The sequence below is a fragment of the Mesorhizobium sp. P2_C5_2 genome (assembly GCF_056404535.1).
In genome coordinates this window covers 108,362-223,704 of sequence record NZ_JBFUDV010000004.1, presented here as the reverse complement: position 1 = coordinate 223,704, position 115,343 = coordinate 108,362, and the positions used below count along the sequence as shown (strand labels likewise).

Sequence of the window (115,343 nt, the reverse complement as noted above, 5' to 3'; positions counted from 1 at the left end):
ATCTACCCGGTCGGCCACAAACACGTCCCAGGTATCGAGGCGGAAGCCGCCCTTGGCCAATCGCGACTTGAACTCGACCACTTTACTTGCTGGTATCATGCGAAAGCCGCAGATGCCGTCGCGATTGAGGATCTTGTCGATCAGCTCCCACCCAAACCGATCGGGATCATCGCACCCCATCGAGCGCCCGGTCTGACACGCGCCTGGGGTCGTTCTGATGAAGTCGACACTCGCCTCAGCCTGAGCTTGCAGGCGCCGCTGAAGCTCCGTGCCGAAATAGCCTGACATGGAAAGTCCCACCCTGTGTGACGAGCCCCATGGAGTGTAGCAAGCACCACGGAATACAGCCAAACTGTTTTCTGTTGGAAACAGCCGGGCTGCCTTGTTGGCTTAACGCCGCGGGAATTGCCGCTGGCATTGGCAAAGGCGATGGTTCAAGAAGGAGCAACGACAGGCTTTCCTTCATGTCCTCCATCCGCCCGCTGATCCCTCTCCTCATCGCCGCCGGCATCCTGCTTGGCGGCAATGGCCTACAGGGCACACTGATCGCGCTGCGCGGCGCGCAGGAAGGGTTTTCGGCCTCCGACATCGGCCTGATGGGCACGTTCTATTTCGCCGGCTTCCTGCTCGGATGCCTCGCCGTCACCCGCATCCTGAAGGCGGTCGGCCATGTCAGGACGTTTTCGGCGCTCGCCGCCACCGCCTCGGCCGGCACGCTGCTTCTGGTGCTGGTGATCGACCCGGTGATGTGGTGCGCGGTGCGCTTTGCCGGCGGCTTCTGCTTTGCCGGCCTGTTCACCGTCATGGAAGCTTGGCTGAATTCCGGCGTCGAAAACAAGGATCGCGCGCGGGTGCTGGCCATCTACCGCATGGTCGATATCGGCTCGGTGACCGGCGCGCAGTTCCTGATCCCGATCTTCGGCCCCGGCGGCTTTGCCATCTTCGCCATCATGTCGATGATGATCACGCTGTCGTTGGTGCCAGTGTCGCTTGGCGACCGCTCCAACCCGACGCCGCCGGAAGACGTCAAGCTCGATCTCGCGCGCGTCTGGCGGATCTCGCCGCTCGGCTGCTTCGGCTGCATCTGCGTCGGCGTCACCAACAGCGCCTTCCGTACGCTGTCGCCGGTTTATGCCGAACAGATCGGCATGTCGGTGGCCGATGTCGTCACCTTCGTCAGCGTCGGTATTTTCGGCGGCGCCCTCATCCAGTATCCGGTGGGCTATCTCTCCGATCGCTGGGACCGGCGCGCGGTGCTTTTGGCAACGACATGCGGCGCCCTGCTGGCGGCGCTGGCGCTGGCTTTCATCGCCGGCGCCAATCCGACCCTCAACCTGATCATCGTCTTCATCTTCGGCAGCTTCGCCATGCCGCTTTATTCGCTGTCGGCGGCACACTCCAACGACCGCGCCGACAAGGGCGAGTTCGTGCTGATCAACGCTGCCCTGATGCTGTTCTATTCCTTTGGCGCCATCGGCGGCCCCTTCGCGGCGTCGACGGTGATGCAATATTTCGGACCGGGCGCCCTGTTTGTCTTCAGTGCTGTGGTCTACGCCATCCTCATCGCTGTCATTCTCTACCGCATGCAGGTGCGCGGCAGCGTGCCGGCAGGCAAGCGCAGCCGCTTCACGGCGCTGCTACGCACATCGACGGTGTTCGCGCGGCTGGCGCGCAGGAATGGCGATTCCGATGGATCGACGGATACTTGACCGAAGGGCGGCTTGACGAAAGCGCTCACGGCTGAAATTGAAAGAGAACCTTACCCGTTTGCTAAAAAGCGATTTGATGCACGTCATCACCACCCAAAATGAGCTCGAGTCCGTTCTCGCCGCTTTCGAAAAGTCGGATTTCGTCACCGTCGACACCGAATTCATCCGCGAAACGACGTTCTGGCCGATCCTGTGCCTGATCCAGATGGCGGCGCCCGGCGTCACCGCGCTGATTGATCCGCTGGCGCCCGACATCAACCTCGCCCCGTTCTTCAAGCTGATGGCCAATGAAGCGGTGGTCAAAGTCTTCCACGCCGCGCGCCAGGACATCGAAATCATCGTCCATCTCGGCGATCTGGTGCCGCATCCCGTCTTCGACACCCAGGTCGCGGCTATGGTCTGCGGCTTCGGCGACAGCGTCTCCTACGACCAGCTGGTGCAGCGCATCACCGGCGCCCGGCTCGACAAATCATCGCGTTTCACCGACTGGCGCCACCGGCCGCTGTCCGACAAGCAGCTCGACTATGCGTTGGCCGACGTCACCCATCTGATCGATGTTTACAAGCACCTCAGCGCCGAACTGGAGCGGGAAAACCGCGCCCATTGGCTGAACGAGGAGATGGAGGTGCTGACCTCGCGCGAGACCTACGATCCGCACCCCGAAGATGCCTGGAAGCGGCTGAAGATGCGGCTGCGCAAGCCGCAGGAGCTGGCGATCGTGCAGACGGTGGCGGCATGGCGCGAGCGCGAGGCCAGGGAGCGCGACGTGCCGCGCGGCAGGGTGCTGAAAGACGACGCAATATATGAGGTCGCCCAGCAGGCGCCACGCGATGCGGCCGCGTTGGGCAAGCTGCGCACGACGCCGAAAGGCTGGGAACGGTCATCGACAGCAACCGCATTGCTTGGCGCGGTCAACACCGCGCTCGCTTTGCCCCGGGAAGAGATGCCGAAGCTGCCCAAGAGCTTTCAGCCGCCCGAGGGTTCGAGCGCGGCTGCCGAGCTGCTGAAAGTGCTGTTGCGGATCGTCGCCGAGAAGGAAGGCGTCGCCTCGAAAGTGTTGGCGTCCAGCGACGACATCGACCGTATCGCCGCCGAAGGCGAAGCCGCCGACGTGCCCGCGCTGCAGGGCTGGCGGCGCGCCGTGTTCGGCGAGGCCGCGTTGAAACTGGTGCGCGGCGAAATCGGCATCAAGTTCGACAAGCGCAAGATCGCGGTATTCGATTTGTAGTGAGACTTCCTGGTCTGCTCAAACCAGGCCGAGCAGGTGCAGCGCGAACCAGATCCATGCCAGCAAGAGAATGATCGCGCCCAGGTAGAAGGCGCGGCTGCGAAACCGCAGATTGTTGCTGGTGAGGTGGACCCAGGCGTGGGCATAGCGGGAAATCACGAAAATCCACACCAAAGCCAAGGTCAGATAATTGACGCCACCGGTCGCGTGCAGCACCAGGCACAGCACGTAGAAAAGCACCGGCAGTTCGAACTGGTTGATGAGATTGTTGGCGACCGTGACGCTCGACGCAGGTTCGGTCGTGCGCATCCTGTATTGGCCAACCTTGGCCTCGCCTGATTTGACCGCACCGTAGCGGCGCCGGCCCATCACCACATAGACGATATAAACCAGCAGCACCTGCGCCAGCATTGGCCAGAAGATCGCCGTCTGGCTCATGGCGTCGCCCCTGTTTTGTTGTTCATGCCTGCGGACGCCGCTGGGCGGCGAGGATTAAAACCGCGATGACAGCAACAGGTATCGCCAGCATCGCGAATTTGATGACGATCAGCGACGAGGCGAAGGATAGCGAATCCGGATTGGCCGACAGGAAATCGGACAAAAGCCGCGCCACCGCAATGTTCTGGGCATAGTCGGCGCAGGTGTAGGGCAGCACCAAGACCAGGGCGAACAGCGATTGAAGCTGCACCGGCATGGCGCGAAAATTCTTCAACCGCCGCCCGGTGGCCAGGATCAGGCTGACCATGGTCAGTGACAGCAGCGCCGGGAACAGAAGGTCGAAGGTCAGATAGTGCCAGACAAGGATGATCTCGCTGCCGCGCCGGCCGAGCGCCGTCAGCCAGGCCATGCCCTCATCCGGCGTAAACCCTTCAAAGCGCACATCGAGCGACGACAGGCCGCCGCTCAACTGGCGGAAATAGAAGAATTCCAGCAGCGTCATGGCGATGAAAACCGCCGCGGAGGCAAAACACAGCGCGCCCGCATGGCGGGCCAGCCGCAGCACGATCGTCGCCTGATTGCGCCACAGCACGTTCCGGTCTGGCTGCGGGTCAGGCTCCGCCAGGATAATTCGGGCTTTCGCGGGTAATCGTGACGTCATGGGCGTGGCTTTCACGAAGTCCGGCGTTGGATATGCGCACAAAGGTGGCACGCTCGCGGAAATCGGCAAGATCGCGGCCACCGACATAACCCATAGCGGCTTTTAGCCCGCCTGCAAGCTGGTGCAGCACGCCAGACACAGGTCCTTTGTAAGGGACCTGCCCTTCAATGCCTTCCGGGACCAGTTTCAGCGTGTCGCGCACCTCGGCCTGAAAGTAGCGATCGGCCGAGCCACGCGCCATCGCGCCGACCGAACCCATGCCACGATAGGCTTTGAAGGAGCGACCCTGGTGCAGATAGACCTCGCCCGGGCTTTCATCGGTGCCGGCCAGCAGCGAGCCGATCATCGCCGCGCTGGCGCCGGCGGCGAGCGCCTTGGCCAGGTCGCCCGAATATTTGATGCCGCCGTCAGCGATGACCGACACGCCGGATTTGTGCGCCGTCTCGACCGCAGACATGATCGCCGACAGCTGCGGCACGCCGACGCCGGCGACGATGCGCGTGGTGCAGATCGAACCCGGGCCGATGCCGACCTTGACGGCGTCGGCCCCGGCATCGATCAGCGCCTGCGTGCCCTCGGCGGTGGCAACATTGCCGGCCAGGATGCGCACGGAGTTCGAAAGCTTCTTGGCCCGCGTCACCGCATCGAGCACGCGCTGCGAATGGCCATGCGCGGTGTCGATGACCAAGAGGTCGACGCCGGCATCGATCAGCCGCTCGGCGCGCTCAAAGCCGTCATCGCCGACGCTGGTGGCGGCGGCGGCGCGCAGCCGCCCCTGCGCATCCTTCGTGGCGTGCGGGTTGAGCTGCGACTTCTCGATGTCCTTGACGGTGATCAGGCCGACGCAATTGCCTTGCTTGTCGACGACGACGAGCTTCTCGATGCGGTGCTGATGCAGCAACCGCTTGGCCTCGTCCTGGTCGACATTCTCCTTGACCGTGATCAGGTTCTCACGGGTCATCAATTCGTAGACTTTTTGCCCCGGGTCCGAGGCGAAGCGCACGTCGCGGTTGGTCAGGATGCCGACCAGGCGGCCGATCTTCTGGCCGCCGGTGCCGCCATTTTCGACCACCGGAATGCCCGAGATGGAATAGGTGCGCATCAGCGCCAGCGCATCGGCCAGCGTGGCGTCGGGGCCGATGGTGACCGGATTGATGACCATGCCGGATTCGAATTTCTTGACCTGGCGCACCTGCTCGGCCTGTTCGGCCGGCGAGAAATTGCGGTGGATGACGCCGATGCCGCCAGCCTGGGCCATGGCGATGGCAAGCCTCGCCTCGGTGACTGTGTCCATGGCGGCCGACAGGATCGGCACGTTGAGGTCGATGTCGGTGGCGATGCGGGTGCGGATGTCGGTCTCACCGGGCATGACCTCGGAATGACCGGGCTGCAACAGCACGTCGTCAAAGGTCAGCGCCAAAGCGCCGGTGGACGTTTCGATGATTTTTGCCATGGCCAGTCCCTCGAATACAAACGCGCTGGGGGGAATACAAAAAAGCGCTGGACCGCAATGGACAGCGCCGACTCGTTTCTTCCCTTTCAGGATTGGCGCTGGCTGGTAACACGTCGCGGCGTCGATGAAAAGCGGGTGATTGCGTGTCACCGCAAAGTGTTGGGGCTGCCCTGATAGCCACCACCAAGAGTTGCGGTCGCACAAAAGTGACAGCAAATTAATGCGACATACGGGTAAAGGCGTGATAACCGCCCTTTCGTGTCGGCTTGCCTCGGTCGGCACGCAAATTTTGACCAATTCGGACGCGTTCGTTGAACCGCATCATTCCGCTGATACTGGCGGTCGCTCTTTTCATGGAAAACATGGATTCGACCGTCATTGCGACATCGCTGCCGGCGATCGCCGTCGACATCCACACCAGCCCGATCGCGCTCAAGCTGGCGCTGACCGCCTATCTGGTGTCGCTGGCGATCTTCATTCCGATCAGCGGCTGGATGGCCGATCGGTTCGGCGCCAAGAACGTGTTTCGCGCAGCGATCGGCGTCTTCATCGTCGGCTCGGTCGCCTGCGCCATTTCCAATTCTCTGCCGGCCTTTGTCGTGTCGCGCTTCCTGCAAGGCATAGGCGGCGCCATGATGACGCCGGTCGGCCGCCTGGTGCTGGTGCGCGCGACGCCGAAGAGCGAGCTGGTCGCCGCCATGTCGTGGCTGACGGTGCCGGCGCTGGTCGGACCGCTGGTCGGCCCGCCGATCGGCGGCTTCATCACCACGTATTTCACCTGGCACTGGATTTTTCTGATCAACGTGCCGATCGGCCTGATCGGCATCTGGCTGGCGACGCGCTTCCTGCCGAAGACGGACTCGATGGAGACGCCGCCGCTCGATTTCATCGGTTTCGTGCTGAGTGGGCTGGCTGCCTCTGGCGTTGTCTTCGGCCTGTCGGTGGTCAGCCTGCCCTATCTGCCGCCGGCGATCGGCTTCATTACCGTGGCAGTCGGCCTGCTTTCCGGCGTGCTCTATCTCCTGCACGCCCGCCGAGCCAAGAATCCCCTGCTGGCGCTGGAACTGTTCCGCAACCAGGTGTTCCGCTCCTCCGTGCTCGGCGGGTCGCTGTTTCGCATCGGCATCGGCGCGGTGCCGTTCCTGCTGCCGCTGATGTTCCAGATCGGTTTCGGGCTGACGCCGTTCCAGTCCGGCATGATTACCTTCGTCTCGGCCATCGGCGCCATCGGCATGAAGTTCGTGACAGCGCTGATCTTCCGGCTCGCCGGCTTCCGGCGGGTGCTGATCTGGGGCTCGCTGATCGCCGCAGCATCGATCGCCACCTACGGCCTGTTCACGCCGGAAACGCCTTACGCGCTGATGCTGGCCATATTGCTGGTCGGCGGCTTCATCCGCTCGATGTTCTTCACCGGCGTGAATGCGCTTTCCTACGCCGAGGTGTCGGCCGAAGACACCAGCAAGGCAACGCCGATCACGGCGGTGTTCCAGCAGCTGTCGATCGCGCTCGGCGTGGCGCTGGCCGGCGGCATTCTGGAAGTCTCGACCTCGATCCATGGCGGACTGCTGACACTCGGCGATTTCCACATCGCGTTCTTCGTTGTGGCTGCGGTCTCGGCGGCGGCCTCAGTATCGTTCATGCGGCTGGCACCGGATGCTGGCAATGCGGTGTCGGGACATGGCCGGCTGACGACGCCAAAGACGCTGGAGCCAGTGGGTACGGCTGGGAAGTAGGCTCAGCTGCAGGACTTTTTATGCCGGCGGGACAGCGCCCCCCTCTGTCCCACCGGACATCTCCCCCACACGGGGGGAGATCAGCCGGCGCCTCGGCTTTCGCCAATCTTCAACGTTGCAGGATTACGCGGGCGGCAGAAGCCCCAATCTCCCCCCTCGTGGGGGAGATGTCCGGTAGGACAGAGGGGGCGCGAAGGATCGCTACGAAGCGACTTTCAAGTTGTGCCGTCTCTGCCTTTAAAATCCTTCGCCAGCAAATACAGCTCCACCGATTCGTCCCGCGACGCCGGCGGCTTCACGTGGTGGACCGAACGGAAATTCTTCTTCAGCATCGACAGCAGCTCGTTTTCGGCGCCGCCTTGAAAGGTCTTGGCCAGGAAATGGCCGCCCGGCTTCAGCACGGACAGCGCGAAATCGGCCGCCACTTCACACAGATGCATGGTGCGGATGTGGTCGGTTCGCTTGTGGCCGGTGGTCGGTGCCGCCATATCGGAGAGCACGACATCGGGATCACCGCCCAGCGCCTCGGCGAGCTTTTGCGGCGCATCGGGGTCGAGGAAATCCATCAGCAGCACCGGCGCGCCGGGCACGGCGTCCATTTCGAGATAGTCGATGCCGATGACATGTGGGTTGTCGGCCGTCGACTTCGTTCGCGCCGCCGCCACCTGGCACCAGCCGCCAGGAGCCGCGCCGAGGTCGATGACCTTCATGCCGGGTTTCAGAAGATGATGCTTGTCGTCGATCTCGATCAGCTTGTAGGCCGCGCGCGAGCGGTAGCCGTCAGCCTTGGAGCGCTGGACGTACGGGTCGTTGATGTGGCGCTGCAGCCAGCGGCGCGACGATTCCTTCAGGCCGCTCTTCTTCTTGATCCGCGTCTTCAGCACCCGAATGCTGGCAGAACCTGGTTTTTCCGGTTTCTTGGTCATGACTTTGTTTCTTGTTTGAGCATGATCTTTTCCGAAAACCGGTTTCCACTTTTCAGGATCATGCTCGGCCACGCCCACTGTTGCGCCAAACGCCGTCATCGGCCATCAGCTCGCTCAGAATGCCTTCGCGCAGGCCGCGGTCGGCGACGCGCAGCCGCTCCGACGGCCACACTGCGCGGATCGCTTCGAGGATAGCACAGCCGGCCAGCACCAGATCGGCGCGGTCGGCGCCGATGCAGGGGTTGGCGCAGCGCTGCTGGAAATCCCAGCCGACCAGCTTTTCGACCATGCGGTCGACGCTGTCGCGGTCCATCCACAGCCCGTCGACACGGCGGCGGTCGTAGCGCTCGAGGTCGAGATGGACGCCGGCCAGCGTCGTCACCGTGCCGGACGTGCCCAGCAGATGGAATTTCGGGCTGGCCAGCACATGGCTCAGCCGGTCGCGGCCGTCGAATGACTTCAGCCGCACCGCGACATCGTCGACCATGGCGGCAAAAATCTCGCGCGTCACCGTGCGGCCGCCAAAGCGCTCGGCCAGCGAGACGACGCCGACCGGCAGCGACGTCCACGACACGATGTGGTTGGCCAGCCGCGGCGAGCGATGGCCGGTGAGGTCGATCAGCGCGATTTCGGACGAGCCGCCACCAATGTCGAACAGCACCACGCCTTGCGTGTCGCGCTCGACCAGCGAGCCGCAACCGGACACCGCCAAGCGGGCCTCGGTCTGGCGGTCGATGATCTCCAGCTTCAGGCCGGCCTCGCGTTCGACCCGCTGCAGGAATTCGACGCCGTTGTCGGCGGTGCGGCATGCTTCGGTGGCGATCAGCCGGGCCTTCTTGATCTTGCGGTTGCGCAATTTGTCGCCGCAGATTTTCAGCGCCTCGACGGCGCGGTCCATCGCTGCCTGGCTCAGGTGCCCATTGGCGGTCAGCCCCTCGCCCAGCCTGACGATGCGCGAAAAGGCGTCGATGACACGGAACTGGCCGTGGCGCTGCGGCACCGCGACCAAAAGCCGGCAATTGTTGGTGCCGAGATCGAGCGCGGCAAACACCGGCAGTTCCTGCATCGGCGGACGCTGCATGGGCTGTTCCGGCCTGGGCTGCGGGGGCGGAGGCGCGGGCACGGGATTTGGCGCGATGTTGACGGCAGGCGGGCCGGCCGCAACGAGATGGGCTGATACCGCCAGCTCATCGCGTGCAAAAACCTTGCGTCCGCGCCGGCGCTTGCGCCGCTTTCTCGCCTTGCCTCGCTGATGCTGGGCGTCGCCGGCCTGTCCGTTGCCGGACTGAGGCCCCGCCTGGCGGGGCCGCCCGGCGGATGGGCTTGCCTGGCCTGACGGCGGCGAAGCCCTGGACACGCCCACTTCCGGCGCGCCTGCGCCGGTGTCGTGGTCTTCCACTTCGGGTCCTTCCGGCGCCGCGCGAACCGGGAAACCGGACGCAGCAGGCACCTAAATGCTTTAAGTTGCCGCCAGAGTAGCAGTGCCGGACCCGATCACCAAGAGCAGTGGGGCAAATTTTGCCGGCATCATGCAGCGGCAATGCTTGCGGCGTTGAATAGCGGGGCTTGTCCGGTTGAATAGCCGGCTTCAATGAGGCATTTCTGAAATGAGGGGGAATATTGGTGAATCGCGGACGTTTTCACGCCCGCTTGGGCGATGGGCAGCAACGCATGACGAGAACTCCATGAGTTGGAGGCGCTATCTGTGGCCGGTCATCGGCATCGCGGCGGTCATCGGGTCGCTGCTTTTGCTGTGGCATGAGCTGCGCGGCATTTCGATCGACGATGTCTGGGACGGCATCGTCGCCATCCCGACGCGCGGCTGGGTGCTGGCGGCGCTGAGTTCGGTCGTCGCCTACGCCTCGCTTGCCGGCTACGACCATATTGCTCTTCTGCATATCGGCAAAAAGGTGTCGTGGCTCTTCGTAACCTTCTGCTCCTTTACCACCTATGCGCTGTCGCACAACATTGGCGGCTCGGTGCTTTCGGGCGCCGTGATCCGCTACCGCGCCTATGGCACCAGGGGGCTGACCGGCCAGGATGTCGGCATATTGGTGGCGATCTGCTGGATCACCTTCGTGCTCTCCAGCCTGCTGGTCGGCGGCCTGGTGCTGGTGTTCGAGCCTGCAATCATCGATCGCTTCGTAGGCGCCCCCCACCACGGGCTGGCGATCGCCGCCGGCAGCGCTTTGCTCATTCTGGTCGGTGCCTACATCTTCGGCAGCTGGCTGCACCTGAATCCGCTGAAAATCGCCGGCTTCCAGCTGCACTATCCGGCGCTGCCGATCGTGGCGCGGCAATTGCTGATCGGCCCGATAGAATTGCTGGCGGCGGCGGCGATCATCTTCTTTGCCCTGCCCGTGGCCGGCAATCCCGGCTATTTCGTCATCCTCGGCGTGTTCCTGGTGTCGTTCTCGGTGGCGCAGATCTCGCATGCACCGGGCGGGCTCGGCGTGTTCGAGGTCGTGTTCCTGGCCGGACTGTCACAGATGGATCCGGTCGGCGTGCTGGCGGCTCTCCTGGTGTTCCGGCTGTTCTACCTGATCATCCCGCTGCTGATCGCGCTTGGCGTGGTGCTGTTCTTCGAGCATTCGCAATACAGCCGAGGCGAGACGTAGCGCCCTGCCCGCGCGCATCAACGGAACAAACCAAAAGCCCATGATTGAAACGCAACGCAGGCTTGACTATTTTCCGGCGGCGGCTACAAGGCACGCGCGGCTGCTTCGGCGGCCCACCAGCGCGACAGCGCCTGCTGGGGAATAGGTTAACGGTAGACCCACGGACTCTGACTCCGTTAGTCCTGGTTCGAATCCAGGTTCCCCAGCCAAAAATTTTCTTCGCCGCCCAATAGTGTGCACACAGCAAGAAGGCGGCGTTCATCCTGTGGAACACCACCGGGCCGGTTTGGCCGCCTGCCGCTGATTATCAGGACAGAGCGAGCGCGTTAACTGCTTTGCCGGTTTCGGCTTGGGCCGGACCAAAGTCCGGCTTGTGACTGGACTCAAGCAAGCGCAATATCGCTGAAGAACCCGACGGCTGAGGGCCTGGATCGCTATAGATAGGCGGCCCAGGCTCTTGGTTTTTCGGGGGCGATGTTTGAGGGAGCAGCGCATTGTTCGTCGATTACTACGAGCTCTTGGAGATCAGCCCCAACGCCAACTCGGAGACGCTTGAGCGAATATTTCGCTATTTTGCGATGCGCTATCATCCCGACAATCAGCAAACCGGAAATGAAGCCCGCTTCAGTGAAATAGTAGAAGCACACAACGTCCTGAAAGATCCGGTCAAGCGCGCCCAATACGACATTTCCTATCGAGAGCATGCCGGTATGCACCTTCAATTGGTGGAGGAAGCAAGCGACGCCAAGGGCGTTCAGAAGGATGCCGTGGTCCAGGCCAAACTGCTTTCTCTGCTCTATGTGAAGCGCCGCCAGGATGTCAGCAACCCCGGCATTGGCGACGTCGAAATCGAACGCTTGTTAGGCTGTCCGCGAGAACATCTCGAATTCCATCTCTGGTACATGAAGGCGAAGGGGTGGATCGCAAGAATTGAGAACGGGACAATCGCAATCACGGTTGAAGGCGTCGACCGCGCCGATTCCGAATTGCGTCGCGATACCAGCATTCGGCTCCTGGAACACTGAACCGTTGACCCAGGCTATTTGCAGGTCCGGCGGGACGCAGCGAGCCTGCGTTCAAACAGGGATTCACATCGACACCGGTTCGATCTAGAATCTGGTCATGGAAGCGCTATTCGATGGCCGCTCGAACGCCATCAGCGAGCCCTGCACACAAGGCGATACCTGAGCGGTTCCTGCACAAGGCCACGTCATGCCCACCGATAGCCAGTACATTCTCGAACGCATCAGCCAAGGCTGCGCGACGCTTGCCGATGACGAGTTCGTCATCGACAGGCTGGTGAAGTATGTCGGCAATGGCAGGATCCGGTGGCACGTCGAATTGCGCGGGCATCGCATCGAGCTGACGACCGGCCAGATCAAGAAGCAGCCGACCTTCCGCAGGAAGATCCTCGAACAGGCCGGTGTGCTGCCGCCCCAGCGTGCCGGCGCCGACTACAAGCGATGGGCACTTGATCTCCGGAGGAACGCCGTCGAGCTTCCGTGGCGCGACAGGCCTGTCGATGCCGGTTTTGCCATCGACAGGCTCACCAGCCACGGCGATGGGCGCTGGACGGTCGAATACCAGGGCAAGGCCATCAAGTTCACGACGACCAAGCTGCGCAGGCAAATCAGTTTCCGCAAGCGTATGCTGGCCAAGGCCAAGGTGCTGCCGCCCGAATTGACCCCGGCTGCCTATCGCAAGTGGATGGACTGGCTCATTCAAAACGCCACAGAGGCCGCACCGCAGGCCGGAGAAGCCTCGCTGACGGAGAAGAGCTGGCTTGATGAGTTGCCAGAGCTGGCCGGGTGGCGAAATGAAGCGCCGCCCCAGAGGACCGACTAGGGCGGCAACAGCCAATAAAGATTTATCCGCATTTTAACTAATGTAGGCCATGCTCACAGATGGTGTTCTCCCGACTGGCGGGCAGAGTGACATGACTGACCTTGTGGATGAGGATGAGCTTCCGGTACCCAGCCGATCCGGCCGCTGGCGCGCAATAGCGTTGGCGACACTCCAGATCGTCCCGCCGGTCATTTCGGTGGGATGCGCCATCATGGCCGGCTATTTCACCTATGTGGTTTCGAATTCGAACAACAAGCCGCCCGCGGATATGGCAGCACTAGCTGTGTCGATCATGAAATCCGGCGATGCTTCTCCGGAACTGCGCGATTGGGCAGCGGACGTTCTGGGAATACAGACCGATATCGGAATGCCTGCCAAAACCGCCCAGCGATAACCACCTACCAGGCCTGATGTTCCTGCGGCAGGAACTTGGTCGCCGCCTAAGCCGGCGGCCGGCGCCGCTCATCCAAGAGATTGCCCGAGTAGGCGCCGGCCAGGCGGGCATTGGGGTACCCGCCGTCGCTACATTAGCATTGGCGCATGGGCCTGAAATGGCGCGAACGCGGAAGGCCGGCAGCCGCGGCATTACAGCAATTTTTCCCAAGACCCGGAACCCGCAACGCCGCAATGGTTGTGGCCCCCAGCGTCTTGGCGCGGCTTGCCCTGGAGACAATCATGACGACGTTTCTCACCGCTCTCGCATCTGAGGGTCCCGCAGCCGATCAGGCGAAAGACATGGATCTGTATGGATGGCTGATTGGCAGCTGGGACATGGAGACGGTCCACCACCGCGACGACGGCACAATTCAGAAATGGGATGGTGAGTGTCACTTCGGCTGGGTGCTCGAAGGCCGCGCCATCCAGGACATCTGGATCAGGCCCAGGCGCCCTGCCCCGTCCACCATGTATGGCACGACCTTGCGCGTCTTCGACCCCGGGATCGGCGGCTGGCACATCATCTGGAGCGATCCGCTCAACCAGGATTATTCGCGCCAGATCGGGCGGGCCGAGGGCAAGGACATTGTCCAGATCGGCGACGACTCGCGCGGTCTGCAGGCCCGGTGGCGGTTCACCGAGATCACCGCCGACAGCTTTCATTGGATCGGCGAAGAGAGACGCGCGGAGAGCGACCCGTGGCGCGTGACGTACGAACATTTCGCGCGGCGGACGGGTTCCTAGCCCTGCATGCGCGTTCGCTGCCAGCTTCCGCTGCCAGCCGGGCCATGCAGGTTGGCTAAGGTCGGCGAGCTGCGAACATAGATTAGCGCGAGCTTAACTAACACCAAACCAGTATCTCAAAATGCACCGAGACAAGAGTGCCCAATAATCTCATGTGTACCGAGCGCGAGTGGAGGGTAGACAAGCGAAGATTCCAATAGCATTGTTGGCACTGGGACGGGGCTCGACCGGAAAGCGCAAACGATGCTTGCCGGTGGTTGGCACAAGCTAAACCGTACAGCCGTAATTGCCACGGTTGTGAGACAAGGAGTCCCAAGGATGCCGAACCCAAGCCAGACCAGCGACCAATGGTGGGTCAACGACCAGACGCCGGACAACCCGTACGGCAAAAGCGAAGATTACGAGGCCTACCTCACCTACCTTGGAGCGCTGGACCGGTCGCTGACGCCGGCGATCGCGGCGGGAACGCTAAGGATCAATGTCGCCGAGCTCAATGATCACCCCGAGTACAAGGCCGCCGCGATCGGCGCCTTGCAGATGTGGGCCCTTGTCACTCCTTTGAAGTTCGAAATCGTCGACGATGCGCCATACAACAGCGCAACCGACTGGATGCAGGTTGTCAGCCCCGAACTGGGCGAGGAGGACGACGGCAGCGCCTATTCCAACGACCGCTATGTCAGCATAGGTCAACGTTTCCACGACACGGAGAACAACAAGACCGATATTGGCGGCTATGTGTTCGATTCCTTCATCCATGAATTCGGTCATGAGTTCGGCCTGAACCACCCCGGCCTCTACAATTACAGCGGTCCCGGCGGCGTTCAGATCAACTATCTGAACAATGCGACCTGGACCTACGACCGTCAGCAATACAGCGTCATGTCCTATTTCGACGGGATCGATGTCGGCGAAACCACCCGCTGGTCGGCTTCAACGCCGATGATGGCCGACATAGAAGCCGTTATCCGCCGCTTTTTCGCGACCGTCGACGAGAATGGGGTGTTCACCTATCAGCATATCGACCTCAACACGGGCGACAATGTCTACGGCTTCGGCAGTACCGTGGATGGCTACCGGCTCAGCGCCTCGGGCATGCAGCACGACATCGGTTTTGTGATCCATGACACCGGCGGAAACGACACGATCGACTTCTCCGGCTCCACGGCGGGCACGATCCTTGACTTGCGCGCCGGGCAGTTCTCCAGCGTTAACGGCCACAGCAACAATGTGTCGATCTTTGCCGGGCACAACGCCGATGGGACCGACTATTACATCGAGAACGGCATCGGCAGCAGCTATGACGACGTCCTGATCGGCAATGACGGAGACAACGTCCTGGATGGCCGCGGCGGCGGCGACCGCATGGCCGGCAATGGCGGCGACGACACCTACTTCGTCGACTCCCTCGACGACATCGTGCGCGAAGAAGCCAATGGCGGGAACGACACGGTTATCCTGTTGTCCAGGAGCCTGAAGATCGGGAAAATCGCCAACGTCGAACACATTATCTACGCCGATGAGTCGACGCCCCAACCGGGAGATGGCGGCGGCGAAACGCCTCCCATCATCGGCGACAACACGATGACCAGCGTCATCTTCGGCGACAACGGGAACAACACGCTCGACGGCGGCGCCGGCAACGACACGATCTTCGGTCAGGGTGGCGATGACCTCATCATCGGTGGCCGCGACTCGCTCGCCAGCCGCGACATCAACAACACCATCGATGTCGCCGACCTCGAAGACCAGACCGAGAGCGACGACGGCAATGACACGCTCTATGGCGGCGGCGGCAACGATACGATCCTCGGTGGCCAGGGCAACGATATCCTCGACGGCGGCGCCGGCGACGATACGCTGAGCGGTCAGGATGGCGTCGATATTTTCAGGGGCGGCGCGGGCGTCGACACGGTCGACTACAGCAAGGAAAGCCCCTTCCAACTGCTCGTAAACCTCGAGACGAACGTTGCCAATGGCGGCACCGGCACGGGCGACACCTTCTCCAGCATCGAGAACCTGATCGGGTCCGATGACCGCATCGACCGTTTCATAGGCACGTCGGCGGCAAATCATTTCTGGGGCCGGGGCGGCGGCGACTATTTCAACGGCGGCGGCGGCAACGACATACTGGATGGCGGCAATGACGGCGACATCCTCTACGGTGAAGCCGGCAACGACACCATCATCGGCGGCGCCGGCCAGGACTATCTGGATGGCGGCGCCGGTATCGATACGGTCGTCTACGAAGGCAGCTCCTCGGGTGTGACGATCGACCTCGCCAATGGCACGGCCAATGGCGGCGACGCCGATGGCCCGGTGCAGATCGTCGGGCGCGGCACCGTTATCCGGCACGACATCCTCGTTGGCTTCGAAAACGCCGTCGGTTCGTTCTTCGATGACCATCTCATCGGCAACGCCCAGGCCAACAAACTTTCCGGCGGCGCGGGCAACGACACGCTGACCGGCGGGGGCGGCGCCGACACATTGAATGGCGGCGCCGGCAGCGACACGGCGGACTATGCCGACGCGACCAGCGGGCTCAGCCTCAAACTGGGTGGCGGCAAATCCGGCGGCGACACCTATATCTCGATCGAAAATCTGGCCGGTTCGGGCTTCAACGATCACCTGACGGGCGATGGCTCGGCCAATGTGCTGACCGGCCAGGGCGGCGCGGACAAGATCGACGGCGGCGGCGGCGATGACACCCTGCTCGGCGATTTCGCCTATCCGGGCGATGCTCCGCCACGCCCGGGCATGGGCACCGGCTACGCCACGCTTGGACCAGAGGCGACGAACAATACGATCTCAACCGCCTTCGACATCTCGAACAACTTCTCGCTGGCCGCCGACCCCGATATCTTCGATTCGACGACCACGCTTCACACCACCGTCAACGCCACTGGGAACGGCCTGGGCGGATATTACAGCGTCAACCTGGCGGCCGGCACGATCATCACCATCGATATCGATGGAATTGCCGACCCCAATGTCCATGACAGCATCGTCAGGCTGCTGGACAGCGATGGCAATGTCGTCGCCCAGAACGACGATGGCGGCGACGACCCCGGCTCCACAAACGGCCGGGATTCGAGCACCAGCTTCATCGTCGAGAAAACCGGAACCTACTATATTCTGGAAGGCCAATGGTCGGACTCCGCTCCGGGCGATGGCTGGGTGGAATCCGTGCCGGAGGGCTCGACATACAAGCTGAACGTATCGGTCGACTTCCCGCCAGCGCCGGCTCAGCCGGGCGTTGCGGGCGCCGATACGCTCAACGGCGGCGGCGGCAGCGACCTTTTGGATGGCGGGCTGGCTGCCGATACGCTGACCGGCGGCGCGGGCGACGACTATTTCCGCTTCTCGACAGAACTCGGGAACGGCAATATCGACTGGATCAAGGACTTCAAGGTCGCCGACGATACGATCCTGCTGGACAACCTCATCTTTGCCAGCGTTGGCGGCGACGGCGCCCTCGCCCTGGGCTCATTCTACAAGAGCGGAGCCGGTGTTGCTCATGATGCCGACGACCGCATCGTCTACGACACCGACAATGGAATATTGTCTTACGACGCCGATGGTTCCGGACAGGGAGCAGCCATTCAGTTTGCGCACCTGAACACAAATCTGGATCTTTCGGCCGCAGACTTCATTGTCATCTAACGTGTTACCAGGAGGGGTGCCTTTGGGCTCCCCTCCTGAAGCGCGTGGTGTACCGCAGCGAAAAAGGGAGGGTACGCGATGACCGACCGCCGCACAGTATTGATGGCCGCCGGAGCTGTGGCTGTCGCCGCGGCCACCGGGGCAGCGGCTGCGCAATCGACAGATATTCGCGGCTCAGTCACGTTCGTGGGCGGCAAGGCTATCCCGGAAGGTCATCTCGAGATCTATCTCGAGGACCCCGCCATTCAGGACAGTGGGCGACGTCGCGCCGCGAAAACGAGCCTCAAAAGCGAGGGCGGCTCAAAGACCATAGAATTTTCCTTGCCCCTGCCCGCGAGCTCGACTGCCTCACCAACGCTGCAGATCGTTGCGCGCCTGGAGCGTGCGGACGGCTGGCTGGTGGCGCGCGGCAGCGCACAGTTCGAGGCGGGCTTGCCCGTCCATGTCACACTCAAGGCAGTTATCTATTGAGGGGCGAGATGCCATATCCCGATTGCGAGCTTGCATGCAGCTGACGCCATCGCCGCCGCTTACGCTGGTCGGAATTCTGTCGTCCTTTCGACGTGCTTTTTCGGGCATTGTCCTGATGAGCGGGGTCGTCAACGTGCTGACCCTGACCGGCTCGTTCTTCATGCTGCAGGTCTATGACCGGGTCGTTCCGGGTCGCAGCGTGCCGACGCTGGTCGGCCTGGCGGTGCTTGCGGGAACACTGTTCGTGTTTCAGGGGGTGCTGGAGCTGATCCGCTCTCGCCTCATGGTACGGCTTGGTCAGGGGTTGGACGCAAAGCTGAGCCCGTCGGTCTATTCGGCGCTGATGCGCCTGCCGCTGCGCGCCAAGCCTTCCGGTGACGGACTGCAGCCCTTGCGGGATCTGGATCAGGTTCGCGCCTTTATCGGCAGTCCTGGACCGACCGCGCTGTTCGACCTGCCATGGATGCCGCTCTATATCGGCATCTGTTTCATTTTTCATTTCTGGATCGGCGTTACCGCGCTTGCCGGCGCCGTTGTCCTGTTTGCACTGACGCTTCTGGCCGAATTCCGCACCCGTGGCCCGACAAGGATCGCCGGACAGCATGCAGCCGTCCGCAGCACGTTGGCCGAGGCGACAAGGCGCAATGCCGAAGCCATGCAGGCCATGGGTTTTGGCGGGCGTATCGCCGAGCGCTGGCATGGCGTCAATGCCGAGTACCTGAACGCCCATGCGGCAGCCAGCGATGTCCAGGGAACGCTCGGCACGATTTCCAAGATCCTGCGCTTGATGCTGCAATCGGCCATGCTGGCGATCGGCGCTTATCTGGTCATCCAGCAAGAGGCGACCGGCGGCATCATGATCGCAAGCTCGATCATGATGGGCAGGGCACTGGCTCCGATCGAACTGGCGATAGCGCATTGGAAGGGTTTCATTTCGGCGCGGCAAAGCTGGGCGCGCCTGAAACAGCTGTTGGCTGCGCTGCCGGAAGGCGCAGCCGGCGTAACCCTGCCTGCGCCTGTCAGCGCGTTGGCGGTCGAGAATGTCAGTGTCGCGCCGCCTGGCGAACGGACGCCGGTGGTGTGGGATGCAAGTTTTTCACTGGCCAGGGGATCGGGCCTGGGGGTCATCGGCCCGAGCGCTTCCGGTAAATCGTCGCTGGTGCGTGCGCTTGCGGGTGTCTGGCTGCCGGCGCGGGGCGCCGTGCGGCTGGACGGCGCGACGCTTGACCAGTGGCCGACCGACGAGCTGGGCAAACATATCGGCTATCTGCCGCAGGATGTGCAGTTGTTTGACGGAACGATTGCGCAAAACATCGCCCGCTTCGACCCGGATGCGTCATCAGACATGGTGCTTGCGGCGGCCAAGGCCGCCGGCGTGCATGACCTCGTCGTGCATCTGGCCGACGGCTACGACACGAGGGTTGGCGAAGCCGGCGCCTCACTGTCGGCGGGGCAACGGCAGCGTATCGCCCTTGCGCGCTCTCTCTATGGCGATCCGTTCATCGTCATTCTGGACGAGCCAAATTCCAATCTCGATGCAGAGGGTGAAGTGGCCTTGTCCGCCGCCATCCAGGGCATCAGGGACCGCGGCGGCATCGTTATCGTCGTCGCGCACCGATCCAGTGTGCTGGCCAATGTCGATACCGTGCTGGTGATGGCCAATGGGCATGTGCAGGCCTTCGGCCCGAAGGATGAAGTGCTGAACAAGGTGTTCCGATCGGCAGCACCGCTCAAAGTCGTTGCCGCCACGGAGAGAGGCGTTCCGGCATGAGCGAGGACAGGAGCGCTTTGCATCACAAGCAGGTCCATCGCTATCTCGTGGCCGGGGTTGCTACCTGTCTGCTGCTTGTCGGAGGTGTTGGCGGCCTGGCGGCAGTGACCAAAATGTCGGGTGCGGTGATCGCAGCTGGCCGGCTGGTGGTCGATTCCAATGTAAAGAAGGTTCAGCATCCGACGGGCGGCGTGGTCGGCGAGATCAGGGTGCGTGAAGGCGACCGGGTCAAAGCGGGCGATATTCTGGTGCGCCTGGATGAGACGACAACGCGCGCCAACCTGGCGATCGTCTCAAAAGGTCTGGATGAGTTCTATGCACGGTTGGCGCGCCTGGAGGCAGAGCGTGACGGCAAGGACACGATCAGCTTTCCGGAGGTTTTGACATCGCGGCGCGACGAAGCCGGTGTCGCCGCATCGATGGCCGGAGAACAATCGCTGTTCGATTTCCGGCACCAGGCGCGATCTGGCCAGCGATCGCAATTGCGCGAACGGATCGCCCAGTTGGCGCAGGAGAGTGCCGGTCTGACCGAGCAGCTGCAGGCGAAACGCCGCGAGATCGAGCTGATCCAGATCGAGCTGGAAGGCGTGCGGTCCCTGTGGCATCGCAAGCTGATAGGGATCGACCGCATGACGTCGCTGGAACGGGACGCGGTGCGGCTCGAAGGCGAGCATGGGCAGTTGACGGCGGGAATAGCCCAGGTGAAAGGCAAGGCGGCCGAGATCGAACTGCAGATCATCCAGATCGACCAGGATCTTCGCAGCGAGGTCGCGAACGATTTACGCGAAACGCAAGGAAAGATCTCCGAGTTCGTCGAACGCAAGGTAGCGGCCGAGGACCAGTTGAAGCGCATCGATCTGCGCAGCCCGCAGGATGGCGTGGTGCTGCAATTGGCCGTGCATACAATCGGCGGGGTCATCACGCCCGGCGAACAGGTGATGCAGATCGTACCGGTGACGGACGACCTGACCGTTGAAGCGCATATTGCACCGCAGGATATCGACCAGGTGACGATGGGCCAGAACGCGATTTTGCGCCTGTCGGCCTTCAATCGGCAAACCACGCCGGAACTGACCGGGACGCTGTCGCGGATCTCGGCGGATCTCACCACCGAAGAGCGCACCGGAGCAGCCTTCTATGTTGCGCGGGTGACGCTGCCGAAAACCGAGGTCGCCAAGCTGCGCGGGCTGGCGCTGGCGCCAGGCATGCCGGCCGAAGTGTTCTTCCCGACCGGCGATCGGACGATGCTTTCCTATCTGGTGAAGCCGCTGTCGGATCAGATCCAGAAAGCTTTCCGGGAAGAATGAAGCCGCACCTTTGAGAGCCGAAGCACCGGGACCGGCTGGTTGCCGATCCCGAAGGGGTAGCCACTACTCGGCCGCCTCGTAGCCGGCGATGCCCTTGATCTCGAGGAAATCCTCAAGCCCGTATTCGGCGTATTCGCGGCCGTTGCCGGATTGCTTGTAGCCGCCGAAGGGCAGGCCGGCGTCCCACTGGGGATAGTTGATGTAGACATTGCCGGTGCGCATGCGGGCGGCGACTTCGCGGGCCTTCTGGATGTCCTTCGCCTGGATGTAGGAGGCCAGGCCATAGACGGTGTCGTTGGCGGTGCCGATCGCCTCTTCCACGGTGTCATAAGGCATGATCGCCAGCACCGGCCCAAAAATTTCTTCCCTGGCGATGCGCATGTCCGGCGTGACGTCGGCGAACACGGTCGGACGGATGTAATAGCCGCGATTGAGTTCGGCCGGACGGCCGGGGCCACCGGCCACCAGCGTGGCGCCCTCGTCGATGCCGGCCTGGATCAGGTCCTGGATCTTGTCGAACTGGATCTGGCTGACCACAGGCCCAAGCTTGGTGCCGGCCGCGTCGGCCGGGCCAACGGTGAACTTTTCCGCTGCCGTTTTGGCATAGCCGGTGGCCTCGTCGTGGCGGTCGCGCGGCACGAACATGCGGGTGGGCGCATTGCAGGACTGACCGCTGTTGCTGAAGCAGCCGGCAACACCCTTGCTGACAGCCTTTTCGAGGTCGACATCGGGGAACAGGATGTTGGCCGATTTGCCGCCGAGCTCCTGATGCACGCGCTTGACCGTGTCGGCCGCGGCCTTCGCAACCAGGATGCCGGCGCGGGTCGAACCGGTGAACGACATCATGTCGATGTCGGGGTGGCTGGACAGCGCCTGGCCGACGCCCGGGCCATCGCCATTGACGAGGTTGAAGACGCCCTTGGGCACGCCGGCCTCGTCGATGATTTCGGCGAAGATGATGGCGTCGAGCGGCGCGATTTCCGAGGGCTTCAGCACCATGGTGCAGCCGGCGGCGAGCGCGGGACCGACCTTGCAGGTGATCTGGTTCAGCGGCCAGTTCCACGGCGTGATAAGGCCGACGACGCCGATCGGTTCCTTGACGATCAGCGACGAGCCCTTGACGTGGCGGAATTCGAACGACTTCAGCACTTGCGCCATCTTCTGCAGATGCGCCAGGCCGACGCCGACCTGGCTGTCGAGCGCCATCTGGCGCGGCGCGCCCATTTCGCGCGACACCGCGAGCGCCAGATCGGCGCTGCGCTTCTTGTAGATCTCGATGACGCGGTTGAGTATATCGAGCCGCTCCTCGGCCGAGGTGAAGCCGAATGTCTCGAAGGCGCGCTTGGCGGCGGCCACCGCCTTGTCGACATCGGCCTTGGCCCCGAGCGAAATCTGCGCGAAAGCGTCTTCGTTGGACGGGTCGATGACGTCGAAGCTGTTGGGCACAACCGGATCGACCCAGGCGCCATCGATATAGAATTGCAGATTGTGGGACATGGGTTTCTCCTCGGGGGATTTCTGATCTGATCGGGGAGCGATCGTCCGATCGTCGTATCGGTTCAGAGATAACGATGCGGCAAGAGCGATGTCAAACGCAAGGACGGGCGATTGAGCAAGACGGCTATTGTCCTCCGGCAATGTGATCAGTGAGGCTTCGAGCCGCGATCCTGTGGCACCTCGAAACCCGCATTGGCAAGCCTCTGGCGAAAGCTGCGAACCCACTCATTTTCTTCGTCCCGAAGCATATCCCAAAGCGGCCATTCGGGAGCCGCTTCGACCGCATGCAAAATAGACCAGTTGAGGCCGTAGGCTGTGTCGCCATCGGCTGGCAGCAGCGATATCAGGGCGCCGATGTCATCAGCGGACAATGGGGGAACCAGGGATTCGATGCGCGTTTGCGCTGCGTTAATTTGCTCGGCGTCGAGCTTCTCCGTCAATTTGGAGGCAATCCTGCAGAGGTCACGAACGGCTTCCTGCATCACGTCAGCCTCTTGCTCATAGCCATCCCAATTGAAGAACGACAAATCGACATAGAACTTATACCTCGATAGCCTATAGCAGCGTGTGTCCCGCCGCGATTAGAAGACGTCTGGCAGCGGCTTCATCTGCGGCTTTGACCAGCAGGTGGTCGCCATCGAAAGTGGACACCACGAAGATGCCCAACCCGTTCTCCGACAATGGTTTTATCACCGACAGCACGATGCCGGTCTCGTCGAAGGCAAAGGGCCCCTCGAATTTGAAGGCGACCCAGTCGCCGTCCCGCTTGACGCCGGCCGGCACGCTATCCTGCAGGCAGACGATCGAAAGCTCGTCGTCGGTCCTGGTGATGCTGACGAAGCCCGGCCCGTCCGCCCAGCCGGGAATGCTGTCGGCTGCTTCAAGGCGCGAAATCGCATGCCGCCCCGAGAGCTGCTTGAGCCTGATCCTGGCAGCCATTGTCGAACTCCGCCCTTCGATGGTCGGTGCCAGCCGCTTGCTCATATAGACCGTCATGCCACCCATGAACGGCTCTTCGCGATTGATCGTATAGCCATGCTTCTTGTAGAGCGACACGTTGGCCTCGAAGGCTCCGTTGGTCAGAAGGCGCAGTTCGAAGCGGCCAGCCTCACGTGCCTTCTGCTCGGCCCGCTCCAGCAACAGCCGGCCAATGCCCCTGCCCTGCGCCTGCGGCGTGACGCAGACATTCTCGATCCAGAGGTGATCGTCCGCCAGCATGGTTTCGAGCATGCCAACGATGCTGTCACCCTCGACGGCGAGGTCGAACGGATGTTCGGCAATGGCTTGGTCATAGTCGGCGCGCATCGGCAGCGGCTCGCGGCCGATCACCGGCACCCATTTGGCATAGGCGGCGCGCACAATGTCCCTGATCGCGGCGGCGTCAGCGCGTTCGGCCGGCCGAAACCGGATGGAAGAAATACTGGTCATTCACAGGCTCCAAATGCAAAAAAACCCGCCGATCCTGGTGGATGGGCGGGACTGGTGACGAAAAGTCCGGATTTTTGACTAGTCGGCCATTGTCTTCGCGCAATCAGCTTGCCGCTCCTGCAAGGTGCGGCGTCGCTTCGCGCGTACGGGACAGGTGATCATCGCGGCAAGCTGAAGCGGAAACCGCGGAGCGTCAAGCCGCTCGCCGTAGCCAGATAAAACCGATCGCATGGCCCAGATCGATAGACGACAATTGATCTTTAAAATCGATCATTTCAACCAAAACAATTCGTTGGAAAGATTGGTTCTGGAATGGCATTCTCCCGGGGTACTTGCCTGGAGAATTGCATTGTCTTCCGCCACCCACATCGCGAACGATATTCCGAAAAGCACAATTTCCGCCGATCTGGCCGCGGGCCGCAAGCGGCTCGATTCGGAGTGGAATGGTGTTATCCCCGGTATCGTGCTGGTGGCGATGATCACGGCTGTGGCCTTCTCGGCCCATAATGTCTCCGGCTTTGCCCTGTTCAGCCCGATGATCCTCGCCGTCGTCGCCGGCATGATCTATTCCAATGTGCTCGGCACCCCCGCCCACGCCAAGGCCGGTATCGCCTTTTCGCAAAAGCGCCTGCTGCGCTTTGCTATCGTGCTGCTCGGCTTCCAGCTGACGCTCGGCCAGGTCGTCTCCATCGGCGCCGGCGGCGTCGGCATCGTGGCGCTGACACTTGGCGCCACCTTCGTCTTCACCATCACGCTCGGCCGGCTGATCGGCGTCGACCGCAAGCTGGCGCAGCTTATTGCCGCCGGCACCTCGATTTGCGGCGCCTCGGCGATCGTTGCCACCAACATCGTCACCGATGCGCGCGACGAGGACGTCACCTATGCCGTCGCCTCGATCACGCTGTTCGGCACCGTCGCCATGCTCGGCTTCCCGCTGTTGGCGCCCGTGCTCGGCCTCGACCAGCATGCGTTCGGCCTGTGGGCCGGCGCCTCGATCCATGAGGTGGCGCAGGTCATCGGCGCCGGCTTCCAGAACGGTGCCCAATCCGGCGAGATCGCCACCGTCGCCAAGCTCACCCGCGTCGCCATGCTGGCGCCAATGGTCATCGCGCTCGGCCTGATGGCGCGCCGCAAGACCAGCATCGACCGGGCAAGCGATCAATCGGCGGCGCGGCCGCCCATGCCGTGGTTCGTCGCCGCTTTCATCGCCGTCGTGGCGCTGAACAGCCTGGTCACCGTACCAGCCGAAGTGAAGTCGGCGATGGCGCTCGGCACCACAATGATGCTGACCATGGGGCTCGCTGCCATGGGCCTGCAGGCCAACATTTCGCAGCTGCGCTCGCGCGGCCTGCGGCCGCTGGCGCTCGCCTTCTCGGCCTTCCTGTTCATCGGCTGCTTCAGCCTGATGCTGGTGAAGTTCGCTTAAGCCGCTCAGTCCTCGAACGAGCTTGCCGCGACATAGATCGCGGCCAGCGCCTCGATGCCGGCCTGATCCTCCTTGTCGAAACGGCCGGGCGTCGGGCTGTCGAGGTCGATCAGGCCGAAGACGCCGTCATTGTCCCTCAGCAGCACGACCAGCTCCGAGCGCGAGGCGGCGTCGCAGGCGATGTGGCCGGCAAAGTCATGCACATCCTTGACCAGCATCGACATTTCGAGGTCGATCGCGGTGCCGCATACGCCTTTACCGACGGCGATGCGCACGCAGGCGGGTTTGCCCTGGAACGGTCCGAGCACCAGTTCCTCGTCCGACGCCAGGAAATAGAAGCCGGCCCAGTTGAGGTCGGGCACCATCTGGAAGATCAGCGCCGATGTGTTGGCGGCATTGGCGACCGAGTCGCTCTCACCTTCCAGCAGCGCCTTCAACTGGGTGGCCAGTTCGCGGTAGAACGCTGGCTTGTCGGTGCTGTCGATGGTCTGAGCCGCAAACATGATTCGTCTCCGTTGCCGGCGAGCCAAAAAGCCCGCTACATTTCCTGTCTGCCACCAATGACGCGCCTGGGAAATACACAATTGTGAATACCACCCGTGCCAGCCAGATACATGACCGCGTGCAACCGGCAGCGGATCAAGGCCCCCTCACCTTCGCCGTGCTGGTGTTTCCCGGCTTTCCGATGATGGCGTTCAGTTCGGTGATCGAGCCGCTGCGCGCCGCCAATGTGCTGGCCAAACGGGATTGTTATCGCTGGGTGATCGTCGGTGCCGATGAGGGTACGGTCGAGGCGTCCAATGGGGTTGTCATACAACCGGGATTCTCAGCTTCTGGCGCGCCCAAGGTCGACCGCATCGTCGTCTGCTCCGGCGGCAATGCGGACTTGCTTGTCGCCGACGACGCGGTTGCCTGGATGCGCAAGGGCCTGCGGGGTGGTGCCCATATCGGCGCGGTGGCCGACGCCGCCTTCTTCCTCGCCAGAGCCGGCCTGCTCGACGGCCATGCCTGCACCTTGCACTGGACCAGCCAGGCCGCCTTCACCGAAGCTTTTCCGGACATCGAGCTTCGGCGCGACCTCTATGTCATCGACCGCAAGCGCTTTACTTCGGCTGGCGGCGTCGGCAGCCTCGACATGATGCTGGAGATCATCACCAACGACTATGGCGGCGAGCTCGCGGCGGGCGTCGCCGAATGGTTCGTGCACAGCCCTTTGCGCTCGAGCGTCGACCGCAAACTGATGCCACTGCGCCTGCGCACCGGCGTCCAGAACGAGCTGGTGCTGTCGGCCATCGCCATCATGGAGGATGCGGTCGAGGAGCGGCTCGGCATGACGGAACTGGCGGCAAGGCTCGGCGTCTCCTCCGACAAGCTGGAGCGGAATTTCCGCACCGAACTCAGCATTTCGCCCAACGGCTACTACCGGCGGCTCAGGCTGCGGCGCGCCGCCGATCTTCTGGCGCATTCGACGCTGATGGTGCGCGACGTGGCGCTGGCCTGCGGCTTTGCCTCGATGTCGAGTTTTGCCCGGGCTTTCCGCGAGGAGCATGGGCATGCGCCGAAGGCGATGCGGCGGCATTAATTTTGCGAGATGCTGGCGGGACAGCGCCCCCCTCTGTCCTGCCGGACATCTCCCCCACTTGGGGGGAGATCAGATGTCGCCTCGGCTTTCGCCAATCACAGACGTTGCAGGGGTGGGCGAGGCATAGAAGCTGCTAATCTCCCTCCTTGTGGGGGAGATGTCCGGCAGGACAGAGGGGGGCGCGAAGGAACGCTGCCCTGCGGCTTTCAATTGAAGCAGCCTGCGGCATTGCGCACGACATCTGCGGAATCCCGCACAGACTTTGCCTAGCACCGAACTATGTTCAGGCCTTCAGGAGGCGCACCCATGAGCATCGTCGTATTCGACCCCGACAGCACCGAAGATGTGGACTTCAAGGATCGCATGCGCCATCCGGCTGCGGCTGACTCGGCCGGCGGCATGTGGCTGTCGGACACCGAGCCGTCCTTCATCGATGCCGACGCGCTGCGAAAAGGCCGGCTTGCCAAACTGCGCGGCTGGATGCGCGAGGCGGGCTATGGCGGCGTCGTTTTGTTCGACCCCTACAACCAGCGCTACGCCACCGGCTCGCGCAACATGTTCGGCTATTTCCTGCGCAACTCGACACGCTATTTCTTCATCCCGACCGACGGGCCGATCGTTTTGTTCGAATACCCGCAGAGCTACCATGTCTCGATGGTGCTCGACACGATCGACGAGGCGCGGCCTTCAAAGCTCGTCTGGTCTTCGGTGTCGGGGCGCGACGACGAGACCGCCGGCCCGTTCGCCGACGAGATCGCCGAGCTTTTGACGAAGCATGGCGGCGGTTCGATGAAGCTCGGGCTCGACCGTTGCAGCCATCTGCAGGCGCTGGCATTGGAAAAGCGCGGCTGCGACGTCAGGGATTGCCAGGGCGAAATCCTGGCAGTGCGCGCGGTGAAGACGCCTGAGGAAGTCAAATGCCTGCAGGTGTCGATGGCCGGCGCCGAGGCCGCCGTCTATGCCGTGCGCGAGGCGATCAAGCCCGGCGTTTCCGAAAACGATCTGTTCGCCATCATGTATGGCGAGGTGATCCGCCAGGGCGGCGAGTTCATCGAGACCCGTTTGCTCACCTCGGGGCAGCGCACCAATCCCTGGTTCAACGAGGCCAGCGGCCGCAAGATCCGGCCGGGCGAATTGCTGGCGCTCGATACCGACACGATCGGCTGCTACGGCTATTATTCCGATTTTTCGCGCACCTTCCGCTGCGGTCCGGGCAAGCCGACCGACTATCAGAAATCGCTCTACCGGATGGCGCACGACCAGGTTCAGCACAACATCGGGATCGTCAAGCCGGGCATGGCGTTTCGCGAGATCGCCGAGAAGGCTTGGAAAATCCCGGACCGTTTCATCGACCAGCGTTATACCTCGGTCATGCACGGCGTCGGCATGCATGGCGAGACGCCGTTCATTGCCCATGCCATGGACTACGAGACCTATGGCCGCGACGGCGTCATCGTGCCCGGCATGGTGGTCAGCGTGGAAAGCTATATCGGCGAGAAAGGCGGCCGCGAGGGCGTCAAGCTGGAGGACGAGATCCTGATCACCGACACCGGCACAGAATTGTTGTCGCGCTTTCCCTATGAGGATGAGTTTCTTGCAGGGGCTGCCTAGATGAGGGCACCGATCTCGATCAAACGCGGCACGGTGGCGGCTGCGTTCATCGACCTCCAGGAAGAGCATCGGCAGGACAAGCGCTATCTGGTCGAAGGCTATGGCGAGGTGCTGGCAAACGTCCAGCGTCTGCAGGCGGCGGCGCGGCGCAATTTCGTGCCGCTCTACCACTGGGCCTACATCGTCGATACCGCCAAGGCGCGGCCGTTCCATCCGCTCGACGCCAACGGCAAGTCGGCCTTTTCCGACAAGAGCGATCCGCTGACCGAGATTTGCCATGAAGTGGCGCCGGCCAATGGCGAAGCGTTGCTGATCAAGGCAGAAGCCAGCGCGTTCCGTTCGGGGCCGGCTGCGCGCGACCTCAAATCCGGTGGGATCGAGTGGCTGATCGTCGCCGGCGTGTGGACCGAGGCCTGCGTCGACGCCACGGTGAAGGACGCGGTGGCATCCGGCTTTCGCGTGCTGCTGGTCAAGGATGCCTGCGGCAGCGGCAGTGCCGCCATGCACCAGACCGCCATCCTCAACCTCGCCAACCGGCTCTATGGCGGCGCCGTCACCAACACCATCGACGCCTGCCGGCTGATGGCGGGCGACACCGTCGATGCATGGCAGGTCGAGGGCTCGGTGCCGCTGCGCTTCACCTTTGAAAACGCCGGCCGGCTCTACGACGAGCTCTGAGCGGAAAGATGGGCACGGTCCACAAGCTCAAGACAGCCAGACGGGGAAAATACGCCACGAGGCTGGACCCGGCGCTGTGGGATTATGTCGACCTGGTCAACGACTGGTTCCCGCCCGAAATCGCTGAATTGCCGATCGCCGAGCAAAGGTCGGTCTATGACGCGATGTGCCGCGCCTTCCATCAGGGTTATCCCAAGGGCGTTTCAGCCAGCGACGGCATCATTGCCGCCGATGAAGGACACATCATCCCGATCCGCTACTACCGGGTGGCGGGCAAGCCCGTGCGCGCCATCATTGTCTACTATCATGGCGGCGGCTTTGTGCTTGGCGGGCTCGACAGCCATGACGACATTTGCGCCGAAATCTGCGCCGGCACCGGCTTCGACGTTGTCTCGGCCGACTACCGGCTGGCGCCGGAACATCCGCACCCGGCCGCCTTCGACGACGCGCTGACCGTGTTCGAATGGGCGGCGGTGACAACGGATCTGCCGATCGTGCTCGTCGGCGAAAGTGCCGGCGGCAACCTTGCGGCCGCCGTCGCACATGCGTCGCGCCGCCACCCGCGCCACGCGGTCGGCCAGGTGCTGATCTATCCCGGCCTCGGCGGCGACGAGAGTGCCGGCTCCTATGTCGAACATGCCGACGCGCCGCTGCTGGCGCTGCGCGATATCGAATTTTACCGCACTATCCGCTCCGGTCTGGCGCAGTCGCGCGACGACCCGACTTTTTCGCCGCTGAGCGACAACGATTTCTCCGGCTTGCCGCCGACAATCATCATTACCGCCGAGTGCGACCCGCTGTCATCGGACGGCGAGACCTATCGCGACCGCATCGTTGCCGCCGGCGGCCGCGCCTGGTGGTACGAGGAGCCGCGGCTGGTGCACAGTTTTCTGCGCGCCCGCAAAAGCGTGGCGCGCGCCGGTGAGGCGTTCGTATGCACCCTTGCGGCCATCGCCGCCGTCGCCGTGCTCGGCAAAAACGACGAAGCGCTGATCTCCCCCCTCGTGGGGGAGATGGCCGGCAGGCCAGAGGCGGGCGCGAAGGATCGCGGCCCTTCAACATCCTAAATTTACGCAACGATTGTCTGCGAAGACACGTCAGTCAACAGAGGGGCTGGCGGGACAGCGCCCCCCTCTGTCCTGCCGGCCATCTCCCCCTCAAGGGGGGAGATCGGCTGCACTCCACTGCGGAGCAGCGCACAAGAACTGCGGAAAAGCGAACATTTCCTGGTATCGGCCCGCCCTATCATCACCTGCTCAGGCAATGGCGCTCCGGCGGTCGCATCCGCCCCCAGCAGAGGCGATTCGTCGGGGCGCCCAACTAAAGAGGGAACGACGATGAAATTCATGCTGACCGACCGCAATTTTCACCCGCAGGCGAAGCCTGTTGCCGACGATTTCAGGACAGGCGGCGTCAACCGGCGCGAATATCTCGCCATCATGGCCGGCTTCGGCGTCAGCGCGGCCGGCGCGCTGGCTCTGGGTGGCCTCAGCACGTCGCCTGCCCGGGCCGAGGAGCCGAAGCGCGGCGGCACCTTGCGCGTCGCCATGAACGTCAAAGGGTTCAAGGATCCGCGCACGTTCGACGGCGTCGAGATGTCCAATGTCGCGCGCCACTGCAACGAATATCTGGTGCGCTGGAACCGCGACTTCACCTTCGAGCCGTGGCTGCTCGAAAGCTGGGAGACCAGCGACGACGCCAAAGCAATCACGCTGCATGTGCGCAAGGGCATCGCCTGGTCGAACGGCGATGTCTTCAACGCAGACGATGTCATCCACAATCTCAACCGCTGGTGCGATGCGTCAGTTGCCGGTAATTCGGTCGCCGCGCGCATGGGCGCGCTGGTCAATGCCGACACCAAGAAGCCGGTCGATGGCGGCATCGAGAAGGTCGACGACTTCACCGTGAAACTCAATCTGCCGAAGCCCGACATTTCGCTGATCGCGGGCATGGCCGACTATCCGGCGCTGATCATGCACCGCTCCTATGAGGGTGGCGACGACCCGATGAAGGCGCTGGCGATCACCACTGGCCCCTGCGAACTGGTCAGCTGGAACGCCGAGACCAGCGCGGAGGTAAAGCGTAAGGACAAGCCATGGTGGAAGGGCGACTTCTACCTCGACGGCATCAAATGGGTCGATTACGGCTCCGACCCCAACGCCATGCTGTCGGCCTTCGAATCCGGCGAGATCGACACCGACCACGAAACCGCGTCCGACGCCGTGTCGCAGACCGAGCAGATGGGCCTGCAAAATTCCGAGATCGCCACCGGTTCGACCATTGTCGCCCGTTTCAATGTCGGCAATGCGCCCTATGACGACGTCAAGGTGCGCCGCGCCGGCCAACTTGCGGTCGACAATTCCGCCGTGCTGGCGCTTGGCCTCGGCGGCCGCGGCAAGCCCGCCGACAACCATCACGTCGGCCCGATGCATCCGGAATTCGCGGATATCGGCCCGGCCAAGCGCGACGTGGACCAGGCCAAGAAATTGCTCGCCGAGGCCGGCAAGACCGAGCACGAATTCGACCTCATCTCCGTCGATGTCGAATGGCAAAAGAGCACCGGCGACGCGATCGCCGCGCAAATGCGCGAGGCCGGCCTCAAGATCAAGCGCACCGTGCTGCCGGCGGCGACCTTCTGGAACGACTGGAGCAAATACCCCTTCTCCACCACCGAGTGGCTGGGCCGCCCGCTCGGCGTCCAGGTGCTGGCGCTCGCCTATAAATCCGGTGCGGCCTGGAACGAAAGCGCCTATGCCGACAAGGAATTCGACGCGCTTCTCGACAAGGCGCTGGCGACGCCGGACGCCGCCCAGCGCAAGGAGATCATGGCCAAGATCGAACAGAATCTCCGCGATGCCGGCATCATCATCCAGCCCTACTGGCGCTCGGTCTACCGCACCTATCGCAAGGGCGTGCAAGGCTGCGAACAGCATCAGTCGCTGGAGCAGCACTTTGAGAAGGTGTGGCTGGAGAGCTGATCGCTTCCAGGATTGTTCGGCCGGCGAGGTTTCGAATGAACCGCGCCGGCCGAATGCCATTTGCCATGCATATGAATTTCGGCACAGATTGCGCCTGACCGACTTTCGGCTCAGAGCGAATCAGGCATGGACCATTTCGACCTCGGCACCTACCGCCGCCCCATCTCCACCGCCTCGGCCGAGACGCAGCGCTGGTTCGATATCGGGCTGAACTGGTGCTACGGCTTCAACCATGAGGAAGGCATAAAATGCTTCGAGAAGGCGCTCGATACCGATCCTGACTGCGCCTTCGTGCATTGGAGCATCGCCTATGCCGCCGGACCTTTTTATAATCTCACCTGGAAGGAGCATGGCAAGGACGAGGCGGATCGTGCAGCCAAGCGATGCTTCGAGCATGTCCAGCTGGCGCGGGCTCATGCCGTAAAGGCCAGCCCGGTCGAGCAGCGGCTGATCGAGGCGCTGGCCGCCCGCTTCCAGCAGCCGCAGGGCGTGACGCCTGCGGAATTCGAACAGTGGGATAATGCCTATGCCGCCGCGATGCGGCAGGTTTATAGCGAGTTTCCCGACGACCATGATGTGATGGCGCTCACCGTCGAGGCGCTGATGATGCGCACCGTGCGGCGGCTGTGGGACCTGAAAACCGGCAAGCCGGCACCCAATTCAGACGTGCTCGAAGCGCTTGAAATCTGCGAGCGCTCGATCCGGCTGTCGGACGAAGCCGGTACCGCGCCGCATCCGGCAGCCCTGCACCTGCACATCCATCTCTTGGAAATGTCGACGCAGCCGGAGCGCGGCATACGCTCGGCCGACCGGCTCGGCACCATGTGTCCCGACGCCGGCCACATGAACCACATGCCTGGGCATATCCATGTGCTGTGCGGCGAGTATGAGAAGGCAAAGCTCGCCAGCGAAAAGGCGGTGCGCGCCAACGACCTCTATCTCGCCTATGCCGCCGAGCCGACTTACTATCTGCTCGGCTGCTGCCACGATCTGCATCTGATGATGTTCACCTGCATGTTCCTTGGCCAGTACCAGCCGGCACTGTGGGCGGCCGACAAGGTGCGCAGCCTGGTCGCGCGCGACGTGGTCGCCATCCAGGACCGCCCAAAGCTCACGCAAACAGTGGAAGGCTACCACGCCATGCGAGCGCATGTGCAGGTGCGCTTCGGCCGCTGGCAGGAGATCATCGACGAGCCGATGGTGGCGGAGCCGGAACTCTATGTGCTGACATCAGCCATGCAGCACTACGCCAAGGGTGTCGCGCATGCCACGCTCAAACAGTTTGCGGCGGCCGAGCGTGAGCGCGAAAATTTCCGCAGGCATGTCGAGAACATCGCGCCCGAGCGACGCTTCCTCAGCAACCCGACGCGGGCCTCGCTGGCCGTCGGTGCCGCACTGCTCGATGGCGAGCTGGCCTACCACCAGGGCCGGCATGACGAGGCCTACGCCCATCTGCGCCAAGCGGTCGAACTCGACGACAATCTGTCCTACACCGAGCCATGGGCATGGATGCATCCGCCGCGCCACGCGCTGGCGGCTCTGCTGCTCGACCAGGGCCACACTGAGGAGGCCGAGCAGGTCTATCGCGACGATCTCGGCCTGAGCGGCAAGGTGCAGCGCTGCGCCCAACATCCCGACAATGTCTGGGCGCTGCACGGGTTGGTCGAATGCCTGAAGCGACGCGGCGAGAACATGGAACTGCCGGGGCTGCAGGCGAAGCTTGCCGCAGCACTTGCGAAGGCGGACGTGGCGATCACCTCATCGTGCCTGTGCCGGACGAGTGTGCAAGCAGGGCCAAGCTGCTGTCATTGAGATGTGGCTGGCCCAGCCGGCCGGAGCGGCGTCGCCTTCACGAGAATATCTCCGCCAGTTCGTCGACGCTGGTGCCTTCCTTGACCTGGCGCAGTTCGACATAGGTGACGGCAACCGTCACCGACAGCATCGTTGAAAAGATCGTCGACACCAGACTGCTGCCGATCGCTCCGACAATGATCCCGACACCTGTGATGCCGCCGGTGCTGGCGATTGCCAGCCCGAAAAACAACGAGAACACCGCCTGGATAAGCATCGCTGCAACGCCAATGATCAGCAGCAGCCAGAATATCGACCAGCGGCTGCCCTTGGTCAGGGCTCGGCTGCGCGATATCGAGCCGAACACGCCAAGCCTCTCCTGAACCGCAATGGGCACGGAAACCGATACGGAAATCAGCCACATAAAAGCGGGGATCAACGCCAGGGCAAGCCCGATCAGCCACCCGACAGGGGGAACGAGCCAGGAGATGAAAACCATCACAAAAACAGCCACCACCAAGGCGACAATGACCAGAATGCCTATGCCCAGCGTGGGGAAGAAGCTGCGCAATGCTATCTGGATGCAATCGCCGATGACCGGCCGTTTGCCGTTCAAATCCTCGACCGCCGCCCTGACGAGCGCCGCTTGCACCAGCAAGGCCAGCGCAAAAATGATCAAAGAAGCGACTATCGATAGGCCCGAGTAGTCTTCTATGGCTGACGTTTCGAAAGCGGCGGCGCTCCCGGCGCTGTCCGCGTTCACCATTGTAGCGACCCGGGACAGGTTCCAGAGGTTGTACAGCAGTGCGGGCAGTGTCGAGAAAAGTCCGACAATCACAGCAAGGAAACCCAGATTGCGGCCGATGACCGCGAAGCTGTTGCTGAAAACCCTGCCTATACGGAATTTTTCCGGTCGTTCCTGCGCCCGTGACGTCACGATGCCTCCTGCCCTGACACGCCTTGACCCCAATTGGGTCAAGGCAGTGCAAAACCTCTCGGCTTACGAGAATATCTCGGCCAGTTCGTCGACGCTGGTGCCTTCCCTGACCTGGCGCAGTTCGACATAGCTGACGGCGGCGGCGACCGACAGCAGCATCGACATCACGCTTTGCACCAGCCCAGCGACGATGGCCGCGACGATGCCTTGAAACAGGTAGACAAACACGCCAGCCACCCCCTGGATGACCATCGCGATGATGATCAGGATCAGGAACAGGCCGAACAGCGACCAGCGGCTGCCCTTGGTCAGGGCGCGGCTGCGTGACATCGAACCAAACACGCCGAGCCGCTCCTGGATCAGAACCGGCACCGCAACCGACCAGCCGAGCCACAGGATGATGCCGGGCACGATCAGAGCGATCATAGCCAGGCCCGCCCCCAGGGCAACGAGGAAACCTACCGCCAGGGTCGGCAGCAAAAAGCGAATGGCAATCTGCAGGCAGTCGCCAAAGGTCGGGCGCTTGCCGTTCAAATCCTCGATCGTGGCCCGCACAAGCGCCGACTGAAGCAGCAGCGCAAAAATGGAGCTTATGAAAATGGCGACAAACGAGACCCAGGAGTTGCGAAACGCGAAGGCGGGGTCGGCGGCGGCGCCAGGATCGATCGCCAGGATCGCTTGCATGCGCGATTCGGTCCACAGCTGGAGCAGGATCGTCGGCAAACCTGAAAACAGAAATGCAAGTCCGACGCAAAGGACGACATTGCGGCCGATGACCGAGAAGATGTTGTTGAATACCCTGCCAATCTGAAATTTCTCAGGCCGTGCAAATGTTGCCGAAGTCATGATGCGCCCCCTGTTTCATCGCCGAATATTGTCCGGCGACCGCAGTAGTAAATTTGCCAAGATTGGCGAGCGGCGTCTAGCCCACTTGCAAATGTTGCGCTGCATTGTCAGTGTCGGCCCGCGAACCGCGGGTTGCATGGGGGCGAAAAGGTGATTGCTGCACAGCCGGACGCTGCGCAAGCCGAATGGCTGGCCAAACTGCACAAGCAGTTGCTGTCGGACGATTCGATCCAGTTCGACCTGCCGGCCTTCAGGCCACCGGAGACGCCCGAGTGGCTGAAACCGCTGGGCGAGTTCCTGAAATGGCTTGGCCCCTACATGATCTACCTGTTCTGGGGCGCTGTGATCACAGGCGCTGCGATCATCCTGTTGCTGATTTTCCTCGAAGTGAAAGGCGTCGCCTGGCGCCTGCCCTGGCGGCGCAAGAAGAGCGTGGCCGAGGCGGAGGCGACATGGCGCCCCGACGTCGGCGCCGCGCAGATCCTGTTGTCGGAAGCCGATGCGCTGGCTGCCCGCGGCGAGTATGACGAGGCAGTGCATCTCCTGCTTCGCCGCAGCGTCGCCGACATTGCCGGGCGCCTGCCCGACTTCCTGCGCCCGTCGCTGACGGCGCGCGACATCGCCAATGCTGCTTCGATCCCGACACGGGCGCGTAGCGCCTTCACCCAGATCGCGCGCATCGTCGAGGCGGCGCTGTTCGCGCGCCGGCCAGTCGGGCCGGAAGGCTGGCAGGAGGCGCGCGGCGCCTATGAGCGATTCGTCTTCAGGGATGCCTGGGTGTGAGTGCTTCGACCGCCGACATCGCCCAGCAGGAACCGTTCAGCCGAAGGACACTGTTCTGGGGCATTTTTGCCAGCCTGCTCGCGGCGGCGGGTTTCTTCCTGTTGTCCACGTATGCGCCCGACTTCCGCCAGCCGAGCGTCGGCGGCGCGACGCCGCTGTCGAAGAGCGGCATTGGCTATGCCGGCCTGGCTGAATGGCTGAAGCTGACCGGCGAAGCGCCCGATATGGCGCGATCCGACAGCGACCTTGAGATCGATACGAACCTCTTGATCGTCACTATTTCGCTCGACAGCGATCCGGATGCGCTCGCCAACATCATCAAGCTTCGCAAAGGCCTGGATACGCTGTTCGTGCTGCCCAAATGGGCGACGCTCCCGCTGTTCCAGCATGAGGGCTGGGAGATGAAGATCCAGCGCCTGCCCAATGTGGTGGTCAACGACTGGCTCGGCCGCATCGCCAAGGCGACGCTCGGCGAAGGCAACGCCACGGCGAAGCAGATCGACGTCTACGGCCTCGTCGTCAACGCTCCCGACCAGCTGCAATGGGTGGCTGACAAGCATCCGCTCATCGCCGCTGGCGACGGCAAGGCGGTGCTGACCCAGATCGAAGACGAGCCGTTCTACATCCTGACCGATCCTGACCTGATCAACAATGCCGGGTTAAAGGACCCTGACATGGCAGCGGCCGCACACAAGCTGATCGCTTTCCTGCAACCCGGAGACGATCCGGTGATGTTCGACCTGACGCTGCATGGCGTCGGGCGGAAATACGATCTCGCGAAGCTTCTGGTCGAGCCGCCCTTCCTGGCGTTGACGCTGACCATCCTGGCGGCGGCGGCACTTGCCTTCCTGCATGGCCTTGGCCGGTTCGGACCGCCGCGGGCCGATCAGCGCGCCATCGCCTTCGGCAAGCGCGCCCTGGTCGACACCACGGCGATGCTGTTGCGTCGCGCCGGCCGGCTGGAGGAACTGGGCGACCGCTATGGAGCGTTGGCACGTGTGCGCGCCGGCGCGCTGCTCGGCGCGCCGCATGGTTTGCAGGGCGAAGCGCTCGACCGTTGGCTCGATTCCCGCGATAAGGACGAACCCGGCGGTTTCACGACCCGCCTGCGGGCCGCCGACGCGGCAAAGACCCTGACACAAATGCATGAGGCAGCCGAAAAGCTGCACGACTGGACGGCAAGGAGGCTCGGTGAACGTCGATGATGTGAAGGCCCTGGCGACACAGATCAGGGAAGAGGTGGCCAAGGCCATCACCGGGCAACACGATACGGTCGATCTGATGCTGACGGCATTGTTCGCCGGCGGGCATATTCTGCTCGAGGGACCGCCGGGCACGGCCAAAACCATGACGGCGCGCTGCTTCGCCCAGGCGCTGGGCGTCGCCTATGGTCGCATCCAGTTCACGCCCGACCTGATGCCCGGCGACATCGTCGGCTCCAACATCTACAATTTCCAGACCGGGCAATTCACGCTGACGCGCGGCCCGATCTTCTGCGACCTGTTGCTTGCCGACGAAATCAACCGCACACCACCCAAGACGCAGGCCGCCCTTCTGGAGGCGATGCAGGAGCATGCCGTCACCTTCGACGGCACCACCCATTCGCTCGGCCCGAATTTCATGGTGGTGGCGACGCAGAACCCGATCGAACACCAGGGCGTCTATCCCCTGCCCGAAGCGCAGCTCGACCGCTTCCTGTTCAAGCATCGGGTGAGCTATCCCGGCCCTGAAGAGGAAAAGGCTATCATCATCCATCACGGCGGCGGCACCGCCTCGCACGACATCAACCAGTACGGCATCACCGCCCAGGCCGACCGCAAGACGCTGGAAAAGGCGTTGGCGACGGTCGGCGAGGTCACGCTGGTCGACGACGTCGTCGACTATATCGCAAGGCTGGTGCGGGCGACGCGCGCCAGCCCCGATCTGGAGGTTGGCGCCAGCCCGCGCGCGGGCGCCATGCTGGCCAGGGCGTCGCGTGCCCGCGCAGCCCTCGACGGGCGTGCCTATGTCATCCCCGACGACGTCAAGGCGCTTGCGGTGCCGGCGCTGCGCCATCGCGTGATCCTTTCGCCGGCGGCACAGATCGACGGCCGCCTGGTCGAGCAGATCGTCACCGACCTTGTCGACCAGACGGAAGCGCCACGTTGATCTATCCGAGCGGCCGGGCAGTCTGGGCAGGTGCGGCAGGTGCAATACCGGCCTTCCTGATCGCGCTCGCGCTGCCGTCGCTGTGGTATCTCGGCCTCCTGTGGATCTGCGTGCTGCTTGCCTTCCTGGCTGTGGACGCGGCCGCCGGGCGCGGACGGGCCTCCCTGGACGCCAGCATCCATGCCCCGCCGCAGGTCAGCGTCGGCGGCCAGTTCACCGTCAATGTCACTGCCAAGCTCAGCGGGCGGCCGCGCGCCGTGCAGGCGCGTCTCGGCCATGATGAGCGGCTGGCGCCGCTGGGCGGCACCGGCGGCGCATTGACTGCCAAGGCCGGCAGCGCATCGCTCGACCTCAAATTTCAGGCGCTGCGGCGCGGTATTGCCAGGTTCGACCGGCTGTGGGTGCGCTGGCGCGGGCCGTTCGGGCTGGTCTGGAACCAGGTCGTGCTGCCGATGGACAGCAAGGTCGCGGTGCTGCCCGACGTCAGCAGCGCCCGCGACGAGGCGATCACGCTTCTGCAGCGCCAGTCGCTACCCGACGGCCATGCGCAGCGCCGCGCCGGCCAGGGCCGCGAATTCGAGGCGCTCAAGGACTACCAGCCCGGCATGGGCCGGCGGATGATCGACTGGAAGCGCAGTGCCCGTCACGGCAGGCTTTTGGCGCGCGAGTTCCGCATCGAGGAGAACAACAACATCGTGCTGGCCATCGATAGCGGCCGGCTGATGTGCGAACCCGTCGACGGCGTGCCGAAGGTCGACCGCGCCGTCACCGCCGCCTTGCTGTCGGCGTTCATTGCGCTCAAGGGCGGCGACATGGTCAGCCTGTTCGGCTTCGATGCGCGGCCGCGCGTTTCCAGCGGCGCGGTGCGCGGCTCGGCAAGCTTCGCCATGATCCAGAAGCGGGCGGCCGAGATCGACTATTCCACCGAGGAGACCAATTTCACCCTGGCGCTGACGACGCTTGCGGCGCGGCTCGACCGGCGTTCGCTGGTGATCATCTTCACCGATTTCGTCGATCCGATCAGCGCCGAACTGATGCTGCGCACCGTCGGGCGGCTCACCGAACGGCATCTGGTGCTGTTCATGATGATGAAGGATGTCGAGCTGGAGACACTGGCCGACATGCCGCCGGATACACCAGAGGATGTGGGGCGCTCCGTCGTCGCCGGCGGGCTGCTGCGCGAAAGGCAGGTCGTCATCGGGCGGCTGCGGCTCCTCGGCGCGCATGTCATCGAGGCCGACCATCAAAGGCTCGGACCGGCGCTGGTCGAGCGCTATCTCGAGCTCAAGCGGGAGGATCTGTTGTGAACGCGCTGGTCGGCAAGGACGCTGTGCGCCAGTCGCTGGCGAGCTTCCGGTCGGAGCGCGAGGCCGACTGGAAGGCGTTCGAGGCGCTGCTCGCCCGGGTCGAGAAGCGCGCGCCGCGGACGTTGTCGGAGGATGAGCTGCTATCGCTCCCCCTACTCTACCGCTCGGCGCTGTCGTCGCTTTCGGTGGCGCGGGCGACGTCGCTCGACAATGCGCTGGTCGGCTATCTCGAAGCGCTCTGCCTGCGCGGCTATTTCTACCTCTATGGCGCACGCCGCAGCTTGCGGCAGCGCATCGGTGATTTCTTCCTGCACGACTGGCCGCATGCCATTCGCGATTTGTGGCGCGAGACGTTGCTGTCGGTTGTTCTGACGTTTGTCGGTCTCGGCGCCGGCTACTGGCTGGTGACGAAAGACAAGGGCTGGTTCGACGCCATCATCCCGCCGAGTCTGGCCGGCGGGCGCAACCCGGACGCCTCAGTCGAAGTGTTGCGGCAGGTGCTTTATGATGGCGCCGACAGCAATTTCCTGTCGGGCTTCGCCGCCTATCTGTTCACCCACAATGTCCAGGTGGCGATCCTGGCCTTCGCCCTCGGCTTTGCCTTCGCGGTGCCGAGCGTGCTGCTGATCCTGATGAATGGCTGCCTGCTCGGCGCGATGTTCCAGATCTACATCGCCAAGGGGCTTGGCATCGAGCTGGGCGGATGGCTGTCCATCCACGGCACCACCGAGATGTTCGCGATTGCGCTGGCGGGCGCTGCCGGCATGCGCATCGGCACGCGTATCGCCTTCCCCGGCGAACTGACCAGGATGACGGCCGCAGCCGATGCCGGACGCGTGGCCGCCACCACCATGGTCGGGGTGACGATCATGCTTTTGTGTGCCGGCCTGCTCGAAGGCATCGGCAGGCAGATGATCACCAGCGACCTCACGCGCTATGCGATTGGCGGTGGCATGCTGACCTTGTGGCTCTGCTATTTCTATTTGTTCAGGGTGGTGCGGCATGGCGACCGCTAGGCGCGCTGCCGTCTCGACGATACGGCCGCTGATCACGCCGGAAGGCGTCGATCTCCGGATCAAGCTGGCCGATGCCGGCACCCGCGCCGCCGCCTTCTTGCTCGACTTTGTCATCATCATCGTCACGGCAATCGTGATCTCGATCGTCGCGCTGTTCGGGCTGGCCGGCCTCAACGGCGAAGGCGCTCAGCCGCTGTTCATCGTCTGGATCATCCTGATCTTCTTCCTGCGCAACGCCTATTTCATCGTCTTCGAGGCCGGCCGCCGCGCCGCCACGCCCGGCAAGCGGATGCTCGGCATCCGGGTAGCGTCGCGCAGCGGCGCCGGCCTTTCGGTCGATCAGGTCATTGCCCGCAACCTGATGCGCGAGATCGAGATATTCCTGCCGCTGTCGATCATCCTCGGCCGCAGCGAGATGGGGCTCGCCGACACGCTGTCGACGATCTTCGGGCTGGTCTGGGCGCTGCTGTTTGCCTTGTTTCCACTGTTCAACCGCGACCGCATGCGCATTGGCGACCTGCTGGCCGGAACCTGGGTGGTCGAAGCGCCGAAACTGGCATTGGTCGAGGATTTGTCGCAACGCCAAAACGCACGCGCCTTCCGCTTCACCCAGGCGCAGCTCGATTCCTATGGCATCGCCGAACTGCACAAGCTGGAAGAAGTGCTGCGCCGCGACGACTATTTCGCGCTGAAAGCCGTGGCCGAGACGATCGGGCGCAAGATCGGCATGACGATCGAGCCGGTCGATTCCAGGGCCTTCCTCACCGCCTATTATGGCGAACTCCGCGCACAGCTCGAGCGCAAGCTTCTGCTCGGAACCCGCAAGGCGGACAAGTATCAGCGGTAGGAAACGCGCTCTAATCGCTTGGTAACAATCTCGGAACGCCAGCGCTGCCCCTCATCCGCCTGCCGGCACCTTCTCCCCGTACAGTGACGGGGAGAAGAGAGTTGGCCGCAACGCCGCGCCTATTCTGCAACGCAAGACATTGGCGAAACCATCGGTGACAGCATCTTTCTCCCCGTCACTATACGGGGAGAAATGCCCGGCAGGGCAATGAGGGGCAGCACCAGCCGATGATATGGAGTGGCCTCCGCCTACCCCACCCACTTCTCATAGTCGGACACCAGCAGGTGCACGGGCGCGACATCTTCGTCGATGTTGGAGAAGCGGCCGATCGGCTCGCGGAAGACGTTGTCGGTCAAATCGTCATTGACGGTCGAGACCTCGCCGATCAGCACATCCTTGCCCTCGGCCCAGAAGGCGTGCCAGACGCCGGGCAGCAGCGTCACGCTCTGGCCCGGGTCGAGCTTCAGAAGCCCGCCTGCCGGCAGCCTGTGGATGGTGCCATCGACCGGCACCGACACTTCGGCCTTCGGATCGATGCCGCCGTCGCGATCGTGCATGAACAATTCCAGCACCAGCTTGCCACCGCCGCGGTTGATGATGTCCTCGGCCTTGATGTTGTGGCGGTGCATCGGCGACAGCTGGTCCTTGCGCGAGATCATGATCTTCTCGGCATAGAGCATGCCCATGCCCTTCTTCATGTCGGCATAGACGCCATTGCGAACGGTGAACAAGAACAGGCCGAGTTCGTCGAATTTCTCCTGGCCGTAATCGGTGATGTCCCAGCCCAGCCGCGAGCTGAAAATGGCCGCGGAGTCAGCCTTGCGCGCCTTCATTTCTTCCGGCGACCAGTAGGCGAAAGGCGGCATGATGTAGCCGAACGAGTGGATGAAGGCGTCGGCATCGCGGATGATGTCGTTGACTGTGGAGCGTTTCATGGTCGTGATCCCTTGGCGTCGCGTTCCTGCCCAAAGCGCATAGCCGAACAGCGCTGCGGTGTCGACGCAAACTGCATGCTGGCCCCATGACATCGCGGCCGATCGGGGCCATAAGTCCAGCCAAATTTCCCAAGGTGACATTCATGCAAGGCATAGACGACCTCGATACACCGGCGATCCTGATCGACGCGGCCCGCGCCGAAGCCAACATCGCACGAGCGCAGGCGCATGCCGACCACCACGGGCTAAAACTCAGGCCGCACATCAAGACGCACAAGCTGCCCTACTGGGCGAAGAAGCAGGTGGCGGCGGGAGCGGTCGGCATCACCTGCCAGAAGATCGGCGAAGCCGAGGTGATGGCCGATGCCGGGCTCTCCGATATTTTCCTGCCCTACAACATTTTAGGCCGCGCCAAGCTGGAGCGCCTCAAGGCGCTGCATGGCCGCATAACCCTTTCGGTGACGGCCGATAGCCGTGAGACGCTGGAGGGCCTCGCCGCCACCTTCACCGACGCCGGGCACCCGCTGTCCGTGCTAGTGGAATGCGATACCGGCATGGGCCGCTGCGGCGTGCAGAGCGCTGCCGAAGCGCTAGCGCTGGCGAAGGTGATCGATCAGGCCAAGGGGCTCACCTTCGGCGGGCTGATGACCTACCCCGCGGCTGGCCGCGCCGCGGAGGCCGAGACATGGCTGGTTGGCGCCAAGCAGGCGCTCGCGGCGTCGGGTCTCGCCTGTGATCGCGTCTCCAGCGGCGGTACGCCGGATATGTGGCGTTCGGGCGAGGACAGCGTCGTCACGGAATACCGCCCCGGCACCTACATCTATCTCGACCGCTATCAGGTCGCCAAAGGCGTCGGCACGCTCGACGATTGCGCACTGACGGTGCTCGCAACCGTGGTCAGCCACCCGACACCAGCCCGCGCCATTCTTGACAGCGGCAGCAAGGCGCTGTCCAGCGACACGCTGGGATTGCCCGAGTTTGGCGAGTTGCTGGGTATGTCCGGCGCCCGCGTCACCGGCCTGAGCGAAGAGCACGGCACGGTCACGCTTGCGAACGGCGCGAGCCTGCGCATCGGCGAGCGCGTACGCGTGGTGCCGGATCATTGCTGCGTGGTGACCAACCTGTTCGACCAGGTGTATCTGATCGACGGCGACAAGGTGCTGGAAACGCTGCCGGTGGTGGCGCGGGGGCGGATGGGCTGAAGCTGGGCGCTTGCGGCGCGCGTCAGTTAGCCTGCCGTGCAGCCACCCTGCGCATGGCGATCACCCGGCGGCGGCGGATCTCGGTGCGCATCGCCGTCAAATGCAGGGCGAAGAACAGCACGGTGAAGCCGAGCGCCATCACCAGCAGCGGCCACAGCAGGCTGGGATCGATGGTCGGCCCGCCGAGCCGGAACACCGAGGCCGGCTGGTGCAGCGTGTTCCACCAGTCGACCGAGAATTTGATGATCGGGATGTTGATAAAGCCGACCAGCGTGATGATGGCGGCAGCCCAGGCCGCGCGGCTGGCGTCATCCAGCGCACGCGTCAGCGCGATGATGCCGAGATACATCAGGAAGAGCACGAAGACGGACGTCAGGCGCGCATCCCACACCCACCAGGTACCCCACATCGGCTTGCCCCAGATGGAGCCGGTGATCAGCGCAAGCGCGGTGAAAGCGGCGCCGATCGGGGCTGCCGACTTCAGCGCAACGTCGGCCAACGGATGGCGCCAGACCAGTGTGCCGAGTGCGGCGACCGCCATCACCGTGTAGCACATCATGGCGAGCCAGGCGAAAGGCACGTGGATGTACATAATGCGCACCGTGATGCCCTGCTGGAAATCCTCAGGCGCGGCAAAGCTCATATAGAGGCCGACGGCGAGCAGGATCGCGGCAATCGACGCCAGCCACGGCACCAGCCTGTCGGCCAGCCCGACAAAGCGTGTCGGGTTGGCGAGGTCGGTCCAGCCGGTGAGGCGTGAAGAGGTGTCGCTCATGCGGACCTAAATAGACCGGCCGCGTGTTTGGGGCAATCGAGCGCCTGTGTCGCAGGGCGGGGAACCGTCTCTTCACCCGTCCTATCTCGCCCCTCCGCATAGGGCTCCGTGCCGCCGCTTGGCGAAAATCTAAGGATAGTCATCCATTTTGCCGCGCTGGCAATACAAGCATCTGCTGCCACCGAGCGTTGGGAACATCGAGGTACAGACGAGACTCCGAGCGCGGAGCTGCTTCCGAAAGCTTCGTGACGAGTTGCCGAGCATTTTCGAAACTGCGATCCGGCAAAATCGAAGAGATAGCGTGTCCCGCGTCAGTTAGGATGTAGATCGGTAGTCCCTGTCTGCCATCACTCTCTTGAAAAACGGGAGGCTGTGGCACGAAATCCGTTTTGGTTATGGCGACACCAAGATTTCCGAAGGCCCAGAAGAGCAAGCTCACACCCGCACTATCCGAAATATCGGTCGATCGGCGAACCTGCCCAAGACCGGGCTCCACCAGCAAACCAGCGGCGGCGAGCCTTGCTCCTTCTGTAAAATTAAGGTTGCCGAAAAGCGACTTTGGAATTGCTTTTTCCAAACGGCATTCGCAAAGGCGCTCAAACAATTTGGCCGTTTCGGGATCCAGTTCGTCGACGATCCGCAGTACCTTGCCGGAAAAGGTGTTCGGCTTACGAATTTCAGCTGCGAGCACCCTTCCCCACTTTTCTCTCAGTTCGTCGCTTGTAGCTTCTTCAGCGTAGCGCTCAAATCGATTGATGAATGTCTCGTCGAGGTTGTCGCCGCCGGATGCGGATTCTTGATCGGTCGGAGGTTGCCGGCGAAGGTCCTCGACGGCTTTGTTGACGACCGCGTCCTTGTTCTCTTGCCTTGCAAATACCGAGCCGAGGTGGCCACACATCGCCCGTTCCGCGAACTCTGGGTCGGTTTTAAGCCGCTCCAACCCCAGTGCCGTTATGGCTTCGATGGCCTTTACGCGCGCGTCAGTTACTGCGCGCTTTTCAGCGGACCGCGCCTCAATCGAGACATTTAGCATCTCGACCATGTTGCCGCCTAGGCGATCAACTGCAGCCACGAACCGACTCTTTGCGCTGGCTTTTACGCCTGTTGGCGTGATCTCCGCGGAGACCGAAGTTTCCTTGTCCAGATGGTCATCGTTCATGGTCCCCTCCATAAGGGAACCTACGATAGAGCAACGAATCAGCCCAAAGCAACAATACCTGAAGCCGGGGGCCGAACTGTTGCGCGACCCGCGCTTCCATCTCTGGCCGAGACAGTTGAACTTCGGGAAACTAGGTTCCCGCTTACGCGGCCTCGCCCTGCTGCACCGTGCGGCTGAGGCGGCGGACTTCCTCGTCGTTGAGCAGGCCGCCGGCGCGCAGCAGGCTGGCGAAACGGCCGTTGCGCAGCGACAGTTCGGCAAAGCCGCCCATCTCGACCACCTTGCCCTTGTCCATGAACACGACCAGATCGGCGTCGCGAACAGTGGTCAGGCGGTGGGCGATGATGAAGGTGGTGCGGTTGCGCCTCAATTCGTCGATCGCTTCCTTGACGCGGTCCTCGGTTTCGACGTCGAGCGCGCTGGTGGCTTCGTCGAGCACCAGGATCGGCGCGTCCTTGAGCACGGCGCGGGCAATGGCGATACGCTGACGCTCGCCGCCCGAAAGCTGGCCGCCGCGCTCACCGACGACGGTGTCGTAGCCTTCGCTCTTGGCCAGGATGAAATCCTGCGCTGCGGCAGCGTCGGCGGCGGCATGCACTTCGTCATAGGTCGCCTCGGCGCGGCCGACGCGGATGTTGTCCTCGATCGAACGGTTGAGCAGGCCGGCATCCTGAAACACGGTGGCGATCGAATGGCGCAGCGACTTGCGGGTCACGCTGCGGGTGTCGATGCCGTCGATCAGGATACGGCCGTGGGACGGCGAGAAGACGCGCTGCAACAGGTTGATCAGCGTCGTCTTGCCGGCGCCGGTCGGGCCGACGATGGCAACGGTCTGGCCGGCCTGGACTTCGAACGACACGTCGTCGATGCCCTGCCCCGAATTGCCGAACTCGAAGCCGACATTCTCGAAACGGACATGGCCGGTGACGTTGGTGAGGTCGCGCAAGCCGTCCGGCTCGGCGGCGTCGGCGGCCGAATCCTCAAGGTGGTAGAAGTCTTCCAGCTTGGCGCGGGCTTCCGAAATCTGGTTGGCGAAAGCCGACATCTGGTCGAGGCGAGCGATCAGCAGCGTGGCAAAACCGGTAAAGGCAATGACGTCACCGATCTTGAGCTGGCCGTGGGTGACGAGATAGGCGCCGATCAACAGCACAACCATCATCGAAATGGTCGACGACAGGCGGTGCAGCGCATTGGCCATTGCCCACCAGTCAAGCACCGGGTTCTGCGCATCCAGCAGGTTCTTGACATAGCGGCGCAGCGTATCGGCTTCGTGGCCAAGACGGTTGTAGCTCTGCAGCACGGCGACGTTGCTGACCGAGTCGGTCACATGCGCGAACACCTTGTGATAGTGGCGCTCGACGGCGGCCTGGCCTTCCTTGGTGCGCTTCATCACCAGCCGGCCGATGCCGACATAGAGAAGGCCAAGGCCCATCAGCACCAGCGACATGCGCAGGTCCATGCTGATCGCGGTCGGGATGAGCAGCGCCAGCGCAACGGCGGTCGACAGATGCTGACGCATGAATTCAAGCCACAGGCTGAACAGGGTCTCGACAGCGCGCAGCAGCGTGTGCAGCGCGTTGGAGGTGCCGCGCTGATGGTGCCAGGCAAGCGGCATGGTGATCACGCGCTCGAACGACTGGCACAGCACTTCGCTGCGGCGCTTGTGGGCAAAACGGTCGGCGCCACGCGCCACCAGCACAAACGCAATGATGTTGAAGGCGCCGAGACCGGCCCACAGCGCCAGCGTCGAGAACACCGAACCCTTATCGGAGATGGCGTCGATCACCCGGCCGAACATAATCGGCTCGAGGATGGCGATGATGGCGAGCGCGACATTCGCACCGCAGATCAACGCAACGCGTTTCCTGTCGGCTGCGAGATAACCCAGCGCTCTCCAGTAGATTTGCAGAAGTGACACTTCAGCTACTCCGCCCAAACATTCATTGTGCACTGCACCATTTCTTGACACGTATCGGTTAACGCGTCGCAAAACAATGCCCGTCTAGCTCTTCCGTTCCCATTCTGCGAACAAAAGATGACGACGTTGCGAAATCTGCCGTGATCAGCTAACGGTTTGAGATAAAAGGTGAAATGTCAGTCTTGCGGCAAAATCATGGCAGCGATCCAGCGCTGCCACATTTTTAATCACCCACGGCCCGCAACGCCAATACATAAGAAGCAGGGCTGCTTTGCACCAAGCGCATGACCAAATAAAAACGCGCGCCCCGAGAGGCGCGCGTCGTTTGCTTCAAGCCATTGATTTTACGCCGGTATCTTGACGACCACCTCAGTCTTGTCGCCGGCTTTGGGTTCAAAGCCGGAAGACTTCGTCTTGGTTCCATTGACTTCGAGCGAGATGGATTTGGCCTTTTTGTCGCGGATGACGCGAACCTTGACTTCGGCCCCCAGCATCTTGAGCGTTGCCGAGTAACCATCCCAGTGGCTGGGCAGTTTGGGCCGGAATGTGATCTGCTTGCCGCGCCGCTCAATGCCCAGAATGCCTTCGACCGCAGCGCGGTAAAGCCATCCGGCCGATCCCGTGTACCAGGTCCAGCCGCCGCGGCCGCCCTTACCTTCACCTGAATAGATGTCGGCGGCAACGACGTAGGGCTCGACCCGGTAGTGCTCGGCCGACGCATCGTCGAGCGCATGGTTGACCGGGTTCAGCATCGAGAAGCAGCGATAGGCATCGTCGGTGCGGCCCATCTCGGCGAGCGCGATGACGAACCAGGTCGCCGCGTGGGTGTACTGGCCGCCATTCTCGCGCACGCCTGGCGGGTAGCTCTTGATGTAGCCGGGGTCCTTCTCCGTGTTTTGGAAGGCCGGGGTGAACAGCTTGACGATCTTGAGCTTGTCGTCGACGAGCAGGTTCGTCGCCTGCTGCATCGCCGTGGTCGAGCGCGCCGGGTCGCCCTCGCCGGAGAGCACGCTCCACGACTGGGCGATGGAGTCTATCTTGCACTCGTCCGAATTGTGCGAGCCGAGCGGCGTGCCGTCATCGTAGCTGCCGCGCCGATACCACTGGCCGTCCCAGGCTGTGCTTTCCAGCGCGCGCTTCAGCACGTCGGCGTGTTTTATCCAGGCCTGCGCCCGCTTGGCATCGCTTTGCCCCTTGGCGACGGCGGCAAAGTCGCCCAGCGTCTTCAAAAGGAACCAGCCGAGCCAGACGCTCTCGCCCTTCCCGGCTTCGCCGACGCGGTTCATGCCGTCGTTCCAGTCGCCGCCGAGGATCAGCGGCAGCCCGGCCGGGCTGCTGCGCTTGACGGCAAGGTCGAGCGCGCGCGCGCAATGGTCGTAGAGCGAGGCGTGCGTCTTGGAGATTTCGGGGGTGAAGAAGGCGTCGTGCTCGCCCTCGCCGAGCACCTGCCCATCGATGAAAGGCAGCTGCTCCTTGAGGATCCCTGCATCGCCGGTCACCTCAATGTACCGGTTGGTGGCGTGCGCCAGCCAGACCACGTCGTCCGAGATCATGGTGCGCACGCCGGCGTCGGTGCGCGGCAGCCACCAATGCTGGACATCGCCTTCGGGGAACTGCCGGCGCGCCGCGTTGAGGATCTGGTCGCGCGCCAGCTTCGGATCGTGCGCAAGCAGGGCCAGCGTGTCCTGCAGCTGGTCGCGGAAGCCGAAGGCGCCGCTTGCCTGGTAGAAGGCCGAGCGGGCGCGGATGCGGCAGGCCAGGCTCTGATAGGGCAGCCAGTGGTTGACCATGGCGTCGAGCGCCTTGTCGGGCGTCTCGACCTGGATGGTGTCGAGGAAGCCGCGCCAGACGCGTTCATTGTCGGCCAGCCGCTGGTCGAAGTCCTTGCCGGAATGGGTCTGCACCAGCGCGCTCGCCTCAGCGGGCGTGGCGGCGTCGCCGAGCAGCCAGACGAGCGTGACGTCGCCGCCGGCGGGAATGTCGATGTCGCTGGCGACAGCCGCGCAGGGATCATCGCCGGCCTCGACGCGGCCCGACAGGCCGGCGCCGGTGACGACGGCGTGCGGAAAGGCGCTGGTGCCTTGCCTGCCGATGAACTCGCCGCGATCGGCTGTCACCGAATGCACCGGACCAGTGGCTGCCAGGAAGGCCACCCGGTCGCCGAAATCGAGCCCGTACGGGTTTTGCGCCAGAAGCGCGCCGGTCGCTGAATCCCTCGACGGGACGATGGTCGCCGCCGTGCTCGAGCGATGGCTGCCGAGAACCCATTCGGCATAGGCATAGACGCGCAGCCGCGCCGACACCGCGCCCGAGTTCTGGATGCGCAGTCGGGTGATCTTCACTGGATCGACGGGATCGACGACATGCGTCAGATCCATCGACAGCGGGCCACGCTTCGACCGGAAGGTCGAGAACCCCTGGCCGTGCCATGTCTCGTAGGTCATGGCGGGATCGCGCACGACGGCGGCGAGCGGCGAGAACGCCTTGCCGCTGGCGTGGTCGTAGATATAGACGCCCTCGCCCGGCCGGTTGGTGACCGGATCGTTAGACCATGGCGTCAGCTGATAGTCGCGGCTGTTGCGGCTCCAGGTGAAGGCGGCGCCCTCGGCCGAGACATGGAAGCCGAACGAGGCGTTGGAAACGACGTTGATCCACGGCTGCGGCGTCGTGCGCCGGCCGGCAAGACGCGTCACATAGTGGCGGCCGTCGCCTTCGAAGCCGCCGAAGCCGTTCCACTGGCTGAGGCCGCTGCCGTCGGCACCGGTGTCGGACGCAGCATGGTATGCAGGCGCCGTCGGCACCGGCAGAAACGGTTCGCGCGGGGACGCGGGACCCGTCGGCTGCAAGGCGTCGCGAGCCTGCAAGGCTGCCGCCTCGGCGCGCTCGATCTGATCGAAGATGGTGCCATTGCGGGTGTGCAGCACGACGCGGGCAACCGTCAGCAGCGTCTTGTAGGTCGCCTCGTCCATCAGGTCGCGGCGCACCGCGAAGATGTGCTGGCGCGGCCCGAGTTCCTTGCCGCGCAGGCGGCTGTTTTCGCACAGCGTCTCCACCGCGCGCTGCAGGTCCTGCACATAGGACGACGCCTGCTCGTTGACGACGACGAAGTCGATCATCATGCCGCGGGCGCGCATATACTCCTGGAAGCGCAGCGCCTGGGCGACGATTTCGAGATCGGCGACGTCGCCTATCCTGACCAGGAAGATCGGGAAATCGCCGGAGATGCTGGTCGGCCACAGGCTGGACTGCTTGCCCAGCCCCGAAGCGATGGATTCGGCCGGCAGGCGCAGGAACGGATCGGGATAGATCAGGAAGCGCGCCAGCTTCTGCACATTGGCGGCGTCGGTCAGGCTCAGACCAAGGTGGCGCGTCTGCACCTGGCTACGCGTCCAGGCCAGCATCGCCTGGCGAGCGAAGCTTTCGGGATGGTCGAGCCTGGCGATGGCCTCGTCCAGTTCGGCGCGGTTGGCGCCGACGGCGGTCCAGAAGGTCAGCGATATCTTCTTGTTGGCCGGCACTCGCACCTGCCGGCGCAGGGCCGCGACCGGATCGAGGGTGAAGCCATGGTGGCCGCCAAGCTTGGCGCCGGGATCGAAAGCGGCCGCTTCCGCGATGGTTCGGCCCCGGCCGATAAAGGCGCGGCGGTCGGTTTCAGCCTCGGCATCGCGCGCCGACCCCGACGGATCGGTGACGAAATGCACCATGGTGAGGTCGGGCTCGTTCTTGTCGCGCTTGCGCCTGGTGGCGAAGATAGCGCCGCTGTTGGCTGATATCTCGGTCTCGATGAACATCTTCGAGAACGCCGGATGGGCGTTGTCAGAGGCCTCGTTGCCGAGCACCAGCTCGGCAAAGGAGGTCACCTCGATATGTCGATCGGTGGCGCCGTCATTGTAGAGGGTGACGCGCCGGCCCTCGCCATTGCCTTCCGAGATGACGATGCACTCGACCTCCGAACGCAGCGATCCCACCGTTTTGACGAAGCTCGCCTTGTCGTCGGAAAACAGCGTCTGCACTCTCTCGCCGGTCGCCTGCTTCGGCTCCGCGGTGGCCGACCACCAGTCGCCGCTGCCGGCATCCCTGAGGAAGATGTAGGAGCCGAGCCGGTCTTCGGTCGGGTCCGGCTGCCAGCGGGTGACGGCAAGTTCGCCCCAGCGGCTGTAGCCGGAGCCAGTTGCCGAGACCATCACGGAGTAACGGCCGTTGGACATGACGCTGGTGGCGCGCAGCGCCTTCAGCGGATCGAGGATGATGCGCGAGTCCGGGCTTTCGACCTCGGTCTCGTCCTTCGAGCGCTCGTCGGCTTCGGTCCTGACGGTGGCCGTCGGGATGTCACGCGGCGCCCTCTCCTGCAGCAAGAGTTCGGCTGATTCGATCACTGGATCGCTGTGGAAGCGGTCGCGCAGCCGGCCCTCGAAAATGGCATCGGCGACGGCGGCGATCGACATGCCGGAATGGTGGGCCATGTAGTTCAGCACGACGGCATGGTCGGTGCCTTCGGGCACGCGCTGCGGTGTGAAATCGACGGCATCGTAGTAGCCGTGCCGGCCGAGCGCGCCGATCGAGCGCAGCCTGACGAGATTCTGGACGGATTCGCGCGGTGTGAACTGCGCAGCCAGGATCGTGGCGTATGGCGCGATCACCGTGTTCTGGCCAAGACCGCGCTTGAGGCCAAGTCCGGGCACGCCGAAATTGGTGTACTGATAGGTCAGTTCGCGGTCGCGGGCATTGTAGGCCGCCTCCGAAATGCCCCACGGCACGTTCTTCGAGCGGGCATACTGGATCTGGCGCTTGATGATCAGCTTGCTGGTCTGGTTGAGGATCGAGCCTTGCGGCTCCTTCATCACCAGCGGCGGCATCAGATACTCGAACATCGAGCCCGACCAGGACATCAGCGCGCCCTGGAAGCCGATCTCGACGATGGGACGACCCAGTCGGAACCAGTGCTCCGTCGGCAGGTCGCCCTTGGCGATGGCAAACAGGCTGGTCAGCCGCGCCTCGGAGGCGAGCAGATCGTAGCAGCTCTCGTCGAGCTGATGTTCCTCGACCCGGTAGCCGATCGACAGCAGCTTGCGCTCCTGTCGCATCAGGAAGGAAAAATCCATCTCGAAGGCATAGCGGCGGCAGCGCTCGCGCAGCGCGAGCAGCTTAGCGCGCAAGGCTTCGACGGCGTTCTCGTCGCTGTGCGAGTCGTGCACATGCGCCTCGCAGGTCGCTTCCAGCCGCGCCGCCCAGTCGGCGATGACGTCGCTGCGCTGCGACCCAGCCTCGGTGTGGATGGCGGTGGCGAGCTTGCGGATCTCGCCGGCAAGCACGGCCAGATTGATGGTGCGGATCGAGGCCATCTCCGGCTGCGCCTTGATGGTCATCACGGCGCGCCGCATGCCGTCAAGGCGGTCGGCCAGACGCTGGCGCAACGGCCTGAGCTGCCGGCGATCGTCCGGCAGTTCTTCCAGGCTTTCGTCGAGGATCGTCACCGTGTCGAGGACGCCTTCGAAATCGCCCTGCAGGTGGACGGACGGCGCTTCCGCCCATTCGGCGCAGGCAGCCGCCACCGCGACCAGATGTCCGGCGAGATTGCCGCTGTCGACGGCCGAGATGTAGAGCGGATAGAGCGGCTTCAGCGTCGTTGTGTCGTACCAGTTGAAGAGATGGCCGCGGTTGCGCGGCATGCTCTCGATGGTCGTCATCGTCGCGTCGATGCGGGTGATGGCGTCGGACAGCGCAATCCAGCCGAAATCGCGCGCCGACACCACCGACAGGAGGTAGACGCCGATATTGGTTGGCGACGTGCGCGGCGCCACCACCGGCGCCGGGCTTTCCTGGAAATTGTCAGGCGGCAGATTGTGATGCTCAGCCGTGACGAATGTCTCGAAATAATGCCAGGTGCGGCGCGCCACGGTGCGCAGCGCATGGATGTCGGCCTGCGATATGCGCAAGCGGTCCTCGGTCTCGGCCGAACGGCTGATCCAGCAGGCGACCGCCGGCGAGCCGATCCAGAACAAAGCGAAGAAGAAGGCGACGAAGGCGCCGGTGGAATCGGCCAGCACAGGAATGGCGAGACCGACAACGCCGATGATCACGGCGCCGTACATCATGCTGTAATAGGAGCCGAGATCGTTGTCGCCGCCCTTGTGCGCCTGCGACGCCGTGCGCCATTCCAGCAGGTTCTGGCGACTGACGAACAGGCGGTAGAGCGTGCGCACGATGGCGTCGCCCATCATCCAGGCGTTGTGCGCCATCAGCAGCACTTTCAGCGCCACAAGCGCCGTGCCGAAGACGGTGTCCCGCGCCAGCGCGGAGAAATGGCCGCGCGGCGTCTGGTCGCCGCTCTTGGGCAGGATGGCGTTGATCACATCGAAGGTCGGCGCCATGAACAGCGAGAGGATCAGCAACGCCTGCCATTGCGCGGCCTGCGTGAACGGCAAAAGCGTCCAGCCGGCGATCGCCGCCATCACCCAAAAAAACGGGGTCAGCGAGCGGCGCAGATTGTCGACCATCTTCCAGCGCGACAGCGCCGGCACGCCGGAACGCGGGCTGAAGATGAAGCGCAGCAGCTGCCAGTCGCCACGCGCCCAGCGGTGGTGGCGCGAGGCGTCGACCGAATAGCGGGTCGGATAGTCCTCGACCAGTTCGACATCGGTGACGAGCGCGGCGCGCGCCAGCGCGCCTTCGAGCAGATCGTGGCTGAGGATGGTGTTTTCCTCGATGCGGCCCTTCAGCGCCGCCTCGAAAGCGTCGACGTGATAGAGGCCCTTGCCGGTGAAGGAGCCGTCGCTGAAGACGTCCTGGTAGAGATCCGAAACGGCAAAGACGTAGGGGTCGAGACCGCTGTTGGACGAGAAGACGCGCTGGAAGAAGGAAGCGTCGTCGCCGCTGGTGAGCGAGGCCGTGATGCGCGGCTGCAGGATGGTGTAGCCGGCGGTGACGACACGCTTTGCCACATCGAAATGCGGACGGTTGAGCGGATGGGAGAGCTTGCCGACCAGCGACGATACCGCGTCACGCGTGGTGCGCGTGTCGGCGTCGAGCGTCATGACATAGATGACCTTTTCCGGCAGCGGCACGTCGAGCGGCAGGTAAGTGGTGTCGCTGTCGCCGCGCAAGAGAAGGTTCAGCTCATGCAGCTTGCCGCGCTTGCGCTCCCAGCCCATCCAGGCGCCCTGCGCCTGGTTGTAGAGCCGGCGGCGATGCAGGATGTAAAAACGCGGCGCGCCTTCGGAGGGGTAACGGGCATTCAGCCTGGCGATCTCGTCGCGCGCATATTGCAGGATCTCGATGTCGGCGGCGTCGATTTCGGTCTTGGAATCCGGCCAGTCTGAGAGCAGCGCGAAATGGATCTCTTCGGCCGTGTTGGCGAGGTGATGCACTTCGATGTTGCGGATGTTTTCCTCGACATCGTCGCGCGAACCGATCAGCGACGGTACCACGACCAGCGTGCGCGCCGCGGCAGGAATGCCGTGCTTGTAATCATAGCCGACGAGCCGGGTCGGCTTCAGGAACAGCGATACGACGGTGTTGAAGAAAGCGAGCGCACCTTCGCTGGCCGGCACCGCAAACAGCGCCAGCATCAAAGTGATCGAGGGAACGGAAAGGCCGAGATGGGCAAGCGCGTTGCCGGAGAGCACCAGCAGCAGCACCGTCAGCAGGAAGACCGGCACCACGATGCCCAGCCAGCCGGTGGCGGTGAAGGCGCGCTTGAAGGTCACATAGAAAGGCGGCCGGTAGCCGATCGCCTTTTCCAGGTCCGGCCGGCGCGGGCCGACCAGGAAGAAACCGACATCGGTGTGCACGGCAGGATCGGCGGCTTCATCCGGCACGCCGGAGGCATCGGTGACGCCCGGCACGTGGCCGGCAAGCTCGATCGCCTTTTCGGCGACGCGGAATTCGGAGAGGTCGGAGCGGCGCGCCAATTGCTCGATCGACGTGCGGTACTGGTCGCGAGAAAAGAAATCGAGCGCGGCGAAATCGGTGCGCTCACGCAACAGCGTGTCGATGCGGCTGACGCCTTCGAACCACACCGTCCAGTCGACGTCGTTGATGAGGCGCAGGCCGCGGATGATGTTGCCGGTGGTGACATTGCCGCTGGACAGCGTGCGATGCTCGGAAATGATGATTTCCTCGGCGTCGGAGCCGGTCTTCTCGAGTTCAACCTCCAGCCATTCCAGCGCCCTCCCGGCATTCTGCGAGCCGTCGCGCAGGCGGTAGAGCAACTGGGTGGCAAAGGTCGTGTCCTGGGCATGCGCGCCATAGCTCGACAGGATCTTCTGCCGGTCGGCATTGTCGTCGGTCGCCAACACCCGGTCGGCAACCTCGTTGGCGATATGGCGCATCTGCCTGGTGCGGTCGACGCGCACGGCGATGCGGCGCAGGTTCTCGATCAGCACGAAGCGCAGCAGCGACGGCAGCGCCCAGAGTTCGCCGATCTTCAGTGGCTCGACCGACTGAAAACCCTCGACGATAGATTTGAACATGGTCGCCGAGACGGAACTGTCGGAATGGGCGACATAGCTCCAGGCCAGCGCCAGCGCGCGCGGCACAGCGGCGCCATCGGACAGTTTCAGGGTCGGCAACTGCCGGTAGAAACGGCGCGGCAGGTCGCGCTTGACCTGAAAAATGGTCTCCTCGACCAGATAATTGTTGTCGAGCAGCCATTGCGCAGCCGGCGTAATGGTTTCGCCCTTGGCCTGGGCGGCATTGGTCGAGCGGTAGACTTCCAGGATCTTCTTGGCGCTGTCGCGGATGCGGGCCTGGAAGTCGAACGGCGTCAGGCCGAACAGGTCCTTGATGTCGCCCTTGGCGAGGCTTTCGCCCAGTGCGCGCAGCCGCTCTTCGGGCAGGAAATTGGAGCGTATCGGCTCTTCGGTGATGACCGGGAAGCTGGCGCTGGTCTTTTCGATATGGGCAGGATTTGTCTGGATATTCATTGAAAATTCCGCATGGGGGACGCGAAGCGGCGTCACCGCCACGGCAATGTCCCTAAAACCGATTCAAATGCAATTGGTTGCATAATTACACTGGCCGAAAGTTTTGCTCCGCACCACGCCAGGGGCGTTATCCCTTCGACATTTTAAGGAGGGGCTTTCGACAACTCAAGGACGAGCACCCCTGCTCTCCCGTCCGCCTTGGAACGACGGAAGGATTCAGGCTTTTTCGTGATCCAGGCAACAGCTTACGTCAGATTTCTCCGGCGTGCGATCATGTTTGGCAACAGGCGTTAATCGTTGCTGGTGGCGCGGCTAGGCCAGGCTGGCGATCCGGATCACGAACACGGTCGTCGGCCCTACCGGGTCCAGGCGCAATTCCGCGACGTCCGGGCCGATCAGGAGCGTGTCGCGGGGTCCAATCCGGGACGGTGTCGGGCCGGTCACGCCGACCTCGCCGTCGAGCGGCAGGATCAGGGTCGTTGCGGTCGTCGGCCGGATATCGGTCGGAGCCGAAACCAGCAGGCGCTCGACCATGTGGGTCGCCCGCCCGCGGCGGGTCATGACGTTGAGGTCGGTGATCGGACCGGAGATCAGCGCCGCCGTGGTCGCCACATCGGCCGGGAAGGAAAGCGGAGCGGAGGCTCCGGTCAGTCGCTCCGGCGGCCGGCCGGCAATATCGAGGACGATGCCCTCGCCTTCCAGCACGGCCAGCGTGCGGTCGACGCCGGCAAAGCCGGAGAACGGGCCGCCGCCCTCGACGCGCGCCATCGAGACGCGCCAGTCGAAATCGTCGAGCCCGGCGCCGTCAGGCGAAACGGTGATTTCAGTCGTCGTGCCGCCGCCATTCTTCCACGGCATGACGCGGTAGTCGGCGGCACGAAGGATGCGCATCGTTTCAGCCTATCAGCCCAAAATGCCGGGCAGATTGAGCTGGTGCTCTTTGGCGCATTCAATGGCGATGTCGTAGCCGGCATCGGCGTGGCGCATGACGCCGGTCGCCGGATCGTTCCACAACACGCGCTCCAGGCGCCTTGCGGCGTCCGGCGTGCCGTCGGCGACGATGACCATGCCGGAATGCTGCGAAAAACCCATGCCGACGCCGCCGCCATGGTGCAGCGACACCCAGGTGGCGCCGGAAGCGGTGTTGAGCAGCGCGTTGAGCAACGGCCAGTCGGAAACGGCGTCGGAGCCGTCCTTCATCGCTTCCGTCTCGCGGTTCGGCGAAGCGACCGAGCCGGAATCGAGATGGTCGCGGCCGATGACGACGGGCGCCTTGAGCTCGCCCTTGGCCACCATTTCGTTGAAGGCGAGGCCGAGCCGGTGGCGGTCGCCGAGGCCGACCCAGCAGATGCGCGCCGGCAGGCCCTGGAAGGCGATGCGCTCACGCGCCATGTCCAGCCAGTTGTGCAGATGGGTGTTGCCGGGCGTGAGTTCGCGCACCTTGGCGTCGGTCTTGTAGATATCCTCGGGATCGCCCGAAAGGGCTGCCCAGCGGAACGGGCCAATGCCCCGGCAAAACAGCGGCCTTATATAGGCCGGCACGAAACCCGGGAAGGCGAAGGCGTTTTCGAAACCCTCGTCCTTGGCGACCTGGCGGATGTTGTTGCCATAGTCGAGCGTCGGCACGCCGGCGTTCCAGAAATCCACCATCGCCTCGACATGCTCGCGCATCGATGCACGCGCAGCCTTCTCGACAGCCTTGGGGTCGCTGACGCGCTTTTCGCGCCACTCAGCCATCGTCCAGCCTTTGGGCAGATAGCCGTTGATCGGGTCATGCGCCGAGGTCTGGTCGGTGACCATGTCGGGGCGGATGCCGCGCCGGAACATTTCCGGCACGATCTCGGCCGCATTGCCGAGCAGGCCGACCGACTTCGCTTCGCCGGCCTTTGTCCAGCGTTCGATCATTTCCATCGCTTCGTCGAGCGTCTCGGCCTTTTCGTCGACATAGCGGGTGCGCAGGCGGAAATCGATGGAGTCCGGATTGCACTCGATGGCGAGGCAGCAGGCCCCGGCCATGACGGCGGCGAGCGGCTGGGCGCCGCCCATGCCGCCGAGACCGCCGGTCAGGATCCATTTGCCCCTAAGATTGCCATTGTAGTGCTGGCGGCCGGCTTCGACGAAGGTCTCGTAGGTGCCCTGCACGATGCCTTGCGTGCCGATATAGATCCACGAGCCGGCCGTCATCTGGCCGTACATCATCAGGCCCTTCTTATCGAGCTCGTTGAATTTGTCCCAGGTCGCCCAATGCGGCACGATGTTGGAGTTGGCGATCAGCACGCGCGGCGCATCGGTGTGCGTCCGAAAGACGCCGACCGGCTTGCCGGACTGGACCAGCAGCGTCTCGTCTTCATTGAGGGTCTTCAGCGAGGCGACGATGCTGTCGAAATCGTTCCAGGTGCGCGCGGCCCGGCCGATGCCGCCATAGACGACGAGTTCATTGGGGTTTTCGGCGACGTCCGGATCAAGGTTGTTCATCAGCATGCGCAACGGCGCTTCGGTCGTCCAGTATTTGGCGTTGAGCTTGTCGCCGCGCGGCGCACGCACTTCGCGGATGTTGTGGCGAGGATTGTTCATCACTGTCCCTTTCGAGTAAGGCGGCGCGTCAGCGCCCGGCCCAGTCAATGGCGGATTGGAGGATTTTCGTCAGCGTGGCGCGCATCGGTGCGGCAAACTCGGCATCGTAAGGCACCGGCCAATTGTCCGGTTCGCCCTTGCCTTCGGGCTCGCGCAGATAGCCGCGATCGGCAAGTTCCATCTGCAGCGCATGGTAGCCGCCTTGCGGATTGCCGAAGTAGCGTGTGATCCAGCCGCCCTTGAAGCGGCCGTTGATGACATTGCTTTCACCACTTTCGGCCATGATCTGGCCGATCAGGCTTTGCAGCGTCGGATCGGCGGTCTGGCCGTCATTGGTGCCAAGGTTAAACACCGGCAGCGTGCCATAGAACAGGCGCGGCAGCACCGAGCGGATCGAGTGGCAATCGTAGATGACGATTTTTTCGTGCAGGCCGCGCAGCCTGACGGCCTGGGCAGCCAGCATTTCATGGTAGGGCACGAAATAGTCTATGCGGCGCTGGTCGATCTCCGCCGGAGTCGGTTCGGCGCCGGGCAAGTAGAGCGGATCGCCGTCGAACGTCTCCGTCGGGCACAGCGTGGTCGTCGTCTGCCCGGGATAGAGCGAGGCGCCGGAGGGATCGCGGTTGACGTCGATGACGGTGCGCGAGATCGACGTATGCACAACAGTCGCGCCAAGGCCGGCGGCGAAATCATAGAGATTGTCGATCCACCAGTCGCAGTCGCGGCGGCCGAGCCAAGGCGAGACCAGCCGGTTGTCGAGGCCGGCGAGATCGATACCGGTATGCGGGATCGACACCAGAAGAGGCGCCGTGCCTTCCGTCACTGTAAGCCAGTCGGCCATGTCAGGCTCCCGAAATCGAAGGCAGTGTCACCGTGCCGGCAGCCTTGATGGCAGCGCCGCTGCGCACCATGGCGATCGCCTTTTCCATGTCAGGGTGAAAATGCCGGTCGGTGTCGAGATGCGGCACCTCGGAGCGGACCAGTTTGCGAACGGCCTCTAGTGCTGCGCTCGATGGCAGCGGCGCATGAAAATCACAGCCTTGGGCGGCGGCCAGAAGTTCGATGCCGATGACGGCCGTGGCATTTTCAACCATGCCGATCAGCCGGCGCGCGCCATGTGCGGCCATCGAGACATGGTCTTCCTGATTGGCCGAGGTCGGGATGGAATCGACGCTGGCCGGATAGGCCTTCTGCTTGTTCTCAGAGACCAGCGCTGCCGCCGTCACCTGCGGAATCATGAAGCCGGAGTTCAGGCCGGGCTTCGGCGTCAAAAAGGCCGGCATGCCCGACAGCGCAGGATCGACCAGCATGGCGATACGGCGTTCCGACAGCGAGCCGATCTCGCAGACGGCGAGCGCGATCATGTCGGCGGCGAAGGCAACCGGCTCGGCGTGGAAATTGCCACCGGAAAGCGCGGTGTCGTCCTCGGCGAAGATCAGAGGATTGTCGGTGACGCCGTTGGCCTCAGTGCCGAGCGTGTCGGCGGCCTGGCGCAGCACGGTGAGTGCCGCACCCATCACCTGCGGCTGGCAGCGCAGGCAGTATGGGTCCTGCACGCGCTCGTCGCCGACGCGGTGCGATTCGCGGATGGCGCTGCCGGCCATCAGATTGCGCAGCGCTGCCGCCGTCTCGATCTGGCCGGGATGCTTTCTCAGAAGATGAATACGCGGATCGAAGGGGGCGTCCGAACCCTTGGCGGCGTCGGTCGACAACGCACCGGCGACCAGCGCCGACTGGTAGAGCACTTCGGCCTCGAACAGAGCGGCCAGGGCATAGGCAGTGGAGAACTGCGTGCCGTTGAGCAGCGCCAGGCCTTCCTTGGCGCCGAGCGTCACCGGTTCCAGTCCATGCGAGACGAAGGCGACCTTGGCCGGGAAGCGACCATGCGGGGTAAAGCATTCGCCGACACCGATCATCACCGCCGTCATGTGCGACAGCGGCGCGAGATCGCCCGAGGCGCCGACAGAGCCTTGCGCCGGCACCACCGGGATGACGTCATTGGCGAGCATGGCTTCGAGCAATTCGATGGTTTGCGGCCGCACGCCCGACGCGCCCTGCGCCAGGCTGGCGAGCTTCAGCGCCATCATCAGCCGGACCACAGCGACCGGCATCGGCTCGCCAACGCCGGCGGCATGCGACAGCACGATGTTGCGCTGCAGCGTCTCTAGATCGGCCGCGGGGATACGAACGCTGGCCAGTTTGCCGAAGCCGGTGTTGATGCCATAGACCGGCTCACCCTTGGCAACGATGCGCGCGACTGCCTCGGCGCTGGCCTTGATCTTCGGACGGCAGGAGGCGTCAAGCTTCGGCACGGCGCCACGGTAAATGGCGCGCCAGTCGGCCAGCGTCGCATTGCCGGGTTTCAGGGTAAGTTCGGTCATTGTCCTCTCCAGATGCGGGCATGAAGCGGGTTAAAGCCCATGCGGTAGACGAGTTCGGCCGGGCGCTCGATGTCCCAGATCGCGAGGTCGGCGGATTTACCGGCTTCCAGCGTGCCGGTCTGGCCGAGCAGTCCGAGCGCGTGGGCGGCCTCGCGTGTGGTGCCGGCCAGGCATTCCTCGACGGTCAGGCCAAACAGCGTCGCGGCCATGTTCATGGTCAGCAATAGCGAGGTCAGCGGCGAGGTGCCGGGATTGTTGTCGGTGGCGACCGCCATCTTGACACCATGCTGGCGAAACAGGGCGATCGGCGGCTTCTTGGTTTCGCGGATGAAGTAGTAGGCGCCGGGCAGGATCGTCGCCACCGTGCCGGCCTTGGCCATGGCCGCAGCACCTGCGTCATCGGTGTATTCGAGATGGTCGGCCGACAGCGCACCATAGCGCGCGGCAAGTGCCGCGCCGTGCAGGTTGGACAACTGGTCGGCATGGAGTTTCACCGGCAGGCCGAGCGCCCTTGCCTTGTCGAAGACGCGGGCGATCTGCTCCGGCGAAAAAGCGATGCCTTCGCAGAAACCGTCGACGGCGTCGGCCAGCCCCTCAGCGGCGATGGCGGGAAGAATCGTGTTAGCAACCAGATCGACAAAAGCATCCTTGTCGCCCTTGGCTTCCGGCGGCAGCGCATGCGCGCCGAGGAAAGTCGTGCGAACCGTCACCGGCCGCTCCTTGTCCAGACGCCGGGCTGCGCGAAGCGACTTCTGTTCGTTTTCGAGATCGAGCCCGTAGCCCGACTTTACTTCCACCGTGGTGACGCCTTCGGCCATCAGTGCGTCTAGGCGTGGCAGCGTCTGCGCAACAAGCTCGTCCTCGCTGGCGGCGCGCAGGGATTTGACCGAGGAGACGATGCCGCCGCCGGCCCTGGCCACCTCTTCATAGGTGGCGCCGGCCAGCCGCATCTCGAATTCATTGGCGCGATTGCCGGCATGGACGAGATGGGTGTGGCAGTCGATCAAGCCAGGCGTGATCCAGCGGCCTTCGCAATCGGTGACCGCAGCGCCTTGAGCCAGGGCTGACGGCATGTCGGCTTCCGGGCCGGCATAGACGATGAGACCGTCGCGGGCGGCGATCGCGCCCTTCTCGACGATGCCCAGTCCGGCTTCGCCTTCGGCCATGGTCGCCAGGCGCGCATTGCGCCAAAGGTGAAGGCCCCCTGCCCGGCTTTTGTTCTGTGCCGCCATCATCTTTTTCCGTTGATTGGATGACGATTATGTATATACATATTGAAACGCACTGCAAGTGCTATGTTCAGGGAACACGGAGAAAAACGTGACGGCGATCTTTGCGAAACAGGCGCTGCTGGCCGATGGCTGGCATGACAAGGTGCGGATCTCGCTGACCGACGGTCGCATCACCACCGTAGAGCCAGGCTCGTCGCCGCAAGCCGATGACGAGCAACACGCTATTGTTGTTCCAGGCATGCCGAACCTGCACAGCCACGCCTTCCAGCGCGGCATGGCCGGGCTTGCCGAACTGCGCGGCCCCTCCGCCGACAGTTTCTGGAGCTGGCGCGAGGTGATGTACCGCTTTGCGCTGTCGATGACGCCGGACCAGGTCGAGGCGGTCGCCGCGCAGCTTTATGTCGAGATGCTGGAGGCCGGGTTCTCGCGCGTCGGCGAGTTCCATTATCTCCACCATGACCGCGACGGAAAACCCTATGCCAACCTTGCCGAGATGGCTGAGCGCATTGCTGCTGCATCCGCCGAGACCGGCATCGGCCTGACGCTGCTGCCGGTGTTTTATGCGCATTCCTCGTTTGGCGGCCCTGCACCCAACGAAGGCCAGCGACGATTCATCAACGATGTGAATCGCTTCGGACGCTTGCTTGAGAAAAGCCGCGAATCCGTTCGCGCACTGAATCAGGCTGTCGTCGGCGTTGCCCCACACAGCCTGCGCGCCGCAACGCCGGAGGAACTCACTTTAGTTGCGGCGATGGCACCTGATGGGCCGATCCACATCCATGTCGCCGAGCAGGTGAAGGAGGTCGAGGATTGCCTGGCGTGGTCCGGCGCGCGGCCGGTCGAATGGCTGCTCCACAATGCCGGGATCGACAAGCGCTGGTGCCTGATCCATGCCACTCATATGACCGAGACTGAGACCATTGGCATGGCAAAAAGCGCCGCCATCGCCGGTCTGTGCCCGATCACCGAGGCCAATCTCGGCGACGGCACTTTTGCCGCGCCGCTCTTCAGAGAACATGGCGGCCGCTTCGGCGTCGGCTCCGATTCCAATGTGCTGATCGGCCTGCCGGATGAATTGCGCCAGCTCGAATATTCGCAGCGCCTGGCGCACCGCGCCCGCAACGTGCTGGCGGTGGCCGGCGGTTCGACCGGGCGCGCTTTGTTCGACGCCGCGCTCGACGGCGGCGGCGTGGCGCTGGGCGCCGGTCCGTCGCGGATTGCCGCCGGGGCCGCGGCCGATTTCGTCTCGCTCGACCAGAACCATCCTTCGCTGGCCGGCAAGAGCGGCGATGCCATCCTCGACGCCTGGATCTTTGCCAATGGCGGCAAGGTCGATTGCGTTTGGGTACACGGCAATAAGCAAGTCAGCGGTGGCAAGCATGCCAGGCGCGAGGCGATTGCCGAACGCTTTCGGCAGGTGATGACGGCGCTTTCGGCATGAGCATCATTGAGACAGCGGCGACGGAAGGCGGCGGCTCGCTGCACCAGCGCATCCTGTCCGACATCAGCGAGAAAATAATGTCCGGCGCCTGGGCGCCGGGTCACCGCATCCCGTTCGAGCACGAGCTGACGGCGCAGTATAATTGCTCGCGCATGACGGTGAACAAGGCGCTGTCGCAACTGGCCAAGGCCGGGTTGATCGAGCGCCGCCGACGTTCGGGGAGTTTCGTCCGCCAACCGCAGTCGCAGGCGGCGGTGCTGGAGATCCACGACATCAGGATTGAGGTCGAGGCGCTCGGGCTGGCCTATCGCTATGAGCGCGTGGCGCGTCAGAAAAGGCGCAGCAGCGCCGAGGATCGTGGCTTGCTGGAACTTGGCGCCGCCGGGCCCGTGCTGGCGCTCGAATGCCGGCATTTCGCAGGCAAACGGCCGTTCGCGCACGAAGAGCGGCTGATCAATCTCGCCGCCGTCGCGGAAGCCGGCGAAGAAGAGTTTTTGGATATCGCCCCCGGCCCCTGGCTGATCGGCCGCGTGCCGTGGAGCGAGGCCGAGCACCGCATCCGCGCGATGGCCGCCGACAGGCACATTGCCGAAGCGCTTGATATAGCAACCGGCGCACCGTGCCTGGTGGTCGAGCGCCGGACCTGGAGCGCCGAACACCCGGTGACGCAGGTGAGGTTCACTTATGCCGCCGAGAGCCACACGCTGGTGGCAAGGTTCAGGCCTTCGCAGGGGTAGCTAATCTCCCCCCTCGTGGGGGAGATGGCCGGCAGGCCAGAGGGGGGCGCCACAGAGCGCCAACTTGGATTTTACCTGCCGGGATCAATTTGAAAAACTAAGACGTCGGCGGGACAGCGCCCCCCTCTGCCTTGCCAGGCATCTCCCCCACGAGGGGGGAGATCAGCAGCTTCAACGCCTCAGATCGCAGCCGTAATAATAATCTCGACCACATACTCCGGGCCGGCCAGCTTGGCTTCACCGGTGGCGCGGGCGGGCGTGTTGCCTTGCGGCACCCACTTGTCCCATTCCTTGTTCATCTCGGCGAAGGTGCCCATGTCGGCCAGCCAGATGATCGCCTGCAGGATCTTGGTCTTGTCGGTGCCGGCCTTGGCCAGCAATTCGTCGATGGTGGCGAGGATCGACTTGGTCTGCTCGCCGACGCTGGCGCCGGGCGTTCCGACCTGGCCGGCCAGGTAGACGGTGTTGCCGTGGATGACGATCTGGCTCATGCGCGGGCCAACATCGATGCGACGAATGCTCATGGGAGTTTCCTTCCTGTTTCCGGTGGCGCTTGTTTAGAGTCGCTGCCCGCTTCGGGCAAGGCCAACAGCGCGAAACCTCTTGAGCCTGGGTTGGATCTTGGGCCGCAAATGTCTATTTGCGCCGAGGGATTTCTTTGCGAGCCCGGATTGCCGACCTCGTGCGAGAGTGGCAAGACTTTGGGCCAAACCAGATTGCGAGGATGCTGCCATGGAATATCGCGAAATCAGCGAGGACTATTCGGTCTCGGGCCAGATCCAGCCCGAAGACATCGTCGCCATCAAGGAAGCCGGCTTCAGGAGCGTGATCTGCAACCGGCCGGATGACGAGCAGCCCGGCCAGCCTTCAGCCGACAGCGTCAAGGCGGCGGTCGAAGCGGCGGGGCTTGCCTTCCGCTACATCCCGGTGATCAGCGGTCAGATCACGGCCGAGAATGTCGAGGACCAGGCCGAGGCGCTCGACGGGCTCGAAGGCCCGGTCTTCGCCTATTGCCGCTCCGGAGCGCGCTGCACCAATCTTTATGAGCTGATCCAGCAGTCGAAGGGGTGAAGATTCCTCAACGCAAGGTGTGCTGAGATTCAGGTCAGGCCGAGTCGAAAATGGTGGCTTCCGACAACCGGAGCGGAGCGTACTTAAAGTACGTGAGCCCCGGAAGCGCAGGGAAGCCGGCATTTGCAGGCCGGCCTCACCTGAATATCAACACACCTTAAATCGGCAGCGCGCCGGTTTCCTTGAGCGTCTCCAGCACGATCGCCGTCTTCACATGCTGCACGGATTCGTGCGGCAGCAGCACGCCGTTGACGAATTCCGACAGTGATTTGAGATCGGGCGTCACCACCTTCAAGATGTAATCCATCTCGCCGGTCAGCGCGTGCGCCTCCTGCACCTCGGGCAGCCGTGCCAGCAATTCGCCGAAGCGCCTGGCATTGTCGCGGTTGTGGGTGGCCAATGTCACCGAGATGACGTTGACCAGCGAGAAGCCGAGCTTGTCGCGATCGAGCACGGCGCGATAGCCCTTGATGTAGCCGTCTTCCTCCAGCCGCTGGCGGCGGCGCGAGCATTGCGATGCCGACAGGTTCACGCGCTCCGAGAGGTCGTTGTTGGTGAGCCGCGCGTCGCCCTGCAAAAGAGCCATTATCTTGCGGTCAAATTGATCGATGCGCGCGTCGTCCATGGATTTGTCTCCGATCATGCACGAATCGCGCACGACTTGATCATTTCAAGCGTTTGAATGCAAGCACCGTGCGGCCGCTTCGCGCTATGATTGGTTATCTCGTGGCCCGATGCGGCCACCATCCGTTTGGAGGAATGCCATGGGTCCCTTCCCGCACGACGCCCCGCCTGCCAAGATCAGCAAGGAAAACCCCGCCGGCACCGACGGTTTCGAATTCGTCGAGTTCGCGCATGCGGAGCCGCAGAAGCTCGCCGAACTGTTCACCCGCATGGGCTATGTCGCGGTGGCCAAGCACCGCACGAAAGACATCACCGTCTGGCGCCAGGGCGACATCAACTATGTCGTCAATGCCGAGCCCGGCTCGCATGCAATGAAGTTCGTCGACAAGCACGGCCCCTGCGCTGCCTCGATGGCCTGGCGCGTGGTCGATGCAAAGCACGCCTTCGACCATGCGGTCTCGAAAGGCGCGACACCTTACGAAGGCGACGACAAGGCGCTCGACGTGCCGGCCATCGTCGGCATCGGCGGCTCGCTGCTCTATTTCATCGACGCCTATGGCAAGAAGGGCTCGGCCTATGACGCCGAGTTCGAGTGGCTGGGCGAGCGCGATCCGCGGCCGCAAGGCGTCGGCTTCTACTTCCTCGACCACCTCACCCACAATGTCTACCGCGGCCAGATGGACAAATGGTGGGATTTCTATCGCGAGCTGTTCGGCTTCAAGCAGATCCATTTCTTCGACATTGACGGCAAGATCACCGGCCTCGTCAGCCGCGCCATCACCTCGCCCTGTGGCAAGATCCGCATTCCGCTGAACGAGTCCAAGGACGACACCAGCCAGATCGCCGAGTATCTGAAGAAATACAATGGCGAGGGCATCCAGCACATCGCGGTGGGCACCGACGAGATCTACGCCGCCACCGACAAGCTTGCCGACAACGGGCTGAAGTTCATGCCCGGCCCGCCGGAGACCTACTACGACATGTCGTATGACCGCGTGAACGGCCATGACGAACCGATCGAGCGGATGAAGAAGCACGGCATCCTGATCGACGGCGAAGGCGTGGTCGATGGCGGCATGACCAAGATCCTGCTGCAGATCTTTTCCAAAACCGTGATCGGCCCGATCTTCTTCGAGTTCATCCAGAGGAAGGGCGACGAAGGCTTCGGTGAAGGCAATTTCCGCGCGCTGTTCGAATCGATCGAGCAGGACCAGATCAAGCGCGGCGTGATCAAAGTGGACGGCAAAGCGGCGTAACGCCAAATCGCAGGCATCAAGCTGCTCCTCACCTGCCTGCCGGCAATGAGGGGCGGCGCCACTGTCTGGGATGGTCGATCACAACCCCAGTCGCGCGACCTCTTCCTTCCTCACCTTCAAATCATAATCGAGCAGGAACTCGTCCAATTGCGGTGGCGCGACCGAGGTGCCGGAGAGCATGGCGTGCACCTGGCCGCGATGGTGGATGTCGTGCAGGAAGACGTGGGCGAGGATATCGCCGATCTTTTCGGGGATCATGCCGTCCTCGCGCCGGTCTGTGATGACACGCCGGTCGAGATCATCTTCCGACAGCCCTTCACAAAAGACAATCAGGCGTCGATCAGCCGCGACCTGGGCGGCAAACAGCGCCTGCGGTTCATCGAACGGCACGTAATCGTCATAAGCGGCAGCGCCGACGCCGCCCTCTTCCAGGAAATCGAGATAGAGATGATCGACCGCGAGGATGTGGTTGAGCGTCACCTTGATCGACGGGAAGAAGCTAGTGCGTTCGGCTTCGAACTCGCCGGGCTGGAGCTGCAGCACGGCGCGGTAGAGCCGGTCATTCGACCAGAGATTGTTGCCGGCCATGCGGCGCAGGTGATCCAGCAAGGTCATGAGTTCATTCGTCTGACCAGGCCAATGCCTGCTGCCATAACCGCGAATCCGGCGAGAACGATCAACAAAAGCCGGTTCATGCGCCGGCGCATGGCCTGCGTTTCTTCGTCGCGCGCCACACTGGTGTTGGTGATGGTGTGGAACATCATCGCCTTGCGCGGGTAGCCGCTGCGGTTGATCAAATCGGGCGAGCGCGCCTCGATGCGGTAGCTCAGCCGGATCGCCTGGATGAACACCACCAGAATCCCAAGCGCCCAGACGCCGGCCAGCAGATAGAACGCCTCGCCCGTCATCGCATTGCCCCCCGTTATGCCTGGTACTTCTCGACCTTCTGCTCGATGGCGCCGAAGATCGAGTTTCCACTTTTATTCTTCATCTCGATACGCACCGTGTCGCCAAAGCGCAGGAATGGCGTCTTCGCTTCACCTGACTCAATGGTCTCGATCATCCGCAATTCGGCAATGCAGGAATAGCCGGCGCCGCCCGCCGACACCGGCTTGCCCGCCCCGCCATCCAGCTTGTTGGAGACGGTGCCGGAACCGATGATGGTGCCGGCAACCAGCGGCCGTGTTTTCGCCGCATGGGCGATCAGCGCCGGGAAATCGAAGGTCATGTCGACGCCGGCATTGGCGCGGCCAAACGCTTTGCCGTTGAGGTCGGCGAGCAGCGGCAGGCTGACCTTGCCGCCGTCCCAGGCGTCGCCGAGTTCGTCCGGCGTCACCGCGACCGGCGAGAAGGCCGAGGATGGCTTTGACTGGAAGAAGCCGAACCCCTTGGCGAGTTCGGGCCCGGTGAGCGCGCGCAACGTCACGTCATTGACCAGCATGACCAGCCGGATCGCGGCGCGCGCCTGGTCGAGGCTGGCGCCCATCGGCACATCGTCGACAACGACGGCGACTTCCGCCTCCATGTCGATGCCGAAGGCTTCGTCCGCCATGCGGATCGGCTCGCGCGGCGCGATGAAAGAATCCGAGCCGCCCTGGTAGATCAGCGGATCGGTCCAGAAACTTGCCGGCATCTCGGCGCCGCGCGCCTTTCGCACCAGCTCGACATGGTTCACATAGGCCGATCCGTCAGCCCATTGATAGGCGCGCGGCAGCGGCGAATGGGCGTCATGCTCATGGAAGCGCGCCGACGGCACCGCATTGTTCTCCAGCGATTCAGCGATGGTCGCCAGATGCGGCGAAATCCGCTGCCAGTCGTCGAGCGCCGCCTGCAGCGTTCGCGCCAGGAACGAGGCGTCGGTGAAGCGCGTCAGGTCGCGCGAGACGACGACGAGTTTTCCGTCGCGCGTCCCGTCCTTCAATGTGGCAAGCTTCATGCGTCCTCCCGATGATTGTTCGTAATATTGCGGTTATTCGTAATATTTGCCGGCAGAGAGAATTGTGGCCGCGGCTTTCCAGGGATTTTCGTCAGCTAAAAAGCCCGGCCCATTGTCTTGGACGCAGGCGACCGCTGATTCAAGAAAAGCGGCTATCGAATTGTTTTCCCAGCCATTCCAGCCGATATCAGGTCCCGTTGATCGCAGCGCCTTCTTGCGGTCGGCGTCCTCCCGGTCCCTCCGCAGCGCATCGATGAAGCGGACAAAGGACGGCAAGTCCTCCACTCGATCGAGAAACGGGGAGATCTGCGCCCAGGATGTCTCCCCAGACTTGCGTACCTCATCCCAGATCTCTTCGTCGGCCATCGTTACTCCCGAAACCCCACAACAAGGCCGTCGCGGGCAATCGTCAAGTCACCCGCCCACGATTTCCTGACAGCGGCCTCCCAATCGGCCTCGTCGATCTCGGGATCGTCAGCCGGAATGAGGTGGTTGAGCACCAGTCTCTTCACCCCGGCGTCGCTGGCGATGCGTCCGGCTTCCTCGGCAAAGGAGTGGCTGGCAAGCAGATGTTCTTTCAGCCGCGCGCCATTTCCGGTCCTGGCGACCAGCCGCTCGATGCCTTCCTCCAGCATGGCCTCATGGACGAGGACGTCGGCTTCCTTGGCGAAGCCGGCGAGCGGCGGAAAGAAAGCGGTGTCGGCTGAGAACACGATGCTTTTGCCGGCATGCTCGAAACGCAGCGCGAAACAGTCGGTCACCGGCGGATGATCGACGCGCAGCGCCGAAACCTCGAGGCCGCGCTGCGCAAAAATCTCGCCCTCGCCGAATTCAACGATCGAAACCAGCTGGCGAATGTCCGGTCGGCCTTCATCGACGATGCGGATTTCGATGTCGAACTCCATCGCCTGACAGAAGCGCCGCCAGTAATGGCCGGTGCCGGGCGGTCCGAACAACGTCACCGGACTGGCGAGACCGGCCGTCCAGGCGGTGTGCAGCAACGGCCCTAGTTCCAGCACATGGTCGGAATGCAGATGGGTGATGAAGATCAGGTCGAGTGCCTTCAGGCTGATGCTGGCATCGACCAGGCCGCGTGTTACACCCAGCCCGCAATCGACGACGACGGTTCGCCCGCCGAGCTCCAGCAGCGACGAACTCGGCCAAGGTCCGCCCGGCCGTAATGCCGGGCCACCCTTGGAGCCGAGAAGCACCAGCCGGTCGCTCATCGCGCAGGCCTCAAGACCGGTCGCCCTCCGGCGTGCCGTTGAAGCGCTTCTTCAGGTCGGTCCAGCAGTCGATGTAATTGTCCTGCCTTGTTTCGAGCTCAGCGCCGTAGCGGGTCAGCATTTGCGGGAATCGGGTCTCGAACATGAACGCCATCGTGTTGTCGAGCTTGACCGGTTTCAGTTCGACACGCGAGGCTTTTTCGAAGCCAGGCGCATCGGGGCCGTGGGCCAGCATCAGATTGTGCAGGCTGATGCCGCCGGGCACGAAACCTTCCTCCTTGGCGTCGTACTGCCCGTGGATCAGGCCCATGAACTCGCTCATGATGTTGCGGTGGTACCAGGGCGGCCGGAACGTATCCTCCGCCACCAGCCAGCGCGGCGGGAAGATGACGAAGTCGATGTTGGCGGTGCCTTCCTCGCCGCTCGGCGCCGTCAGCACGGTGAAGATCGAAGGATCGGGGTGGTCGAACAGGATGGCTCCTACCGGTGAAAACGTCGCCAGATCATATTTGTAGGGCGCGTAGTTGCCGTGCCAGGCGACGACGTCGAGCGGCGAATGACCGATCTCGGTGAGATGGAAATTGCCGCACCATTTCACCGTCAGCCGGCACGGCGTCTCCTTCTCCTCGAACCAGGCGCAAGGCGTCTTGAAATCGCGCGGATTGGCCAGGCAATTGGCGCCGATCGGGCCGCGGTCGGGCAGCGTCAGCTTGGCGCCGTAGTTCTCACAGACATAGCCGCGCACTTCGGCATCGACGAGCTCGACCTTGAACACCAGGCCGCGTGGCAGCACGGCGATCTCACCGGGCCGAAGCTCGATGACGCCCATCTCGGTGACGAAGCGCAAGGCGCCGACCTGCGGCACGATCAGCAACTCGCCGTCGGCGTTGAAGAAATGATCGTCGACCATCGAGCGGTTGGCGACATAGACATGCGCCGCCATGCCGCTCTGGCCCAGCACATCGCCGGCGGTGGTAATGGTGCGCATGCCGGCGATGAAATCGGTCGGCTCCTTCGGCATCGGCACCGGGTTCCAGCGGTATTGGCCGAGCGCCAGCTCATGGTCGCCGACATTGGGAGCGGTCTTCCATAAGGGATAGCTCACCGCCTTGAAGCGGCCGGTGTGTTTTACGCTCGGCCGGATGCGGTAGAGCCAGGAGCGCTCGTTGGTGCCGCGCGGCGCGGTGAAGGGCGAGCCGGAAAGCTGCTCGGCATAAAGCCCGTAGGCTGGCCGCTGCGGCGAATTTCGCCCCTGCGGCAGCGAGCCTGGCAAGGTTTCGGTCTCAAAATCATTGCCGAAGCCCGGCATGTAGGAAAAAGCCATCCGATCCTCCCTGATCCCGGTCTCTTGAGCCGCCTGGAATGCGGCTTGCCGGCGATGTTGACCAAACTGGTTTCATCTGTAACCATTGAAAATGTAACTATCAACGGCGAATGCCGCATCCGTGGTGCGCAGATGGAAATCCTCGAACTCGAAAGCTTCCTGCCCTATCGGCTCTACCGACTTGCCGATGCGGTCAGCCGCGAATTCTCGAAGATCTACAGCGACCGCCCGGGCTTGACCCGGCCGGAATGGCGTACGCTTTCGGGGTTGGGACAGCGCGGCACCATGACCGCGACGGCGCTTGGCGAACAGTCGGCGATGCACAAGACCAAGGTTTCGCGCGCGGTGGCCGAGCTCGAGCGAAGGCGCTGGCTGTCGCGCACGCTGGACGAGAACGACCGGCGTGTTGAGCACCTGGCGCTGACCAAAGCGGGGCTGACCGCCTATCAAGAGATGGTGCCGCTGGCGAAGGCGTTTGAACGGGAGTTGCTGGCGAGGCTGAGTGTCGCGGAACGAGCGGCGATCGTCAGCGGGGTTGCGGCGCTGGAGGGAGCGTTGGAAGGAAAGTAGAGCCGATAGGCCGGCGGGACAGCGCCCCCCCTCTTTCCTGCCGGACATCTCCCCCACCTGGGGGGAGATCGGCCGTCACGCCGGCTTTCGCCAATCGCCAACGTGGCAGAAGTGAGCGGCGCGCCGAAACAGCCAATCTCCCCACCTGTGGGGGAGATGTCCGGCAGGACAGAGGGGGGCGCGAAGGAACGCCACCTCTCTATCAACGCCCTACCAATCCATCACCACCTTGCCCGAACTGCCACTCCTCATCGCATCAAAACCGGCCTGAAAATCATCGATCCCAATGCGGTGCGTAATCAGACCCGAAACATCCAGCGGCCCCTGCACCAGGGCGATCATCTTGTACCAGGTCTCGAACATCTCGCGGCCGTAGATGCCCTTGAGATGCAGCATCTTGAAGATGACCTTGTTCCAGTCGATTTCGAAGCCGGTCGGCGCGATGCCCAGAATGGCGATCTTGCCGCCATTGTTCATGGTGTCGATCATGTCGCGGAAGGCAGGCGCGGCGCCCGACATTTCGAGGCCGACATCAAAACCCTCGGTCATGCCCAGCGCCGGCATGACATCGCGCAGCTTCTCCTTCGAGGCGTCGACGACATGCTGGACGCCGAGCTTTTTGGCCAGCGCCAGCCGCACCGGGTTGATGTCGGTGATGACGACTTTGCGCGCGCCCACGCATTGCGCCACCAGCGCGCCCATGATGCCGATCGGCCCGGCGCCGGTGACCAGCACGTCCTCGCCGACCAGATCGAAGGACAATGCGGTGTGGACGGCGTTGCCCAGCGGATCGAAGATCGCGGCGATCTCGTCGGGCACATCGTCGGGGATCGGCACGACATTGTGCTGCGGGATCGCCAGATATTCGCCGAAGGCGCCGGGGCGGTTGACGCCGACGCCGAGCGTGTTGCGGCAGAGATGCCCTCGCCCAGCGCGGCAGTTGCGGCAATGGCCGCAGACGATGTGGCCTTCACCGGAGACGCGCTGGCCGACCTTGTATTCGGTGACCGCAGCACCAAAGTCGGCAACCGTGCCGACGAATTCATGGCCGGTCACCATCGGCACCGGCACGGTCTTCTGCGCCCATTGGTCCCAATTGTAGATGTGCACGTCGGTGCCGCAGATCGCGGTCTTCTTGACCTTGATCAGCACGTCATTGGGGCCGATCTCCGGCACCGGCACCTCTTCCATCCAGATGCCCGGTTCGGCCTTGGCCTTCACCAGCGCCTTCATCATGTTCGACATTCTTTTGTCCCTTGAATCGCTTGATCCGGAATCGCTTTGGGAGGCTCAGGAAATGACGCCCAGTTCCTTGCCGACCGCCGCGAACGCCGCCACGGCGCGGTCGATATCGGCGCTGGAATGCGCCGCCGACATCTGCGTGCGGATGCGTGCCTGGCCCTTCGGCACCACCGGGAAGGAAAAGCCGATGACATAGATGCCGCGCTTCAGCATGCGCGCCGCCATCTCCTGCGCCAGGCTGGCATCGCCCAGCATCACCGGGATGATCGGATGATCCGCCCCGGCCAGCGTGAAGCCGAGCTTGCCCATTTCGGACCGGAATCGCGCCGCATTGGCATATAGGCGCTCGCGCAAGGCGTCGCCATTGCGGACCAGGTCGAACACCTTGATTGAGGCGCCGGCAATGGCCGGCATCAGCGTGTTGGAAAACAGATAGGGCCGCGAACGCTGACGCAGCCAGTCGACCACCTGGCTTTTACCAGAGGTATAGCCGCCCGAGGCGCCGCCCAGCGCCTTGCCGAGCGTGCCGGTGATAATATCCACCCTGCCCTCGACGCCGCAATGTTCGGCCGAGCCGCGGCCGTTCTTGCCGACGAAGCCGACGGCGTGGCTGTCATCGACCATCACCATGGCGTCGTACTTTTCCGCGAGGTCGCAGACGCCCTTCAGATTGGCGATGATGCCGTCCATGGAGAAAACGCCGTCGGTGGCGATCAACCGGAAGCGACAATCCTTGGCTTCCTTCAGCCGCGCTTCGAGGTCGGCCATATCGTTGTTGGCGTAGCGGAAACGCTTTGCCTTCGACAGCCTGACACCATCGATGATCGAGGCATGGTTCAACGCATCGGAGATAATTGCATCCTCTTCGCCAAGCAGCGTTTCGAACAGGCCGCCATTGGCGTCGAAGCACGAGCCATAAAGAATGGTGTCGTCCAGGCCAAGGAACGATGAAATCGTGGCCTCAAGTTGCTTGTGCTCTTCCTGCGTACCGCAGATGAAGCGCACCGAGGCCATGCCGTAGCCGTAGCGGTCGAGCGCGCCTTTGGCTGCGGTGCGCAATTCGGCGCTGTCGGCGAGGCCGAGATAGTTGTTGGCGCAGAAATTCAGCACCTTGTCGCCGCCGACTTCGATCTCGGCCGACTGGGTCGAAGTAATCACCCGCTCGGATTTGTAGAGCCCGGCGGATTTCAGTCCTTGCAGTTCATTGTCGATATGGGTCAGGAAAGCCGCGCTCATGATCAGGTCCTATTGAGATTGGCGGCGACTGTCGCGCCCCGTGAATGAAAAATCCACCGCAAATGCGACCGCTTCGGTGGCGTGGCAAGCTCAACCATGGCGCGATCCGATCGCAAAACCAGCGTGTTGGAGTAGCAGGCGTGCAAATATGGCCATGCCGCGAAAGAACATGATAACCATTTCAGCAGCTTTCGTTCACTGCTGAAGCAACAATTCCGCCGGTTTCGAGACCTGTTAACCCTTTCAAGCCAATGGTCTTCTCGCCATGAATCCGTGGCGGAAATCCGTTCGACCGAGGGGTCACCTAGAACATGTCGCAGCAGCCGGCGCAAACCGTCTCGGGCAAACTCATCCTGCTGATCAAGACCGGCTATTGGCTGGCGCTGCTGATCATCGCGGCCATGGTCATAGCTTCCTTCATCCTGCTGCAGCAGGTGATGGCAGCGCAACAGCACAACCACACCTTGCTCGATATCGTCAGCACCCAGAAGGCGCTGTCGCAGCGCATCGTCTTCCTGGCAAGTGCCACCGGTTCCGCCTCGCGCGACAAGCAGCCGGCCCTGGTTGCAGCGCTCAAGCAAGCGACCACCGAGTTCGAGACGAATTACGACCTGCTGCTCGAGCAGACGGGAGCCGATCCCAAGTCGCCGGCGCGGTCCGACCCAAAATCGATCGAAAGCGTGCTGTTCGCCAAGCCGTTCCACCTCGACTATTTCTCAGTCGGGCTTATCGCCAACGGCCAAAGGCTTATCTCGTCCTTCGAATCCCAACTCGCCGCCAATGGCGCCTATAAGGGCGGTGGCGAGCGCGTCAATCTCGATGCCTCGGTCGCCAATGCGACGCTGTCGGGCTATGCCGCCCTTGGCCAGCGCATCGCCGCCTTCGCCGACGAACGATCGGAAAAGCTGCTCGATCTTCACCGCACCCTGTTCTACGCCACCATCGGCGTCATCGTGCTGGTCGCGCTTTTCATTTTCCGGCCGATGTCGAAGGCCATCCTGCGCAAGACGCACGAGCTTATCGACGCCCGCAACTCGATGGCTTTTATCGCCGTGCATGACGGGCTGACCGGCCTGCACAACCGCACCTTCCTGACCGATCACTTCGAAACGCTGATCAAAGGTGCGCATCGCCGGCGCGAGAGGCTGGCGGTGATCCAACTCGACCTCGACCGTTTCAAGCAGATCAACGACACGCTCGGCCATGCCGCCGGCGACTACGTTCTGGTCGTCACCGCGCAACGCATGCGCGATTCCTGCCGCGCGTCGGATCTGTGCGCACGTCTCGGCGGCGACGAATTCGTGATGATCCTCAATGGCGCCGGCGGCACCGAGGACATCAACATGCTGGCCAGGCGCATCATCGAGCAGATCAACGAGCCGATCATGTTCCAGGGCACGACCATCCTTCCGGGCGCCAGCGCCGGCATTGCCGTCTATCCCATCGACGCCGACAATGCGGCGGATCTGCTCGTCCATGCCGACCTCGCGCTCTACTCGGCCAAGAAGCTTGGCGGCGGCAGCTTCTCGTTCTTCTCCGAGGAACTCAGGCGCGAACTCGATCACCGCAAGCAGCTCGAGCATGACATCAAGGTCGCCATTTCGGAGAACGCGTTCCAGGTTTATTTCCAACCGCAGGTGTCGCTGACCAATGGCACGATCAGCGGTATCGAGGCCCTGGTGCGCTGGAAACATGCCGAACGCGGCATGATCTCGCCCGGCGAGTTCATTCCGGTCGCCGAAAAATGCGGCTTCATGCCCGAGATCGGCCGCATCGTCTTTGCCAAGGCGATCGAGCAAGCCGCGGAATGGGACCGCGCCGGCATTGCCTTCGGCCGGCTTGCCGTCAACGTATCGGGCACCGAGCTGCGCGAGCCCGATTTCGACCGCTTCCTGTTCGCTACGCTGGAAAAGGCCGGCCTGCCGCCGCAGAAACTGTCGCTGGAGATCGTCGAATCCGTCATTCTCGACGATGAAAAGACTGGGATCGCGGCCAAGCTGCGCCACATCCGAGCCGCCGGCGTTCATCTCGAGCTCGACGATTTCGGCACCGGCTATGCCTCGCTCAGCCATGTCAATCCAAACGAGATCGACCGGCTGAAGATCGACCGCCGCTTCGTCCAGAACATCAATGAGAACGGCGACAACTCAAAGATCGTGCGCGCCATCACCGAGCTGGCGCGCGGCCTCGGCATCTCGATCGTCGCCGAGGGTGCGGAAACCGAGGCCGAGCTCGATTCGCTGATGGCGATCGGCTGCGACCAGGTGCAGGGCTATTCCATCGCCTTCCCGATGCCGCAGGACAAGGCGCGCGAATGGCTCCTGGCGCGTAGCCCGAAGAAAGCCAAGCTAAAGGTGCTGCAGGGCAACCTAGCCTAGGATATGTTGATATTCAGGTGAGGCTGGCCTGCAAACGGAGGCTTCCTGCGCTTCCGGTGCTCACGTACTTCAAGTACGCTCCGCTCCGGTTCTCGGAAGCCGCCATTTTCGGCGCAGCCTGACCTAAATCTCAACACACCCTGGCGCGTTTACCACGCCTGCGCGCAGGTCATTTTGCCGGCGCGACATTTGCCCGAAGTGCTGCCAGCACCTCGGCGAACTCCGCCAGTCTGTCGTCCGGTAATCCCGCGCGTAGCCGCTTGTCGAAGATGAGCGCCGCCGCGCGCAGTTTCAGGAACATCGCTTCGCCGGCTTGCGTCAGCTCGACCAGATGAACCCGGCGGTTGTCGGGATCGCGGCGGCGCGTCAGCAGGCCCTGCGCTTCCATGGCGTTGAGATGGTGGGTCAGCGTGGCGCCCTGGATGCCGATCATGCCGGCAAGCTCGCGCTGATTGGCAAGCTCGCTCGACTTGACCGAAAGCAAGGTCAGCCACACCGGCAAAGTGCCGCCGGCCTCGACCAAAGCGGCGTCAAAAGCCTGCGCCACCAGCTTGGATGTACGCGCGAGATTCATGCCGACGGGCGGGCGGTCAAAGGGAGTCATGAGCCGACAGTAGAACAAGGCACCGAGCGAGGGAACGCAGCATTATTCATTGACATCGAATCATTCGATACCTAACTATCATGCCTGTCGATCTACCAAGCGTGTTATCCTGCGATAGGGATCGGGGGACAGACAGGCGGCGGGCAAGGAGGAAACGGTCATGCAATATGTCTACATCGTCATTATCGGCCTTCATGTCATGGCCGGCGTGTTCTGGGCCGGCACCACCGTCACGCTTGCCCGCGACCCCGAGATCAAGGCGGAGCGCTTCATCGAGCCGCAAATGGGCTCAGCGGGCGTGGTGTTCGTGACCGGCGCACTGCTCTGGTATTTCTTCCATGGCGCCTATTTCGGCTCAATGGAAATGGTGCTGGCGCTAGGCATCCTGGCCGCCTTCGCGGCTGCCGGCGTTCTCAGCGTCGTGGTTCGCAAGACCAGCCGGCAGCTTGCCGGCGCGGACGCCGCCGCGGAGAGGGCACTGCGCGCCAAAATGGCCCGCGGCGAGCGCATCGCCGCCTGGCTACTGGTACTCACCGTACTTTGCATGGCGACCGCCAGGATGATTTGAGCCCTGCCGCGCGTTATCACCCGGTTAAAGCATTCCGCATCGTACGTCGCTTGGCTCCCGCCGGTGGCGTACGCGGCGCGCAGCTCGGACGGATGTGCAAGGTGGCTCTCCGCACAAAGGTTTGGCTGCGCGCCAACACCCAGGCCGGGAACGGGCTTAGATCCGCAAGCCGAACCTGATGCCGTCATAGATGGCGGCGTGGATGTTGCGCGAGGCGACGGCGTCGCCGATGCGCAACAGCACGAAGCGACCTTTTGGATTGCGTGAAGGAAAAATATCGCCGCCGCCGACCAACCGCTCGTAATCGACCGCGCCGCCATTCTTCGACAGCGGCTTCAGCGCGAGATAGAGATCGTCGAGCGGGGCTGTGCCATGCTCGACCACCACCTGGTCGACCCGCCTTTCGCCGCGCCAGTCATCGGCAAAGTCGGAGGCCAATTCGGCGACCAGCTGATTGCCCTCGCGCCGCACCGAGCGCAGCCTGGTGTTGATGGTGATAGTGACGCCCTTTTCCTGGAAGGCGCGCATATAGGGAACGTGGTTCATGCCGCCCATTTCCGGGGCGAAGAAACGCTCCGGCGAAACCAGCTCCAGCTTTGACCCGGCATTGGCGATCAGCTCCGCCGCGCCCATGCCCTGATGGCCGCCATTGTCGTCGAAGAGCAGCACATTCTCCGCCGGCTTGACGCTGCCGGCCATGATGTCCCAGCTCGAGGTCACGAGATTATCGCCTGATGTCAGCGGCGGGTTTTGCGGCAGGCCGCCGGTGGCGACCACCACAACATCGGGCGCCAGCGCCAGCACATCGTCCTGCTCCGCCCATGTATCGTAGCGGATCTCGACGCCGAGCCGGTCGAGTTCGGCCAGTCGCCAGTCGATGATGCCGATCAGTTCCTTGCGGCGCGGGTTCTGTGTTGCCAGCCGAACCTGGCCGCCGGCCTGACTGGAGGCTTCGAGCACGGCGACATGGTGGCCGCGTTCAGCCATGACGCGGGCCGCCTCCAGTCCGCCGACGCCAGCACCGACGACCACCACTTTGCGTTTGGCGTCTTCCGTCCTGGCGATGATATGCGGAATCTCGGCCTCGCGGCCGGTCGCCGCATTGTGGACGCACAGCGCTTCGCCGCCTTCATAGATGCGGTCGAGGCAATAAGTGGCGCCGACGCAAGGCCGGATCTCGTGCTCGCGGCCCTCGATGACCTTCTTGATGATGTGCGGATCGGCGATATGGGCGCGGGTCATGCCGACCATGTCGAGTTTTCCCGTCGCGATGGCATGGCGCGCCGTAGCGACATCGGAAATGCGCGCCGCGTGGAAGGTCGGGAACTTCGTCGCCGCCCTCACCTCGCCAGCGAAATCGAGATGCGGTGAGGAACGCATGCCGGTGACCGGGATGACCTTGGTGAGCGCCGCGTCGGTCTCGATCGAGCCGCGGATGATGTTGAGGAAATCGACCTTGCCGGAGCCAGCCAGCCGCCGGGCGATCTCGATGCCCTCCGCCTTCGACAGGCCTTTTTCGAAATCCTCGTCGGCCACCATGCGGATGCCGACGACAAACTTGTCGCCGACCGCTGCCCGCACGGCATCCAGCACCATGTCGGTGAAGCGCAGCCGGTTGTCGAGCGAACCACCGAACTCGTCGTCGCGGTGGTTGGTCGCCGGCGACCAGAAGCCATCCATCAGATGACCGTAGGATTCGAACTCGATACCGTCGAGACCGGCGGCCTGGCAGCGCTGCGCGGCCGACGCATAGTCGGCGACGATGCGCTCGATGTCCCAGTCCTCTATGGTCTTGGGGAAGGCGCGATGCGCCGGTTCGCGCACCGGCGAAGCCGACAGCACGGGCAGCCAGTCGGCCTTGTTCCAACCGGTGCGGCGGCCGAGATGGGTGATCTGGATCATCACCTTGCAGTCATGCTCGTGGCAGGCATCCGCGAGCTCGGCCAGCCACGGCACGATGCGGTCGTCATAGACATGCAGATTGCCGAAGGCAGCGGGACTGTCACGCGAGACGATGGCCGAGCCTGCGGTCATGGTCAGCGCCATGCCGCCCTTGGCCTTTTCGGCGTGGTAGAGCCGATAGCGCTGTTTCGGCATGCCGTCCTCGGAATAGGCCGGCTCATGGCTGGTCGACATCACCCGGTTCTTCAGCGTCAGATGCTTGAGCTGGTAGGGCTGGAGAAGCGGATCGTTGCTGGTCATCGTCTTCCTGTTGTCTTAATTTGTGCTAATGAGCGGCGAAAATTGAAAGAGACCCCGCCCATGATCGATACCAAAACCCTCACCCAGCTCGGCGCCCATGTCGAGCCGCCACAGAGCCCAGAAACTGCGGTCCTGGAGACCGTGCCGTTCCAGCGCGGCGACGGGCCGCCCGCGATCGTGCGCTTCACCTGTCCGGAATTCACTTCGCTCTGCCCGGTCACCGGACAGCCGGATTTCGCTCATATCGTCATCGACTACGCGCCCGATGCCGCCCTTGTGGAATCGAAGTCGCTCAAGCTGTTCATGACCTCGTTTCGCAACCATGGCGCTTTCCACGAAGACTGCACGGTGATGATCGGCCGCCGCATTGTGGCGGCGACCAAACCGCTGTGGTTGCGTATAGGCGGCTATTGGTATCCGCGTGGCGGCATTCCGATCGATGTCTTCTGGCAGACCGGCGCGCCGCCGGAAGGCGCCTGGCTGCCCGACACCGGTGTTGCCCCTTATCGCGGACGCGGCTGAAGCTATTTTGCTGAACTTTGGCGGGACAGCGCCCCCTCTGTCCTGCCGGACATCTCCCCCACGTGGGGGGAGATTGGCCGCTACGCCGGCTTTTGCCCATCTTAAGCGACGCGGAGAGAGCGAGACGCTGGAACTGCTGATCTCCCCACCCGTGGGGGAGATGTCCGGCAGGACAGAGGGGGGCGCGAAGGATCGCCGGCGCTTATCCTCAATCAACATCATTCGCACTGGTACTGGCTGAGTGCCCATTCGCCGGTCACCGAGAGCAGGTCGGATATCTTCCAGTCGCCGTCGACCTTCTTCAGTTTCCACTCCAGCCGGTGCTGATTGCCTTCGACGACGAAGGCCACCACCACCTTGGCTTGATCGCCGTTGACGGCCTCGATGCTCTTCAGGCTCTTGTCGATTGCCAGCTTGTCGTAATCGGCATTGTCGAGCGCCATGTTGGGGTCGAGGCATTCGCCCTGGCCCGACGCCCGCAGCGCATCGCTCTTGTCGAGTACGGTCTTGGCCGGATCGACGAAATGGCTGCGCTGGGTCGGATCGAGCTCCAACCCGAGATGTTCGTAGAACGGCTTGACCACAGCTGTCGGCGAGCCAGGCAGGACAGGCGCGGCCGGCTGGGATGGCGGCAATGCCAGGGGTGGCGTTGCGGGTTCCATTGCATTGCCAGGTGGATTTGCGGGCGGCGCGCCGCCGCCCGGCACCGTCTCGGCCGGGGCATTTGCCGGTGGCGGACCGAGCAGCCCCTGTGTCGAAGCGCCGTTCAGCCCTGCTGCCAGCATCGATAAGGTCGACAGCGCCAGGGCGAGACGGCGGAGCACGGTATCACTCCGGCGCTTTGTCGGGCATGCATTCGAGCGCGCTCAGCGTCCAGTTGCTGGTCTTGGAGCTGATATCGGCGACCTTCCATTTGCCGTCGATCTTCTTCAGCGACCACAGCATTTCGCGTTTGGACTCATCGCCTTCGGAGAAAAGGCTGAAGGTGGCGGTGACTTCGGCCGTATCGCCGTTGACGGTCTCGGCCAGCTTCAATGTCTTGGCAATCGTCTTCTGGTCGAAATCCTGGGCGTCGAGGCCGGGATCGAAGTCGAGACAGGCGACCTCATCGGGCTTGTTCTTGGTGGCCTGGTCGTTGAGGTCGAACAGCTTGGTCACCGGCTCGGTGAAGCGGTCGCGATATTTGGCGTCCCCTTCGAATTTCACTTCAGGCACATAAAAGAACTTCACGGCGTTCGAAGCCGATCCGGCCAGCGCGGCGGCGGGCAAAGCGATCGAAAGGGCAGCGGCCAGCACTATCGGTCTCATGCAGGAATCTCCGGATGTTCGGCGGCAAGGTGGCAATACCACACATCCTGCATATCGGCTTTTTTGCGGCTCATGAAGTCCTGGCGTGCACCGTCTCAGCCATCCAGCCAGACGTTCTGCAGGTCCATCTCGAAGGTCTGGTGGACGCCGTAGTTCTTCACCTTCTTGTTCATGTGGCTGTAGAGCTTCTGCCAGAACGGCTGAATGATGACGCCGGAATCCTGCAGGATCTGCTCGACATCCTTCATCACCTCGCGCCGCTTCTCCACGTCGATGAGCGAAAGCGCCTGCTTCAGCTTGGCGTCAAAGTCCGGGTTGGAATAGGCCGATTCATTCCAGGCCTCGCCGGTGCGGTAACCCAGCGCCAGCACCTGGACGCCGAGCGGGCGCATGTACCAGATGGTCATCGAGTACGGGTACTTCGTCCAGTCGTTCCAGAAGGTCGAGCCCGGCAGCACCGTGCGCTTCACCTTGATGCCGGCGTCGCGCAACTGGCCGGCAATAGCGTCGCCGGTATTCTTCTGCCAGTCGTCCTCGACGGTGATCAGTTCGTGCTCGAAATCAGCCTGCCCGGCGTCGGCCATCAGCTTTTTGGCGCCGGCGGCATCGCGCGTCTTCTTGGGCAGCGCGAAATATTCAGGATGGATAGGGCTAACGTGGTGGTTTTCACCGACCGTCCCTCGACCGGCATAGCCGAGTTCCAGCACCGCATTGTTGTCGACCGCCGTCTGCAGTGCGTTGCGGACCCGCTGGTCGTCATAGGGCTTGTGGGTGACGTTGGTGCGGGCAACCAGCGTCGTCGCCGTCGCCACCTCGGACTTCTCCAGCCCCATCTTGTCGAGGATGTCGATAAAGTCGGCCGGTGTTTCGAAATTGAGGTCGATCTCGCCGGACTCGAAGGCGTTGATCGAAGCGTTGAAGTCGGTGCCGTAGTCGATGAACTCGACGCTATCGAGCGGCGCTTCGCCGCCCCACCATTTGCCGTTATCGCGGCGCTTGACCACCGCCTTCTGGCCGACATCGTAAGACACCAGTTCGAAGGGTCCGGTACCGATTGGCTTCTTGATCGGGTCGGCGCCATCGGCATCGAAATTGCGGTGAACGACGAGCGCAGGATAATCGGTGAGGTTGGGAATCAGCGAAATGTCGGGTTCGGCAAGCGTCAGCTTGACCGAGAAGTCGTCGACCTTGGTGATCGCCCCTTCCCTCGCCTTGCCGGTCTTGGCGTCGATCAGCCCGCCGACGCGTGCGGCCATCGAATTGCCGGCGACGTTCTTCTCGCACCAGCGGGTCACATTGAAGACCACGTCATCGGCGTTGAAGGCGTCACCATTGTTCCAGGTGATGCCCTTGCGCACATACAGCGTGTATCCGGTGGCGTCGTCATTGACGTCCCAGCTCTCCAGCAGCACCGGCTCGAAGGTGAATTCCCTGGTGTAACGGACCAGCGGCTCCAGCCAGCAGCGCGAGATGTTGGCCAGTTCTACCCAGTCATAGGTGCGCGGATCCTTCTGCGCCTTCACCGACATCGAGATGTGCAGCGTGCCGCCCTTCTTCGGTTCCTCGGCAAAAGCCTGTCCCGGCGCGGCAAGGCCGATCATGCCGTAGGCCAGCGCCGTCGAGGCGCCAAACGCACTTGCCAGCGCCAGAAACTCGCGCCGGTCCATGCGGCCCGCACGCGTCTCTTGCGCCATCGCCTCGATGGTATCCGGCACGCGATCGCCGTTGCTTGTGAAGAGTGCCATTTTTTCCTCCGCTTTTCGCATTGTCCGATGCGTGGCGTTGTTCGCCCTTCTAGATGTTCAGTACCAGGCGTCCGCCATCTCGATCTTTTTACGGCCCATGAACTCCTGCAGCGCCTCGTCAATTGCCTCGTCCAGCGGTGGCGCCTGGTATTCGGCCAGCGCCTTTTTCCAGCGCCGGTTGGCGCGGATGGCGGCATCTTCCGATCCGGCCGCCTCCCATTTCTCGTAGGGCTCATTGTCGGCGATCTCGGAATCCCAGAACGCCGTCTCGTAATTGGCCAGGGTGTGGGCCGACCCGAAGAAATGGCTGCCCGGCCCGACTTCCCTGAAAGCGTCGAGCGCCAGTTGGTTGTCGTCGATCTTCACCCCGTCGAGATAGGTGTGCAGCGCGCCGCAGAAATCGGCATCCATGACGAATTTTTCGTAAGACATCGACAACAGGCCATCGAGGAAGCCGGCCGAGTGCAGGATGAAATTGGCGCCGCAATGCACCGCCGCCAGCATCGACATCGTGCCTTCGTTCATGGCGTGCGCGTCGGGCAGTTTCGAGGTGGTGAAATTGCCGGAGCATCTGAGCGGCAGGTTCAGCCGGCGCGCCAGTTGCCCGATGACCATGGAGCCGATCGCCGGCTCCGGTGTGCCGAAGGTCGGCGAGCCCGAGCGCAGCGACATCGAGGACAGGAAATTGCCGAAAATGACCGGTGCGCCCGGCCTTTCAAGCTGGGTGAGCGCGCAGCCGGCCATGGTTTCAGCCAGCGACTGGGCGATGGCGCCGGCATTGGTGACCGGGCCCATGGCGCCGCCAAGGATGAACGGCACGATGACTGCCGCTTGGTTGGCACGCGCATAGGCGCGCAGCGCCGTCGTCATCGTCGCGTCCCAGACCAGTGGCGAGTTGACGTTGACATTGCCGAGGATGACGCAGTTTTCGTCGACAAAGTCCCGACCGAAAACGATCCGCGCCATGTCGATCGAATCTTCGGCGCGGCTCTCTGCCGTCACCGAGCCCATGAAGCCGCGGTCGGAATATTTGATATGGCTGTAGACCATGTCGAGATGGCGCTTGTTGACCGGCACATCGACAGGTTCACAGATGGTGCCGCCGGAATGGTGCAGCCAGGGCGAGGATTGCGCCAGCTTCACGAAATTGCGGAAATCTTCGATCGTGCCGTAGCGGCGGCCCTTGTCGATATCCATGACGAAGGGCGAGCCATAGGCCGGCGAGAAGACGACGCTCTTGCCGCCGATCTCGACAGAATTGGCCGGGTTGCGCGCATGCTGGGTGAAGCTCGCCGGCGCGGTCTTGAGGATCTCGCGCAGCATGCCCGGCTCGAACTTGACCAGCACGCCGTCAATATTGGCCCCTGCCCGTTTCCAGTGCGCAAGTGCTGTCGGATCGTCGCGGAATTCGATGCCGATCTCGGCCAGGATCCGGTCGGCGGTCGCCTCTATGCGCAGCAGGTTCTCCTCTGACAGGATGTCGTAGGTCGGGATGTTGCGCACGATGTAGGGACGGCTGAGCCCTTCCGAACCGTGCGAACGCAATTCGCGCCTGGCAATGCGGCCACCGCCACGTTCGCGGCGTTTGGCTGGTTCGATCACAACATCGGCCGGCGCGTTCATCAGACCTCCCTTTTTCCCTTGTAAGATAATCTACCCAGACGAATTTCCGCTGTGACGCTGGAAAATCCTGATCTCTTGTATAAGCTGAGCTTATGCGAAGCCTTCGCCATCTCCTGCCTTCGGCCGGCAGCCTGATCGTCTTTGAGGCGGCCGGCCGGCTGTCGAGCTTCACCGCCGCCGGGCGTGAGCTCGGGATGACGCAGGCCGCCGTCTCCTATGCGGTGCGCGGGCTGGAGGAACAGCTTGGCGCAAAATTGTTCCAGCGGCGCCACCGCCAGGTCATCCTGACGGAAGCGGGCGAGCGTTTCCACGCCGACGTCTCGCTCGGCCTGTCGCACATCCGCAAATCGGCGGAGGATCTGCGCCTGCAGGTGACTGGCGGCCACGTCACGCTTGCCGCCTCGACCGCCTTCGGCTCGTTCTGGATGATGCCGCGCCTGCAGCAGTTCCGCGACGAACTTCCGGGCATCGACCTGCGCATCCAGACCGCCGACCGCGACCTCGACATCATCGCCGAGGGCATTCCACTTGCCGTGCGCGGCGGCGAACCGCGCGACTGGGCCGATTATCATTCGCTGCCATTGGCCGACGAGGAAATCTTCCCGGTCGTCGGAGCCAGCTATCTCGCGAAGTTCGGCATGCCGAAAACCGTGGCGGAGCTGGCCACGCATCGCCTGATCCATCTCGAAGAGCCTTATCGCGACGCGGCGAGCTGGGACGAATGGTTCCGGTCAGCCGGAGGCAGCCTCGGCGACACCGCGCGCGGCCTGCGCATCAACGATTACGGCCTGGTGATCCAGGGCGTCATGGAGGGCCAGGGAATCGCACTCGGCTGGCGGCATCTGGCCGAGCGGCTGTTGGCCACGGGGCTGCTGGTGCCGGTGACCGATCATGTGCTGAAAACCGGCAAGGCGTTCTACGTCGTCTGGCCAAAGAACCGCGAGCTGAGCGACAATGCGCGGAAAGTCAGGGATTGGCTCGCGGCGCAGGCTTGATGCAGGGCAATGCTGGCGCTCTACGGCGCCCCCTCCGGCCTGCCGGCCATCTCCCCCACTTGTGGGGAGATCAGACGGCGCCCTCCGCTTTCGCCAATCACCGACGTCGCAAGACGAGGCCGGCGCCAAAGCTGCCAATCTCCCCCCTCGTGGGGGAGATGGCCGGCAGGACAGAGGGGGGCGCGAAGGATCGCAGCATTAGGTGTTGCCAATGTCATTCCGCCCCTCCCCCTACGCCTTCGAATCCGCCTATAGTGCCCCATGCCCATTCGCCAGCTTTCCGAAACGATGATCAACCAGATCGCCGCCGGCGAAGTCATCGAGCGTCCGGCGAGTGTGGTGAAGGAACTGGTCGAGAACGCACTCGATGCCAGCGCCACGCGAGTCGAGGTTGTCACCGCCGGTGGCGGACTGAACCTGATCCGCGTTACCGATGATGGCTCGGGCATTCCCGAACCGGAGCTGGCGCTGGCGATTGCGCGCCACTGCACGTCCAAGCTTGCCGACAACATTCACGATATCCGCTCACTCGGTTTTCGCGGCGAAGCGCTGCCCTCGATCGGCTCGGTGTCGCGGCTGTCGATCCGCTCGCGCACGGCTGCCGGCGACGCTGCCGCTGAGATCGGCATTGAAGGTGGCCGCGTTTCCGCGGTCAAGCCAGCGGCCGCCAACCGCGGCACCACGGTCGAAGTGCGCGACCTGTTCTTCGCCACGCCTGCCCGGCTCAAATTCATGAAGGGCGAGCGCGCTGAAAGCTCGGCCACCAGCGATGTGGTCAAGCGCATCGCCATCGCCTTCCCCGCCGTGCGCTTCACGCTTGCCGGCTCCGACCGCTCGACGCTGGAATTGCCGGCGACCGACGACAGCGCGGAGGGCAGCCTGCGCCGCATCGCCCAGGTGATGGGCGCCGAGTTCCCCGACAATTCCATTGCCATCGATGCCAGCCGTGACGGCGTGCACCTGACCGGCCATGTCTCGATCCCATCCTTCACCCGCGCTAACGCGCTGCAGCAATATGCCTATGTCAACGGCCGCCCGGTGCGCGACAAGCTGATTGCCGGCGCCATCCGCGGCGCCTTCGCCGATGTGCTGCCGCGCGACCGCCATGCTGTCACGGTGCTGTTCCTGACGCTCGATCCGGCGACCGTCGACGTCAACGTCCACCCGGCCAAGGCCGATGTGCGCTTCCGCGACCCAGGCCTGGTGCGCGGGCTGATCGTCGGCGCCATCCGCGAGGCGCTCGCCAATTCCGGCATACGCGCCGCCACGAGCGGAGCCGCGGGCATGATGGCGGCGTTCCGGCCGGGAGCCGCCTCCTATGCCCATGCCGGACCAGCCAACGGCCATCGCAGCTATGACGCTGCCTACCGGGCGTCGGGTTTTGCCGGCTTCGACCGCTCGCCGCAGCGGCCGCTGGATATGGGCTTTGATGGCGCTGGCTTCGGCGAAAACGAGCAGGCGGCTTTCGATGCCGGCCCTCTCGCCAGCGCCGACGCACGTGCCGGCGCGGCCGAACCGGCCGAGACGCTGCTCGGCACGGCGCTGGGTGCTGCCCGCGCGCAGGTGCATGAGAACTACATCGTGGCGCAAACCCGGGATTCGCTTGTCATCGTCGACCAGCACGCGGCGCATGAGCGGCTGGTCTACGAAGCGCTGAAGAATGCGCTGCATTCACGCGCAGTGCCGTCGCAGATGCTGCTGTTGCCGGAGATCGTCGACCTGCCGGAGGAAGATGCCGAGCGGCTGGCCCTGCATTCCGAGACGCTAGCCCGCTTCGGCCTCGGCATCGAACGCTTCGGCCCCGGTGCGGTGGCGGTGCGCGAGACGCCGTCCATGCTGGGCGAGACCAATGTCCAGCAGCTGGTGCGTGATCTCGCCGACGAGATCGCCGACAACGACACGGTCGAGACGCTGAAAGAGCGCCTGGACAAGATTGCCGCCACCATGGCCTGCCACGGTTCGGTACGCTCCGGCCGCCTGCTCAAACCCGAGGAGATGAACGCGCTGCTGCGCCAGATGGAGGCAACGCCGGGGTCCGGCACCTGCAACCACGGCCGCCCGACCTATATCGAGCTCAAGCTCGCCGATATCGAACGGCTGTTCGGGCGGCGATAAGTCTGTGAGAGGCGCGTCGACGGTCCGGTTCCGGTTCGAAGCCGAAGTGATCCACTGGCGGGGTCCGTCGCCATACTTCTTCGCGCCAATCCCCGAGCACCATGGTGAAGAGATCAAAAAGGTCGCGAAGTTCGCGACCTATGGCTGGGGGGTGATACCTGTCGAGGCGACCATTGACGGCGTCATGTTCGGCACATCGCTGCTTCCCAAGCATGGAAGCTATCTTTTGCCCTTGAAGGATGACGTCCGGCGCAAATGCAATCTAACGGCAGGCGATTTGATTTCCGCGTCTATCGCGATACACCTTCGCGGGTGATAACGACGCGGCCCGTGGGCGATTTTGTTGACAGGCATCGCTTCACTTCCTCAGGCGGTACTTCTTGGTCTTGCGGTCGAAGACATAGTCCTCCTCATACCCAGCGCGGCCATCGTAGAAATTCACGGATATGATGTCCTTGCCTCGTTCTGTCTGCTTCTGCACATTCCAGTAGATGGGTGTCATCAGCATACCCGCATTGCAGAGGTCGCCGCCGAATTTGATGGTCTGCACGACCTTCTGCCGTTTCTTGTTGATGATCTGCATCTTTGTCATGCAGATTCCGTCGTCGGTTTTTGCGTAGATTCCGGCAAACCTGTCGGCGGCCGTCTGCGCCCAGAAGGGAATCTCGACGGTTCCGTCGACCTTCCCTTCCCCGGTATCGTCCAGGCCCGCGACCTTCCTGAGATTGACCGGAAATTTGTCCGCGCCCTTGCTCCAGCTGCCCGTCAGGCTACCGTCGCCGAGCTCGAGAGAAAACGGACATCCGGCGGTGTCGACGGGCGTTTTGGACCCCATGACGATGACGCGCTCAAACTCCTTGTCATCGGCAATCTCGCAAAGCGCGAGGCTGGCACCACTGGCTTTGCCGTAGAGCGCGATCGGACTTTGCTTGGCGTCGTAGTAGAAACTGCCCTGGACAGTGAGGCCGCTGCCGAAACTGTAGGTCTGCAGGGAGAAGTGGACGGGGTTGGGGCCGATGGACCCTTCGTAGTTTTCCACGTGATACCAACCCGCACTGGCTTTGCCGCTTAGCAGCAGCAAGCAAAATATGGCCGATACGAACTGCCTGACCATCCCGACCCCACGGTGAATTTCAACGCACCATAGCCACCCGGTGGGGTCATGTCTGCAACGCAGCGGCAGTCGTCTATTTCATGAGCTGAGAAATTCCGGGGCAGCTCTCGCGTTGATTCGGGAAAACGGTCCAACCCGCTGATCTAACGCTTCAAATTCACCACGATGACGCCGCCGAGCGCCAGCGCACCGCCGAGGATGCCGAGCAGCGTCGGCACTTCGCCCAGCCAGAAGAAGCCGATCAAGGCAGACATGGGCGAGACCAGATAGAGGAAGTTTGAAGCACGAGCGGCCGGGAGGCGCGACAGAGCGGTTGCCCAGGCGGCATAGGCGATCAGGCTGGGCACGATGCCAAGAAAGATCACGGCGCCGAGACCGGCCGTGTTGGCGACTGCTGCCTGCGCAAAGCCGCTCGGCAGAAACGGTGCCAGGCAAAGAGCACCAAGGATCATGTTCGAGGCCGAGATGGTCAGCGGGTGATGGCGGGCAAAGAGCGGCTTCTGGACGATCGTGTTGACAGCCGAGCACAGTGCGGAGCCAAGAACCAGCAGCGCGCCGGTGTCGAAATGCAGGCCATTGCCGTCGGCGACCGCAATGATGCCGATGCCGGCGAAAGAAATGGCCGTGCCGAACCAGGCCCAGCCTGAGAAGCGCTCGCCGAGCAAGGCCATTGCCATAATAGCGGTGAAGATCGGGCTGACATTGATGATGAACCCGGCGGCGCCTGCCGACACCGTCAGTTCGCCGAAATTGAGCATGACGGTGTAGAGCGCGACGAAGATCGCGCCGCCAAAGACGAGGCGCCACAGTTCGTCGAGCCTCGGCAGCGCCGGGCGCTTGACGGCAAGGAAGATCGCCGCCGGTGCCGCGGCAATGGCAAAGCGCAGCGCACCGAGTTCCAGCGGCCCGAAGGCGGCGAGGCCAGCACGGATCGCGGGAAAGGCCGAGGCCCAGCCGACCACCGTCAACGCCACGGCGATGGCTGCTGTGGTGTCCATCCGCTGTGTCGGATTCGACGTGCTGGTCGTTGCGCTCATCTCATTGTCCTCGGATTTCCTCGTGTTGAAAGGCAGAAAGCGCCTTTTCGGGACCGTTGACAAACGATCAAATCGAGGATCACCTGTGACTATGGATCACAGCTCAGACACAATGGTGCCGCTCGAGACGTTGCGCGCGTTCGATGCGGCGGCGCGAACCGGGAGCTTTTCGGCCGCGGCCGAAAAACTCAACATCACCCATGGCGCCGTCAGCCGGCAGATCGCCAAGCTGGAGGACTGGCTGGGTCTGAAAGTATTCGACCGCGGCGCGCGCGGCGTCTCGCTGACCATCGAGGGCAACCGCCTGCATCTGCGCACGGCAGAAGCTTTTGCGCTGATCTCCACCCATTCCGACCGCTGGGTCGAGCCGCGCGGCACAGCCGTGGTGAGGCTGACGTCGATCCCCTCGGTCAGCGGGTTGTGGCTGATGCCGCGCATGGCGGCGCTGGAGAACAATCCCACCAAGCTGCGCATCGTACTCGATGTCGACATCCGCCAGGCCGACCTTGCCGATGAAGGCATCGACCTGTCGATCCGCTGCGGCCGCGGCGGCATTCCGGGCCGCATCTCGGTGAAGCTTTTCGAGGAACATGTCTTCCCGGTCGCTTCGCTAAGCCTCGCCCGCGAGATCGGGCGCGGCGACCCTGCCCGGCTGCTCAAATTTCCGCTGATCAACGATTCCGACGCATCGGCCTGGCGCGCCTGGTTTGCCGCGCAAGGCATGGATTATCGCCCGCGACCGCAGGACCGCCGCTTCGAGGACTATAATCTTGTGCTCGATGCAGCCGCCTATGGGCTCGGCATCGCATTGGCGCGACCGCCACTGACCGGGCATCAGCTAGAGTCCGGCCGCATCGTTGCCGTCGACGAGCGCACGGCGCTGAACCCCGTGTCTTACTGGCTCGACCGGCCGCTGGGGCGGCCGCGCACGGCCGCCGCCGAACTTTCGCGCCGCATCGCAGTCGAGGCGGGGCTGGCGATGGAAAAGATGGAAGCGTTCCTCGAAGCCGAGCGGTAGGATCAATCGTTAGGCGCTCAGCGAAGCAGCAGCAAGACGAGCCCGACGATCGCGACGGCCAGAAACCCGGCCGCCAGCGCCATCAGGCCGACACGCATCTGTTCCCGGTTTTCGGGCAGGGCCGCGTCATTTGCTTGAGACGTCGCCTGCCCTCGTTTTGCCGCCGCATCGGCGACAGAGGCGCGGCGTTGCGGCGAAGTCTCGGGGACGAGAAAGGCAAGCCATGGCGGGCCTGCCGATTTTGCAGCGGCGCCATCGTCGGCCCTTGCCAACGGCACAGGCAGACCGCGCTGTGCGTCATCGTTTGCCGGCGTGGCCGCCACGACTCTTGTCGGCCGCCCCGCATCGTCTGGCGCCTCGGCGGCTGGTTCGGCAATTGCCAGATAGGCCTGCAGGACCTCAGTGGACCCTGTCTGCTGCGCCTTGGCAGAGGCGGCGGACAACAGCGCCTGCAGCGCTGGTGCCGCTGCCGGCTGCAAAGGTGCACCGGATGGCGCCGGTGGCTGCGCCAGCGCCTTGATAAGCGCCGTTTTCGCCGGGTCGGCCTTTGCCGACGGCACCGCCGCCAATATCATGGCTTCGCGCAGCAGAGCTGTCAGGCGGGCGGATGAAACGTCCATGCCGGTCCCATGAGAATGGTTTGCGGCGCGACAATAGAGCCTCAGCATTGCGTCAAGCTTGACCTTGCCGGCAATTTATGGCGATGAAATCAGCATGAAGTCAGGCACCACCCCATGATGAACCGTTTCGAAGGCCCTGGCGGCAAGGAAGCCCGGATTCGCTATCTCGACGGCGACTTCCAGGTCACCAGCCCCGGCGCATTCGTGCGCTGCGCGGTGACCGGCGAGAGCATTCCGCTGGACGAGCTCAAATACTGGAGCGTCGCCAGGCAGGAGCCCTATGTCAGCGCCGCCGCCTCGCTGCGCCGCGAGATCGAAACGCATCCGGAGCTGCGCAGCCGGCGCTAGAGCCAGCCCTCCTGCCGAACCGAACTCAGCCCCGCAGCCTGCGCTGGCGCCAGGCATCCAGCGTCTCGTCGATGATGCGCTCCGGCACATTGTCGAGCTCGAACGTGGCATCGATCTCCAACACGTCGAGTTGGCCAAGGAATTCGGCCGAGGCTGCGCCATACCGCAGCCGGGCGGCGTCCTTGGCGGTCGTGACGAGGCCCAGTCCTTCGCGGCGCGCGGTTGCCGCCAGTTCCGCAAGTTCATCGGGTGCATAGAAGTGATGATCTGGAAACGACCGGGTCAGCGCCACCTCCGCGCCGGTGCCGCGCAGCGTCTCGAAGAATTTTTCGGGATGACCTATGCCGGCAAAAGCCAGGAAACGCCGACCGGCGAAGCGTTCCTTGGCCCCGGGCTCGGCATGCGCCTCGAAAATCGGCCGGCCGGCGCGCGCGGCCTGGCGCACGACCTGGTCGGCGGCGGTGCCCTCGCCCATTTTCAACAGCCCGTCGGTGAAGACCAGCTGGTCGACGATGTTGGCTCTGAGCGGCCCGCCCGGAATGACGCGGCCATTGCCGATGCCGTAGCGCGCATCGACCACCACCAGCGCATAATCGATATGGATGCGCGCGCTCTGAAAACCGTCATCCATGATCAGGAAATCGCAGCCATGGGCTTCCACGAGCAGTTTGGCGCCGGCGGCGCGGTTGGGACTTACCGCGACAGGCGCATGCTCGGCCAAAAGCAGCGGCTCGTCGCCGACATGCTTGGCGGCGTCGTGATTGATATCGACGACATGCGGCTGCGCGAACGAGCCGCCATGGCCGCGCGACAGGAAGCCGGGATTGAGCTGCATGCGCCTGGCCTGCTTGGCCAGTGCGATGGCGACGGGCGTCTTGCCGCTGCCGCCGACGGTGAAATTGCCGACGCAAAGCACTGGCGCGTCGATCTTTTCTCGCGGCGCGCGGCGCATGCGGCGGCCGGCGACCATGCCATAGACTGCCGACAGCGGCGACAGCGCAAAAACCCGCCAGTCCGGCGCTTCCCACCAGAAAGGTGGTGCTTCGGACGCCATTCTATCGCCCGTCGGCGCCCTTCAGGCGCGATTTGACGATCAGCGGCTGGATGTAAGGCTCAAGCGACTTCAGCGTGTGCGCCAGCGCACCGCGCATCTGGTCAACGGTGGCGGCACCGGCCGCCATCATCTCATGGCGGGCGACTTCATTGCTCAACAGGAAATTGACGGCGCCGGCCAGCATGTCGCGGTCGCGGACCAGCTTGGCGCCGCCACTGTCGAGCAGGCGCTGATAGGCTTCGCGGAAGTTCTGGACGTTGCGGCCGGCCAGCACAGCGGTGTCGAGCATGGCCGGCTCAAGCGGGTTCTGGCCGCCTTCCGAGGTCAGCGAGCGGCCGACAAAGGCGATTTCCGTCAGCCGGAGATAAAGCCCCATCTCGCCGATCGTGTCGCCAAGCAGGATATCGGTGTCGGCGGTGATCCTGTCGCCCTTGCTGCGCCGCGCCAGCTTCAGGCCCATGCCGGAAATCTGTGCGGCAAGCGCTTCGGCACGGTCGGGATGGCGCGGGACGATGATCGTCAGCAGGCCATGGTGGCGTTTGTAGAGCGTGGCGTGGACCTCGGCGGCGACCACCTCTTCGCCGTCATGGGTCGAGATCGCCGCCCAGGTCGGGCGACCGGCGATCTGGCGCTTCAGCGTCGCCAGAGTGCGTTCGTCAACCGGCGGCGGCAAGGTATCGACCTTGAGGTTGCCCGATACGGTGACCGGCCGGGCGCCGAGGGCTCGAAACCGCTCGCCGTCGACATCCGACTGGGCAACGACATGGGCGAGGTTCTCGAACAGCGCCTCGGCGATGTTGGCGCGCTTCTTCCAGGATTTGAACGAGCGGTCTGACAGCCGGCCATTGACCAGAACCTGCGGCACGCGGCGCGCGCCGAGTTCAAGGATGGTCATCGGCCAGATCTCGGATTCGGCGATGATGGCTAGGTCCGGCCGCCAGTGGTCGAGGAAGCGGCTGACCGCCGGCTTGAGGTCGAGCGGCACATATTGGTGGATGATGCGGTCGCCGAGCCGCTCGTCGGCGACCTGCGCCGAGGTCACCGTTCCGGTCGTCAGCACGATGTTGACGCCGTAATCGAGGATGCTTTGCACCAGCGGCACGACCGCAATGGTCTCGCCGACGCTTGCCGCGTGGATCCAGATCACCGGGCCTTCAGGACGCGGCCGCCCGGCAACGCCATAGCGCTCGCGGCTGCGGCTTCGGTCTTCCTTGCCCTGCGACGTCCGCCAGGCCACATAAGGCCCGATCAGCGGATAGGCGGCCGCGCCGGCGAAGCGGTACGCCGTCAGGAAGGCGCGCGCCCAGCGCTCACTCATGGATGCCGTCCACGAGGCGATAGGCCTCGGCGGTCGCGGCATTGAGCGCGGCGGTGACTTCCTGGCGCTTGCGCTCCATTTCAGACTCATCGGCATCCGCCGCCACGAAGATCGGCGTGCCAATGGTCACAGCGGAACGGCCGAATGGCAAGTTGATGGTGGTTTTGTCCCAGCTCTTTTCCAGCACCTTGCGGCGGCTGGTGGCGATAGCGACCGGCAGGAGCGGCCGACCCGAGAGGCGTGCCAGAAGAACGATACCAAGCCCTGCGTCGCGCGGCGTGCCATGGGGAATGTCGGCGATCATGGCAACGTTCTTGCCGGCGACGAGCGACTTTTTAAGGGCGATGAGCGCCTTGGCGCCGCCCTTGTCGAGATGCTTCGTGCTTTCACGCCCGCCCGAACCGCGCACGGCCTCGATGCCGAATTTCTCCAGCATCAGCGCATTGAGCTCTGCATCGGCACTGCGCGACACCATAGCGACCAGCGGCTTACGCTTGGGATAATAGGCCGGCGTCAGCAGGTGCTGGCCGTGCCAAAGCGCGATGATACCGGGTTCGAACTCCGAATAGCCCCCAGCCGAAAAGCGTGCCGATCCGGTGACCAGCGGACTGGTTATGCGAACCAGCCGCACGTACTGGGCGAGCAGACTGGCAATGGCGTTTTTGACGAATCGTGACTGTGCAAGCGGTTCGCGAATCTTGCGCCAGAACGCCTTGGTCGTACGACTGCGGCCCCTACCCCTGGGCGCGGCTTCATTCGCTGGCCCTTTCGCCAGATCGTGCTCCATCGCTGTCAACTGCCGGCCTTGCTTTCAGGGTCGAGCAGCCGGTGCAGATGAACGACGAAATAGCGCATATGGGCATTGTCCACGCTGGCTTGCGCCTTGGCTTTCCACGCGGTGTGCGCGGTCTGGTAATCCGGATAGACGCCGACGATGTCGAGCGCGTCGAGATCGCGGAACTCGGTGCCGCCCAGCTTCTTCAGCTCGCCGCCGAACACCAGGTGCAAAAGCTGTTTCTTTCCGTCTTCCGCGGCCATTTCGGTCCTTCACATATTGTGAGTTTGTGACAGGTCTAGACCAAAGCCGTCGACTTTGGAACCGTCGATCACGCTTCCGTACCGGCAATGACGCCGGCAAGCACGGTGAGCAGCTCGCCGCTGCCGGCGACCAAGGCTCCGTGACGGATGACCTCGCCTGCATAAAGCGGCGCGCGGCCTTGTCCGTCGAGCACGGCGCCGCCGGCTTCCCGCAAGATGAGATCGGCGGCAGCAATATCCCAGTCATGCGCGTTGGGCTTGACGAAGGTGGCGTCGAGCGTGCCGTTGGCGACCATCGCCAGCCGGTAGGCGAGCGAGGGAATATGGGCCGCGCGCTGTACCCGGCCGTGCCATGCCGCCGGCATCAGGTCGATCAACTGCTTCAGCCCGCCGATCTCGATGGTCTCTCCCAAGCGGCGGACTGCAATCGGCTTGCCGTTAAGGAATGCGCCCTGTCCGGGCAGCGCCCAATAGGTTTCGCCCTTGGCCGGGCATTCGAGCACGCCGGTGAGCGTGCGGCCGTCCTCGACCACGGCGACGCTGACACACCAGGAGCGCAGGCCTTCGAGGAAGCCACGGGTGCCGTCGATGGGATCGACGACAAAGGTGCGGCGTGCCTGCAGCCGCGCCGGATTGTCGGTGGTCTCCTCCGACAACCAGCCATAGTCCGGCCTCGCTGCAAGCAGGGTTTCGCACAGATAGGCGTCGGCAGCATGGTCGGCCTCGCTGACCGGCGAGGTGCCACCCTTCATCCACACTTGCGGGTTCTTGCCGAAGTAACGCATAGCGATGGCGCCGGCCTCGCGGGCGGCGTCGCGCAAAAGCTCAAGGTCTTCTGCAGCCGATATGACCGGGTCACGCTCCGGCAAGGGTCATGCCTTCGATCAGCAGCGTCGGTGCGGCGGTGCCGAAATTGCGGTCGAGGTCGCTCGCCGGCACCATGTTGAGGAACATCGTCTTCAAATTGGAGGCGATGGTCACCTCGGCCACCGGATAGGCAAGCTCGCCATTGTCGATCCAGAAGCCCGACGCGCCGCGGCTGTATTCGCCGGTCACCATGTCGACGCCCTGGCCGAACACTTCGGTGACGTAAAAGCCTGATTTCAGCGACTTGATCAGGTCTTCCGGCGTCCTGTCGCCCGGCTCGATGGCAAGATTGGTCGATGACGGCGATACCGACGAGCCGCTGCGGGCGCCGCGCCCGTTGGTGGTCAGCCCCAATTCCCGCGCGGCAGACGTCGACAGGAACCAGTGCTTCAGCACGCCGTTTTCGACCATCAGCAGCTTTTCGCCTTCGACACCCTCGCCGTCAAAGGGACGCGAGGATTGGCCACGGCGCCGCAGCGGCTCGTCGGTGACGGTGATATCAGCCGAGGCGACCTGCTTGCCCATCATCTCGCGGAGAAAACTGGTCTTGCGCGCCACCGAAGCGCCGTTGATGGCGCCGGCGAGATGGCCGGCAATGCCGCGCGCGACGCGCGGATCGAACACCACGTCGACCGGACCGGTCGCCGCCTTGCGGGCACCGAGGCGGCGCACGGCGCGCTCGCCGGCCTTGCGGCCGATCAGCTCCGGCGCGTCGAGATCGGAAAAATGCTGGTGCGAGGAATATTCATAGTCGCGCTCCATTCCGGTGCCCTCACCGGCGATGACGCTGGCCGAGCGCGAAAAGCGCGAGGCGACATAGTGGCCGACGAAGCCGTTCGACGTCGCGAGCACCAGCCCGCCCAACCCAGCGCTGGCGCCGCTGCCCGCCGAATTGGTGACGCCCTTGACGGCAAGGGCTGCTTCTTCGGCGGCCAGGGCCGCTTCCTTCAGCTGGTCGGCCGAAATTTCGGTGGCGTCGAACAGATCGAGGTCGCGCACCTTACCAACCAGCAAAGCCGGATCGGCAAGACCCTGATAGGGATCCTCGGGCGAGACTTTGGCCATCGCCACCGCGCGCTCGGCCAATGCCTTGGGGTCCGACGCAGCTGTCGCGGACACGCTCGCCACCCGTTTGCCGACAAAGACGCGCAGCGAGACATCGTCGCCTTCGGAGGATTCCGTGTTCTCAACCTTGCCAAGCCGCACCGACACACCGGTCGAGCGGCCGCGCACGGCAACCGCATCAGCGGCGTCAGCGCCGGCCCGTTTGGCAGCCTCGACCAGAGCCGCGACTCGGTCGGTCAATTTCGCTGCCTCTGATGTATCGGTCATGCGCATGGTCCTGGTTTCAAGCCGCCGGGCGGTCGCGGCTGCTGCACCATCTATTGTCCCAATGCGGCTTGTGCAATGGCGCACGGGCAATTGCACCGCTGCGGCATAGCGCCCAAGCGAGCTGCGAAAGCCAGCCGCAGTGCTGTGTTTGCAGCCCAAGCCAGGCGATGGATGCAGATCCGCTGCGCTGGTCGATCGGTTGCTCGGATGCATGTCCCCGAACTTTCTCCGAACAGCGGCCCTTTCCACAGGACGCAGGGTTGACGCATGCATTCGCCTACGATTAAATCAATTTGATTTACATCATAGACCAGTCTGCTCAGGGAGGAGAAAAGATGCTCGGTCGCGTGCAATCACCATACGTGTCGAAATCAATGCGCACCGCCGGTTTGGCGGACACGTCCATCAGCCGACGGCTGCTTTTCGCGCTCGCCGGCGCCGTGGCCGTTTCATCGGCCTTTGGCTTTGTGACAAAGCCGGCAGCTGCCGAATCAGTACTCGCCATGCATATCGAAGAGCAGACGAGCTGGGTGCAGAACTTCAATCCGTTCGATCTTGGCGGCCGCCGCCAGAGCACGATGGATTTCGTCTACGAGCCGCTGGTCATCTTCAACGACTATGATGGCGGCAAGCCGATCTTCCGGCTGGCGACGGGCTACAAATTCTCCGACGACCTGAAGACGATCACCTACACGCTGCGCGACAGTGTCAAATGGTCGGACGGCCAGCCGCTGACCTCGGCCGACATGAAATACACGCTCGACCTGATGCTGAAGAACCCGGCGGTCGACACTGTCGGCGTCGGCAGCAGCGTCGCCTCGGTCGAAGCGCCCTCGCCGACGGAAGTGAAGATCACGCTGAAGGATGTCGACACGCACTTCCCCGAATCGATGGCCGACTTCCCTGTTGTGCCGGAGCACATCTGGAAGGACATCGCCGATCCGCTGACCTTCAAGAACGAGAAGCCGATCGGTTCTGGCCCGATGACCGAGATTCGCCGCTTCACGCCGCAGATTTATGAGCAGTGCCGCAACCCCAACTACTGGGATGCAGCTGACCTTCATGTCGACTGCCTGAAACTGCCGCAGATTTCCGGCAACGACCAGATGCTGGCGCTGCTGCCGGAAGGCTCGATGGACTGGATCGGTTCGTTCCTGCCCGAGATCGACAAGACCTATGTCGCGCTCGACAAGGATCACAACGGTTACTGGCAGCCGCCGGCAGAAACCATCGCCTTCCAGGTGAACTTCAAGACCGCCAATCCAGGGCTCGCCGAAGCCTTCGCCGATATTAATTTCCGCCACGCCTTCAGCCTGGCCATGGATCGCACGGCGATGGTCGACATTGCCGGCTTTGGCTATCCGGTGGTCAACCTGCACGCCAGCGGCCTGCCGCCGCGCTTCGACGCATGGCGCAATAAGGCGGCCGAAGGCGACAAGGACGTCTGGATGACCTACGACGTCGACAAGGCCAACAAGGTGCTTGACGACGCCGGCTACAAGAAGGGCGCCGACGGCATGCGCACCACGCCGAAGGGCCAGCCGGTCGCGTTCTCGATCATCGTTCCCAATGGCTGGACCGACTGGATCGACGCCGTGCAGATCGCCGCCGAAGGCCTGCGCAAGATCGGCATCAACGCTTCCGTCGCGACGCCCGAATATGAGCAGTGGCAGAAGCAGATCCTCGACGGCTCGTTCGATGCCGTCATGAACTCCCGCGCCGACGGCCCGACGCCGTTCCGCGGCTACTACCAGTCGCTGTCGACAACCTTTGGCGGCCGCATCACCAGCGCGCCGTCGCGTTACTCGAACCCCGAACTCGACAAGGTGTTCGACGACTATCGCAAGGCAACGACGGACGAGGAACGCAAGAAGCTGTTCGACCAGGTGCAGGTAATTATTGCCGACGCCTTCCCTGTCGTGCCGGTGTTCAACGGCCCGACCTGGTACCAGTATTCGACCAAGCGCTTCATCGGCTGGGTGACCAAGGACGAACCGGTGATGAACCCGGAGAACCATGACAATAACCGCATGCGGTTGATGCATCTGCTGCGCCTGAAGCCCGTCCAGTAACCCAGGCCAGACAGGACAAGTTGCGATGCGGATTCCCCTGCGGCGTCTCGGCGTCTACTTCGTCGCCTTCATGTTTGCCATCGTGGTGAACTTCACCCTTCCCAGGCTGATGCCTGGGAGCCCGGTGGATGCGATGATCGCGCGCCTCGGGCAGCGTGCGACCCCTGCGGCGATCGAAGCGATCAAGGCTCGCTTCGGCGCCGTCGAGCAACCGGTGCTGCTGCAGTTCGTCGACTATCTGAAGGGGCTCGCCACCTTCGATCTCGGCGTGTCGGTGAAATACTATCCGCAGACGGTCACGCAGGTGCTGGCGAGATCCGCCGGCTGGACGGCGCTGCTGGTTACCTGCGCCATCATCTTTTCCCTCTGCGTCGGTGTCTCCCTCGGCGCAGTGGCAGCCTGGCGGCGAGGCGGACGTTTCGATGCGTTCGTCTCGCCGTTTTCTGTCGTCCTGAAAGCCATCCCGCCCGTCATCTTCGCGCTCGCGGCGCTGTTCACCTTCGGCGTGGCGCTGCGCTGGTTTCCGGTCGGCTATGCCTACAATCCAGACCTCGATCCCGGCCTCAATTTCACCTTCCTCGGCAGCGTGTTCTGGCACGCCGTCCTGCCGGTGCTGACACTGTCGCCTCTGATGATCGGCGAGTTCCAGACGACAATGCGCTCCTCGATGATCTCGGTGCTCGGCGAGGACTATGTCACCATGGGCCGCGCCAAGGGCCTGTCGGAGACGGCCGTGATGTTCTCCTATGCGGCGCGCAACGCCATGCTGCCGGTGCTGACCAATCTGGCCCTGATGCTGGGCGCGGTGTTCGGCGGCTCGATCGTCACCGAGATCGTGTTCAACTATCCCGGCCTCGGCCTGACATTGTTCACGGCGAGCGTGGCACGCGACTATCCGGTCATCCAGGGCCAGCTTCTTTTGATGACATTGGCAACGCTTGGCGCCAATCTGCTGGTCGATATCATCTACGGCATGGTCGACCCGCGCGTCAGCGAGGAGCGGGCATGAGGTTCGGGCTGCAACTCCTGCTCCGGCAAAAGAAGGCGGTTGCCGGCTTCATGATCGTCGCCGCACTCTGCCTGATGGCGCTGGCAGCACCCATCCTGGCGCCGAACGATCCCGGCGCGCGCGTCGGCCGCTCGCACCAGCCGCCGACCGTCGAGCATTATTTCGGCACCACCAAGATGGGCCGCGATGTCTATAGCCAGTTCGTCTGGGGCGCCCGCTCCTCGCTCGCTGTCGGCTTCGCCACAGGCCTGGCCATAACGGCACTTGGCACGGTGATCGGCCTCGTCTCCGGCTATTTCGGCGGCCGTATCGACGCGACGCTCGACCTTGCTACCAATGCGGTGCTGGTCATCCCCAACATCCCGCTGCTTATTCTGCTGGCGTCCTTTGCCGGGACAGTCGGGCCGCTCACCATCATGACGATCATCACGCTGACCTCCTGGCCGTGGGGCGCGCGCATGACGCGGGCGCAGATGATGGGGCTGCGCAACCGTGAATTCGTCACCGCCGCACGCATGGTCGGCGAGCCTTCATGGCGCATCATCTTCGTCGAGATCCTGCCCAATCTGGTGCCGCTGATCGGCATCAACATCGTCGGCTCGATCATCTATGCGATCGTGGCGCAGACCACGCTCGAATATCTCGGCTTCGGCGATCCGCTGAATGTCACCTGGGGCACCATGCTCTACAATGCGCAGAACTCGTCGGCGATCATCGTTGGCGCCTGGTGGGACATCAGTGCGCCGGCTGCCGGCATCGCGCTCGTGGGCCTCGGGCTAGCGTTGCTCAACTTCACCTTCGACGAGATCGCCAACCCGCAGCTGCGTTCGGGCCCGGCGCTGTCGCGCTGGCTGCGGCTGACCCGTCAGCGCAAGCGCGAACTGGAGGCGGCGCGGTGAGCGGCCCCCTGCTGCAAGTCCGCGACCTCAGCGTCGACTATTTGCTCGACAAGGGCGCCTTCCGCGCCGTGAAGAACGTGTCGTTCGACATCGGCCGCGGCGAGCTGTTCGGTCTCGCCGGCGAATCCGGCTGCGGCAAGAGCACCATCGCCTACGCCATCACCAGGCTGGCCAAGTCGCCGGCCTGGGTGGCGGGCGGCGAGATCCTGCTCGACGGCCAGGACCTGTTGAAACTCACCGAAGCGGCCCTGCAGAAGGTGCGTTGGAGCCGTATCGGCATGGTGTTCCAGAGCGCGATGAATTCGCTCAATCCGCTGATGCGGGTCGAAGACCAGTTCCACGATGTGCTGCGCCGGCACAACAGCTTCAGCCGCGCGCAGTCGCGGGCGCGCGCCGAGGCGATGTTCAAGCTGGTCGGCATTGCCGCCAACCGTCTCAGCGACTATCCGCACCAATTCAGCGGCGGCATGCGCCAGCGCATCGTCATTGCCATTTGCCTGGCGCTGGAACCGGAACTGATCATCATGGACGAGCCGACGACGGCGCTCGACGTGGTGGTGCAGCGTGAAATCCTCGAACAGGTGATCGACCTGCAGCGCGGCCACGGCTTTTCCGTGCTGTTCATCACCCACGACCTGCATCTGATGTCGCAACTGTGCAACCGTATCGGAGTGATGCTGAAAGGCGAATTGGTGGAAGTCGGCGACGTGCAGCAGGTCAGCCACACGCCCGTGCACGAATATACGCGCAAGCTGTGGGGTGCGATCCCGCAACTGCCGGCGCGGGCGCGAGTGGCCGTATGAACGCGCTCCCCTCCTCACTGTCGGCAGTGGTCAACGCCGAACCCATTATCGCCCTGGAAGCGATCGAGCGCAGCTTCGGCATCGTGCAGGCGCTGCGCGGCATCACGCTGTCGCTGCGGCCTGGCCGGGCCTTGGCTCTCGTCGGCGAATCCGGCTCCGGCAAGACCACCTGCGCCCGCATCATCGCCCGCATGGACCATCCGACATCAGGCACGCTCTCCTTCCGCGGCCGCGATGCGACCAGGCCCGGCACCGCTGCCGAAGAACGCGCCTACCGCCGCGCCGTGCAGATGGTGTTCCAGGACCCGTTCGCCTCGCTCAATCCGGTGTTCACCGTGCATCACCATTTGGCGCGGCCGCTGGCGCTGCATGGCCATGCCAAGGGCAAGGCGGCATTGACCAAGGGCGTGTCGGAACTGCTTGCCGGCGTCGGCCTCGATCCCGAGCTGACCGCGCATAAATTCCCGCACGAGCTATCGGGTGGCCAACGCCAGCGCGTCAACATCGCCAGGGCGCTCGCCGTACAGCCGGAAGTGCTGGTCGCCGACGAGCCGACCTCGATGCTCGACGTCTCGATCCGGCTCGGCATTCTCGACCTGCTTGCCCGCATCAAGCGTGACAAGAGCCTGGCCATGCTCTACATCACCCATGACATCGCCACCGCAGCCCATGTCGCGGAGGACGTCATCGTGATGTTCGCGGGACAGATGGTCGAATGGGGCGCGACGAATGCCGTCATCGGCGATCCGCGCCACCCCTACACGCAGCTTCTGCTGTCGGCCGTGCCTGATCCCGACCGACCCTTCGTGCCGGGCGACAGCGCGCGTTTCCTTGGCCATGCCGAGGAGGTGCGGCGACGCTCGCGCCCGACATCCACAGTCGTGGATCAGGTTGGGCCGGACCATTTTGTGCGCGCGCTCGGCGTACCCTCATAAACGACGGATACTGGTATGGATTATCTGGTCAACCTCTCCTTGCTTGGACCTGACGCGGCTCTCGACCAGCGCGTGGCGAAAGCTGGCGTCACCATTCGCCGCGCACTTGCGCCGGAATACGAGCTGGTCACCGACTGGGTCCGGCGCAAGTTCAGTTCCGGCTGGGCCGGCGAGACGGCTGTTTCCATGATGCGCCAGCCGCCGACCTGTTTTCTGGCCACCAGGGCTGAAAAACTGGTCGGCTTTGCGTGCCATGAATCGATCGCCCGCGGCTTCTTCGGCCCGACCGGCGTTGATGAGGCGGCGCGCGGCCAGGGCATCGGCCATGCGCTGCTCTTGGCATCGCTGCTCGATCTCAAGACCATGGGCTACGCCTACGCCATCATCGGCGATGTCGGCCCGTCCGAATTCTACGAACGCACCGTCGGCGCAACGCAAATCCCCAATTCGGAGCCCGGCATCTATGCCGGCCTGCTGAAGTCCGCCGACTGATTTTTCACGCTCACACATGAGATTGCCATGACCGAGAGACTTGCCCTGCGGCTGGAGAGTTTTTGGACGCCCGCATCAGACAGCCAGGCGCTGGCCTATTCGCTGAAACTCACCAACGCTTCGAAAAAGCCATTGCGAGATTTCCGGCTCTGCATCAGTGGCCCGGCGCGGATCGACCCGGCGGCGGCCGTCGAAGGCGCCACGCTGGTCAATCGGCTGTCCAACCATGCCGAGTTCGCGCCGCCCGCCGGCTTCGTGCTCGAACCGGGTGCTGCCTGGACATTGACGGCGCACGGCCTGAGTTACCCGCTGCGCCACTGGACGGATGGCGCCACCGGCGCCTACCTCGTGTTGGCCGACGGCAGCGTCCAGCACCTTTCCGTCGAGCCGACAAAGGCCAAAGGCGACAACGCGCCGCTGAAACGCGGCGTCGAACCCTATCCAGTGCCGGCCGTAACGCCAGTCACCATCTCAGCCATCCCCTGGCCGCGCCAGGTCGACGTGTCCGGCGCCCTGCCCGCACCAGCCGGCATCGACCCGAGGCCCGAAGGCGAAGAGGCCAAGGCCGCGGCAGCCGCCTTTGCCGAGCTCAGCGCCAGACTGTTTCCGGTCGAAGGCCTTGTACGCCCGGCGGCGGAAGGCGGCTTCCCGGTCAATCTGTCCTTCAGGGATGGATTGGGGCCGGAGGCCTATACGATCGATTTTGCAGTCGATGCGCCGACAGTTTCAGCGTCCACCCGCACCGGATTTCTCTACGGGCTGATCACGCTCGGCCAGATCCTGCGCGGCGCCAGGCAGCATCCCACCACTTTCGTCTTCCCGGCGCAGGGACAGATCCGCGACGAGCCGTCGATGGGCTGGCGCGGCTGCCATCTCGATACGGCGCGCCAGTTCTACGCCTCGGCCGAGGTCGAACAGTTCCTCGCCATTTTCGCCTGGAACAAGCTCAACCGTTTTCATTGGCATCTGTCCGACGACGAAGCCTGGCGGGTCGAGATTTCGGCCTATCCCGAGCTGACGACAATCGGCGCATGGCGCGGCCATGGCCTGCCGATCCCGTCGCTGCTCGGCTCGGGCCCGGGCAAGACCGGCGGCTACTATACGAAGGCTGCGATCCGCGACATCGTCGCGCTCGCCGGTCGGTTCGGCATCGAGGTTGTGCCGGAGATCGACGTTCCCGGCCATTGCTACGCCATGCTCAACGCGCTGCCCGAGCTGCGCGATCCCGGCGAGCACGGCGAGCACGGCGAGTATTTTTCCGTGCAAGGGTTTCCCAACAACTGCCTCAACCCGGCGCGCGAGGAAACTTACCGCGTGCTCGAAACGATCTTCGACGAGATGATCGAGCTGTTCCCATTCAAGGCGATCCATGTTGGCGCCGACGAAGTGCCGATCGGCGCCTGGTCGGGCTCGCCGCAAGCGCTGCAACGGCTTGCCGAATTGGGCGGCGAGGCACTGGCGCAATCGCATGCCAAGCGGCTCGGCGTGGTCACCAACACACATGGCGCCGACGAGATCGACGGCTCGGGCGCGGCCGTGCTGCAGGCCCAGTTTCTCAAGCGCATCCAGACCTTCCTGGCATCACGCGGCTGCATCACCGGCGGCTGGGAGGAAGCCGCGCATGGCAATGTCATCGACAAGACGAAAAGCTATCTCAATGGCTGGCGCAACGTCGAAGTTTCGGCAGCCCTTGCCGGCGAAGGCTATGACATCGTCGTCAATCCCGGGCAGGTCTATTACCTCGACATGGCCAACAGCCAGGAATGGTCGGAACCGGGTGCGGCCTGGGCCGGCTGGTCTTCGCCCGAGAAACTCTACGGCTTCGATCCGGTGGAAGGCTGGAGCGCGGCGCAGAAGAAACATTTCCTCGGCGTGCAGTGCTGCATCTGGTCGGAGCCAATGACCGACCGCGCCGTCTTCGACCGGCTGGTCTTTCCCAGGCTTTCGGCGCTTGCCGAGACCGGTTGGACAACACCGGAGCGAAAATCGTGGGAACGGTTCAGCGCGCTCGCCGGTCTGATGCCGGTTCTCTACGGGGTATCCTAGAGCGGACTTCCGTTCAGGACACCCGCATCAGTTTGTCGTAGCGCTTGATCAGGCGGTCGCGCTTCAGGCGCGAGAGCCGGTGCGTCCAAAAGAGCCCGTTGAGTTGATCGATCTCATGCTGGTGGCAGACCGCCAGCAGGCCATCGGCATCCTCGAACCGCTCGTTGCCGTCGAGATCCTGATAGCGAACCCGTACGCGTGCGTGTCGCTCAACCTCTTCCGTGACACCGGGCATCGAAACGCTGCCTTCCACGTGGCGGATCATTTCAGGCGAGGCCTGGATGACCGATGGATTGACATAGATTCCCGGCTTTGCGGCCGAAGGCAGCTGGATCACGACCAGGCGTGTCAAAATACCGATATGCGGGCCGGTGATGCCGATCCCGTGCATGGTATCGATGAGGTCGCCAGCCAGGCTCGACAAGTCACTGTCGAACAGCTGTATCGGCTCCGCGACAGTGCGCAGAAGCGGATCGGGAAATCTTACAATCGATCGAACCGCCACAGGATTTCAGCCGAACGGCTTTTGCAGCACGTCGAACTGCGGATTGGTTTCCGAAAAGATCGGCAAGGCGGCAGCGCCAAGCACGGACGTGTCCTTGCCGGCCGCTCCTACTAGCACGCGCGGCGTGGTGCGGGCGCTGGTCGAACTGACGGAGAGGTGCAGCGGCTCCAGCCGGCTCGCGAGCGCCTCGATCACCGGCAGTGGCATGAAGCCGCCGAGAACCACGGTTTCCGGGTCGAGCGCCAGTTCCAGCACATCGATTGCCTGGCGCAGCGGATCGACGGCGTCCGAAATCCAGGCGTCGAGGCGGCTGTCGCCCTTGGCCAGCAGGTCCTCGAGCAGATCGGGGGAAGCATGGTCGGGGTCCGGCAGATCGAGCGCCTCGTAGGCGGCGCGCAGCGAGACGTAGCGCTCCAGGCAGCCGCGCTTGCCGCAGCCGCAGGCAAGGCCGCCCGGCCGTACGATGATGTGGCCGATTTCGCCGGCATTGTGCCGGCTGCCTTTGTAGAGATGGCCGTTGAGGAACAGGCCGGCGCCGAGCCCGGTGCCGATGAACAGATAGACAAAGCTGTCGAGGTTTTTGGCCACGCCGTAGAGACGTTCGCCGATGGCTGCGGCAGTGGCGTCGTTTTCGACAATGACTGGAATGCCGGTGAGCCGCTGCAACTCTTCGGCCACCGGGAAATCATGCCAGCCGGGCAGCGCGGTCGGGCCGACCGAGGTCAGGCCCTCGACGCCGAACGGGCCCGGCATGCTCATGCCGATGCCGAGCAGCCGGGTCCGGTCGAGGCGCGAGGTGGCGATCAGCTCGGCGGCGATGGCGGCCAGCAGCGGCATCGCTTCGGCCGGCGTCGGTCGGTCGACGTTTTTCTCGATACGCGCGCGCATCGTGCCGGAGAGATCGGTGACGACGCCGACGGCAAGCTGATGGTCGAGCTGCAGGCCGATCGAATAGCCGCCATCGGGATTGATCGAATAGGGCACGGCCGGCTGGCCGCGCGCGCCCTTCAACGTCGCCTCCGGGCGCAGCAATTCGGTGCGCTCCAGCTCCTCGACGATGTTGGAAATGGTCTGCGACGACAGCGCCGTCAGCCGCGCGATCGACGCCCGCGACAGGGCGCCGTTGGTGCGGATCGCCTCGATCACCACGCGCCTGTTGTGCGACTTGGCCTGTTCGAGATTGGTGCCGGAGATGGCTTTTCTGGATGTCATATGGCTTTGTTACCGGGCTCCATAATCATAGAATACCACTTTAGAAAATCAAGTTGATTTAATTTATGGCGCACGGATTCCCGCCGGACCGGATCGCATCCATTTCAGAACGAACTGTCGAGACCCGATAGTCCCGCTTTTCGTTGCAAATCTGCTGGCGAAACGCAGCCAGAACCGGCCGCGCGAGGGCGGATAGCCCCTGCCCGTTCTTCAGGCGACCGGCGTCCAGATCACGTCGTCGATCCGGGCTGCCCCCGTCGCCAGCATCACCAGCCGGTCGAAGCCGAGCGCCGAGCCGCTGGCCTGCGGCATGATGGCAAGGGCAGCGAGAAAATCCTCGTCCAGCGGATAGCGCTCGCCATAGACGCGCTCTTTCTCGTCCATTTCAGCGGCAAAGCGCCGGCGCTGCTCGGCCGGGTCAGTCAACTCGCCAAAAGCGTTGGCAAGCTCGACGCCGCAGCAATAGAGCTCGAAGCGTTCGGCAACGCGCGGGTCATCGGCGCTCGGTCGGGCGAGCGCGGCTTCCGAGATCGGATAGCCGTACAGGATGGTGGCCCGCCCCTGCCCCAGAACCGGCTCGACCTTTTCGACCATCACGCGGCTGAACAGATCGGCCCAGTTGTCATCTTCGGCAGTGCGCATGCCAGCCTTGACCAGAGCCTCATGGAGCGCATCGCGGTCGGTGCTCCCGTCCGCGGCCACTGTGGCGAGAAGGTCGATGCCGGCATGGCGCTGAAACGCCTCGGCCACGCTCAGCCGTTCCGGCTCGGCAAACGGATCGGCCTCGCGACCGCGAAAGCGGTAAGCCTTTGCCCCGGCCCGCTCGGCCGCGAGCTTCAGCAGCTCGGCGCAATCGGCCATCAGGTTCTCATAGGTTTCGCCAACCCGGTACCATTCGAGCATGGTGAATTCCGGATGGTGCAAGGGGCCGCGCTCGCGGTTGCGCCAGACGGCACTCAGGCTGAAGATGCGCCGTTCACCGGCGGCAAGCAGCTTCTTGCAGGCGAATTCCGGCGAGGTATGGAGGTAAAGCGGCCGGCGCGCGCCGTCGGCGCCGATCGCCTCGGTGGCGAAAGCCGAGAGATGCGCCTCGTTGCCGGGCGATATCTGCAGCGCCGCTGTCTCAACCTCGATGAAGTCGCGCTCGCCAAACCAGTCGCGCATCGCGGCTGCGATGCCGTTGCGCGCCATCAGTCGCGGCCGGCGGTCGGCGTGAACATCCGGCGTCCACCAGGGCGAAGCCTCGGTCATGGCTTTGCCGGGCAACGGAATTGCTGACAGGGCTGGCGGTTCGCGCCAAGATGCGCTACGGCGACGGCTCTCGCAGCCGATTTGCGCCGAACAATCGTTTCAGGCCAACGAAGTCTAGGATTGAAAACCGTGGTGAAGGTCATCGCCAGTTCCCTGCGTAAAGGCAACGTCGTCGACAAGGACGGCAAGCTTTACGTGATCCTCTTTGCCGAAAACATCCACCCTGGCAAGGGCACGCCGGTCACCCAGCTCGACATGCGCCGCATCTCCGACGGGGTGAAAGTTTCGGAGCGCTACCGCACCACCGAACAGGTCGAGCGCGCCTATGTCGAGGATCGCGAGCACACCTTCCTCTACGCCGATGGCGAAGGCTATCATTTCATGAACCCGGAGAGCTACGACCAGGTCGCGGTGTCGGAAAGCGTGGTCGGCGACATGGCGCCTTACCTGCTCGAGGGCATGGCGGTACAGGTCTCGCAGTTCAACGGCATCGCGATTGCCCTAGTGCTGCCGCAGCGTGCTACATTCGAGGTGGTCGAGACCGAGCCGACCACCAAGGGACAGACGGCATCGTCGTCCTACAAGCCGGCGGTGCTTTCCAACGGCGTGCGCACGCTGGTGCCCCCGCACATCGCCCCCGGTACCCGCGTTGTGGTGATGACGGCTGACGGGGCTTATGTGGAGCGGGCGAAGGACTGAGGCGCAAGCGCCTCGATCCTGGCTAATCCCTCGCATTGCCTTCTGCGGCCGCTGGCTCGATAGTCCTGCCGATGTGGCAGACCTTTGTGACCTACTGGCCTCTGATCCTCGTGATCATTCCGATGCTGATGGCCGCCATCGGCATCGTCCACGCCATCATGACCAAGGAAGACGTCCGCGCCGCCACCGGCTGGGTGGGCGTGATGATCTTGTCGCCGTTCCTTGGCGCGATCATCTACGCCATTGCCGGCATCAACCGCATCCGCCGCGCGACAATCAGCGCCATGCGGCCTGTGGCCGGTGAAGCCGAGACGGCCAAACACGACCGCGACATTGCGCTCGAAGCGCTCATCTCAGCTGAATTCGGCCAACGCTTTGCCGGCCTGAAGACACTGGGCGACCGGGTGGCGCGGCGCGGCCTGCTTTCGGGAAACGCGATCACCATCCTGAGGACGGGTGACGATGCTTACACGGCCATGTGCGGCGCGATCGACGGCGCACAGCACAGCATCCTGCTCGAGACCTACATCTTCGACAATGATGAAGTCGGACGACGTTTCGTCGAATGCCTTGCGGGCGCGGTGCGGCGCGGCGTCACCGTGCGCGTGCTGATCGATGCCGTCGGCGTGCGCTATTCCGTGCCCAGCATTCTCACGACTCTGCGGGAAGCCGGCGTCACCATCGACCTCTTCAACGGCAACATCGTCATGGGCCTGAGACTTCCCTATGCGAACTTGCGAACCCACAGGAAGATCCTGATCGTCGACGGTGTGGTGGCATTCACGGGGGGCATGAACATCCGCAAGGGATTCTCGGCCGAATTCTTGGGAACCGCCAGTTCGGCGGATACGCATTTCCAGGTCACCGGGCCGGTCGTGGCCGACCTGTTTGCGGTGGCCGCCGAAGACTGGCGCTTTGCCGGCAACGAGGCCCTCAAGGACGAGGTCTGGCATGTCGAAAAACCCTCGCCGCCTCCCGGTCAGCCGATCCTGGTGCGGGCCGTGGCGTCGGGGCCGGACGCCAGCATCGAAACCAACCACAAATTGCTGATGGGGGCATTTTCCGTCGCCCGCAAATCGATCCGCATCATGTCGCCCTATTTCCTGCCGGACCGGGAATTCATCAGCGCGCTGACCACGGCGGCCCGACGCGGCGTCGAGATCGACATCGTCGTGCCGGCGGTCAACAATCTCTTCCTGGTCGGCCGCGCCATGACGGCGCAATACGACCAGGTGCTGAAGCACTATTGCCGCGTCTGGCGCCATGAAGGATCGTTCGACCATTCGAAGCTGCTGTCGGTCGATGGCGTCTGGGCTTATGTCGGCTCCTCCAACCTCGACGCCCGGTCGCTGCGGCTGAATTTCGAGATCGACCTGGAGGTGCTGGATGCAGGCTTTGCCGCCGAGATCGAAGCCCGCATCGCATCGGCAATCGCCTCCGCCAAACCCGTCACACTCGCAACCTTGAAAGCGCGGCCATTCGTCATTCGCGTCTTCGACCGGTTGCTATGGCTGGGATCGCCCTATCTTTAGAATCAGGACATCGAGCAGCAGGCCTATGGACATAAACGGACGCAGCCTTCCTGAAACCGTGCTCCTGTCGATCCGCGGCAGGAAAGCGCGCAAGGCGAACGCGACGCCGCGCAAGCGCGTTGACGGCGCCCAGATGGTGGTCGCCTCCTATAACGTCCACAAATGCATCGGCACCGACCGCAGATTCGATCCTGAACGCACTGCCCGCGTCATCCGCGAGATCGGACCCGACGTCATCGCGCTGCAGGAGGCCGACAACCGCTTCGGCGACCGCGCCGGGCTGCTCGATCTTGCCCGGATCGAACACGAAACCGGGCTGGTGCCGGTGCCGGTGTCCGGGAATGGTAAAGGCCATGGCTGGCGCGGCAACGTGCTTTTGTTCAAGCGCGGCACGGTGCGCGACGTGCATCAGATCAAGCTGCCGGGACTGGAGCCGCGCGGCGCGCTGGTGGCCGAGATCGACCTCGACGAAACGCGCACGCTGCGCGTCATTGCCGCCCATCTCGGCCTGTTGCGCCGCTCGCGCTCCGAGCAGGCCCGCGTCGTGCTCGACATAATGAGCAGCCAGGATGAAAGGCCGACCCTGCTGCTCGGCGATCTCAACGAATGGCGGCTGGGCAACCGCTCGGCGCTGAAGACGCTGCACGCCACCTTTGGCTTCACCCCGGCGGCCGTGCCGACCTTTCCCTCAGGCCTGCCGGTGCTGGCGCTCGACAGGATCATGGCCAACCGGCACGGCATGGTCTCGTCGGTCGAAGCCCATGACACGCCGTTGTCGCGGGTTGCGTCGGATCATCTGCCGCTTACGGCTTTTGTGAGCCTGTGACTCACCCGTCCCGCAGCCACACCACCATCTCGCCGGGGTCGCGGTTGTCCCAGGCGTAATAGGGGACGGCCTTGAGCTTTGCTTGCTCAACGGCTGGCGCCTCGGTGCGATAGAGGCCGTTTTCCCAGTTTTCCGCCGTTTCCCGGCGGCCGGTGGCCGAGAGGGTGACGACGCCGCCGAGAAGGTTCGGCTCGGGATGCGCCTCGATCTCAGCCGTGCGCGGCAAGGTGATGCGGTGCAGTTGGCCGGCATTGTCGGTCTCTTCGACGCAGTAGATCAACGGGCCGCGCGCAAGTGCTACGCGGCCGATATCCTGGCGCACCTGCGGGTTGGCGAACAGGCGCGAGATCGACATGTCGAGGTCGAGCTCGACGCGGTCGCCCTTTTGCCACTCGCGCCGGATCGCCGCGTAGCCGTCGTTCGACGCGGCATGGAGGTCGACAGACGCACCGTTGACCTTCAGCGTCGCCTTGCGGCACCAGGACGGCAAGCGCAGATGCAGCGTGAACTCCACCGGCGCCTCCGGCTCGACCAGGATGGAGACCGCGCCGTCCCAGGGATAGTTGCTGGTCTGGGCGAGGCTGACTGCCTTGCCCGCGACGTCGAAACGCGCCGTCGAGTCGCCATAAAGATGGACGGCCAGCGCATCGTCGGCAAGGCTGTAGAAATAGCTGCCGATCGACGCCACCATGCGGCCGATATTGGGCGGGCAACAGGGGCAGCGATGCCATTTCCAGCGGTTGTGCCGGCCCCGGCTTTCCAACGGATTCTCGTAGAAGAACAACGAGCCGTCGAGCGACAGCCCGGAGATCGAGCCATTGTAGAGCGCCCGCTCCATCATATCGGCGTAGCGGGCGTTGGGACCCATGCCGAGCATGCGGCTGGCCCAGAACACCAGGCCAACCGAAGCACAGGTCTCGGCATAGGCGGTTTCGTTGGGCAGGTCGTAGTCGCTGGTGAAGCCTTCATTGTGGGCCGACGGCCCGAGGCCGCCGGTGACATAGAGGCTCTTGGTGGTGAGATCGTCCCAGAGCCGGTCGAGCGCTACCCGCAGCGTGTCGTCGCCATATTCGGTGGCGATGTCGGCCATGCCGGAATAGAGGTACATTGCCCTGACCGCATGGCCGACGACCTTGTCCTGCTCGCGCACCGGCCTGTGCGACTGATTGTATTCGTAGGTCTTGAAATGATAGGCCTTCGGATCGGCGCCGCGCGCACGCGCCTCCTCGTCGAAATAGTGCGGTTCAACACCGCGCTGGTCGATGAAGTATTTTGCCAGCTCCATGTATTTCCGCTGGCCGGTCGCCCGAGACAGCTTGACCAGCGCCAGCTCGATCTCCTCATGGCCGCAATAGCCCTTCTGCTTGCCGGGCTCTGGCCCGAACTTGTCGGCGATATGGTCGGCATAGCGGCAGAGGATGTCGAGCAGCTTGCGCTTGCCGGTGGCCTGGAAATAGGCGACCGCGCCCTCGATCAGATGGCCGGCGCAGTAGAGTTCGTGGCAGTCACGCAAATTGGTCCAGCGCAGGCCGGGCTGGATGCGCTGGTACCAGGAGGACAGGTAGCCGTCTGGCTGCTGCAGCTTTTCGTACATGTCGATGACGGCGTCGATGTTGTTC

Annotated in this window: 100 protein-coding genes, 1 tRNA gene and 1 pseudogene (2 of these 102 running past the window's edge); 50 read left to right on the top strand and 52 right to left on the bottom strand. The window is 63.5% G+C overall.

The annotated features are described in order from the left end of the window. A protein-coding gene (locus AC1D1B_RS16155) for a GNAT family N-acetyltransferase (protein ID WP_477333510.1) crosses the window boundary here: on the bottom strand, positions 1-288 show its beginning. Its footprint begins 507 nt before the window's first position; only the first 288 of its 795 coding nucleotides appear in the window; its start codon is at positions 286-288; its stop codon lies beyond the left edge, outside the window. 176 nt (positions 289-464) lie between these two features. Here AC1D1B_RS16155 and AC1D1B_RS16150 point away from each other — a divergent pair, with 176 nt between their 5' ends. Further along, the gene (locus AC1D1B_RS16150; protein WP_477333509.1) at positions 465-1,709 is read left to right on the top strand and encodes an MFS transporter; all 1,245 of its coding nucleotides are present in this window, start codon (positions 465-467) and stop codon (positions 1,707-1,709) included. A gap of 76 nt (positions 1,710-1,785) precedes the next feature. Beyond that, positions 1,786-2,937, top strand: a complete 1,152-nt coding sequence (rnd, locus tag AC1D1B_RS16145) for a ribonuclease D (RefSeq protein ID WP_477333508.1) — start codon at positions 1,786-1,788, stop codon at positions 2,935-2,937. An 18-nt stretch (positions 2,938-2,955) separates the two neighbouring features. Here the strand turns inward: rnd and AC1D1B_RS16140 are convergent, their stop codons facing one another. From AC1D1B_RS16140 to guaB, 3 genes are read right to left on the bottom strand one after another with little or no spacing between them, the layout of a single operon-like run. Continuing rightward, the gene (locus AC1D1B_RS16140) at positions 2,956-3,375 is read right to left on the bottom strand and encodes an MAPEG family protein (RefSeq protein ID WP_477333507.1); all 420 of its coding nucleotides are present in this window, start codon (positions 3,373-3,375) and stop codon (positions 2,956-2,958) included. Positions 3,376-3,397: 22 nt separating this feature from the next. Continuing rightward, positions 3,398-3,943: a hypothetical protein gene (locus AC1D1B_RS16135; RefSeq protein ID WP_477333903.1), complete on the bottom strand. Its 546-nt coding sequence runs from the start codon at positions 3,941-3,943 to the stop codon at positions 3,398-3,400. Positions 3,944-3,986: 43 nt separating this feature from the next. After that, positions 3,987-5,489 carry an IMP dehydrogenase gene (guaB, locus tag AC1D1B_RS16130; protein WP_181060787.1) on the bottom strand — a complete coding sequence of 501 codons (1,503 nt, stop codon included), beginning with the start codon at positions 5,487-5,489 and terminating at the stop codon, positions 3,987-3,989. 311 nt (positions 5,490-5,800) lie between these two features. Between guaB and AC1D1B_RS16125 the strand changes: the two genes are divergently transcribed. Further along, positions 5,801-7,222 (top strand): MFS transporter, encoded by a 1,422-nt coding sequence (locus tag AC1D1B_RS16125; protein ID WP_477333506.1) that lies wholly within the window; start codon positions 5,801-5,803, stop codon positions 7,220-7,222. 215 nt (positions 7,223-7,437) lie between these two features. Here AC1D1B_RS16125 and AC1D1B_RS16120 read toward each other — a convergent pair whose 3' ends face one another. Together AC1D1B_RS16120 and AC1D1B_RS16115 are read right to left on the bottom strand one after the other, a co-directional pair. Next, positions 7,438-8,148 carry an RlmE family RNA methyltransferase gene (locus AC1D1B_RS16120; RefSeq protein ID WP_477333505.1) on the bottom strand — a complete coding sequence of 237 codons (711 nt, stop codon included), beginning with the start codon at positions 8,146-8,148 and terminating at the stop codon, positions 7,438-7,440. Positions 8,149-8,206: 58 nt separating this feature from the next. Continuing rightward, positions 8,207-9,547, bottom strand: coding sequence for a Ppx/GppA phosphatase family protein (locus tag AC1D1B_RS16115; protein WP_477333504.1), 1,341 nt, complete (start codon positions 9,545-9,547; stop codon positions 8,207-8,209). Positions 9,548-9,833: 286 nt separating this feature from the next. Here AC1D1B_RS16115 and AC1D1B_RS16110 point away from each other — a divergent pair, with 286 nt between their 5' ends. The 10 genes from AC1D1B_RS16110 (at position 9,834) to AC1D1B_RS16065 (ending at position 20,999) form a co-directional block, all read left to right on the top strand. Continuing rightward, positions 9,834-10,766 (top strand): lysylphosphatidylglycerol synthase domain-containing protein, encoded by a 933-nt coding sequence (locus AC1D1B_RS16110; RefSeq protein WP_477333503.1) that lies wholly within the window; start codon positions 9,834-9,836, stop codon positions 10,764-10,766. Positions 10,767-10,901: 135 nt separating this feature from the next. Next, a tRNA-Gln gene (locus AC1D1B_RS16105) sits at positions 10,902-10,975 on the top strand. A gap of 285 nt (positions 10,976-11,260) precedes the next feature. Then, positions 11,261-11,791 (top strand): DnaJ domain-containing protein, encoded by a 531-nt coding sequence (locus AC1D1B_RS16100; RefSeq protein WP_477333502.1) that lies wholly within the window; start codon positions 11,261-11,263, stop codon positions 11,789-11,791. Positions 11,792-11,978: 187 nt separating this feature from the next. Continuing rightward, on the top strand, positions 11,979-12,611 hold the full coding sequence (locus tag AC1D1B_RS16095; RefSeq protein WP_477333501.1) for a hypothetical protein: 633 nt from the start codon (positions 11,979-11,981) through the stop codon (positions 12,609-12,611). Between the two features lie 91 nt (positions 12,612-12,702). After that, positions 12,703-13,005: a hypothetical protein gene (locus tag AC1D1B_RS16090; RefSeq protein ID WP_477333500.1), complete on the top strand. Its 303-nt coding sequence runs from the start codon at positions 12,703-12,705 to the stop codon at positions 13,003-13,005. 281 nt (positions 13,006-13,286) lie between these two features. After that, positions 13,287-13,790 carry a hypothetical protein gene (locus AC1D1B_RS16085; RefSeq protein WP_477333499.1) on the top strand — a complete coding sequence of 168 codons (504 nt, stop codon included), beginning with the start codon at positions 13,287-13,289 and terminating at the stop codon, positions 13,788-13,790. 318 nt (positions 13,791-14,108) lie between these two features. After that, complete coding sequence (locus tag AC1D1B_RS16080) at positions 14,109-17,450, top strand: M10 family metallopeptidase C-terminal domain-containing protein (protein ID WP_477333498.1); 3,342 nt, start codon at positions 14,109-14,111, stop codon at positions 17,448-17,450. 78 nt (positions 17,451-17,528) lie between these two features. Next, positions 17,529-17,921: a hypothetical protein gene (locus AC1D1B_RS16075; protein WP_477333497.1), complete on the top strand. Its 393-nt coding sequence runs from the start codon at positions 17,529-17,531 to the stop codon at positions 17,919-17,921. A 34-nt stretch (positions 17,922-17,955) separates the two neighbouring features. After that, a complete protein-coding gene (locus tag AC1D1B_RS16070) occupies positions 17,956-19,692 on the top strand; it encodes a type I secretion system permease/ATPase (RefSeq protein WP_477333496.1) in 1,737 nt (578 codons plus the stop codon). Beyond that, positions 19,689-20,999: an HlyD family type I secretion periplasmic adaptor subunit gene (locus AC1D1B_RS16065; protein ID WP_477333495.1), complete on the top strand. Its 1,311-nt coding sequence runs from the start codon at positions 19,689-19,691 to the stop codon at positions 20,997-20,999. Before AC1D1B_RS16070 ends, AC1D1B_RS16065 begins: the two co-directional genes overlap by 4 nt. A gap of 63 nt (positions 21,000-21,062) precedes the next feature. Here the strand turns inward: AC1D1B_RS16065 and AC1D1B_RS16060 are convergent, their stop codons facing one another. From AC1D1B_RS16060 to AC1D1B_RS16045, 4 genes and pseudogenes are all read right to left on the bottom strand, one after another. Beyond that, complete coding sequence (locus AC1D1B_RS16060; RefSeq protein ID WP_477333494.1) at positions 21,063-22,496, bottom strand: aldehyde dehydrogenase family protein; 1,434 nt, start codon at positions 22,494-22,496, stop codon at positions 21,063-21,065. Between the two features lie 146 nt (positions 22,497-22,642). Next, on the bottom strand, positions 22,643-22,981 hold the full coding sequence (locus tag AC1D1B_RS16055; protein ID WP_477333493.1) for a hypothetical protein: 339 nt from the start codon (positions 22,979-22,981) through the stop codon (positions 22,643-22,645). A 70-nt stretch (positions 22,982-23,051) separates the two neighbouring features. Then, positions 23,052-23,435, bottom strand: a complete 384-nt coding sequence (locus AC1D1B_RS16050; protein WP_477333902.1) for an ACT domain-containing protein — start codon at positions 23,433-23,435, stop codon at positions 23,052-23,054. Positions 23,436-23,510: 75 nt separating this feature from the next. Beyond that, positions 23,511-23,801 (bottom strand): annotated as a pseudogene (locus AC1D1B_RS16045) (GNAT family N-acetyltransferase); the annotation flags it as partial. Between the two features lie 472 nt (positions 23,802-24,273). On the opposite strand from AC1D1B_RS16045, the gene AC1D1B_RS16040 reads away from it, so the two are divergent. Next, positions 24,274-25,350: a YeiH family protein gene (locus AC1D1B_RS16040; RefSeq protein WP_477333492.1), complete on the top strand. Its 1,077-nt coding sequence runs from the start codon at positions 24,274-24,276 to the stop codon at positions 25,348-25,350. Positions 25,351-25,355: 5 nt separating this feature from the next. Here the strand turns inward: AC1D1B_RS16040 and AC1D1B_RS16035 are convergent, their stop codons facing one another. Then, positions 25,356-25,853, bottom strand: coding sequence for a GAF domain-containing protein (locus AC1D1B_RS16035; RefSeq protein WP_181061771.1), 498 nt, complete (start codon positions 25,851-25,853; stop codon positions 25,356-25,358). Between the two features lie 182 nt (positions 25,854-26,035). On the opposite strand from AC1D1B_RS16035, the gene AC1D1B_RS16030 reads away from it, so the two are divergent. The 6 genes from AC1D1B_RS16030 (at position 26,036) to AC1D1B_RS16005 (ending at position 34,011) form a co-directional block, all read left to right on the top strand. Next, positions 26,036-26,932, top strand: coding sequence for a GlxA family transcriptional regulator (locus AC1D1B_RS16030; protein WP_477333901.1), 897 nt, complete (start codon positions 26,036-26,038; stop codon positions 26,930-26,932). A 306-nt stretch (positions 26,933-27,238) separates the two neighbouring features. Further along, on the top strand, positions 27,239-28,543 hold the full coding sequence (locus tag AC1D1B_RS16025; RefSeq protein WP_477333491.1) for a M24 family metallopeptidase: 1,305 nt from the start codon (positions 27,239-27,241) through the stop codon (positions 28,541-28,543). Next, on the top strand, positions 28,544-29,221 hold the full coding sequence (locus tag AC1D1B_RS16020) for an isochorismatase family protein (protein ID WP_477333490.1): 678 nt from the start codon (positions 28,544-28,546) through the stop codon (positions 29,219-29,221). Positions 29,222-29,229: 8 nt separating this feature from the next. Further along, positions 29,230-30,288 carry an alpha/beta hydrolase gene (locus tag AC1D1B_RS16015; protein WP_477333489.1) on the top strand — a complete coding sequence of 353 codons (1,059 nt, stop codon included), beginning with the start codon at positions 29,230-29,232 and terminating at the stop codon, positions 30,286-30,288. 270 nt (positions 30,289-30,558) lie between these two features. Continuing rightward, positions 30,559-32,199, top strand: coding sequence for an ABC transporter substrate-binding protein (locus AC1D1B_RS16010; protein ID WP_477333488.1), 1,641 nt, complete (start codon positions 30,559-30,561; stop codon positions 32,197-32,199). A gap of 126 nt (positions 32,200-32,325) precedes the next feature. Continuing rightward, positions 32,326-34,011 carry a hypothetical protein gene (locus AC1D1B_RS16005; protein ID WP_477333487.1) on the top strand — a complete coding sequence of 562 codons (1,686 nt, stop codon included), beginning with the start codon at positions 32,326-32,328 and terminating at the stop codon, positions 34,009-34,011. A gap of 37 nt (positions 34,012-34,048) precedes the next feature. Here the strand turns inward: AC1D1B_RS16005 and AC1D1B_RS16000 are convergent, their stop codons facing one another. Further along, positions 34,049-34,927, bottom strand: coding sequence for a hypothetical protein (locus tag AC1D1B_RS16000; protein ID WP_477333486.1), 879 nt, complete (start codon positions 34,925-34,927; stop codon positions 34,049-34,051). 63 nt (positions 34,928-34,990) lie between these two features. Then, on the bottom strand, positions 34,991-35,773 hold the full coding sequence (locus tag AC1D1B_RS15995) for a YciC family protein (protein WP_477333485.1): 783 nt from the start codon (positions 35,771-35,773) through the stop codon (positions 34,991-34,993). Positions 35,774-35,923: 150 nt separating this feature from the next. On the opposite strand from AC1D1B_RS15995, the gene AC1D1B_RS15990 reads away from it, so the two are divergent. Genes AC1D1B_RS15990 through AC1D1B_RS15965 form a run of 6 tightly spaced genes read left to right on the top strand, consistent with a single transcriptional unit; the run spans position 35,924 to position 41,874 of the window. Then, on the top strand, positions 35,924-36,556 hold the full coding sequence (locus AC1D1B_RS15990) for a DUF4129 domain-containing protein (RefSeq protein WP_477333484.1): 633 nt from the start codon (positions 35,924-35,926) through the stop codon (positions 36,554-36,556). Then, a complete protein-coding gene (locus AC1D1B_RS15985) occupies positions 36,553-37,761 on the top strand; it encodes a DUF4350 domain-containing protein (RefSeq protein WP_477333483.1) in 1,209 nt (402 codons plus the stop codon). The genes AC1D1B_RS15990 and AC1D1B_RS15985 overlap by 4 nt, the downstream gene beginning before the upstream one ends. Continuing rightward, on the top strand, positions 37,748-38,704 hold the full coding sequence (locus AC1D1B_RS15980; RefSeq protein WP_477333482.1) for an AAA family ATPase: 957 nt from the start codon (positions 37,748-37,750) through the stop codon (positions 38,702-38,704). Before AC1D1B_RS15985 ends, AC1D1B_RS15980 begins: the two co-directional genes overlap by 14 nt. Beyond that, the gene (locus tag AC1D1B_RS15975; RefSeq protein WP_477333481.1) at positions 38,701-40,011 is read left to right on the top strand and encodes a DUF58 domain-containing protein; all 1,311 of its coding nucleotides are present in this window, start codon (positions 38,701-38,703) and stop codon (positions 40,009-40,011) included. Before AC1D1B_RS15980 ends, AC1D1B_RS15975 begins: the two co-directional genes overlap by 4 nt. Further along, positions 40,008-41,027, top strand: a complete 1,020-nt coding sequence (locus AC1D1B_RS15970) for a stage II sporulation protein M (RefSeq protein WP_477333480.1) — start codon at positions 40,008-40,010, stop codon at positions 41,025-41,027. The genes AC1D1B_RS15975 and AC1D1B_RS15970 overlap by 4 nt, the downstream gene beginning before the upstream one ends. Then, the gene (locus tag AC1D1B_RS15965) at positions 41,014-41,874 is read left to right on the top strand and encodes an RDD family protein (protein ID WP_477333479.1); all 861 of its coding nucleotides are present in this window, start codon (positions 41,014-41,016) and stop codon (positions 41,872-41,874) included. The genes AC1D1B_RS15970 and AC1D1B_RS15965 overlap by 14 nt, the downstream gene beginning before the upstream one ends. A gap of 248 nt (positions 41,875-42,122) precedes the next feature. Here the strand turns inward: AC1D1B_RS15965 and AC1D1B_RS15960 are convergent, their stop codons facing one another. Further along, positions 42,123-42,809 carry a D-lyxose/D-mannose family sugar isomerase gene (locus AC1D1B_RS15960; protein WP_477333478.1) on the bottom strand — a complete coding sequence of 229 codons (687 nt, stop codon included), beginning with the start codon at positions 42,807-42,809 and terminating at the stop codon, positions 42,123-42,125. A gap of 143 nt (positions 42,810-42,952) precedes the next feature. Here AC1D1B_RS15960 and AC1D1B_RS15955 point away from each other — a divergent pair, with 143 nt between their 5' ends. Further along, positions 42,953-44,011, top strand: a complete 1,059-nt coding sequence (locus AC1D1B_RS15955) for a D-TA family PLP-dependent enzyme (protein WP_477333477.1) — start codon at positions 42,953-42,955, stop codon at positions 44,009-44,011. Positions 44,012-44,033: 22 nt separating this feature from the next. Here the strand turns inward: AC1D1B_RS15955 and AC1D1B_RS15950 are convergent, their stop codons facing one another. The 9 genes from AC1D1B_RS15950 to hutI form a co-directional block, all read right to left on the bottom strand. Continuing rightward, entirely contained in the window at positions 44,034-44,786 is a 753-nt protein-coding gene (locus AC1D1B_RS15950; protein WP_477333476.1) for a heme ABC transporter permease, read from the bottom strand. 139 nt (positions 44,787-44,925) lie between these two features. After that, positions 44,926-45,945 carry a DUF2806 domain-containing protein gene (locus tag AC1D1B_RS15945; RefSeq protein ID WP_477333475.1) on the bottom strand — a complete coding sequence of 340 codons (1,020 nt, stop codon included), beginning with the start codon at positions 45,943-45,945 and terminating at the stop codon, positions 44,926-44,928. Positions 45,946-46,087: 142 nt separating this feature from the next. Then, a complete protein-coding gene (locus AC1D1B_RS15940) occupies positions 46,088-47,863 on the bottom strand; it encodes a glucan ABC transporter ATP-binding protein/ permease (protein WP_477333474.1) in 1,776 nt (591 codons plus the stop codon). 344 nt (positions 47,864-48,207) lie between these two features. After that, on the bottom strand, positions 48,208-56,787 hold the full coding sequence (locus tag AC1D1B_RS15935) for a glycoside hydrolase family 94 protein (protein WP_477333473.1): 8,580 nt from the start codon (positions 56,785-56,787) through the stop codon (positions 48,208-48,210). Between the two features lie 312 nt (positions 56,788-57,099). Then, complete coding sequence (locus AC1D1B_RS15930; protein WP_477333472.1) at positions 57,100-57,678, bottom strand: HutD/Ves family protein; 579 nt, start codon at positions 57,676-57,678, stop codon at positions 57,100-57,102. 12 nt (positions 57,679-57,690) lie between these two features. After that, positions 57,691-59,361: a urocanate hydratase gene (gene hutU, locus AC1D1B_RS15925; RefSeq protein WP_477333471.1), complete on the bottom strand. Its 1,671-nt coding sequence runs from the start codon at positions 59,359-59,361 to the stop codon at positions 57,691-57,693. A 28-nt stretch (positions 59,362-59,389) separates the two neighbouring features. Next, positions 59,390-60,202 (bottom strand): N-formylglutamate deformylase, encoded by an 813-nt coding sequence (hutG, locus tag AC1D1B_RS15920; RefSeq protein WP_477333470.1) that lies wholly within the window; start codon positions 60,200-60,202, stop codon positions 59,390-59,392. A 1-nt stretch (position 60,203) separates the two neighbouring features. Continuing rightward, positions 60,204-61,742, bottom strand: coding sequence for a histidine ammonia-lyase (gene hutH / locus AC1D1B_RS15915; protein WP_477333469.1), 1,539 nt, complete (start codon positions 61,740-61,742; stop codon positions 60,204-60,206). Continuing rightward, on the bottom strand, positions 61,739-62,974 hold the full coding sequence (gene hutI / locus AC1D1B_RS15910; protein ID WP_477333468.1) for an imidazolonepropionase: 1,236 nt from the start codon (positions 62,972-62,974) through the stop codon (positions 61,739-61,741). Before hutI ends, hutH begins: the two co-directional genes overlap by 4 nt. An 88-nt stretch (positions 62,975-63,062) precedes the next feature. Between hutI and AC1D1B_RS15905 the strand changes: the two genes are divergently transcribed. Both AC1D1B_RS15905 and hutC read left to right on the top strand, forming a co-directional pair. Further along, positions 63,063-64,415 (top strand): formimidoylglutamate deiminase, encoded by a 1,353-nt coding sequence (locus AC1D1B_RS15905; RefSeq protein WP_477333467.1) that lies wholly within the window; start codon positions 63,063-63,065, stop codon positions 64,413-64,415. Beyond that, on the top strand, positions 64,412-65,152 hold the full coding sequence (gene hutC / locus AC1D1B_RS15900) for a histidine utilization repressor (protein ID WP_477333466.1): 741 nt from the start codon (positions 64,412-64,414) through the stop codon (positions 65,150-65,152). Before AC1D1B_RS15905 ends, hutC begins: the two co-directional genes overlap by 4 nt. 179 nt (positions 65,153-65,331) lie before the next feature. Here the strand turns inward: hutC and AC1D1B_RS15895 are convergent, their stop codons facing one another. After that, a complete protein-coding gene (locus AC1D1B_RS15895) occupies positions 65,332-65,676 on the bottom strand; it encodes a RidA family protein (RefSeq protein ID WP_142869644.1) in 345 nt (114 codons plus the stop codon). Positions 65,677-65,884: 208 nt separating this feature from the next. Between AC1D1B_RS15895 and AC1D1B_RS15890 the strand changes: the two genes are divergently transcribed. Further along, the gene (locus AC1D1B_RS15890; protein WP_477333465.1) at positions 65,885-66,223 is read left to right on the top strand and encodes a protein tyrosine phosphatase family protein; all 339 of its coding nucleotides are present in this window, start codon (positions 65,885-65,887) and stop codon (positions 66,221-66,223) included. Positions 66,224-66,380: 157 nt separating this feature from the next. On the opposite strand, the gene AC1D1B_RS15885 is transcribed toward AC1D1B_RS15890, so the two are convergent. Next, entirely contained in the window at positions 66,381-66,848 is a 468-nt protein-coding gene (locus AC1D1B_RS15885; RefSeq protein ID WP_181061738.1) for an Lrp/AsnC family transcriptional regulator, read from the bottom strand. A 139-nt stretch (positions 66,849-66,987) separates the two neighbouring features. Here AC1D1B_RS15885 and hppD point away from each other — a divergent pair, with 139 nt between their 5' ends. Then, positions 66,988-68,103: a 4-hydroxyphenylpyruvate dioxygenase gene (gene hppD, locus AC1D1B_RS15880; protein WP_477333464.1), complete on the top strand. Its 1,116-nt coding sequence runs from the start codon at positions 66,988-66,990 to the stop codon at positions 68,101-68,103. A gap of 78 nt (positions 68,104-68,181) precedes the next feature. Here the strand turns inward: hppD and AC1D1B_RS15875 are convergent, their stop codons facing one another. From AC1D1B_RS15875 to hmgA, 6 genes are read right to left on the bottom strand one after another with little or no spacing between them, the layout of a single operon-like run. Next, positions 68,182-68,718 (bottom strand): DinB family protein, encoded by a 537-nt coding sequence (locus AC1D1B_RS15875; protein ID WP_477333463.1) that lies wholly within the window; start codon positions 68,716-68,718, stop codon positions 68,182-68,184. Continuing rightward, entirely contained in the window at positions 68,715-69,011 is a 297-nt protein-coding gene (locus AC1D1B_RS15870; protein WP_477333462.1) for a hypothetical protein, read from the bottom strand. Before AC1D1B_RS15870 ends, AC1D1B_RS15875 begins: the two co-directional genes overlap by 4 nt. A gap of 14 nt (positions 69,012-69,025) precedes the next feature. Next, entirely contained in the window at positions 69,026-70,039 is a 1,014-nt protein-coding gene (locus tag AC1D1B_RS15865; RefSeq protein ID WP_477333461.1) for a fumarylacetoacetate hydrolase family protein, read from the bottom strand. A gap of 33 nt (positions 70,040-70,072) precedes the next feature. After that, positions 70,073-70,405: a DUF7660 family protein gene (locus tag AC1D1B_RS15860; RefSeq protein WP_477333460.1), complete on the bottom strand. Its 333-nt coding sequence runs from the start codon at positions 70,403-70,405 to the stop codon at positions 70,073-70,075. Positions 70,406-70,407: 2 nt separating this feature from the next. Beyond that, positions 70,408-71,265, bottom strand: coding sequence for an MBL fold metallo-hydrolase (locus AC1D1B_RS15855; RefSeq protein ID WP_477333459.1), 858 nt, complete (start codon positions 71,263-71,265; stop codon positions 70,408-70,410). Positions 71,266-71,275: 10 nt separating this feature from the next. Next, on the bottom strand, positions 71,276-72,589 hold the full coding sequence (hmgA, locus tag AC1D1B_RS15850) for a homogentisate 1,2-dioxygenase (protein WP_477333458.1): 1,314 nt from the start codon (positions 72,587-72,589) through the stop codon (positions 71,276-71,278). A 132-nt stretch (positions 72,590-72,721) separates the two neighbouring features. Between hmgA and AC1D1B_RS15845 the strand changes: the two genes are divergently transcribed. After that, positions 72,722-73,159, top strand: coding sequence for a MarR family winged helix-turn-helix transcriptional regulator (locus AC1D1B_RS15845; RefSeq protein WP_477333900.1), 438 nt, complete (start codon positions 72,722-72,724; stop codon positions 73,157-73,159). 210 nt (positions 73,160-73,369) lie between these two features. Here AC1D1B_RS15845 and tdh read toward each other — a convergent pair whose 3' ends face one another. Together tdh and AC1D1B_RS15835 are read right to left on the bottom strand one after the other, a co-directional pair. Then, the gene (tdh, locus tag AC1D1B_RS15840) at positions 73,370-74,404 is read right to left on the bottom strand and encodes an L-threonine 3-dehydrogenase (protein ID WP_023739257.1); all 1,035 of its coding nucleotides are present in this window, start codon (positions 74,402-74,404) and stop codon (positions 73,370-73,372) included. Positions 74,405-74,449: 45 nt separating this feature from the next. Further along, positions 74,450-75,637 (bottom strand): glycine C-acetyltransferase, encoded by a 1,188-nt coding sequence (locus AC1D1B_RS15835; protein ID WP_477333457.1) that lies wholly within the window; start codon positions 75,635-75,637, stop codon positions 74,450-74,452. Positions 75,638-75,948: 311 nt separating this feature from the next. Here AC1D1B_RS15835 and AC1D1B_RS15830 point away from each other — a divergent pair, with 311 nt between their 5' ends. After that, positions 75,949-78,015, top strand: coding sequence for a putative bifunctional diguanylate cyclase/phosphodiesterase (locus AC1D1B_RS15830; protein ID WP_477333456.1), 2,067 nt, complete (start codon positions 75,949-75,951; stop codon positions 78,013-78,015). A gap of 169 nt (positions 78,016-78,184) precedes the next feature. On the opposite strand, the gene AC1D1B_RS15825 is transcribed toward AC1D1B_RS15830, so the two are convergent. Beyond that, complete coding sequence (locus AC1D1B_RS15825; protein WP_477262673.1) at positions 78,185-78,589, bottom strand: MarR family winged helix-turn-helix transcriptional regulator; 405 nt, start codon at positions 78,587-78,589, stop codon at positions 78,185-78,187. Between the two features lie 190 nt (positions 78,590-78,779). On the opposite strand from AC1D1B_RS15825, the gene AC1D1B_RS15820 reads away from it, so the two are divergent. Further along, positions 78,780-79,187, top strand: a complete 408-nt coding sequence (locus tag AC1D1B_RS15820) for a hypothetical protein (RefSeq protein WP_477333455.1) — start codon at positions 78,780-78,782, stop codon at positions 79,185-79,187. A 156-nt stretch (positions 79,188-79,343) separates the two neighbouring features. Here the strand turns inward: AC1D1B_RS15820 and AC1D1B_RS15815 are convergent, their stop codons facing one another. Continuing rightward, the gene (locus AC1D1B_RS15815; protein WP_477333454.1) at positions 79,344-81,389 is read right to left on the bottom strand and encodes an oxidoreductase; all 2,046 of its coding nucleotides are present in this window, start codon (positions 81,387-81,389) and stop codon (positions 79,344-79,346) included. A 60-nt stretch (positions 81,390-81,449) separates the two neighbouring features. Between AC1D1B_RS15815 and queF the strand changes: the two genes are divergently transcribed. After that, the gene (gene queF / locus AC1D1B_RS15810; protein ID WP_477262665.1) at positions 81,450-81,911 is read left to right on the top strand and encodes a preQ(1) synthase; all 462 of its coding nucleotides are present in this window, start codon (positions 81,450-81,452) and stop codon (positions 81,909-81,911) included. A 218-nt stretch (positions 81,912-82,129) separates the two neighbouring features. Here queF and AC1D1B_RS15805 read toward each other — a convergent pair whose 3' ends face one another. The 4 genes from AC1D1B_RS15805 to AC1D1B_RS15790 form a co-directional block, all read right to left on the bottom strand. Continuing rightward, positions 82,130-82,735 (bottom strand): hypothetical protein, encoded by a 606-nt coding sequence (locus tag AC1D1B_RS15805; protein ID WP_477333453.1) that lies wholly within the window; start codon positions 82,733-82,735, stop codon positions 82,130-82,132. A gap of 4 nt (positions 82,736-82,739) precedes the next feature. Next, positions 82,740-83,219: a DUF3828 domain-containing protein gene (locus tag AC1D1B_RS15800; RefSeq protein WP_477333452.1), complete on the bottom strand. Its 480-nt coding sequence runs from the start codon at positions 83,217-83,219 to the stop codon at positions 82,740-82,742. Positions 83,220-83,314: 95 nt separating this feature from the next. Beyond that, positions 83,315-84,964, bottom strand: coding sequence for an ABC transporter substrate-binding protein (locus AC1D1B_RS15795; RefSeq protein ID WP_477333451.1), 1,650 nt, complete (start codon positions 84,962-84,964; stop codon positions 83,315-83,317). 57 nt (positions 84,965-85,021) lie between these two features. Further along, positions 85,022-86,587, bottom strand: a complete 1,566-nt coding sequence (locus AC1D1B_RS15790; RefSeq protein ID WP_477333450.1) for a trimethylamine methyltransferase family protein — start codon at positions 86,585-86,587, stop codon at positions 85,022-85,024. Positions 86,588-86,679: 92 nt separating this feature from the next. Here AC1D1B_RS15790 and AC1D1B_RS15785 point away from each other — a divergent pair, with 92 nt between their 5' ends. The 3 genes from AC1D1B_RS15785 to AC1D1B_RS15775 all read left to right on the top strand — a co-directional run bounded on the left by AC1D1B_RS15785 (position 86,680) and on the right by AC1D1B_RS15775 (position 90,013). Further along, the gene (locus AC1D1B_RS15785) at positions 86,680-87,582 is read left to right on the top strand and encodes a LysR substrate-binding domain-containing protein (RefSeq protein WP_477333449.1); all 903 of its coding nucleotides are present in this window, start codon (positions 86,680-86,682) and stop codon (positions 87,580-87,582) included. 261 nt (positions 87,583-87,843) lie between these two features. Continuing rightward, positions 87,844-89,697, top strand: coding sequence for a DNA mismatch repair endonuclease MutL (mutL, locus tag AC1D1B_RS15780; protein WP_477333448.1), 1,854 nt, complete (start codon positions 87,844-87,846; stop codon positions 89,695-89,697). A 4-nt stretch (positions 89,698-89,701) separates the two neighbouring features. Beyond that, complete coding sequence (locus AC1D1B_RS15775) at positions 89,702-90,013, top strand: DUF1905 domain-containing protein (RefSeq protein ID WP_477333447.1); 312 nt, start codon at positions 89,702-89,704, stop codon at positions 90,011-90,013. A 42-nt stretch (positions 90,014-90,055) separates the two neighbouring features. Here AC1D1B_RS15775 and AC1D1B_RS15770 read toward each other — a convergent pair whose 3' ends face one another. Together AC1D1B_RS15770 and AC1D1B_RS15765 are read right to left on the bottom strand one after the other, a co-directional pair. Next, entirely contained in the window at positions 90,056-90,811 is a 756-nt protein-coding gene (locus AC1D1B_RS15770; RefSeq protein WP_477333446.1) for a hypothetical protein, read from the bottom strand. 143 nt (positions 90,812-90,954) lie between these two features. Beyond that, the gene (locus AC1D1B_RS15765) at positions 90,955-91,848 is read right to left on the bottom strand and encodes a DMT family transporter (RefSeq protein WP_477333445.1); all 894 of its coding nucleotides are present in this window, start codon (positions 91,846-91,848) and stop codon (positions 90,955-90,957) included. A 91-nt stretch (positions 91,849-91,939) separates the two neighbouring features. On the opposite strand from AC1D1B_RS15765, the gene AC1D1B_RS15760 reads away from it, so the two are divergent. Then, complete coding sequence (locus tag AC1D1B_RS15760; RefSeq protein ID WP_477333444.1) at positions 91,940-92,866, top strand: LysR family transcriptional regulator; 927 nt, start codon at positions 91,940-91,942, stop codon at positions 92,864-92,866. A 17-nt stretch (positions 92,867-92,883) separates the two neighbouring features. On the opposite strand, the gene AC1D1B_RS15755 is transcribed toward AC1D1B_RS15760, so the two are convergent. Next, a complete protein-coding gene (locus AC1D1B_RS15755) occupies positions 92,884-93,486 on the bottom strand; it encodes a hypothetical protein (protein ID WP_477333443.1) in 603 nt (200 codons plus the stop codon). Between the two features lie 114 nt (positions 93,487-93,600). On the opposite strand from AC1D1B_RS15755, the gene AC1D1B_RS15750 reads away from it, so the two are divergent. Then, positions 93,601-93,834 carry a DUF2093 domain-containing protein gene (locus tag AC1D1B_RS15750; protein WP_112564953.1) on the top strand — a complete coding sequence of 78 codons (234 nt, stop codon included), beginning with the start codon at positions 93,601-93,603 and terminating at the stop codon, positions 93,832-93,834. A gap of 25 nt (positions 93,835-93,859) precedes the next feature. Here the strand turns inward: AC1D1B_RS15750 and lpxK are convergent, their stop codons facing one another. The 6 genes from lpxK to AC1D1B_RS15720 form a co-directional block, all read right to left on the bottom strand. Further along, positions 93,860-94,888: a tetraacyldisaccharide 4'-kinase gene (lpxK, locus tag AC1D1B_RS15745; protein ID WP_477333442.1), complete on the bottom strand. Its 1,029-nt coding sequence runs from the start codon at positions 94,886-94,888 to the stop codon at positions 93,860-93,862. Between the two features lies 1 nt (position 94,889). Next, complete coding sequence (waaA, locus tag AC1D1B_RS15740) at positions 94,890-96,206, bottom strand: lipid IV(A) 3-deoxy-D-manno-octulosonic acid transferase (protein ID WP_455861785.1); 1,317 nt, start codon at positions 96,204-96,206, stop codon at positions 94,890-94,892. Beyond that, positions 96,199-96,993, bottom strand: coding sequence for a lysophospholipid acyltransferase family protein (locus AC1D1B_RS15735; protein WP_477333441.1), 795 nt, complete (start codon positions 96,991-96,993; stop codon positions 96,199-96,201). Before AC1D1B_RS15735 ends, waaA begins: the two co-directional genes overlap by 8 nt. A gap of 5 nt (positions 96,994-96,998) precedes the next feature. Then, positions 96,999-97,244, bottom strand: coding sequence for a DUF4170 domain-containing protein (locus tag AC1D1B_RS15730; protein ID WP_112392632.1), 246 nt, complete (start codon positions 97,242-97,244; stop codon positions 96,999-97,001). Between the two features lie 68 nt (positions 97,245-97,312). Continuing rightward, entirely contained in the window at positions 97,313-98,113 is an 801-nt protein-coding gene (locus tag AC1D1B_RS15725) for a 3'(2'),5'-bisphosphate nucleotidase CysQ (protein WP_477333440.1), read from the bottom strand. After that, complete coding sequence (locus AC1D1B_RS15720) at positions 98,100-99,443, bottom strand: TldD/PmbA family protein (protein ID WP_477333439.1); 1,344 nt, start codon at positions 99,441-99,443, stop codon at positions 98,100-98,102. Before AC1D1B_RS15720 ends, AC1D1B_RS15725 begins: the two co-directional genes overlap by 14 nt. A 374-nt stretch (positions 99,444-99,817) precedes the next feature. Here AC1D1B_RS15720 and AC1D1B_RS15715 point away from each other — a divergent pair, with 374 nt between their 5' ends. Genes AC1D1B_RS15715 through AC1D1B_RS15685 form a run of 7 tightly spaced genes read left to right on the top strand, consistent with a single transcriptional unit; the run spans position 99,818 to position 107,699 of the window. Beyond that, entirely contained in the window at positions 99,818-101,515 is a 1,698-nt protein-coding gene (locus tag AC1D1B_RS15715) for an ABC transporter substrate-binding protein (protein ID WP_477333899.1), read from the top strand. 25 nt (positions 101,516-101,540) lie between these two features. Next, positions 101,541-102,524, top strand: a complete 984-nt coding sequence (locus tag AC1D1B_RS15710) for an ABC transporter permease (RefSeq protein ID WP_477333438.1) — start codon at positions 101,541-101,543, stop codon at positions 102,522-102,524. Continuing rightward, on the top strand, positions 102,521-103,423 hold the full coding sequence (locus AC1D1B_RS15705; RefSeq protein ID WP_477333437.1) for an ABC transporter permease: 903 nt from the start codon (positions 102,521-102,523) through the stop codon (positions 103,421-103,423). The genes AC1D1B_RS15710 and AC1D1B_RS15705 overlap by 4 nt, the downstream gene beginning before the upstream one ends. Then, positions 103,420-104,226 carry an ABC transporter ATP-binding protein gene (locus AC1D1B_RS15700; RefSeq protein WP_477333436.1) on the top strand — a complete coding sequence of 269 codons (807 nt, stop codon included), beginning with the start codon at positions 103,420-103,422 and terminating at the stop codon, positions 104,224-104,226. The genes AC1D1B_RS15705 and AC1D1B_RS15700 overlap by 4 nt, the downstream gene beginning before the upstream one ends. Next, complete coding sequence (locus AC1D1B_RS15695; RefSeq protein WP_477333435.1) at positions 104,223-105,161, top strand: ABC transporter ATP-binding protein; 939 nt, start codon at positions 104,223-104,225, stop codon at positions 105,159-105,161. Before AC1D1B_RS15700 ends, AC1D1B_RS15695 begins: the two co-directional genes overlap by 4 nt. A 15-nt stretch (positions 105,162-105,176) precedes the next feature. After that, complete coding sequence (locus tag AC1D1B_RS15690; protein ID WP_477333434.1) at positions 105,177-105,653, top strand: GNAT family N-acetyltransferase; 477 nt, start codon at positions 105,177-105,179, stop codon at positions 105,651-105,653. 27 nt (positions 105,654-105,680) lie between these two features. After that, positions 105,681-107,699, top strand: a complete 2,019-nt coding sequence (locus tag AC1D1B_RS15685) for a beta-N-acetylhexosaminidase (RefSeq protein WP_477333433.1) — start codon at positions 105,681-105,683, stop codon at positions 107,697-107,699. A 13-nt stretch (positions 107,700-107,712) separates the two neighbouring features. Here AC1D1B_RS15685 and AC1D1B_RS15680 read toward each other — a convergent pair whose 3' ends face one another. The 3 genes from AC1D1B_RS15680 to epmA all read right to left on the bottom strand — a co-directional run bounded on the left by AC1D1B_RS15680 (position 107,713) and on the right by epmA (position 110,667). After that, the gene (locus AC1D1B_RS15680; RefSeq protein WP_477333432.1) at positions 107,713-108,204 is read right to left on the bottom strand and encodes a peptide deformylase; all 492 of its coding nucleotides are present in this window, start codon (positions 108,202-108,204) and stop codon (positions 107,713-107,715) included. 6 nt (positions 108,205-108,210) lie between these two features. Next, the gene (locus AC1D1B_RS15675; RefSeq protein WP_477333431.1) at positions 108,211-109,416 is read right to left on the bottom strand and encodes an ROK family transcriptional regulator; all 1,206 of its coding nucleotides are present in this window, start codon (positions 109,414-109,416) and stop codon (positions 108,211-108,213) included. A 210-nt stretch (positions 109,417-109,626) separates the two neighbouring features. Continuing rightward, positions 109,627-110,667: an EF-P lysine aminoacylase EpmA gene (epmA, locus tag AC1D1B_RS15670; RefSeq protein WP_477333430.1), complete on the bottom strand. Its 1,041-nt coding sequence runs from the start codon at positions 110,665-110,667 to the stop codon at positions 109,627-109,629. 129 nt (positions 110,668-110,796) lie between these two features. On the opposite strand from epmA, the gene efp reads away from it, so the two are divergent. The 3 genes from efp to AC1D1B_RS15655 all read left to right on the top strand — a co-directional run bounded on the left by efp (position 110,797) and on the right by AC1D1B_RS15655 (position 113,724). Continuing rightward, a complete protein-coding gene (efp, locus tag AC1D1B_RS15665) occupies positions 110,797-111,366 on the top strand; it encodes an elongation factor P (protein WP_477333429.1) in 570 nt (189 codons plus the stop codon). Positions 111,367-111,437: 71 nt separating this feature from the next. Beyond that, positions 111,438-112,898, top strand: coding sequence for a phospholipase D-like domain-containing protein (locus AC1D1B_RS15660; RefSeq protein ID WP_477333428.1), 1,461 nt, complete (start codon positions 111,438-111,440; stop codon positions 112,896-112,898). A 25-nt stretch (positions 112,899-112,923) separates the two neighbouring features. Then, positions 112,924-113,724, top strand: a complete 801-nt coding sequence (locus AC1D1B_RS15655; protein WP_181060314.1) for an endonuclease/exonuclease/phosphatase family protein — start codon at positions 112,924-112,926, stop codon at positions 113,722-113,724. A 1-nt stretch (position 113,725) separates the two neighbouring features. On the opposite strand, the gene AC1D1B_RS15650 is transcribed toward AC1D1B_RS15655, so the two are convergent. Next, on the bottom strand, positions 113,726-115,343 hold the 3' portion of the coding sequence (locus AC1D1B_RS15650; protein WP_477333427.1) for a glycoside hydrolase family 127 protein. The gene runs 362 nt beyond the window's last position; the window shows 1,618 of its 1,980 coding nt (coding positions 363-1,980); its start codon lies beyond the right edge, outside the window; the stop codon is at positions 113,726-113,728.

Bases quoted from the DNA above. Each gene is read 5' to 3' on its own strand.
- AC1D1B_RS16150 (WP_477333509.1), top strand. From the start codon at position 465: ATGTCCTCCATCCGCCCGCTGATCCCTCTCCTCATCGCCGCCGGCATC.
- rnd (WP_477333508.1), top strand. From the start codon at position 1,786: ATGCACGTCATCACCACCCAAAATGAGCTCGAGTCCGTTCTCGCCGCT.
- AC1D1B_RS16140 (WP_477333507.1), bottom strand. From the start codon at position 3,375: ATGAGCCAGACGGCGATCTTCTGGCCAATGCTGGCGCAGGTGCTGCTG.
- guaB (WP_181060787.1), bottom strand. From the start codon at position 5,489: ATGGCAAAAATCATCGAAACGTCCACCGGCGCTTTGGCGCTGACCTTT.
- AC1D1B_RS16120 (WP_477333505.1), bottom strand. From the start codon at position 8,148: ATGACCAAGAAACCGGAAAAACCAGGTTCTGCCAGCATTCGGGTGCTG.
- AC1D1B_RS16110 (WP_477333503.1), top strand. From the start codon at position 9,834: ATGAGTTGGAGGCGCTATCTGTGGCCGGTCATCGGCATCGCGGCGGTC.
- AC1D1B_RS16095 (WP_477333501.1), top strand. From the start codon at position 11,979: ATGCCCACCGATAGCCAGTACATTCTCGAACGCATCAGCCAAGGCTGC.
- AC1D1B_RS16090 (WP_477333500.1), top strand. From the start codon at position 12,703: ATGACTGACCTTGTGGATGAGGATGAGCTTCCGGTACCCAGCCGATCC.
- AC1D1B_RS16085 (WP_477333499.1), top strand. From the start codon at position 13,287: ATGACGACGTTTCTCACCGCTCTCGCATCTGAGGGTCCCGCAGCCGAT.
- AC1D1B_RS16080 (WP_477333498.1), top strand. From the start codon at position 14,109: ATGCCGAACCCAAGCCAGACCAGCGACCAATGGTGGGTCAACGACCAG.
- AC1D1B_RS16075 (WP_477333497.1), top strand. From the start codon at position 17,529: ATGACCGACCGCCGCACAGTATTGATGGCCGCCGGAGCTGTGGCTGTC.
- AC1D1B_RS16070 (WP_477333496.1), top strand. From the start codon at position 17,956: ATGCAGCTGACGCCATCGCCGCCGCTTACGCTGGTCGGAATTCTGTCG.
- AC1D1B_RS16065 (WP_477333495.1), top strand. From the start codon at position 19,689: ATGAGCGAGGACAGGAGCGCTTTGCATCACAAGCAGGTCCATCGCTAT.
- AC1D1B_RS16060 (WP_477333494.1), bottom strand. From the start codon at position 22,496: ATGTCCCACAATCTGCAATTCTATATCGATGGCGCCTGGGTCGATCCG.
- AC1D1B_RS16050 (WP_477333902.1), bottom strand. From the start codon at position 23,435: ATGGCTGCCAGGATCAGGCTCAAGCAGCTCTCGGGGCGGCATGCGATT.
- AC1D1B_RS16035 (WP_181061771.1), bottom strand. From the start codon at position 25,853: ATGTTTGCGGCTCAGACCATCGACAGCACCGACAAGCCAGCGTTCTAC.
- AC1D1B_RS16030 (WP_477333901.1), top strand. From the start codon at position 26,036: ATGATGGCGTTCAGTTCGGTGATCGAGCCGCTGCGCGCCGCCAATGTG.
- AC1D1B_RS16025 (WP_477333491.1), top strand. From the start codon at position 27,239: ATGAGCATCGTCGTATTCGACCCCGACAGCACCGAAGATGTGGACTTC.
- AC1D1B_RS16020 (WP_477333490.1), top strand. From the start codon at position 28,544: ATGAGGGCACCGATCTCGATCAAACGCGGCACGGTGGCGGCTGCGTTC.
- AC1D1B_RS16015 (WP_477333489.1), top strand. From the start codon at position 29,230: ATGGGCACGGTCCACAAGCTCAAGACAGCCAGACGGGGAAAATACGCC.
- AC1D1B_RS16010 (WP_477333488.1), top strand. From the start codon at position 30,559: ATGAAATTCATGCTGACCGACCGCAATTTTCACCCGCAGGCGAAGCCT.
- AC1D1B_RS16005 (WP_477333487.1), top strand. From the start codon at position 32,326: ATGGACCATTTCGACCTCGGCACCTACCGCCGCCCCATCTCCACCGCC.
- AC1D1B_RS15995 (WP_477333485.1), bottom strand. From the start codon at position 35,773: ATGACTTCGGCAACATTTGCACGGCCTGAGAAATTTCAGATTGGCAGG.
- AC1D1B_RS15965 (WP_477333479.1), top strand. From the start codon at position 41,014: ATGGCGACCGCTAGGCGCGCTGCCGTCTCGACGATACGGCCGCTGATC.
- AC1D1B_RS15960 (WP_477333478.1), bottom strand. From the start codon at position 42,809: ATGAAACGCTCCACAGTCAACGACATCATCCGCGATGCCGACGCCTTC.
- AC1D1B_RS15955 (WP_477333477.1), top strand. From the start codon at position 42,953: ATGCAAGGCATAGACGACCTCGATACACCGGCGATCCTGATCGACGCG.
- AC1D1B_RS15950 (WP_477333476.1), bottom strand. From the start codon at position 44,786: ATGAGCGACACCTCTTCACGCCTCACCGGCTGGACCGACCTCGCCAAC.
- AC1D1B_RS15945 (WP_477333475.1), bottom strand. From the start codon at position 45,945: ATGAACGATGACCATCTGGACAAGGAAACTTCGGTCTCCGCGGAGATC.
- AC1D1B_RS15935 (WP_477333473.1), bottom strand. From the start codon at position 56,787: ATGAATATCCAGACAAATCCTGCCCATATCGAAAAGACCAGCGCCAGC.
- AC1D1B_RS15930 (WP_477333472.1), bottom strand. From the start codon at position 57,678: ATGCGCATCCTTCGTGCCGCCGACTACCGCGTCATGCCGTGGAAGAAT.
- hutU (WP_477333471.1), bottom strand. From the start codon at position 59,361: ATGAACAATCCTCGCCACAACATCCGCGAAGTGCGTGCGCCGCGCGGC.
- hutG (WP_477333470.1), bottom strand. From the start codon at position 60,202: ATGGCCGACTGGCTTACAGTGACGGAAGGCACGGCGCCTCTTCTGGTG.
- hutH (WP_477333469.1), bottom strand. From the start codon at position 61,742: ATGACCGAACTTACCCTGAAACCCGGCAATGCGACGCTGGCCGACTGG.
- hutI (WP_477333468.1), bottom strand. From the start codon at position 62,974: ATGGCGGCACAGAACAAAAGCCGGGCAGGGGGCCTTCACCTTTGGCGC.
- hutC (WP_477333466.1), top strand. From the start codon at position 64,412: ATGAGCATCATTGAGACAGCGGCGACGGAAGGCGGCGGCTCGCTGCAC.
- AC1D1B_RS15895 (WP_142869644.1), bottom strand. From the start codon at position 65,676: ATGAGCATTCGTCGCATCGATGTTGGCCCGCGCATGAGCCAGATCGTC.
- AC1D1B_RS15890 (WP_477333465.1), top strand. From the start codon at position 65,885: ATGGAATATCGCGAAATCAGCGAGGACTATTCGGTCTCGGGCCAGATC.
- AC1D1B_RS15885 (WP_181061738.1), bottom strand. From the start codon at position 66,848: ATGGACGACGCGCGCATCGATCAATTTGACCGCAAGATAATGGCTCTT.
- hppD (WP_477333464.1), top strand. From the start codon at position 66,988: ATGGGTCCCTTCCCGCACGACGCCCCGCCTGCCAAGATCAGCAAGGAA.
- AC1D1B_RS15875 (WP_477333463.1), bottom strand. From the start codon at position 68,718: ATGACCTTGCTGGATCACCTGCGCCGCATGGCCGGCAACAATCTCTGG.
- AC1D1B_RS15870 (WP_477333462.1), bottom strand. From the start codon at position 69,011: ATGACGGGCGAGGCGTTCTATCTGCTGGCCGGCGTCTGGGCGCTTGGG.
- AC1D1B_RS15865 (WP_477333461.1), bottom strand. From the start codon at position 70,039: ATGAAGCTTGCCACATTGAAGGACGGGACGCGCGACGGAAAACTCGTC.
- AC1D1B_RS15860 (WP_477333460.1), bottom strand. From the start codon at position 70,405: ATGGCCGACGAAGAGATCTGGGATGAGGTACGCAAGTCTGGGGAGACA.
- AC1D1B_RS15855 (WP_477333459.1), bottom strand. From the start codon at position 71,265: ATGAGCGACCGGCTGGTGCTTCTCGGCTCCAAGGGTGGCCCGGCATTA.
- hmgA (WP_477333458.1), bottom strand. From the start codon at position 72,589: ATGGCTTTTTCCTACATGCCGGGCTTCGGCAATGATTTTGAGACCGAA.
- AC1D1B_RS15845 (WP_477333900.1), top strand. From the start codon at position 72,722: ATGGAAATCCTCGAACTCGAAAGCTTCCTGCCCTATCGGCTCTACCGA.
- tdh (WP_023739257.1), bottom strand. From the start codon at position 74,404: ATGTCGAACATGATGAAGGCGCTGGTGAAGGCCAAGGCCGAACCGGGC.
- AC1D1B_RS15835 (WP_477333457.1), bottom strand. From the start codon at position 75,637: ATGAGCGCGGCTTTCCTGACCCATATCGACAATGAACTGCAAGGACTG.
- AC1D1B_RS15830 (WP_477333456.1), top strand. From the start codon at position 75,949: ATGTCGCAGCAGCCGGCGCAAACCGTCTCGGGCAAACTCATCCTGCTG.
- AC1D1B_RS15825 (WP_477262673.1), bottom strand. From the start codon at position 78,589: ATGAATCTCGCGCGTACATCCAAGCTGGTGGCGCAGGCTTTTGACGCC.
- AC1D1B_RS15820 (WP_477333455.1), top strand. From the start codon at position 78,780: ATGCAATATGTCTACATCGTCATTATCGGCCTTCATGTCATGGCCGGC.
- AC1D1B_RS15815 (WP_477333454.1), bottom strand. From the start codon at position 81,389: ATGACCAGCAACGATCCGCTTCTCCAGCCCTACCAGCTCAAGCATCTG.
- queF (WP_477262665.1), top strand. From the start codon at position 81,450: ATGATCGATACCAAAACCCTCACCCAGCTCGGCGCCCATGTCGAGCCG.
- AC1D1B_RS15800 (WP_477333452.1), bottom strand. From the start codon at position 83,219: ATGAGACCGATAGTGCTGGCCGCTGCCCTTTCGATCGCTTTGCCCGCC.
- AC1D1B_RS15795 (WP_477333451.1), bottom strand. From the start codon at position 84,964: ATGGCACTCTTCACAAGCAACGGCGATCGCGTGCCGGATACCATCGAG.
- AC1D1B_RS15790 (WP_477333450.1), bottom strand. From the start codon at position 86,587: ATGAACGCGCCGGCCGATGTTGTGATCGAACCAGCCAAACGCCGCGAA.
- AC1D1B_RS15785 (WP_477333449.1), top strand. From the start codon at position 86,680: ATGCGAAGCCTTCGCCATCTCCTGCCTTCGGCCGGCAGCCTGATCGTC.
- mutL (WP_477333448.1), top strand. From the start codon at position 87,844: ATGCCCATTCGCCAGCTTTCCGAAACGATGATCAACCAGATCGCCGCC.
- AC1D1B_RS15770 (WP_477333446.1), bottom strand. From the start codon at position 90,811: ATGGTCAGGCAGTTCGTATCGGCCATATTTTGCTTGCTGCTGCTAAGC.
- AC1D1B_RS15765 (WP_477333445.1), bottom strand. From the start codon at position 91,848: ATGAGCGCAACGACCAGCACGTCGAATCCGACACAGCGGATGGACACC.
- AC1D1B_RS15760 (WP_477333444.1), top strand. From the start codon at position 91,940: ATGGATCACAGCTCAGACACAATGGTGCCGCTCGAGACGTTGCGCGCG.
- AC1D1B_RS15755 (WP_477333443.1), bottom strand. From the start codon at position 93,486: ATGGACGTTTCATCCGCCCGCCTGACAGCTCTGCTGCGCGAAGCCATG.
- AC1D1B_RS15750 (WP_112564953.1), top strand. From the start codon at position 93,601: ATGATGAACCGTTTCGAAGGCCCTGGCGGCAAGGAAGCCCGGATTCGC.
- lpxK (WP_477333442.1), bottom strand. From the start codon at position 94,888: ATGGCGTCCGAAGCACCACCTTTCTGGTGGGAAGCGCCGGACTGGCGG.
- waaA (WP_455861785.1), bottom strand. From the start codon at position 96,206: ATGAGTGAGCGCTGGGCGCGCGCCTTCCTGACGGCGTACCGCTTCGCC.
- AC1D1B_RS15735 (WP_477333441.1), bottom strand. From the start codon at position 96,993: ATGGAGCACGATCTGGCGAAAGGGCCAGCGAATGAAGCCGCGCCCAGG.
- AC1D1B_RS15730 (WP_112392632.1), bottom strand. From the start codon at position 97,244: ATGGCCGCGGAAGACGGAAAGAAACAGCTTTTGCACCTGGTGTTCGGC.
- AC1D1B_RS15720 (WP_477333439.1), bottom strand. From the start codon at position 99,443: ATGACCGATACATCAGAGGCAGCGAAATTGACCGACCGAGTCGCGGCT.
- AC1D1B_RS15715 (WP_477333899.1), top strand. From the start codon at position 99,818: ATGCGCACCGCCGGTTTGGCGGACACGTCCATCAGCCGACGGCTGCTT.
- AC1D1B_RS15710 (WP_477333438.1), top strand. From the start codon at position 101,541: ATGCGGATTCCCCTGCGGCGTCTCGGCGTCTACTTCGTCGCCTTCATG.
- AC1D1B_RS15705 (WP_477333437.1), top strand. From the start codon at position 102,521: ATGAGGTTCGGGCTGCAACTCCTGCTCCGGCAAAAGAAGGCGGTTGCC.
- AC1D1B_RS15695 (WP_477333435.1), top strand. From the start codon at position 104,223: ATGAACGCGCTCCCCTCCTCACTGTCGGCAGTGGTCAACGCCGAACCC.
- AC1D1B_RS15690 (WP_477333434.1), top strand. From the start codon at position 105,177: ATGGATTATCTGGTCAACCTCTCCTTGCTTGGACCTGACGCGGCTCTC.
- AC1D1B_RS15685 (WP_477333433.1), top strand. From the start codon at position 105,681: ATGACCGAGAGACTTGCCCTGCGGCTGGAGAGTTTTTGGACGCCCGCA.
- AC1D1B_RS15675 (WP_477333431.1), bottom strand. From the start codon at position 109,416: ATGACATCCAGAAAAGCCATCTCCGGCACCAATCTCGAACAGGCCAAG.
- epmA (WP_477333430.1), bottom strand. From the start codon at position 110,667: ATGACCGAGGCTTCGCCCTGGTGGACGCCGGATGTTCACGCCGACCGC.
- AC1D1B_RS15660 (WP_477333428.1), top strand. From the start codon at position 111,438: ATGTGGCAGACCTTTGTGACCTACTGGCCTCTGATCCTCGTGATCATT.
- AC1D1B_RS15655 (WP_181060314.1), top strand. From the start codon at position 112,924: ATGGACATAAACGGACGCAGCCTTCCTGAAACCGTGCTCCTGTCGATC.